Here is a 115,343-nt window from a genome sequence, read left to right as displayed (position 1 = left end):
GTCTGAGCTCATAATACTGAACACTCCCATATCGTGGAGAATATCCTCCGCAGCAATGGTCTCTGGACGAATCCGAGAGTCTGCAAAGGCAACATCTTCAGGGATATTTTTGCTTAAGTGGTGGCATACCATCAGCATATCTAAGTGCTCATCAATGGTGTTTACTGTGTAAGGTTTTGTAGGGTTGGTAGAGGCTGGCAATACATTAGGATACATAGCTGCTTTGATGATGTCTGGTGCGTGTCCACCTCCTGCACCCTCGATGTGGAAGGTGTGAATAACTCTACCGTTAATGGCGTTCATTGTGTCTTCTAAGAAACCAGCTTCGTTAAGTGTATCGGTGTGGATAGCCACTTGCACATCGTATTGGTCGGCAACTTTTAGTGCGGCATCAATAACGGCAGGTGTAGCTCCCCAGTCTTCGTGGATTTTTACACCTAAAGCGCCTGCTTCTACTTGTTCTGCTAGGTATCTGTGGCAGAGCTGTTCCCCTTACCAAAAAATCCGAGGTTGATAGGGGATTCATCTGCAGCTTCTAACATTTTCTGAATGTTGAATTTCCCTGGGGTACAAGTGGTGGCATTCGTACCATCGTTAGGGCCTGTACCGCCGCCAATCATAGTGGTTACTCCGCTGTATAGTGCTGTTTCAATCTGCTGAGGGCAAATGAAGTGGATGTGGGTATCAATACCGCCTGCGGTTACAATGTAGCCATTACCGCCGTGTACTTCTGTAGATGCACCGATGACCATTCCTGGGGGTACGCCATCCATCGTGTCTGGGTTTCCTGCTTTACCGATGCCTACGATTTTTCCATCTTTGATACCGATGTCTGCTTTCACAATGCCCCAGTGGTCAATAATGGTAGCCCCAGTGATGCAGAGGTCTAAAACGCCTTCGTGTCTTTTAGCGGTAACATTTTGCCCCATACCATCGCGCACGGTTTTTCCTCCACCAAATATGGCTTCGTCTCCGTAGTGTACAAAGTCTTTTTCAATTCTTTTTAGGCTTTCGTCTTTTTTAGCTTCGGAGAGGATGCTGCCATCTACCAAATTATTGAAGCCTACAATTCTTTTATGTCCGCCTATTTCTACTAATTCTACTTCTTTTTCTTCGCCAGGTTCAAAACGAACGGCGGTACTTGCGACAATATTGAGTCTTTTACCAAAGGCTTGGGCTCTATCAAACTGCATGGCTTTGTTCACTTCAAAAAAGTGGTAGTGGGAGCCTACTTGTATAGGGCGGTCACCAGTGTTGGTGACTTTTAGTTTTACGGTGGCTCTGCCTTCATTACAAATGATGGTGCCTTCTTTTACAAAAATTTCTCCAGGAATCATTGTTTTTGGATTTTTTAGGTTAACGAATAGGGTTATGAACCGTTACGAGTTTAGTCCCGTCTGGGAAGGTGGCTTCTATCTGTACATCGTGAATCATCTCTGGAACGCCAGGCATGACATCTTTACGGGTAAGGACTTTGGCGCCATCTTGCATCAGTTGTGCTACTGATTTCCCATCTCTGGCACCTTCTAAAAGGTAGCTGCTGATAAGCGCTATAGCCTCTGGGTAGTTGAGTTTTAACCCACGGTCTTTTCTCTTTTGTGCTAATTCTCCTGCAAAGTGCAGCATTAGCTTCTCTGTTTCTCTTGGTGTTAAGTGCATTTTAATTAAAAATTTTAGTTAGAAGTATCAATTTATAGCCACTCAACACTCAAGGTTGAGGGCATCATTGGTCACAAGGAATCATACTAAATCTGCTACGATGAAAGGCATCAAGTAGAGATTATAGCAGAGTATAGGCGTGCGTAGCCGTGTAGATTAGTGGTAAAAAATGAAAGTGTGGAAGCGGAGGTATAAGGCTATATCATCAATGAAAAAGATATGAAGAAAGTTTAATATAGCCTTATTTTTTAGCCCTGCTTCTGATGTGATTTTTGAAATTTGATGGATGTACCCCGTAAGAAAAGTGATGTCCACAGTGGCGTGTTCATCTATGCTCAGTTCCTCAGTGTCTATCTCTCCGAAAAGGTTAGCGTGTCCTAAATCGTGAGTTTTAGGGACAGAATGAATGGAAGCCTGTTGGTTAAAGAAGTGTTTCTGTTGGGGTTTAGAAAGAGAAATCATCCCCACCATCATTGTGATGATGATAATCGTAATTGTGGATAATATGGATGAAATTGGGGTTCTCATTTCAATAGACAAGGGTAGACTAAAGCTTTTGGATTGTGCTGTCTTAAATAAAACTTTAATTATTCAAAATTGTTATAAAATAGAGGTGGTATCCCAAAACTATGTTAAAAATAACCTTAATTAAACCACTTATTATATTTTAAAAAGCCATTAAAAGCCCAATGTGCCGTATAGTATAGGGATTTAACGGTGGAAAAATTCATATAATCTTTATAAACCAAATATTGGTCTTTTATAATATTAGATTTTTTTCTGGATACACTATTGGAGTGCATTCTATACTTTGCCATCGTTTTGGGGAGCGGTAGCCCTTGTGGGATTTTTTTGAGCAAATTGAGCCACATAATATGGTCTTCACGCTTGGTCCCTTCAGGGAAAAATACTTTGCCCACGCGCTGGCTGTCGTACATAGATGAAAGGAGTGATAGCCGACAGGTCTTCAGTAAATTATTAAAAGTTACCACCTTGTCCGCTTGAAAATCGGCGATTTGCGGCACCATCTCTTCATTGCAACGGGCATAGTTAGAATATGCCAATTCGGCACGGTTGGCTTTCATAAACTGGAGCATCTTCTCTAAGAAATGAGGCGTCCAGAGGTCGTCGGCATCCAGAAAAGTAATGTATCTGCCTTTGGCTTTTTGTAGCGCTAAATTTCTGGCGTGTCCAGCGCCGCCATTGGTTTCTGTGGTGATGAGAATGATGCGTTCATCTGAATACTCTCGGATAATTTCCACGGAATGATCAGTGGAGTGGTCGTCAGAAATCAACCATTCCCAGTCTGTAAAAGTTTGATTAAGAACAGACTCTATGGTTTCTCTAATGAATTGAGAAGCGTTATAACAAGGCGTAATGATGGAAACTTCTGCCATGATTTTTCTTTTTGCAAAGATACGCAACTTGGGAGAGAACGCCGCTGGGCATAGAAAATATTTTTAGCGGAAACGGCGATATTTTCCAATCAAACTCTTAAATTTGTGGCTTGTAAATGAGATTTTAAAAATAAAAATCAAGAAGGTATTATGTTTTATAACCACCAAGAAATAGAAAAAAAATGGCAGAAGTTTTGGGAAGAGCATCAGACTTTTAAAGCTTCGGATAGCACCACACAGCCTAAATATTATGTTTTAGATATGTTTCCGTATCCCTCTGGGGCGGGCTTACATGTGGGGCATCCGCTGGGGTACATCGCTTCGGATATTTACGCAAGGTTTAAAAGGCACCAAGGCTATAATGTGCTCCATCCCATCGGCTATGATTCCTTTGGGCTTCCTGCTGAGCAATATGCAATACAGACAGGGCAGCACCCCGCTATTACCACAGAAAATAATGTCACAAGATACGAAGAACAGCTGAGAAAAATCGGTTTCTCCTTTGATTGGAGCCGAGAGGTGCGCACTTCCGATCCTTCTTATTACCGATGGACACAGTGGATTTTCATCCAATTTTTCCACTCTTGGTATAATAAAGCCACCGATAAGGCAGAGCCGATAGAAACGCTCATCGCTCATTTTGAACAATATGGCACCGAAAATCTACAAGCGGTAGAAACCGAAGCCTTGCATTTTAGCGCTGAAGAATGGGCAAACGCCTCCGAAGTAGACCAACAAGACATTCTCCTTAATTATAGAATGGCGTACCGTGCGGAAACAACGGTCAATTGGTGTCCTGCATTAGGAACGGTATTGGCGAATGATGAGGTTAAAGATGGCAAGTCCGAAAGAGGCGGCTATCCTGTGTATCAAAAGAAAATGACGCAGTGGAGTATGCGGATTACCGCCTATTCTGAGCGTTTGCTCCAAGGGCTTAAAACTTTAGATTGGCCACAACCGCTCAAAGACAGCCAAGAATATTGGATTGGCAAATCTCAAGGAGCCTCTGTAGATTTTAAAGTGAAAGCGGACAATGCCGAAGAAGCAGGCGTTATCACGGTGTTTACCACGCGCCCAGATACTATTTTTGGTGTGAGTTTCCTCACTTTGGCACCAGAACACGAGTTGGTGGCTAAAATCACGACACCAGAGCAAAAATCGGAGGTGGAAGCTTATGTAGAAGCCACTTCTAAACGCACCGAGCGCGATAGAATGGCGGATGTTAAAACCATTTCTGGCGTATTCACAGGAGCTTATGCGACGCATCCTATCACGGGCGAGGCGATTCCAATTTGGATTGGAGATTATGTTTTGGCAGGCTATGGCACGGGTGCGGTTATGGCGGTGCCTTGTGGCGATGAGCGGGATTATGCCTTTGCCCACCATTTCAACATTCCGATAAAGAACATTTTTAACCAAGATATTTCAGAAAAAGCCTTCACCGCAAAAGAAGGAATGGTGTATGAAAATTCTGATTACCTCAATGGTGTTTCAGATTTTAATGAAGCGGTAGCGAAGACCATTGCCGATTTAGAAAACCGAGGTGCGGGCACAAGAAAAATCAATTATCGCCAGCGCGATGCCATTTTCTCTCGCCAAAGGTATTGGGGGGAGCCTGTCCCTATTTATTATAAAGAAGGAATGCCATACACGCTGCCATTATCGGCGTTGCCATTGGAACTTCCAGAGGTAGAAAAATATCTGCCTACCGAAGATGGCGACCCACCATTGGGCAATGCAAAAAAATTCGCTTGGGATGAGGTTAATCAGAAAGTGGTTGCGGTAGATTTGATAGATGACCAAACGGTTTTCCCGTTAGAGCTTTCAACAATGCCAGGCTGGGCGGGCAGTTCGTGGTATTATTTAAGGTATATGGATCCGCACGACCAACAGGCATTTTGTGCCAAAGAAAAGTCGGATTATTGGGGACAGGTAGATTTGTATATTGGGGGCAGTGAGCACGCCACGGGGCATTTGCTTTACTCTCGTTTTTGGAATAAATTCTTGAAGGATAGAGGCTTCATCAAACAAGAAGAGCCGTTTCAAAAGCTCATCAACCAAGGGATGATTTTAGGAATGAGTGCTTTTGTATTTAGGGTAGATGGTACCAATCAGCTGGTATCTAAAAACTTAGCGAAAGACTATAACACGCAGAAAATTCATATTGATATCGCCTTACTGAAGGGCACTTCGGACGAGTTGGATATAGAAGCGTTTAGACAATGGCGCGCTGAGTTTGCGGATGCTGAGTTTATTTTAGAAGACGGCAAGTACATCACCGAAAGAGAGGTGGAGAAAATGTCTAAATCTAAATACAATGTGGTAAATCCAGATGATATTTGTGAGGAATATGGCGCCGACTGTTTAAGGCTCTACGAAATGTTTTTAGGACCATTGGAACAGTCTAAACCGTGGAATACCCAAGGGGTGAGCGGTGTTTATGGCTTCCTTAAAAAGTTTTATAACCTTTATTTTGATGGGGATGCGTTCTCGGTATCAGAGGACCAGCCGACCAAAGCGGAATATAAGGTGTTGCATACTTTAATTAAGAAAGTTATTTTTGATATAGAGCACTTTTCGTTCAATACTTCGGTGTCTTCATTTATGATAGCGGTGAATGATTTGCAAAAACTCAAGTGTAATAAAAGAGCGATTTTAGAACCTTTAGCCGTGCTGATATCGCCGTATGCACCGCATATTTGTGAGGAACTTTGGCAGCAGTTAGGGCACACGCAATCCATCGAGTTTGAGGCGTTCCCAGCGCTGGATGAGGCTTATCTGAAAGAAGATGAGATAGAATATCCGGTGAGCTTCAACGGAAAAATGAGGTTTAAAATGCCACTTTCTGCGGACTTATCTAAGGAGGAAATAGAAAAAATAGCCTTAGAAGATGAGCGTGTGCGGCAACAATTGGGTAAAAATACGGTGAAGAAAATCATTGTGGTGCCTAAAAAAATCATCAATATTGTGTATTAGAGTGTTCTAAATTTCATTTTTTAACCAAAAATTGAGATTTGGAAAATTCAAAAAAAATAAAGTCTATTTTTTTTAAATACTTAAGAAAGTTGAGGTTGTTTAGTATGGATGCTAAAAAAAAAGAAATATAATAAAACGCCAATAAGCCTTTTTAAGGATAAATAGCGGTTATTTTAAAATAATATTTGGATTTTTAAATTTTTTAACTTTACTTTACAACCTGAAAATTTAACAATTATAATTTAAGTTTAATATGGAAATGAATGTTTCAAACACAGAGGAGCAAGTAATTGCAAGAAAGAAGAGTGGGTTAAACCCAGCAGTTGTATTACCTATTTTGTATGTAATCGCTTTAAGTATTTACATCTTTATATTAGGTAATCCGGGTAATTTTAAGGAAGATGCAAGAATAGCTGGACAAGCATCAGTTGCTTTTTCTGATATTCCATCTAAAGAATTACATCCAGAATCTTTTATGGGGATTATCTACATGGGGGGACCTGTAGTACACATCTTGATTTTATTTATGATTACCGTTATCGTGTTCTCTTTTGAGCGTTTCTTCGTTCTTAAAAAAGCACAAGGAACTGGGAACTTGGATAACTTCGTACTTGAAATCAGAGGTCTTCTTAACCAAAACAGAATTGATGAAGCTATAGCAAAATGCGACGAGCAAAAAGGTTCTGTAGGTAATGTAGTGAAAGAAGGTTTGGTAACTTACAAAGCCCTTGCTCACGATAATACTATGGACAAAGAGAAGAAAATGGTGGCGTTAACTAAAGCGTTAGAAGAAGCGACTACACTTGAAATGCCAATGTTAGAGAAAAATATGATGATCCTATCTACATTAGGTACTGTAGCGACCTTAGTAGCGTTATTAGGTACCGTAATTGGTATGATTAAAGCGTTCTTCGCGCTAGGTTCAGGTGGTGGTACACCAGATGCTGCAGCGTTATCTATCGGTATCTCTGAGGCCTTGATTAACACGGCATTAGGTATTGGTACTTCCGCTATCGCGATTATCCTTTACAACTTCTTTACTTCTAAAATCGATGGATTAACATATAAGATTGACGAAATCGGAATGTCTATCCAGCAGTCTTTTGCAGAATTCAACTAAATCTTAGAATTCTCATAAAGCACCCATGGCAATATTTATGATTGCCAGTCAATAGAAGTTTAATAAAAAAATAAAAAACAATATGGCGAGAGTCAAACCAAAAAGACATGGGGTAGTAACCGATATGACGGCGATGTGTGATGTGGCCTTCTTACTACTGACCTTCTTTATCTTGACCACTCAGTTTAAAAAACCTGATGTGGAACAGATTAAACCGCCATCTTCTATATCTGAAAAGTTGTTGCCAGATGCTAGTCTTATGACGGTTAATGTAACACCAGATGGTAAATTCTATTTCCAGCCCGTAGATAACGGAACTGAGAGAATACAACTCTTAGAAAGTATGGGGCAAAAATATGGGCTTACCTTCTCAGATAAAGAGAAAGTAGCATTCACTAAAGTTCAAGCCGTAGGCGTGCCTATGACCCAGCTGAAAAGCTTCTTGAACCTTAAAGAAGATGAGCAAAAAGCATTTAAAAGTTCAACAGGTATTCCTTTGGACAGCACAAATAAGCAAGTGATCGATTGGGTAGAACAAAGTTTGAAAATCAATCCAAACTATAAGTTAGCCATTAAAGGCGACTCAGAAACCAACTATCCAAAAGTGAAAAACTTATTTGAAGGATTGAGAGATATTGAGTTTTATAAATTTTGGTTAATTACAACCCAGGAGGGTAAATAAAACAATAGAAATGGCAGAAGTACAAGTACAGGACAAAGGCGAAAAGGGCGGCAAGGTCCGCTCCAAAAAGCAATCCACGCGAGTGGATATGACCCCGATGGTGGACTTAGGGTTTCTATTGATTACATTCTTTATGTTTACCACAACCTTTAGTAAACCTAATGTAATGGATTTAGGTCTTCCGGCTAAGCCGAAAAAAGATGCGCCTAAACCACCTCCTACAGAGATTGATTTATCTAACTCTATCTCCATTATTATCGGGAAAGATAATAGAATCTTTTATCATCAGTTAGACCAAGCAGGGCTTAACGAACAAACTTTGCAGGAAACCACCTATGATAAAGATGGAATTACAAAAGTAATTGAGGATGCTAAGAAGCGGGCTAAAGATCTTACTAAATTTACAGTAATTATTAAGCCTACGGATGATGCAGTGTATAAAAATTTTGTGGATATCTTAGATGAAATGGCAGTAACAAAAAGTGAACAATACGGGGTTACCGATATTAAAACTTGGGAACAAGCCGTTTATGACAAAAAGGTAGGAACTGCAAAATAAATTAACCCTTAAAAATTCATAAAAAATGTCAGATGAAAATTTAGGGTACAATCCAACTTTGGATGAGATTGTATTTGAAAATAGAAATAAAGCTTATGGAGCCTATGACTTAAGACAAAGTTATAGAGGCATCTTAACCAAAGCTTTTGTTATAGGAACACTCCTATTCTGCCTGTTTGCCGCTACACCTTTCATTATGATGAAAATTAAGCAACTAACAGCACCAGAGAAAGTGGAGGTAGAGGCTAACCTTGTGGAAATTCTTCCAGAGGAGAAACCGATCATAGAACAACCTAAGGAGGAAGAACCACCGCCACCACCGCCACCACCAAAACAAGAGGAAGAGAAAATTGAAATTATTCAAAATGTGGTACCAGAACCTGTAAAGGCACCAAAAGTGGAAACACCACCGCCGCCAATTTCTAAGCAATTAGAAACAACAACAGGTTTAGTGAATCAAGAAGGGGTTAAAAAACCGACTTATTCACCGCCGCCACCGCCACCATCTACTGGTAAAGCCAATACCGTAGAGGTAAAGCCTCAAGTGAGTAAAACCGAGGTTTATGAAAGAGTAGACCAAGAGGCAGAATTCTCGGGAGGTGGTGATGCTGGATTCAGAAGAGCTTTCCAAGATAATTTTGATACTTCTGTAATGGATGGTGATGAAGGGAATGTAAAAACAGATCTAACCTTCGTTGTAGAGATAGACGGTTCTTTGACCCAAGTTAAAGCCACAGGTTCTAACTCTACATTCAACAGAGAAGCGGAAAGAGCGATAAAATCCATTAAGAAAAAATGGAAACCAGCTAAGATCAATGGCGAACCAGTGCGTTCAAGATTTAGAATGCCAGTAGTAATGAATTTTGAATAGATCAAAGTTTTAAAATTCTGTTAAATTATAAAAGAGGAGTGTTTTAGCTCCTCTTTTTTTATTATATTTGTTGCTATGTTTAATTATTTGTCTATTATTGCAGGATTAGCCTATATAGCATTGGGCGTAGTAGTTTTGGTCTATAAATTTTTTGCCATCACCTTAGAAGATTATGTAGCCTACGCTTTAGGAAGTTTGATGATTGTTTATGGCATTTTTAGAATTGTCAGAGCCATTTATAGAATAAAAGAAGATAAAAACAATGCGTAAATTATTATTCTTATACAGCATTCTGACCGCCGTTTTGCTAACTTCTTGTAAAAAAGAAGAAGCCCAAACGCCTCAGAAAGGAAAAATCACGATAGAGGCAGATGAATCTTTTAAAAATGTTACCGAAGCCCTTACTGAGCGCTATATGGCGTTTTATCCAGAGGCAGAACTTCAGGTGGTTTATAAAAAAGAAGACTCTGCGCTGGTGGATTTGTTAGAGAATAGGGCGGGGGTTATTGTAATGTCCAGAAAATTGAACGAAAAGGAACAAAAACGCTACGAAGAAAAAGTAGATATGCCCTATCAGCCGGCTAATTTTGCGGGAGATGCCGTGGTTTTTGTCGTGCCTGCCAACGCCGAAAGGCAAAACCTCTCTATCAAGGAAATTGAAGAGATGTTACAATCTGAAGACAAAAATTTGATTTTTGATGGTGCTAATGCGAGCAACCTAAATTTCGTGGCTCAAACGCTAAATAAAAAACCTTCGGAATTGAAATTTTCCGTAATCAGAGGCAACGAAAATATTATAGAAAACCTCCACCAGTTTCCGAATAAAATCGGTGTGATTAGCCTCAATACCATCAGTAGGAATTTTTCTAAAGATGTAGAAGCTTTAAAGGAAAAGATAAAAATTTTACCAATTATTGCAGAAAATGGAAAGGCTTACACCCCAGATTTGGAGAATATAAGAACAATGCAATATCCGTTTTCAAGGATTTTATATTTCTTGACTAACGAGGGCTTTTTTGGAGTTGGCAACGGATTTATCAGATTTTCTTGTACACAAATAGGGCAAATTGTGGTGGCTAAACAAGGGCTACAGCCTTATAACCTTTATAAAAGAGAAGTGCAAATGAGATAAAATACAATTGATATTAAAATAAGTTAAATGGTATTATTTTGGCGTGATATTGGTATTTTAAATATAGATTAGTAATTAAAAAATCTTAAAATGAAAAATAAAATAATGACAAAAAAAATGGTATTAGGAGCTGCCGCAGCAATGTTTTTTGGACTTGCAGGTGCTCAAACAGTAGAAGAAGGATTACAGAATGTTGACGCTCATAAATATGCAAAAGCGAAGACGGTTTTTAATCAGTTGATTGAAAAATCACCATCTTCAGAGAATTATTTTTATTTAGGAAACATCTATCTTACCCAGTATGAGCCTAATTTTGACAAGGCTAAAGAATACTTTGACAAAGGTATCGCGTTAGATAGAAAGGCATATTTGGATAAAATCGGGTTGGCATCTATTAAATTAGGAAAAGGCAACAAAGGCGCCATCAACGAAATTAAAGCCATCGTAGATGATTCTCGTGGAAAAGACCCAGAAGTGCTGTTTAGAGCAGGGGAGGCATTAACAATGTTTGATGATAACAGTGCCCCAGATTTAGCGATTGACTATATCACTCAAGCTATAGAAAAAGCACAGAAAAAAGGACAGGTGCCAGCCAACTATTATTATTCGTTGGGAGATGCGTATCGTATTAAAAAAGATGCGGGTAAAGCGATGTCAGCCTATGAAGATGCTGCAGCGGTAGCCAGAAATAAAGCCTCTGTATTTACCAGAATGGCAACCCTCTGGATGGCGGCTAACCAATGGAAATTAGCCATTGAAAACCTCAATAAAGCCATTGCTGTAGATCCTACTTATGCCCCAGCTTATAAGGCTTTGGCTAACTATAACATCAGATACCAAAAACACGATGAGGCAGCCATTAACCTTCTCAACTACTTAAAATATGCAGATGAAGATCCAGTAACCAAGTTAGAGGTTTCTAAACTTTATTTCGCTAATGGTAATTATAAAGAATCAGAAGAGATTTTAAATCAAGTGTTTGATAAAGTAGAAGATCCTATCAAATTCAAATTAAAAGCATATCTTCTTTATAATGATCATAATTATGATGAAGCCAAGCAAAACTTGGATCAATTTATCTCAAAAGTAGAGACTTCAAGAGTGCAGCCTGCAGACCAAGGGCTTTTAGGGCTAATCTATGCAGGGCAAGCGTATAAAGCGCAAGATGAAGCTACCAAAGCCAACTTAAAGCAAATGGCACAAGAGAAATTAGCCATTGCCAAAGCGGCAAAAGATGAAACGATGAATTGGGATTCTGAATTGGCAAAAATCAACAGTGGTGGCGGTGATTTAAAGACTGCGGCAGAAGCTGGACCAACCAGCCCAGAGATAGAAGCGCTTAAAAAAGCGGTTGCGGCAGACCCTAAAAACACGGACAACCTCTACAAATTAGCGATGGCTTACCAAGAGGCTAAAAACTGGAACGGTGCAGCGTATGCATGGCAACAGATGATTAACTTATTACCAGACTGGGCACCAGCGTATTACAGCCAAGGTTATGCTTATCAGCAAGCGAACAACAATGATTTGGCGAAGTTATCGTATCAAACTTTTATTGATACTTTAACTAAGCAACCAGCGGAAGAGCAAGAAAAAAATAAAGAAACGCTTTCTTATGCTTACTTTGCGGTGGCTTACCTTGAAAAAGATGCCAACAGAGCCAAAGCCATTGATTATGTTAACAAATCATTGCAGCTCAACCCAGAGTACAAAGATGCTCAGAACTTATTACAAGTGCTTAATCAATAAGCTGTAATCCAAAATAAAAGTGCCCTTAATCTTCAATGATTAAGGGACTTTTTTGTTAAAATTAAAATATTGAGAGATGAATAAAGTAGATATTTTAGCCATAGGCGCCCATCCAGACGATGTAGAATTAGGCTGCGGTGGTACATTAGCCAAACTCATTGCCGAGGGAAAATCTGTTGCTGTTGTAGACCTAACGGAGGGCGAATTAGGTACCCGAGGTACCCGCGAAACCAGAGCAGAAGAAGCTCAAAATGCCTCTAAAATTTTAGGCATTACCCATAGAGAAAATCTCAAAATGAAAGATGGTTTTTTAACCAATTCAGAGGAATATCAAATGCGTATTGTGACTATGATTCGGAAGTATCAACCTACTTTGGTACTTGCCAACGCCATTGATGATCGCCATCCAGACCACGCTAAAGCCGCAAAATTAGTGTCTGATGCGTGTTTCTTATCAGGCTTGGTAAAAATAAAAACAGAGGCTGAAGATGGGAGTTCGCAACAAGCGTGGCGCCCCAAACATCTGTTCCATTACATCCAATGGAAATCCATAGAACCAGATTTCGTGGTGGATATTTCTGAGTTTATGGATAAGAAAATAGAGGCGTGTTTGGCGTATAAAACGCAATTCTACGACCCAAAATCCAAAGAACCTGTAACGCCTATTGCTACCAAAAATTTCTTAGAAAGCCTAACTTATAGGGCGCAAGATTTAGGGCGATTGTCGGGTGTAGCGTATGCGGAAGGGTTTACCACGGAAAAGTTAATAGCCTTCAAAAATTTTGAGTCAATAATTTTGTAGATATAAAAAATAATTCTATATTTGCACCCACAAAACGGTGGTTGTAGCTCAGTTGGTTAGAGCGTCAGATTGTGGTCCTGAAGGTCGCCGGTTCGATCCCGGTCATCCACCCTAAAAAAGCATCTACAAATTTGTAGATGCTTTTTTATTCTTTAACATTTTAAAATTTAAATGGAATTTAAAGGTCTTCGTTAGCGTCTAAAGTGAAATTACGCCCTTTAAAATCCTTATCGTGTCTTTCTGAAATCACATCTTCGCCTTTTTCTTGGATGATAAATTCCGAAGCTTCATTAAATAATTCTGCGAAATTTTTAAAATCTTCTTTATAGAGATAGATCTTGTGTTTCTCAAAAGTGGCATCACCATTATCTTGGAAATGCTTTTTACTTTCGGTAATGGTCAGATAGTAGTCCCCCGCTTTGGTCTCGCGTACATCAAAGAAATAAGTTCTCCTTCCAGCTTTTAATACTCTTGTGAAAATCTCATTTTCATTTCTTTTTTCCTTATAATCACTCATTTCATCTATTTTTTAGAAATCTTAGGAAACAAATATAATAGAAATATTGAAATCACCAAAGAAAAAAGACCTAAATTTATATTTTTAATGCTAATGCGTTAAAAAACATAGGGCTAAGCGCTATTTAATCTTCTAAATGCAGAATATGATCGGCATTTTTTGCACTGGATAGGCGGTGGGTAATGATAATCCGAGTGCTTTTTTCTGGCATTAAACGCAGATTTTCAAGGATATTTTCTTCCGTTTCGGTGTCTAAGGCGGAGAGGCTATCATCAAAAATGAGGATTTTCGGTTCTTTGATTAAAGCTCTGGCAATGCAAATCCGCTGTTTTTGTCCTCCAGAAAGCATCACGCCTCTTTCGCCAACCATTGTCTCATATTGATTTTTGAAATCCACAATATTTTTATGAATATCTGCGATTTTCGCAAAATGGATAATCTCTTCCATAGAAGGCTGATCTACGGCAAAACCAATATTCTGAGCAATGGTATCCGAGAAAAGGTAACTTTCTTGCGGAATGTAGCCCAATGCCGCACGGTAAGCCTCTATATTATGGTCTTTGAGGTTTTTTCCATCGATGAAGATTTTGCCCTCATCAGGGTCTATTAAACGGCAAAGCAACAGCGCAATAGTTGATTTTCCGCTTCCTGTTTTCCCCATAATAGCGAGGGATTCGCCTGCTTTTATTTTAAAACTCAACTGATCCAAAGCCTTAATGCCCGTGTTGGGATAGGTGTAGCTCACATTTCGGAACTCTATATCGCCGTGGATGGGATAGTGGCTGTGGTTGGTGTTCAGAATTTCCGATTGCATTTCCATAAACTCATTAACCCGCTGCATAGAGGCGGCAGCTCTTTGATTAACGGAGGTCACCCAACCGACCATAGAGAACGGCCAAATCAGAATGTTGATGTACATAAAAAAATCGGCAATAGCGCCTATGGTCATTTCATTATTGATAAATTTTTGCCCTCCAATGTATAAAATCGCTACATTAAGCAAGCCGATAACAAAGAGCACAATGGTAAAAAAATAAGCTTCTGTTTTGGCTAAGTCCAAGGCTTTATCTTGATAATCTTTAACTTTAAGACCATAATTTTTTTCAATATATTTTTCTTTGTTAAAGAATTTAACCACACGAATGCCCGAAAAACTATCTTGCACAAAAGTAGAAATCGCCGATTGGCTCTTTTGCATAATTTTAGATTTTCGGTTGATGATGGAGCTCACTTTATAAATCACGAAGGAGAGAATAGGCAGCGGAATTAAGGTCCAGAGCGTCATCTGCACATCGGTTTTGAGCATATAAATACTGGTGATGATGAGCAAAATAGCCAAGTTGATCACATACATCACCCCAGGGCCCAAATACATCCTAATGGCAACCACATCTTCGCTCAAACGGTTGAGTAAATCCCCTACTGTCGTGGCTTTGTATTGGGTGAGAGAGAGTTTTTCGTATTGTTTAAAAATCTTATTTTTGAGTTCGTACTCTATTTTTCTTGAAGTTACGATGATGGTCTGTCGCATCATAAAACGGAAAAATCCTGAGAGCAAGGAGCTGCCTACAATAATTCCACCATTGATGAGCAAAGTACGGAATAAAACCTCCTTCACGATGTTTTGATCGGATAAAACTTGGTGGATGACATCTACGGTTTTTCCCACAAATTGAATTTGGAAAATCGCAAAAAAGTTGCTGGCAATAATGAAGAAAACTCCCCAAGATAAGAGTTTTCTGTGTTTCCAAAAATAAGGATTAAGGGTTTTAAGCGCTTTCATGAGGCTGCAAAATTAAGAAAAAATATTAGGATATAGCCGCGTATTCGTTTTAGAATATATAAAAAATAAAACTCTGCAGCACAGGCTACAAAGTCTTATTTTAACTTGATGAAAAAATGTTTTTTACGACTGATAGATGGTCTGTTTATAGGCTAATAAGGTGTTTTTCATCAGCATCGCTCTGGTCATCGGACCTACACCACCTGGCACGGGCGTAATCCAAGAGGCTTTGGGTGCACAGCTTTCAAAATCAACATCGCCAGCCAGTTTATAGCCTTTTTCGCTGTCGTCATCTACGCGAGTAATCCCCACATCAATAATAACAGCGCCCTCTTTGATCATATTGCCTTTGAGGAAATAAGGATCGCCTAAGGCGGTGATAACAATATCAGCGTTTTTTGTAAATTCTTCAATATGAGGCGTGTAGGAGTGCGTTAGCGTTACCGTAGAATTGCCAGGGAAATCTTTTCTCCCCATAAGGATGCTCATTGGGCGCCCTACAATGCGGCTTCTTCCGATGATAACGCAGTGTTTACCTTTGGTTTCTATTTGGTAGCGCTCCAGAAGGGTAAGGATACCGAAAGGCGTGGCAGGAAGGAAGGTATCCATTTCCAATGCCATACGCCCAAAATTCTCAGGGTGGAAGCCATCAACATCCTTGTGAGGGTCTATCGCCATAATGATTTTTTCTTGGTCCATCTGTTTAGGGAGCGGTAGTTGCACGATAAAGCCGTCTACTTTAGGATCTTCATTGAGCTCTTTTATTTTCTCCAAAACCTCGGCTTCGGAGGCGGTACTTGGGAAACGATGGAGGGAAGATTGGAAGCCTACCTCGGCGCAGTCTTTTATTTTCGCATTCACATAGGCTTTGCTTGCGCCATTGTTGCCCACTAAAATTGCGGAGAGGTGCGGCAGTCTTTTCCCAGTGGATTTGAGTTTGTCTACATCGTTTTTAATTTCTTGTTTAATTTCTTTGGACACTTTAAGTCCGTCTAATATTTTTGCCATTTTTTTAGATTTATTTAGAAGTAAAGGAAAATTAGGGTTGATGTTGTAAAAAATAATTCATCAATCCGTTGGTGGAGCTATCGTGGTCGGTGACCGTTTTCTGCGCTTTTAATTCTTTTAAAATATGCCCAGCTAACACTTTGCCCAGCTCTACACCGAATTGATCAAAACTATAAATGTTCCAAATAACGCCCTGTACAAAAATTTTGTGTTCATATAGCGCAATCAGCTGCCCTAACGAGAATGGCGTAAGTTTTTGGAATAAGAAAGAATTGGTAGGGCTGTTGCCCAAAAATGTTTTATAACGCACCAAAGTGGCTATTTTTTCAGTAGAAGTGCCTGCGGATTTCAATTCCTCTTGGGCTTCCTCTTCGGTTTTGCCAAACGCTAAAGCTTCGGTTTGTGCGAAAAAGTTGGCTAATAATTTTTCTTGATGATCAGCCAGCGGATTGGCGGCTTCTATATAAGCGATAAAATCGGCTGGGATTAACTCGGTGCCTTGATGAATCAGCTGATAGAAGGCGTGTTGCCCATTGGTGCCAGGTTCGCCCCAGATGATGGGTCCTGTTTCGTATTTTACAAAATCTCCGTTTCTATCTACCATTTTGCCGTTACTTTCCATATCGCCTTGTTGAAGATAGGCAGGAAAACGGTCTAAATATTGAGAATAAGGCAAAACAGCATAACTCGTCGCTCCGTAAAAATTACGATACCAAATGCCTAAAAGTCCCATCAAAACAGGGATATTTTCAGAGAAATCAGCGGTTTTAAAGTGGAGGTCTGCATCATAAGCGCCTTTGAGAAGTGCCTCAAAATGCTCATAGCCGATAGCCAGCGCAATGCTCAGCCCAATAGCACTCCACAGCGAATAGCGACCGCCAACCCAATCCCAAAACTCAAAAGTGTTCTCTTCAGCAATGCCGAAGGCTTTTACAGCTTCCGTATTGGTAGAAAGCGCTACAAAATGCTTGGCGACCTCCTCCTGTGTTCCACATTTTAGGAACCATTGCTTGGCAGAGGTTGCGTTGGTCATCGTTTCTTGGGTAGTAAAAGTTTTAGAAGCGATGATGAAAAGCGTGGTTTCTGGATTGAGATTTTTAAGCGTTTCGGCTAAATGGTTGCCATCTACATTAGACACAAAATGAACATTTAGTCTGGTTTTAAAGTGTTTTAGAGCTGAGCAAACCATCACGGGACCTAAATCTGACCCTCCAATGCCGATATTCACCACATCTGTTATCTCTTTGCCTGTAAATCCGCGATGGGCGCCAGAAATGATTTTTTCAGAAAAAGTTTTCATCTGTTGCTGCACGCGCTTTATTTTAGGTTTAATATCTTCGCCATCGACTAAAATTGGGGTGTCCGAAAAATCCCTCAAAGCGGTATGCAGAACGGCTCTACCTTCGGTTTCGTTGATTTTTTCTCCGCTAAACATCGCCTTGATGGCTTGTGGCAGTTGGCACTCTTCCGCTAAATTGAGAAGTAAAGTTTTGGTTTGATGATTGATGAGATTTTTGGAATAATCAAAGATAAAATCGGCTTTTTTTACTGAAAAGTCCTCAAAACGCGTAGGGTTTTCATTAAAAAGTGTTCTCAAATCAAAATCGTGATGGTTGAGATGTTCTGCCAGTTGTTGCCAAGCTTGGGTTTCTAAAGGGTTGATTTTTGGAAACATAGATGTCTTAATTTTAATCTTTTTATACGCGTAGATATGGGCGCAAAGTTATGAAAAAACAAAGAAATAGCCCGAAGAAAATCGGGCATTTGTTTTAATCTTTTTGATGGGAATTGTGGGGGGATGTCGTTTTTTTGTAGGCGGTTTGTAAAAAAATCCTCCGCTATCTCTATAGAGACAGTGGAGGAGAGGTTACCTAAAACCAAAGAAAAACTTATTTTTTAATTACTTTTTTGATGATATTTTCGCCGTTAATCGTAATATGCAGAATATACACACCACGATTTAAATTTTTGAGGCTAATGTTCTGTTGATTTTGATTTTGTGCTACCAAATGTCCAGCACTATTATAAACTTTGATAGAAGTTGGCGTTAGCGTAGATTTTACCTTTACAAGGTCTGTGGTAGGATTAGGGAAAACCGCTGTTTCGTTAATGGTATGGAGGTTTTGAACGCCCATAGTGCCGCAGTTTGCGTTGAAACTTGCGGAGTCATCTTTCATCCAAGTGCTTTGAGGCGTTTGCCCAGCGGTAATTTTAACACAACTTAAAGCAGGATTATTAGTAATGTCTAATTCTGAAAAATTTTGATAATCACCGAAAGAAATGTCCAAACTATTGAGCTGATTATTTTTTAAAATCAATTTAAGAAGGTTGGCATTTTGGCTGGCGTCCAAAGTGGTGAGTTGATTGTTTTCAAGGTCTATCCTTACCAAGGCTGTATTTTGACTAATGTCTAATGCTGAAATTTGGTTATCATACGCTGAAATATCGGTTAAATCTTTGTTTTGAGATAAATCTAAGGCAGAGATTTGGTTATAATAGCACATCAATTCCGTTAACTGCGGGTTTTGGTTTAAATCTAACGCCGTTAGTTGGTTTTCTCCACATTCCAAAATTCTCAATTTAGGATTATGGCTAACATCTAATGTTGAAATTTGGTTAATGTTACAGTTTAAAATCTCTAAATCTGCATTCTGGCTGATGTCTATTGAGGAAAGACTACAATCTTCAGCATATAATTGTTGCAAGTCTTTTTGAGCTTGTAAGTTGAGTGTTCCAGAAGTAATGCTATTGCCCTCAATTCGGAGGGTTTTAATATTTTTAAAAGCTTCTAATCCTGTTAAATCTTGGATACCGCCATCAGATAAAGACAGGTTATCTATTACGGCTTCCGCTTCTGCTACACTGATTTCGTTATCGTTATCGGTGTCTATTTTAGGATAATGTGTGAGCAGTTTGCTTTTAAATGCTGCATCAGGAATGTGGACAGTTTGGGCGTTCATGATCCCAAAAGATGCGGCTACCAAGAGCCCAGAAAATAATACTTTGTTCATATTTTTATAAATTTTATTTAGACTTTGTAAAAATAAAAACTCAAAATGGTTTGGGCAATATCTCAACTTAAAAAATGTTACTTTGTGATATAAATCATATTTCGAAGGGTGTCTTTAATATTTTTTTGAGTTGATGAGATGTTGATATAAAAAATTCCCCCAGCCTCGTAGAGGCTGGGGGAATTTTTAAACGATAAGTTCGTTTCTTATTTTAAAGTTACATTATCCACTTGCATAGTGGTGGTAATTTCTTTGTCACCCACATATTGGAAGATGATGAAACCTTTACCAGTGGCAGGAATCACCACTTCGCCGCTATCGGTCCAAATGTTAGGATAGCCATTGATACTTCCCTGAGAAATGGTGAATTTTGAAGTAATGTCTACCAAATCATCAGTGTTAAGCTCTGAGCCAGGAACATATTTTGTGGTGTAATACACTTTAAGCACATCGCCTTTGTAGTAGCCATTTTGTGTTTGGAAAGAAAGTTTAGAAGATCCTGTAAACTCTGCAGGGATCATAAAGCTGATTTTAACTTTTCCTTCGCCATTGTAGCCAAAGGCTTGAGCTTTTAGGTATCTGTTGTTTTCTTTACTATAATAACCTTGTCCCCAATATCTGTTGCCAGATTCGGCGTAGTTGAGGAATCTATCATCATCAATATCGTAATATTTAGGACCTTTGTTGGATAGTTGCTCAAAATTTTCTGTGAAAGAAGTTTTGTATTCCAAAGCGCCACCACCATAGATTTTAGAGCCGTCTACAAATCTCGGTTGGTCAAATTTTACATCATCTAAATCACGGATGTAGAGTTGCCAAGTAACATTTTTCCCTGAGGTATATTTAGTCACCACGGCAGTAATTTCGCCGCTTTCTTTTGGCATTACTTTACCTGCAAATTTAGCATAGCCGCTGTTTCTCAATACGGCTTGGTTTCCGTTTTTGTCGATTAAAGTTCTGTCTGTTGTAATGTTGTTCACCACATCGGCATAGGTGAGTGTGCCATCTGCATCCGCAAATTGTACATTTTTAATCGTTACCAAAGTGTTGATGTTTTCATCTGTGGTTGCCTCATCTATAGAGTTGACTACTTTTGGTTTAATGGTTTTAATATCCAAAGTATTACCGCCACATACGCCAGAAATAAATTCGGACATTTTAGACTCTTGGATTTGCCCTGTTGGTTTCTCGTAGCCTAATTTAACCACGCCGCGGTCTTCCCCTACAGAAAGCCCTTTCGCCTTGATGCGAACATGCGCTCCCACAGGATAATCGGTGTAGAGGCTCGCTTTGTTAATCGCGATTTGAATTCCCGCAGTAGGGTTTTCAGGATCGTCTTGAATGGTCAGTTGCTTATAGAAGTTGCCCTCCTCATCGCTGGAAATCACATAACCATCAAAAATTAAATCATCGGTGATTTTGTAATTGCTCACATAGGTAGGCGGCTGAGGGGTTGGCGATAAATCTTTAACCTCCTTGATGCTACTATTGGCAGCGGTAAACTGGTTCTGGCACTCTATTTTAGGGATGTCAAATTCATCATCCTTTACACAAGAGGTAAGGCTCCCTAAGCTGGCTAATGCCAATAAAGAAACTTTTAAATATACGGTTGTTTTCATTTTAAGCTAAGTATTATAATTAAAATCTAAATTGTAAATTAACGAAATAACTTCTTCCTTGGGTATAAAAATATTTAGGTGCGAAGTAAGGATAGGCTCTGTCGTGGTCCTTTTTGAAGTCGGCAAAGTTAACATTTCTCGCTTGCTCAAAGCCTCCTGTCGCATATTTGGTATTGTTGAGAAGGTTGTTCACAGACGCGGTTAATAAAATGTAATATTTGCCAATCATCCAAGATTTCCCTGCATTGATGTTGAAGAAATAAGCGGGAGCCAACTTGACTTGTTGTACCAATCTTCGGTATTCCTCTTCTGTAGCGCCAGCGTAAGGCGTACCTGTGTTGGCATTGTAGAGGAAGAAATCTGAACGCAATAGCGGCGATGGATCTAAATAATTATCGCCAAGGTAATTCCAATTGACACCCACCCACCAATATTTTGGAGAGCTGTATTTAATCCCAACAGAATAGGCTTGCTGTGGTGTACCCCCTTGTCTAAAGTTTTTGATGTAAGACACACCATAGTCCTTGTAAGATAATCCGTTAGAGAACACGCCTGCAGCATCTGAAGCGTAGTAAACATTAGGATTATTGGTATAGGTGTATTGCCCGTAACTGGCAATTCCATTAACCGTAATGGTTGGGCTTACTTTCACTTCGGCGCCTAATTCTACCCCCATATTTCTACGGTTTACATTAGCCATTACCTGCGTTACAAAAGCACTTTTTGTGTTTGTGGCGTTGCCGTCCGCATCTACATCGCTCAGTTTGATGCCATCCGCGAAGAAGCGCTGCACATTCGTGTCGTTTTCCGTATCGATGAGGTAAGCCGTAGCACGCATCTTAACGAAAGGTGTCGCCATCATATAGCTGATGTCATTCGCACTAATTACAGTGTTTTTAATGTTCGGAATGGTGGCGTTATTGGTTCTAGCATTGATGAAAAGGTTGTTTAATACAGGCGCTTGAGAATAGTAAGCACCATTATAAACTAAGAAATTTCTACCATCAATTTTGTAAATAATCTGTCCTTTCAATCCTAAATTCCAGAAGTTATAATCGCCAGATTTACCTAAGGCATTGCTGTATAAATAGTGGTTAAATTTCCCTTCTCGGCTGTTGCTGGTATAGGCTGCAAGTCCTGATAAGAAGACATCAAAACGGCCAGTGCTGAATTTCACTGCAGGGTTAATTTTAACCTCTTGTCTGCGGTAAGTATAGTCGTACTGAATTTTATCGCCCACTTTTTTATGGGTATCTTCTTCGCCATCGTTGAACAAGCCCGAAAGTTTAGGCTGGTTAGAAGAGGCAAAAGAGTCTTTGTTAAGCGCATAATCTGCCCCAAGGAGGTCTTTGACTTCTCTATATTGGTCAGAAATGTAGTTCTGGTAGGATAGATTTAAGAACAATTGCGTTCTATCCGTTAGGTTATGAACCAAATGCGTATTAACATTCCAAGTTTTGCTGTCTGTTACATCATTCACGAGGAAATAAGCCGCCTGCCCACCATTTAATTTCTGGTTGAGATTGGTGCGGTATAGTCTTTCCCAATCGATTTGCGTATATTTTTGGTCGTTATCCAACCAACGGTTGCGCACCACTTCCCATTGCTCTAAATCGGCAGGGTTAGGGTTGTCCAATCCCGCATAGTAGCTCGGTAAGTTTTTATAGTACAATGGCGATGGGTTCTGAACATTATACCAATCTAAACGCGAAGCTTTGGTTTTCCCAAATTGATAAGATAGCGTGGTCCAAAGTTGGGTGTCTTTATTGATTTTCCAATAATCTGTTAATTGGAACAAAGGCTGGAAGCCTGTTTTTACTCTTTCGCTTCTTTTTTCGCCATCTTGCCAACCCCAATAGGCGTTGTAGTGTACGCCACGGTAATCATAAACCTCTTGTGTGGCAGGGCTGGCGGTACTTCTTCGGTAAGGAGAACCAATGAAGTTGAAAGTCAGCGTATGTTGGTCGTTGATTTTCTTCTCAATGCCTAAATAAGTTCCATAAGCATCATAGAAAGTACCTTCTTGGATGCCTTCTTGTGCCCATCTGCGCGCGCCCATAATGGTAAACGCCCAGCCGTTTCTATTCATCCCTGAAGAATACCTTACGGAAGTTCTGTAGCGGTAGTTTCTATTGGTAACAGATTGGGTCAGTTGTACGCCTTTGCGGTGTTCGCTGGCTTTCATATTTTTATAAACCACGGAGCCTACACCACCGAAAGCATATTCTGACGGCGAGTGGTTCACTGCAATTTCTGGGTAGCGTGTGACTTCATTAAGTCCGCCCCATTGGCTGAAATCTACATTACCACGGTCTGCATTCACCATAGAGATGCCGTTCATCATCACATTACTGGTTCTACTGTCTACCCCTCTTGGGCGGAACCAATAGAAGCCTAAATCATAAGCGGCAACGCTACTGAATACATCTCTGGAGGACTGCAATAGCCCTAATGTAGGCTGTATGGAAGCCTCATCAGTATCATTGGCATCATCAAGTAATACCACGCCTAAATCTGAACCGTTGAGGTTAGAGTAGAGGGTAATGACGCCTAAATCTTTCCTTTTCTCGTTGGCAGTCACATCAAACTCTAAAAATTTCTTCTCAAAGTTTGGTTGAGATACCATAATTTGGTAATGCCCAGGCATTAAATCCACCAACTGAAAATAGCCAATTTTATCGGCTTTCGCATCTTCATTGGAATCTTGTACATCTACTACTGCGTTTTCAATGGGTTTTCCATTGGCATCTTTTACATAAGCATAAACGGTGGTCTGCGCATAGTAAAAAGAGGCAGGCAATAGAGAGAACATAGAGATTAATGATAATTTTTTAATCATAACATTCTTTTATTTTACCTAATTGATACGGAATAAATTCCAAATAATTACTCTACAAAATTAACTCATTTTTTTAAAATCAAATGAGAATTTTAAGTTTTTTTTAACGCTGATATTTATCACCAAAGCTTAACGCGTTAACTATCGGTGCGTTGCAATAAAAAGCGCGATAGTGGCATTAAGAAAATTTAATATTTGCTTTTTTTAGTCAGAAAATCGTTAATTTTGTTGCATTATAAAAATGAAACTTAAAAAAGTTAATCAGATGAAAAAAGCAATATCACTTTTAGCCTTAAGTATGTTTGTGGTGGGCTTCGCTCAGAAAGGGAAATTGAAGAGAATGGCAGCCATAGGATTTTATAATGTGGAAAACCTCTGGGATACCATACCCTCGGCGGATTATATAGATGGCACACTGCCGCTCAACAGCCCGAATTTCCATCGAAGCATTCCCGTAGATTCCGTAAAACTTTTGCCCCACGAACCTTATAAAGGCGAATGGTCAGATGAGAAATTGATCGGCAAAAAAGTAGTGCGCTACCAAGGTTCTAATACCGAATTTACGCCGTTGAGTAGCAAAAATTATAATACTAAAGTCTACCAACAAAAATTAACCAATGCTGCCAAAGTCATTTCAGAACTGGGGGCATCGATTACCAAAACAGCGCCTGTGATTGTAGGACTTTTGGAGGTAGAAAATAGACAAGTGGTGGAAGATCTGGTGAACCAACCAGCGTTAAAAAGATTTGATTACGGCGTGGTACACTACAATTCCTACGATTATAGAGGGATAGATGCTGCTATGATTTACCAGAAAAAGCGCTTTAGCCCAAGTTATATCACCAAAAAAGAACTCAAAATCTATAATGAAGCGGGGCGCAGAGAATACTCCAGAGATTTGCTCATCGTTTCAGGGCTTTTAGATGGCGAAAAAGTAGCCATATTCGTGAACCACTGGCCATCACGAAGAGGTGGCGAGGCGGTATCTCTCCCAAAAAGAAATGCTGCAGCGCAACTTTTAAGAACGCAGATGGATAGCGTGAGAGCTTTGGACCCAAATACTAAAATCTTTGCGATGGGCGATTTTAACGATGATCCCATCAGCACCAGTATCCGTGATTATGTGAAGGCGGTGGGCAAACCTAACGACCTCAATGCCGAGCATCCTTATCTTAATTTAATGTATCCGCTGTATAAAAAAGGCGTAGCATCATTAGCGTATAGAGATGCACCGAACTTATTTGACCAGATTATCGTCTCAGAAAATTTGGTGAAAAATACCGATCCTAAATCTTATAAAGTTTATAGAACGGAAGTTTATGCACCGCCTTACCTTATCAACAAAGAGGGCAGTTTTAAAGGTTATCCGTTCCGCTCTTGGGATGGCGATAAGTTTACAGGGGGCTATAGCGACCACTTTCCTGTTTATACTGTGATAGCCAAAGAGGTTGAATAATGTTTTCTTAGAAAGATAACCCTCTTTTGAGAAGACAATAAAAAAACTCGGCGCTGGGAAATCTCCAAGCGCCGAGTTTTTGGTTTATAGAATTGTAGAAATTATTTGTTGTATTTTTCTTCTACTTTATCCCAGTTAATCACATTGAAAAACGAAGAAACATAGTTAGGTCTTCTGTTTTGGTAGTGAAGATAATATGCGTGCTCCCAAACATCTAAGCCAAGGATTGGCGTTCCTCCGCAGCCTACACCAGGCATTAGCGGATTATCTTGGTTGGCAGAAGAACAGATTTCTAACGAACCATCTTCTTTTTTGCAAAGCCAAGCCCAACCAGAACCGAATCTTGTTTTAGCCGCTTCTGAGAAGTCGTTTTTGAATTTCTCAAAGCCACCTAATTTCTCAATTTCAGCTTTTACATTGCCTACAGGCTCTTGGCTTCCACCTGGGGTTAAAATTTCCCAAAACAAGCTGTGGTTGTAGTGTCCACCGCCGTTGTTTCTTACCGCTGGAATATCACTTGCTGTTTTGCAAATTTCCTCTATTGTTTTGTTTTCTAAATCTGTGCTAGCAATGGCTTTGTTAAGGTTGTCTACATAAGCTTGGTGGTGCTTGGTGTAGTGTATTTCCATTGTTTTGGCATCTATGTTCGGCTCTAACGCATCATAAGCGAAGCCTAATTTTGGTAATTCAAATGACATAATGTTTAAATTTTTTTGTTCTCTCCAAATATAAGAATTTATTTAGGTTAGATGAAAGGCTTTTCTTTAACTTTATCAATTTTTAACATTGATGAAATCTATTACGCCCTTTTTAAGCGAGTCCAAACGCTTGTTTAATGTCTTCCACACGGTCTAATTTCTCCCAAGTGAAAAATTCTAAATCCTTTATAGTAAGCTCATTATCCAAACCACGATTAAAGGTTTTATCGGCTTTGTAAGGCGTTCTACCCATATGCCCGTAAGCGGCAGTTTCTTGGTAAATAGGATTTCGGAGTTTAAGGTTTTGCTCTATCGCATAAGGTCTTAAATCAAAGAGTTGGCTTACTTTTTCTGCAATTTCGCCATCGGTTAAGTTGACTTTTGCCGTGCCATTGGTGGTGATGTAAAGCCCACAAGGCTCTGCCACGCCAATAGCATAAGACACTTGGACTAAAACCTCGTCTGCCACGCCTGCCGCCACTAAATTTTTAGCAATGTGCCTTGTAGCATAAGCGGCACTTCTGTCCACTTTTGATGGATCTTTTCCTGAAAATGCACCGCCACCGTGAGCGCCTTTGCCACCATAAGTATCCACGATGATTTTTCTACCAGTAAGCCCTGTATCGCCGTGTGGACCGCCAATAACAAATTTTCCCGTTGGGTTGATGTGGTATTTAATATCTTCGTTAAAGAGTTTTTGGATTTCTGGTTTTTGGCTGGCAATGACTTTCGGCATCAGAATTTCAATTAAATCTTGTCTGATTTTTTTGAGCATTGCTTCATCTTCATCAAAATCATCGTGTTGAGTAGAAATCACGATGCTGTCTACTCTAATCGGTTTGTGGTCATCGGAATATTCTATGGTCACTTGGCTCTTAGCATCGGGTCTTAGGTAGGCGATCTCCTTCCCTTCTCTCCTGATTTTAGATAGTTCTTGCAAAATGCTGTGGGCTAAATCTAAGGCAAGGGGCATATAATTATCGGTTTCGTTGGTCGCATAGCCGAACATAATACCTTGGTCACCAGCACCTTGAGCGTTGGCGCGTGTTTCAAAGTCATCAGAGTTCAAAGCACGGTCTACCCCTTGGTTAATCTCTGGCGATTGCTCGTGGATGGCAGAGAGAACGCCGCAGGAATCCCCATTGAACATATATTCTCCTTTGGTATAGCCAATGCCGTTGATGACCTCTCTGGCAATGGTTTGCACATCTAAATAGGCGGAGGATTTTACCTCGCCAGCTAAGATCACTTGTCCTGTGGTCACTAAGGTTTCGCAAGCGACTTTGGAGTTGGCATCGTATGCGAGAAAATGGTCTATGAGTGCATCTGAAATCTGGTCTGCAACTTTGTCTGGATGTCCTTCTGAAACGGATTCTGAAGTGAATAAGTAAGGCATATTTTTTCCTTTTTTAATGATTAAATGATAAAGGCCAATATGCAAGAACTTAAAATTGCTTAAAAAGAAAGTCTGTTTTAGCATTTTTTAATGAGGTTGCAATCAGCCAAATTTTTCCTCTTGTTTTTTAACGCTGCAAAGTTAGAAAAGATTTTGATAATGCACAAAAAATTATTCTGGTTTTATATTGATGTAGTCTTCTGGCGTTTGGTAGTAGCCAAGATTTTGTTTGATGGATTGATGAAGGCTTTGTTTGAGCTCATCAAGGATTTTTTGCTTATAGGTTGGTTTATAGTAGATAAGGCTAATTTCTCGGTACGGAACGGGTTTTCTAAATCGAGAAATTCTATCTTTCTTTTCTTCGGGAATGTGCTTGGTAGCGAGCTCTGGCAATAGAGTAATGCCGCCCAATTTGTCCACCATCTGGAGCAAAGTGCTGATGCTGGAAGCCTTGAAATTAAGATTTTGAGGTTTTAAATGATTTTCTTTGAGATTACAAATATTTTCAAACTGGGTGCTTAGGCAGTTGCCTTCTTCTAAAAGCCAAACTTTCTCCAAATCCAAATCTTGTGGGAGGATAAATTGATCATCTTGAGTCTCCTTGCTTTCAAGGGTAGAGTAGACCATCAGTTCCTCATTGAAGAGGTTATCTTGAAAAAATTCATCCGCTTTTTGGTAAGGCGTCGCAATGATGCCGGCATCTATTTCTCCATTTTTTAAAGCTTTGATGATGTTATCCGTGCTCATTTCCTTCACCTCCATTTCTATATTGCTGTGTTGCTCTAAGAAGTCAAAAATTTCGTACGGTAAGATAAAAGGCGCAAGGGTTGGGATGATGCCCAGCGTGATTTTCCCTGCCACCATATGGTTAAGCTCGTTCGCGGTGATTTTCATCTCATTCACCTCCTCCATTATTTTATAAGCGTATTTTAGGATTTCCTTGCCTGCATCAGTGGTGCGGATTGGGTGCTGAGAGCGGTCAAAAATTTTGAGGTCTAATTCTTCTTCCAGCTTTTGTATCATAGCACTTAGGGTAGGCTGTGTGATAAAACAAGCTTGGGCAGCCTTGCCAAAATGTTTGTGCTTATCTACGGCGATGAGGTATTCCAATTGCTGTATATTCATAGGAGGTTGATAAATGGGTTTGATTGAAAATATTTATCAGCAAAGATACTAATGTTTCTTGAGTTTGCCCTAAATTTGCATCATAAAATCAATTTTAAAAACAATAGATTATGTCTGATAAAAAATTAACTAATAGCGCTGGTAGCCCTTATTACGAACACGAAAACTCTCAAACTGTAGGGGCGAGAGGTCCTGTTTTGCTTCAAGATTTTATGTTGCAAGAGAACTTGGCACACTTCGTAAGAGAGCGGATTCCAGAGCGTATTGTACACGCCAAAGGCACAGGGGCGTATGGTACTTTTACCGTAACACACGATATTACACAGTACACCAAAGCCCAATTATTCTCAAAAGTAGGCAACACCTGCAAAATGTTTGCGCGTTTTTCTACCGTGGGCGGCGAGAAAGGAAGTGCCGATACAGAGCGCGATCCAAGAGGTTTCGCCTTAAAATTCTATACCGAAGACGGCAATTGGGATTTGGTGGGGAACAATACGCCAGTATTCTTTATTAAAGATGCTAAGAAATTCCCAGATTTTATCCATACCCAAAAAAGGCATCCTAAAACCAACCTGAAAAGCCATACGATGATGTGGGATTTTTGGTCGCTTAATCCAGAATCTCTCCATCAGGTTTTAATTTTGATGTCTGATCGAGGAACGCCTTACGGTTACCGCCATATGAATGGTTACGGCTCTCATACTTTCTCAATGATTAACGATAAAAATGAGCGCGTTTGGGTGAAATTTCACCTTAAAACCAAGCAAGGTATCAAAAATTTTACCGATGCAGAAGCCACCACGATGAAAGGCGAAAATCCAGATTTTGCACAAGAAGATTTGGTGAAAGCGATAGAGGCGGGCAATTTCCCAAAATGGACTATGTTTATCCAAGTGATGACCGAAGAGCAAGCCAAAGAGTTCCGCTGGAATCCGTTTGATGTTACCAAAGTATGGCCACACGCTGAATATCCACTGATAGAAGTGGGCGAAATGGAGCTCAATGAAGTGCCAAGAAATTACTTCGCCGAAGTGGAACAATCTATTTTCTCACCGAGCCATTTGGTGAACGGCATCAGTTTCTCTCCTGATAAAATGCTCCAAGGCAGATTATTTTCTTATCCAGATGCCCACCGCTATAGAGTTGGCGTGAATGCCCACCAGCTCAAAGTTAACCGCTGTCCTTTTGCGGTTCATAATTACCAGAGAGACGGCGCTATGGCAGATGCTTCGGATTATGAAGATGCGCCAAACTACTACCCTAATAGCTTTGATGATATTAAGCCAGACCCAGCCTATCAAGGGTTTGAGTACGATATAGACAGTAATCGTGTAGGCTTTTTTGACCGCAATGAAAACGATGATGACCACTTTACACAGCCAGGATTGCTCTACTCCAAAGCGATGAATGATGAGGATAGAGCCCGTTTGGTGAGCAATATCGTGGGGCATATGAGCAAAATAGAAGGTCCAAAGCGAGAGGAAATTATCAACCGCCAATTGTGTCACTTCTTCCGTGCTAATTTAGATTTAGGGATGAAGGTTGCCTCTGGCTTAGGCGTTAATATTGATTTTAACAAAATGCAACACAACGGCTAATTTCCTTTTAGCAGCACTGATAAAAGAACCGCTCGGCAAGTCTTAGACTTGCCGAGCGGTTCTTTTTTAATCTCTCTATATGCGATATGCGCTTTATTTCTTAGCCGCGTTGGTCTGTTTTTCAGGCGCTGCAGGCGTAATCCCCGTCAGTTGATTAAGAGTTTCTATCAACTTAGGATCGTTAGGGTTGGTGATACTCGGGCTGGCAATTTTATGGTCTTTATTGAGCACCACCATACTTGGCAGTTTAAAACCATAGATGCCATACACACTGGCAGTTTTAGACTTCAGTCCACCTTTGGCGTAGAGGCTGGTCACCTTTGGTAGATCTTTGAGCAGTGCGGTGGAGGTTTTCTTAAACTGCACCTCCGTGTCATCCATATTGATGAGGGTAATGCCCAATTGATCGCCGTAAGTTTTTTGCAATTCTGGCACCAGCATATGGAGTGTTTCAGAAATATAAGGACTCCACGAGGCGTAGAATACTACCAATTGAGGGATATTTTTAGTTGATGAAAAAGAGAATTTTTTCCCTTCAGCGTTGATTAAATCCGCATCTGGAGCGTTGGTGCCTTCGGGAAGACCTTGCATGGCTAATTCTACTTTTTTAAGCTCTTGCTTAATTTGTTCATCTTTAATTTCTTTGTTTAGCGTAGCGAAAACTTGCTTGCTGCGAGGTTGGTTGGGCGCCATATCGTACTGTGTAGCTACGAAGGTAAGCAGTTGGTCTTTAACCTCTTGTTTGATGTTTTTTTGTTGACTGAGGAATTGCGCAAACATTTCGGTGATCGAGAGGTCTTGGTCTTTTAGCTTCTCTGCAAAGGCTCCAAAATCTTTTTGATACTTCATCAAAAGGTAACTTCTGAAAGTAGGGAGGGTTTTCACCCATTGTTCCTCATTGCCGATCAGCGCTTCTTGATGCTTGGCAAACGCTGGCGATGTTTTGAAGTTAGGATTGCCCACCGCTTGACCGTGCATTGCCTCATATTGTGCCATAATCATCAGGAAGTTAACATTGGTTTCATCTTTTTTCAAATCCACTAAGGCTTTGTCAGGATGGAATTTTGAACTTAACTCATCAATTTTTTTCTCAAAATCAGACTGCATTTTTTTGATTTCTTCTAAAAATGGCTTTTCCTCTTTAGAGATGATGCCTGCATTGAGTTTGCTCATATAATTTTCTGCAAATTCTTGTAGGGCATTTAAAAAATCTTGATTTTTTTGTGCGTCGCCTCCTGTCACTTTCATCGTTTTTGGGAAGGACATTCCCTCTGCCGTAATGTTGAGGTTTTCCCCTTTTTTAAGGTAGATGAAATTCATATTTCTGCCGTAGGTAATGGCGTAAAGACCATCTTGGTCTATGCTGATGGTGTCCGAAAATTGCCCTTGCGCATTGGTGCCAATATTGGCGATAGGTAAGGAAATAGGGCTGGCAGTGTTGATGAGCTCTATCCGCTCCAAAGGTGGGGCGTTCTTGATGGTTCCAGAGATGATGATTTCATTTTTCTTAGAACAAGCCGCCATCATCAGTAGGGCTAAGGTCAAAAGAAGGTATTTTTTCATAAAAAATAAAGTATAAAATTTTAATTAAAGCAAAAATAAACGATAAAATGTTGATATTAAAATATTTGTGAAATATTTAACAAAAAATCGCTACTCTAATTAAAGGGCAGCGATTTTTATGGTATTTAAAAATTGAATTATTCGGCTGTGGTGAGTGTAGCAGCCATAAATTCTCTATTCATCCTCGCGATGTTTTCTAACGAGATGCCTTTTGGACATTCTACCTCGCAAGCTCCTGTGTTAGAGCAGTTACCGAAGCCTTCTTCGTCCATAGCGGCAACCATTTTCAGTACTCTTCGTTTGGCTTCTATTCTACCTTGTGGTAGCAGTGCGTACTGAGAAACTTTAGCCCCTACAAAGAGCATGGCAGAGCCGTTTTTACAAGTCGCCACGCAGGCACCGCAACCAATACAAGCGGCAGCATCCATCGCTTTGTCTGCATCTTCTTTCGGGATTAAGATGTTGTTGGCATCGGTGGTATTCCCCGAAGTATTCACCGAGATGAATCCTCCTGCAGCCATCACTCTATCAAAGGCGCTTCTGTCCACTACCAAGTCTTTAATCACTGGGAAAGCGGCGCTTCGCCAAGGTTCTATGGTAATGGTTTCGCCATCTTTGAACATTCTCATATGGAGCTGGCAGGTGGTTACGCCTGTATCGGGACCGTGGGCTCTACCGTTGATGTAGAGGGAGCACATTCCGCAGATACCCTCGCGACAGTCGTGGTCAAAAGCTACGGGCTCTTTACCCTCGTTCACTAAATTCTCATTGAGCATATCCAGCATTTCCAAGAAAGAGGAGTCTGTAGATACGCCAGAGATTTTGTAAGTTTCAAACTGCCCTTTTGATTTATTGTTCTTCTGTCTCCAAATTTTCAGAGTCAGATTAAGTCCTTTTTTTGCACTCATAGTATTCTGTTTTTGGAGATTATTTATAACTTCTTGTTTTCACTTCAATGTTATCGTAAACGAGTTCTTCTTTATGTAGAATTTCGTTGTTAATATCAGCACCGTTATACTGCCAAGCGGCTACATATTTAAAGTGAATATCATCTCTCTTAGCTTCGCCGTCTTCTGTGGCGTGATCCCAACGGAAATGTCCACCACAAGATTCTTCTCTTTTTAGAGCGTCTATAGCCATCAGTTGCCCTAATTCAAGGAAGTCTGCCACTCTACACGCTTTTTCTAATTCTGGGTTCATACTGTTGGCTTCCCCAGGTACTTTTACATTTTTCCAGAAGTCGTTTCTTACCTCTTCTATCTCCTGAATGGCTTCTCTTAAACCTTCTGGCGTTCTACCCATACCCACTTTATTCCACATAATGTGTCCTAATTTTTTGTGGAAATAATCTACCGAATGCGTTCCTTTATTGGTCATAAAGAAGTTGATTCTATCGGTTACGGCTTTTTCGGCTTCATCAAAAGCGGCGGTATCGGTTGGGATTTTTCCTGTTCTAATGTCGGCAGACAGGTAGTCTGCAATAGTGTAAGGCAATACGAAATAACCGTCTGCCAAACCTTGCATCAATGCCGAAGCACCCAATCTGTTGGCACCGTGGTCAGAGAAGTTAGCTTCCCCAATCACGAAACATCCAGGAATGGTAGACATCAAGTTGTAATCTACCCAAACGCCTCCCATGGTGTAGTGTACGGCAGGATAGATTTTCATCGGTGTTTTATAAGGATTGTCCGCCGTGATTTTTTCATACATCTGGAAGAGGTTTCCATATTTTTCTTCCACCCAAGCTTTTCCTAAATCGTAGATTTGTTGTTGGGTAGGGTTGTGGAGGTTTCTTTCTAAGGCGGCTTCGTTTCCTTTTTTCATAATTTCGGTAGAGAAATCAAGGAAAACGCCTTCTTTGGTTTCGTTGTTTTCAATACCGAAGCCTGCATCACAACGCTCTTTAGCGGCTCTGGAAGCTACATCACGAGGCACTAAGTTACCAAACGCAGGGTATCTTCTTTCAAGGTAGTAATCTCTATCCTCTTCTTTGATGTCTTCTGGCTTAAGTTTACCTTCTCTAATGGCTACGGCATCTTCTATCTTTTTCGGAACCCAGATTCTTCCAGAGTTTCTTAAAGATTCGGACATCAGCGTTAGTTTAGATTGCTGGGTGCCGTGTACAGGGATACAAGTTGGGTGGATTTGCACGAAACAAGGGTTCGCGAAATAAGCACCTTTTTTGTGGATTTTCCACGCTGCAGAACAGTTAGAGCCCATAGCGTTGGTTGATAAGAAATATACATTTCCGTATCCACCAGAAGCGATCACCACAGCGTGTGCCGAGTGTCTTTCAATCTCTCCAGTGACTAAATTTCTGGCGATGATGCCTCGGGCTTTGCCATCAACAATAACCAAATCCATCATCTCGTGGCGGTTGTACATTTTGATGCGCCCTTTACCAATTTGTCGGCTCATTGCGGAATAAGCACCTAAAAGAAGCTGTTGCCCCGTTTGACCTTTGGCATAGAAAGTTCTTTTTACCTGAACCCCACCAAAAGAACGGTTGTCCAACTGCCCGCCGTAATCTCTACCAAAAGGCACCCCTTGGGACACGCATTGGTCGATGATGTTGGCAGAAACTTCTGCAAGGCGGTACACATTTGCCTCTCTGGCACGGTAGTCACCACCTTTTATGGTATCATAGAAAAGTCTGTAGATAGAGTCGCCATCACCTTGGTAATTTTTAGCGGCGTTAATCCCACCTTGCGCAGCAATAGAGTGAGCTCTTCTTGGAGAATCTTGGTAACAGAATGCTTTTACATTATAACCTTGCTCGGCTAAGGTTGCTGCGGCAGAACCTCCCGCTAACCCTGTACCGATCACGATAACATCAATTTTATCACGGTTATTAGGCGCCACCAAGTTCATATGGTCTTTATGATTTTTCCATTTGTCCTTAAGTGGACCTGCTGGAATTTTAGAATCTAATTTACTCATTGTTATGTTGTTTTTTAAAGACTTTAAACTTTAAATTAAAACTAATCTAAAATTTAATGATGAGATTGAGTTACGAAATGAAATACTGCCACCACGATAAATCCAAGTGGAATTAAGATAGAATACCATCTTCCAAAAGCCATAATGCATGGGGTGTATTTAGGATGTCTGGCACCAATCGATTGAAATGAAGACTGGAAACCATGCGCCAAGTGCAGCCCTAACAAAATGAAAGAAACCACATACAAGCCCACTCTAATAGGACTTTCAAATTTCTCGTGCAGCTCTCCCCAGAAACGCGTGGTGTCTGCAGGATTGCCTTCGCCAGGGATGTACTTATAAGTCATCTCGTGCGCCCAGAAATCATACATGTGGAGCACTAAAAACGCTAAAATAACCAATCCAGAGATGATCATATTTCTGGACATCCAGGAGGAATTAGCACTCGCGCCGTTTACCGCATATTTTATAGGTCTTGCCTTGTTATTTTTAGCCTCTAAAACAAACCCCATAATGAAGTGAAAAAACACTGCAATAATCAAAATGGGCTGCATTAAAAACTGTATAAAAGGATTATACCCCATAAAATAAGATGCTTCGTTAAATGCATTCTCGCTAAATACAGAGAGCAAATTGACGGACAGGTGCATCACTAAAAACACTAACAAGAACATTGCCGATAGTGCCATTGCATACTTTCTACCTATTGTAGAACTCATTAAACTTGCCATATTAAGTTTTTAATTTTTAATTTGCTCCAAAGTTAAAAAAATGTTAAGGTTTAAGACAATGAGAAACATCAGAAATATATAGTTTGTAATGTTTCTAAATAATTAAATAAAAAAGTGACTCTCTCTTTTTGATATGTAATGTATTGATTATGAAATTTTTAATCTATTCTTGAGTTATGGGATAAGTCCGATCTCCATACCGAATAGCGGTGGCTTTTGGCGGTAAAGTTTTGATTTGATAATGCCCACAGCGCCGCGAAACCAAGTAAGGCTTAATGATGTAACGCTCTATTTCTGAGAGGTTAGCATTTTCAGGCACCCAAAAATAAACCGTATTTTTCACCTTTATGGATGCCAAGGCGGCTTTTTGATGTTGATGCCAGAGCACTTCTGTGTTTTGGAGCGCCAGATAATCCAAACCCATACGGACCAAACCAAAACTACAATAGAGGATAATAAAATTTCTAATATTAAACCAATAAAGTCGCTTTAAAAGAAAGTGTAGACCGTAGAACAATGCCGATAACAAAAGCACTTCTATCCCTTGAAAATCAATGGTATCCGAGGCGCCCCATTCTACATTTCCGAAAAAATGAACCACGCTGAGCAAGGTTTCCACCACCATATTATAAAGTGAAATCAGCCAAGACCACGAAACTCCCAAAGCCAGAATAAGGCTCATCACAAAAGAGAAAATAATCACTAAGCCCATCACAGGAATCACCACAATGTTCGCCAACAAAGACACCACCGAATATTGATGAAAATAATAAAGTACCAGCGGCAGTGTGCCCAACTGCGCGGCTAAAGTAATGGCGATCGTGCTGGAAAAAAGGTTGAGTAATCGGTAATCGCTGCGTGGCAAATATTTAAAAATGGGCGTGTATAGCCAATAAATCCCTAATACCGCAGCAAAGCTGAGCTGAAAACCCACATTAAGCAACTGCCGACTGTCCAAAATTAAAATGATAAAACCAGCTAAAGCCACGGCATCTGGCGTGCTGGGCAACCGCTGGTGGAGCACAAAATAAAAATAAATAGAAAGCATAATACAAGCCCGAATCACGGAAACGCTACCTCCGATGAAAATGCCAAAACACCACACCAAAATCAGGCTGATGATGATATTCCATTTTCGCTGTTGAGCAGAAAAAATAAAAGTGAACAGCCCCAATAAAAATCCAAAAATAATCCCGATATGTGTGCCAGAAATTGCTAATAAATGCGCTAAACCACTCTTGCGAAAATCCGCGATGGTCGCTTCGCTCATTTCGGTTTTGTCGGCTAAAATAATGCTTTTCAAAAACTGCCTCGCCTCGCTGTTCAGGGCGCTTTGGTTGATTTTATTGATGAAATTCAGTCGCCATTGTTTGAGGCGGTCGGCTAAACTTAAAGAAGGTGTAACGGCTTGTTGGAGCGGTTCTTGTGGATAGAGAGCGTAGAAAACACCTTGCCGAGCTTGGTAGGCGGCATAATCAAATTGATACGAATGTGCTGGCGGTTTCAACTTTGAAATAAAACAGCGGCTGCGGTAATAATGCTGATAATCCAAAGGTGGCGCCTCTTTTGGAAGCCTAAGCACGGCTTTAAAATTCTGATTTTGATAAAAACCTTTGATGATATAGCGCTGGTGTTTGGCATTCGCGCCGAGTATGTTTTCTAATTTTAGTGTGATTTCCGCAGATTCTGGAAGCTCAACTCGCTCTTGTTGCAACCGAAAAAAATGAGCCACAATCCCCACATTAACAAAAAATAAAAAGAGAAAAAGCCATTTATAATGCATTTTAAGCCGTAACGCACCAAGGCTCGCCAAGCCCAAACCTACAAAAAGATAAAGCCAGACCTCCGAGAATACAAAATAATCTTCTAAAGCTATACCGATAGAAAATCCTATCCACAGATAAAAAGAAAGATACTTTTTCATAGCCCAAGGATGAGAAGATGAAAACAAATTTAAGGAAAATAGATTAAAATCATTGATAATAAGTTAATTTTTTGAATTAAAATATCAGTTTGGTTGTACGGGGAAAAAGCAATGAGGCACAATATCCTCATTAAACCCCACCATATCTAAAATACTTTTTATAATTTAGCACGGTCAATAAAAATAGAAACGATGAAACTAATCGGTCCATTTTCGCAGGCGGTCACTTTGAGCCAACTGCCGCTAAGAGGTAAATTACAAGATGAAGATTTAGAGATTTTACCCAATGCAGGCTTGCTTTGCCAAGGGGGTGAAATTTTAGAAATAGATGATTTTCAAACCTTAAAAGCAAAGCATCCGCAGGCAGAAATTCATCAGGTGGAAAGCCCACAAGTGGTGTTGCCAGCCTACACGGATAGCCATACGCACATTTGTTTTGGTGGCAACAGAGCCGCAGATTTTGCTATGCGAAATGCAGGAAAATCTTACTTAGAAATCGCGCAAAATGGCGGTGGCATATGGAGTTCTGTGCAGCATACCAGAGCCGCCTCAGAGGAGGAACTTTTATCAGGAATGCTCGCAAGGGTAGAGGCTTTGGTGGCGCTGGGCATTACCACGATAGAGGTTAAAAGCGGCTACGGCTTAGATTTGGAATCGGAACTGAAAATGCTTAGGGTGATTAAAAAAGCCCAAGCCCAGACCAAAGCCCATTTGGTGCCCACTTGCCTCTCGGCACATACGCTGCCTAAGGATTTTCAAGGCGATCATCAGGCGTATTTAGACTACATCATCACTGAGATTTTACCTGTGGTCAAGGCAGAAAGTTTGGCAGAGCGCGTGGATATTTTCATTGAAAAATCAGCGTTCCAACCAGAGGAAAGCCGTGATTTCCTCCAGCGTGCTAAGGCGCTGGGCTTTCAAATCACCGTCCACGCCGATCAGTTTACCTCAGGAAGTTCTAAAATTGCCGTGGAGGTCGGGGCGAAATCTGCCGACCATTTGGAGGTAACAACACCCGAAGATGCCCGAATTTTAGCGCAGTCAGATACGGTGGCAACGGTGCTTCCAGGTGCTAGTTTGGGCTTAGGTGAGCCTTTTGCGCCAGCAAGAATTTTGTTAGATGAGGGCGCCATTGTAGCCATCGCCAGCGATTGGAACCCCGGTTCTGCACCGATGGGCGACTTAATCACGCAGGCTTCTATTTTAGCTACTTTCCAGAAGTTGTCCACGGCAGAAGTCTTTGCAGGGCTTACTTTCCGTGCGGCGTATGCCTTAGGTTTGGAAGATAGAGGGCGGTTGGCACCAGGCAAAAAAGCCGATTTTGTGACCTATGCAACCGATGATTTTAGAAATATTCTATACCACCAAGGGCGCCTCCGACCCAATGCCGTATTCATCGATGCGGAACCTGTATATCAAGCTTAGAACGAATGATTTAAAACATCAATTTTAAAATATTAAAACTATGCGTTACCAAAATTTAATCATAGAAAAAGATCAAAATATCGCCACCATTACCATCAATCGCCCAGAGCGATTGAATGCCCTCAACAAAGCTACGATACAAGAGCTCAGCGAAGCCTTAGCAGCATTAGAACAAGACCAAGATACGCGCGTGCTGATCATCACGGGGGCAGGGGATAAATCCTTTGTGGCAGGAGCTGATATTAAGGAGTTTGCCGATTTTAACACCTCGCAAGCGGAGGTTTTGGCTAAAAATGGACACACTTCTTTAATGGACAAAATCGAGAATTTAAGCAAGCCTGTCATCGCAGCAGTTAATGGCTTTGCGTTGGGCGGTGGCTTAGAATTGGCGATGGCGTGCCACATCCGCTATGCTTCGGAAAATGCCAAGTTGGGTTTGCCAGAGGTAACTTTGGGCTTAATACCAGGGTATGGCGGTACCCAGCGCTTACCGCAGTTAGTGGGCAAAGGTTGGGCAAATGAACTCATCTTTTCGGCGCAAATGATTTCAGCGGAAAAGGCGAAAGCCATCGGTTTGGTGAATGAGGTGGTGCCGCATCCAGAACTTTTGGAACAGGTTAAGCAGTTGGCGCATCGTATCGCTAAAAATTCGCCACAAGCCATAGCTAAGGCGATAACTGCTGTAAATGCTTCTGGAACGCCACAAGGCTACGAGGTGGAAATAAAAGCCTTTGGTCAGCTCTTCGAAATGGAAGACAAACAAGAGGGCGTGGCTGCATTTTTAGAAAAAAGAAAACCTCAATTTTAGGCTAATGAGCGCTACAGATTACAATAAATTTGATATTGCCTACCTCCGTATGGCGCAAGAGTGGGCTAAGTTGTCCTATTGCCAAAGGAAGCAAGTGGGCGCTTTGATTGTGAAAGACCGCACCATCATTTCTGATGGTTATAATGGCACACCTTCTGGACACGAAAACTGTTGCGAAGATGAGGAAGGCAAAACCAAGTGGTACGTGCTACACGCGGAAGCCAACGCGATTTTGAAAATGGCAAGTAGCACGCAATCGGCGGAGGGTGCTACGCTTTACCTCACGCTATCGCCGTGCCGAGAGTGCAGTAAGCTGATTTATCAGGCGGGCATCAAGCGCTTGGTTTTCATTGATGAATATTCTGACCGAGAGGGCTTGCGCTTTTTGGAAGATTCTGGCGTAGAGATTTTACAAATAACCGAAGAACACCTCCGTTAGTATGGATTGGAAAGAAAGCATACAAGCATTTGCCCACAGGCTGAGGTTTGAGAAAAATTTCTCGGAAAACACCATTGAAGCCTATACCAGTGATATTCAGAAGTTGCAATACTTTGCTGAAAATCATTTAGATGGGGTAATGCCGCTGACGATTTCCTACGACCAACTGCAAGAATACATTTACCAAAGTGCCAAAAAAGCCATCAGCGAGCGTAGCCAAGCGCGTTGGATTTCTTCTATTAAGGCTTATTTTAAATTTTTGTTTGAAGAAGAACTTCGGGAAGACCAGCCAGCCACGCTTTTGGAGTTGCCTAAATTGGGGCTCTACCTTCCAGATACGCTGAGTTTAGAGGAAATTGACAGGATTACAAAGGCGGTAGATTTGGATACGCCGTTGGGACAGCGCAATTTAACCATTATAGAAACTCTTTATGGCTGCGGCTTGCGGGTGTCGGAGTTGGTCAATCTCAAAATTTCTAATATCAATTTTAAGGAAAATTATATGGTGGTAGAGGGCAAGGGTGATAAGATGCGCTTGGTGCCGTTGGCGGATTATACTGCAGCGCTGATGTGGCAATATATGCAGGAATCCAGAGCGAAACTTAAAATATCCCCTAAAGCTTCGGATGTTCTTTTCCTTAACCAGCGAGGGAGCGGTATGTCGCGCGTGATGGTCTTTCTCATCATTAAAGATTTGGCGCAAAAAGCAGACATTCATAAAAATATTTCGCCGCATACCTTTCGGCATTCTTTCGCAACGCATCTCCTTAAAAATGGTGCCGATTTACGGTATATCCAAGAGATGTTAGGGCATTCCAGCATCACCACAACGGAAATTTATACCCATATCGAAAAAGCGGAACTCCACGATACCATTATCAAATACCATCCACGAAATCAGTAAAATACATAAAAATGACACTTCAATATTGCCCACATTGTGGAAAGCCAAGTTTAAAATGGATAAACCAGCGGAAATTCTCTTGCGATGCGTGTGGTTTTGTGCTGTATCAGAACTGTGCGGCAGCGGTGGCAGTGCTGCTCACTTACCGAGATGAAATCCTCTTGACCCGCCGAAACCAAGAGCCTAAAAAGGGGTTTTTAGATTTGAGTGGTGGCTTCTGCGATCCTAACGAAACGGCGGAACAAACTTGTGCTCGTGAGCTTTGGGAGGAGCTTCAGCTGACCATCAACCCTGAGAAATTGCAGTATTTGGGCAGCCAAGCGAATGTCTATCCTTATAAAGAAGTGAACTATAACACGGTAGATCTATTTTACCGCTATGCCCTTGATGAAAAACCAGATTTCAACCTTGAAGAGCACGAAATTAACGCCGTGGTATGGCTCAAAAAAGATGAACTCAACCTTGAAGAGTTAGCCTTTGAATCTCAAAAACGATTTTTAAACCACTACCTTAAAACTACCGACTCTTAAAGTTGATAAGCGCCCATATTGGGTTGGCTAAGGCGAGAATCTCCACTCAAATCTAACGGAACTTGCTGGGCTACATTTAGGTTGCCTTTGCCTCTGGCAGGCGAGTTTGGCTGTAGTCTCAAATTCATTTTTTTGATGTAATGGTTGATGAAAAGCGGATCTTCATTCTTCATCGATTGAGTGATATTGAGGTTGTTATCCCAAGGGAAACCCGCATCGGTAGCGTTGTATTTCAGCAATGAATTTTCAATCCAATATTGGATAGAAGCGGTGCTGTTGCCTTTAAAACTCACGGCATTGTTCCCCGTAGTGTAGAGGATGCTATTTTTTAAATTGAGCGAAAGCGGTGCGTGGCTTACTTGCCCCGTGGTAGGGTCTTGCCACTCGTTAGAAGCCTCAATGCCCAGCGCATTTTTAGCAGCGCTAAACGATGCAAAATTAAATAAAGTGCTGTGGAGAAGTTGGTAATCGCCGCCGTTAACAATGCCGATATTCGCCTGCCCGCAGTGGTTCATTACCAAATTTTCCGCTGTAATCTGTCCACGATTGGCAAAAATGCCGTAATCTTCAAAAGTGTGGATGATGGTATTTTTGATGTCGGCTTTGGCGTGGTTAAGGCTGATACCAGTGTTGCCCCCTGATATTTTCGCATAGTTGATGTGGGCTGTAGCGCCTTCTTCTAAAGCAATGCCGTTCCAGTTGGCAGGGATGGTGTCGTAATGGGTGCTATTTCTCTCGCCTCTTAGAATCACCTCTTTTTTATATTCTCCATTGATGTTGAGAATGGCGTTTTTTGAGATTTTAAGCCCCGAATTTTTATAAAAATAGACTTTGGTGCCCGCCTCTATGGTGAGGGCTTTGCCTTCGTTGAGGGTAAGATTGCCCAAGATGATTTTGGCTTTGTCGTTCCGCCAAACGGTGTTACCTAAGGTCTTAGGTTGGTCTTTTGTAGAAGCGAAAAATTCGGCATCTTGCACCACAGACATCAGGGTGATGTGTTGATTTTGAGCGCCTTCAAATAAAATTTTGTCAATCTCTACCGCTTCCATAGCGTGGGCTTGTGGCGCTATTTCTACAAAGATATAAAGGCTGTCTTTTTTTCTTAGTGGAATATGGGTAAATGTGGTGCCAGATTGTCCATCTACATTGAGTTTGTAGAGAGAAGCTGCCCCTTTTTCAAGACTGATTTTAGGAATGCTGATGTCTCGATCCTCATCGTTATAAATTTTTACGGCATAAGTTTCTGACCGCACTTGGTGATAAACGGTGTCTAAAATCAAGGTGTCTTGCGAAAATCTGAGGGCGCTATTGGGTGTTTCAAAAGTAATATCTTCTCGGCAAGAAACAACGAAAAAACTAAGCCATAAGGCGATACCTAAAACCAATCTCATTTTTAATCATTTTATGCCTCCAAAGATAAATAATTTTATTGATAAAAATTTTTTGTAGAGTAAAAAAAAAGTTCTATTTTTGCGGTCTAAAATTTTTAGTAAAAAAGCGATGCCATTACACGCTTAGTTATTATTAAATTAAACATAAAATTTTAAAAATATTTACAAAAATGAAAAAAGGAATACACCCTGAGAATTATAGACTTGTTGTTTTCAAAGATATGAGTAACGATGAGATGTTTCTTTGCAAATCTACAGCGGAAACTAAAGATACAATAGAGTATGAAGGACAAGAATATCCGTTAATCAAAATGGAAATTTCTTCTACATCGCACCCTTTCTACACTGGTAAAGTGAAATTAGTAGACACTGCTGGTAGAGTAGACAAGTTTATGAATAAATACAAAAAATTTGCGAAAAAATAATTTTTTCTCAATACAAAATACAAGCCTTCCTATTGATTTAGGGAGGTTTTTTATTATCTTAGCCGAACATTTACACCTAAAATTATGATACAGATTGTATTTTCAGACGCTCAATATTGGCAAAATTTTCTGCCGCTCACCTTTACTCGCCCTATGGCAGAGCTAAGATGCGGCATTCTAACCTTTTCAGAACGCTGGCAAAAATTGCTGGATAATAAAGAGATAACCTACTTAACGGAAGATTATTTACAAGAAAAATACCCGCAGCCACAGCCGAAAGAAAGCCTGTTGATTGTGCCCAATTTCCTACCTACGCCACAAGTGCTTGCCCAGATCAAAGCCTTAAACAAAGGCGAAGCGCTGGTTTATGAAGATGAGGTAATTGCGGCGCGTGTAGATATGGCGCAGTTTTCCCTCAGCCAAATTGAAAAAATGGTGGACATTACTGAGCCTTTGGATTTTTTCAAACAACCCACCGATTTATTTTCGCTCAATGACAAAGCCATCCATTTTGATTTTGAACTGCTTACCCAAGGGCGAACATCGCAGCCGTTATCTGCAACCAATGGCTTTATTGGCAACCCAGAGGACTTGTTTATAGAAGAAGGTGCCACGGTGGAATATGCCACTTTGAACTGCGCCAAAGGAAAAATCTACATCGGGAAAAATGCAGAAGTGATGGAAGGTTGCCACCTTAGAGGGCCCATTAGCTTAGGCGAAAATGCGGTGTTTAATCTGGGCGCAAAGATCTACGGCGCTACCACCATTGGACCTTATTGCAAGGTAGGTGGCGAGGTAAATAATGTGATATTTTTCGGGTTTTCTAATAAAGGTCACGATGGCTTTTTGGGAAATTCTGTGGTAGGCGAGTGGTGTAATTTTGGCGCTGATACCAACTCATCCAACCTCAAAAACAACTATGCCGAGGTCAAACTATGGAGTTATAAAACCCAAAAATTTGAAAAAACAGGACTTCAGTTTTGTGGGCTTATTATGGGCGACCACTCTAAAACCGCGATCAATACGCAGCTGAATACAGGAACTGTTATCGGTGTGGCGGCTAATATTTTTAAAAGTGGCTTTCCGCCGAATTTGGTAGAAAATTTCAGTTGGGGTGGAATGAAAGGCGATGAAAAATTTAATTTGAAAAAAGCCTTTGAGGTCGCTGCCGTAGTGATGAGCCGCCGGAATAAAGCTTTCTCCACCGAGGATCAGAAGATTTTAGACTATATTTATCATCATTTTTAGTAGGCACTTTTTGAGGCTTCAGTTTTACTTTTAAATGACTATTTTTGCTCTGTGAATGAGACTTTAGAACTCCAGCTTAAAACGCTACCCTCCGACCCTGGGGTGTACCGCTACTATGATAAAGAAGGGCAATTGCTCTATGTAGGTAAGGCTAAAAACTTGAAAAACAGGGTGATGACTTACTTTACTAAAAACCAAGTGGGGTACAAAACGCGCATTATGGTGCGAAAAATCCACCGCTTGGAGGTTACCGTAGTGCCGAGTGAATACGATGCTTTGCTATTGGAAAATAACCTGATTAAGGAGCACCAGCCGTTCTATAATGTGATGATGAAAGATGACAAATCTTTCCCTTGGCTGTGCATTAAAAATGAAGATTTTCCACGGATTTTTTTAACCCGAAAACGCATTAAAGATGGTTCGGAGTATTACGGACCTTACGCCAAGGTGCGCCCTGCCAGAGTGCTTTTAGAAACTATAAAAGCCCTTTATAAAATCAGGACTTGTAGTCTCAATTTATCACCAGAAAAGATAGAGCAATCCAAGTATAAAGTCTGTTTAGAATACCATATCAAAAACTGCGAAGGTCCTTGCGAAGGCTTAGAAACCGAAGCCGAATACGATAAAAAAATAGAGGCCATCCGTGGGATGATTAAAGGGGATTTCGGTTTAGCCAAACGGCATTTGGAGGAGGAAATGATGCACTGGGCATCGCTTTTGGAGTTTGAAAAAGCCCAAATGGTTAAGGAAAAATTGGAGATGTTAGAAGATTACCAAGTGAAGCACACGGTGGTCAGCCCAACGATTGATGATGTGGATGTTTTCGGGATGTGCAGTGATGAATCTGCGGCGTACATCAATTATTTTAAAATCAGAAATGGAAATATTGTCCAAAGTTATACCTCAGAATTTCGGAAAAAATTAGACGAAACCGACGAGGATATTTTGGAAGAAGCCATCATTGAGATGCGCAATAAATTCCAATCGCGGTCTAAGGAGATTTTGTTGCCGTTCCATTTGTCTACGGAGATTCCAAAAGTCAAGCTCATTGTGCCTAAGTTGGGCGACAAAAAACGAATTGTAGAACTCTCCGAAAAGAATGCAAAAGAATACCGTTTAGAAAAGCTCAAACAAATCCAAATTGTAGATCCAGAGCGGCACACCAACCGAATAATGGCGGAGATGCAAAAACTCCTGCGGATGCCTGTGGAGCCTCGGTATATAGAGGGTTTTGATAATTCTAACATCCAAGGGACCAATCCTGTTTCCGCTTGTGTGGTGTTTAAAAATGGGAAGCCGAGTAAGCAAGATTACCGCATTTTTCACATTAAAACAGTGGAAGGACCGAATGATTTTGCCTCTATGGAGGAGGTCATCTATCGCCGATATAGCCGTTTGCTACAAGAAGGCGCACCGTTACCACAACTGATTTTAATTGATGGAGGCAAGGGGCAACTCAGCTCTGCGGTTAAGAGTTTAAAGCGTTTAGGGCTCTACGGCGAAATCACGATTATCGGCATTGCTAAAAGATTGGAAGAACTCTTTTTCCCAGAAGATCCTATTCCATTGTATTTGGATAAAACTTCGGAAACGCTAAAAATACTCCAACAAGTGCGAGATGAAGCCCACCGTTTTGGCGTAAAACACCACCGCACCCGCCGAAAAAATAGCACCATCAAATCCGAGTTGGAAGACATCCCTGGGGTGGGGCCCAAATCTATCGCCTTGCTTTTACAGAAATTAAAATCTGTGAAACGCATTCGGGAAACCTCTAAAGCTACTTTGGAGGAGATTTTAGGCACGGCAAAGGGCGCCGCTGTTTGGGCTTATTTCAATAGTGATGAAAGCTCAAAATTTTAATATTCAGCCTTAAAATTTTAATTTCTAAACGCTCCCATATCCAACTTTAGAGAAAAGAAATTGGAGAAAAGATGGCTGCCTCCAATCCCGGAATTGGTAATAGCATAATCCAAAGTGAGCCCTTGGTAGCGCACGCCAATCCCTGCGCTGGGTTGGAAGGAAACTTGGCGCTTCTGGCTCTCTATATCCGTAATATTCTGAAACCGATTAACGCCAGCCCTTAAAAATACCATATTTTGGAATGATAATTCGGCGCCAGCATACGGGGTGATGCTCGCAAAATCTGTGGAAATTAAAGCGGCAGTTTTAGCAAAATCTACATTGATGCCCACTTCGGGAAGGAGGTTGAAATCTCGGTTGAGTTCAAAATTTCGGCTGATGCCCAGATTGAGTTTCGGCATGGTGAGCTCCAGTTTGTCTTTTGGAGCAGGGTTGAATTCTTCGCCATTAACTACGGCAGAGAGTTCTTTTTGGTTGATGCTCCAGAAATTGACCGTTGTGGTGGCATCTCTCAGCATAACGCCGTAATTCCAGCCTTTATCCGAGTGATAAATACCGCCGAAGTCAAACCCAAACCCGAAGCCGTTAGCGAATTTCCCCACATTACGATACACCAACTTGGCGTTCACACCCACATTCCAGCGGTGATGAGGTTTAAAGGCGAAAGAAATTAAGCCTGCATAATCGGCTTGTGAAAATTTGGTGATTTTATCATAATCGATGTTGCCATCTTGGTCTATCAGTTGTGTGGTATTCAGGATGTTATCCACACCTAACCTCACGATGGAAATGGCAAAAACGCCTTGGTTGCGGTCCAGCGCTTTGGCGTAGGCTAAATAATCATACTTGGCGATGCTCTCAAAATATTCTGCGTGCATAGCGGCGCCTTGCCAATCAGAGCGGATTTCTGCAAGCCCCGCAGGGTTCCACATTGGTGCATAAACATCATCTTGATGAGAAATCACGGCGCCCCCCATAGCCAAGCCTCTTGCTCCAGTTCCTATATTTAAAAATTCATTGGAGTATTTTCTGATGATTTGTGCCGAGGCGGTGTGATAAAGTATAATCAAGGTAAAAAACAACAGTCGTTTCATCATATTTTACTTTTATTCGATTAGAGAAGTGGTGGTTTCTAAATTTTTCTTTCGTTTGGCTTTAATCATACCATTGGCGATAATGGAACCGATCATAATGGCAGCGCCGAGATAAAACATAGGGTTCATATGCTCAGACTCGCCGAAGATGAAATACGCCAAGAGAATCCCATAAACAGGCTCTAAATTAACCGTTAAAATCAAGGTAAACGGCGAGATGTATTTCATCAAATGGGTAGATTCTATCATCGGGTAAGCGGTGAAGATTACGGCTAAAATAAGAATTAAAATCATATCTCTGGTTCCGATATGAGCCACCTCTGACAACTGACCATTGAACATCATAATAGCGCTGATGACGATCCAACCGCCAATCATTTCATAAAGGATAATGTGTCCTGCGGAAGTGTTTTGGCTCATCTTGCCATTGAAAATAGAGAAAATAGTTCCCAATAATGCGCAGATTATACCGTAGATAATCCCCAATTGGTATCGGAATTCGGTTTTGAAAATCAGTGCCATACCGCCCATAATCACAATACCGATGAGCACTTCTGTCCAGTCTAATTTTCGTTTGTAAATAATGGGCTCTATAATGGAGGCAAATAAGGTAGACATAGCGATACAGCTTAGGGTAATGGAGACATTAGAAACCTTAATGGACTCAAAGAAAAAGAGCCAGTGCAGCCCCATCACCACACCGATGCCTAATAATTTAATGCAGAGCGCCTTCGGTAGCCCCACGCTTTGCCCTTTGATTAGCCTTAGAAAAATAAAGATACAAATGGCAGTAAGTCCCATTCTATAAAATACCAAGACCAGAGAATCTACGCTAATCATTTTCCCGAGGATAGCGGTAAAGCCCCACATAAAGACGATAAGATGGAGTTTAAAAGTTGTATTGTTCCACATAGGCTATTTTCTAAGTGCAAAGAACGAAAATAAATATCAAACCATCAATTTTTAAGAAGAAAAAGTGGCTATAATTTGCAGTTTTAAAAATAAACCTCTATTTTTGCCCCGAAAATGAGATGTAAACTATGTTAATTATTCCAGTAAAAGATGGAGAGTCCATCGACAGAGCGCTGAAAAAATACAAAAGAAAATTCGACAGAACTGGCGTTGTTAGATCTTTAAGAGCAAGACAACAGTATGTAAAGCCTTCGGTTCTTAGAAGACAGCAAGTATTAAAAGCGGCTCACAAACAAAGGAATTTAAGCAAAGAAGAACAAGCTTAATTTTTGCTTAAAAGAACAAAAATCACTTCTTTATCATAAGGAAGTGATTTTTTTATGCTATATTTGAATCTGAAAATATTGCTATGGTTGCCCGTTTTTTAGAATACATTAAAGTAGAAAAAAGATACTCGCCGCACACGCAAACCAGCTATGCTAAGGACTTAGCCGATTTCCAAAACTACCTTAGCGACCAAGAAAGCGGCGTAGATGTGCTTAAAGTAGACAAGAAAATGGTGAGAAATTACCTTTTCTACTTGGGCGAGAAAAATCTGTCCAAAAGAACCATCAACCGTAAACTTTCGGCGCTGAGGAGCTTTTATCAATATTTATTGCGGATACAAGAAATTTCCACCTCGCCGATAGAAGGCATTTCTTCATTAAAATTTTACCCAACGAAACAACTGCCATTTTCTAAAGAAGAAATGGATCAGGTGACCGAAATTTTTGAAGATGAAGAAGAGTTATTGCCTCAACTGATTATAGAAACGCTTTACCAAACGGGAATGCGTAGGGCAGAACTCTGCAACCTCCGCTGCTCTGATGTGGATTTTTCTCAAAATGAAATTAGAGTAACAGGAAAAGGCAACAAAACGAGAATAGTCCCCATAGCATCACAATTAAAACAACAGTTGGAGCGTTATTTTATCCAAGAGCGAGAAGCTGTAGAGGAGGCGGTTGCCTATTTTTTTGTGAAAAAAAATGGAAAAAAACTCACCGAAAAATTTGTGTATTCCGTGGTAAATAATTACTTTAGCATAGTGTCTTCCAAGCAAAAGAAAAGCCCACATATGCTGCGGCATAGCTTTGCGACACACATTTTAGAGAATGGAGCGGAGATTTCTCAAGTGAAGGAATTATTGGGACACGCCAGTTTATCTTCCACGCAGGTTTATACCTCCGCAAACATTCAGAAATTAAAAACGGTGCTCAATGCCGCGCATCCAAGAGCCCAAGACAAAAAATAGAGAATAGTAACCTTAAAATATTAAGACAATGAAAATTAGCGTTCAATCATTGGGGCTTACCCCACACCAACCGTTAGAGGAGTATTTAGAGAAAAAATTAAATAAACTGGAAACCTTTTATAATAAAATTTTGGAAGCCCAAGTCTTCTTAAAAGTAGAGAACACCAGCGATAAAGAAAACAAAACAGCAGAAATTATTTTAGTTGTGCCAGGAGATGATATTGTGGTGAAGAAGACTTGTGCCAGTTTTGAAGAAGCGATAGACAAGTGTGGAGACATTGCTAAGAAGTTGCTAATCAAAAAGAAAGAAAAGAACTAAGAAAAATATTATAAAAAACTAAAAAAAATATTTGCGTATTTCAAAAAAAGAGTTGTATATTTGCAACCGCAAAACGAGATAAGCGTTTGTTTGAAATATGCAATATTTGCCTCCATAGCTCAGTTGGCCAGAGCACGTGATTTGTAATCTCGGGGTCGTGGGTTCGAATCCCTCTGGAGGCTCATAAAAAATTGCGGGGAGATACCAGAGTGGCCAAATGGGACGGACTGTAACTCCGTTGTCGTGAGACTTCGCAGGTTCGAATCCTGCTCTCCCCACATTTTTTTTAATAAAAAATTTGCAAAATAAAAATAAATGTTTAATTTTGCAACCTCAATTACCAACAATAACAAATGCGGAAGTAGCTCAGTTGGTAGAGCGTCAGCCTTCCAAGCTGAATGTCGCGGGTTCGACCCCCGTCTTCCGCTCAAAGCGAAATCACAACCTTTTGGGCTTGTGATTTTTTTATAAGCCGTTATAGCTCAGGGGTAGAGCGCTTCCTTGGTAAGGAAGAGGTCTCGGGTTCAAATCCCGATAATGGCTCAAATTAAAGGTTTTGAGGTTAATACTTTATTTTGAGGTAAGGCGCTAATAATTAGCGCCTTACTTTTTTATTTTAAGAAAGATCTATTGTGAACTCTTAAATCGCTATGTCCTCCCAAAAGCGATAACATCAATTGGTTTTTCCAACGATTTTCTAACTATTATCACTTCAAGCTCAAGAAAAAAACAATTTTACTTTATAAAAAAATCCTAACCACTTGTTTAATGACTGGGAGAGTTTGAAATATTTTTCCCACGAATGTTAAGATATAAACAAAAGGTTTAGTAAATTTGTGCACTAATCAATCTAAAAAAATGTACAAATCCATTATCAGACCTATTTTGTTTCGTTTTGACCCTGAGGGCGTCCATCATTTTACATTTAAATTTTTAAAAATTGCTTTTAAAATACCTGGAATTTCTTGGGTGGTGCGGTCTATTTTTGAAGTCCAAGACCCACGGTTGGAGCGCGAATGTTTTGGATTGAAATTTAAAAATCCTATTGGTTTGGCGGCAGGTTTTGACAAAGATGCCAAACTTTATCAAGAATTGTCAGCCTTCGGATTTGGGTTTATAGAAATTGGAACTTTAACGCCCAAACCACAGCCAGGTAATGATAAACAGAGGCTTTTTCGTTTGAAAGAAGACCAAGCCATCATCAACAGAATGGGCTTTAATAATGAAGGTGTAGCGGCGGCGGTAGAGCGACTGAAAAAAAATAGCAATGTGCTGATTGGTGGCAATATCGGGAAAAATAAAACCACGTTGAACGAGGCTGCAGAGTCAGATTATCTAGCGTGTTTCCAAGCGCTTTATCCTTATGTGGATTATTTTGTGGTGAATGTAAGCTCACCGAATACGCCCAACCTTAGGGAACTTCAGGAGAAAGCTCCACTGATGAATTTACTCAACAGTCTTCAAAATGAAAACCAAAAGAAGCCTCAGCCTAAACCGATTCTCCTCAAAATAGCGCCAGACCTTACGGAGACGCAATTGTTGGACATTATTGACATCGTGAAAGGAACGAAAATTAGCGGCGTTATTGCGACCAATACAACCATTGGCAGAGACCATTTAAAATCCTCGGAGCAAAAAGAAACGGGAGGACTGTCAGGGAAACCGCTTAAAGACCGCTCTACAGAGGTCATCCGATTTTTGTCCGAAAAGAGCCAAAAAGCCTTTCCTATTATTGGTGTGGGCGGTATCCATAGCGCTGAAGATGCTTTGGAAAAACTGCGTGCAGGCGCCAGTTTGGTGCAACTTTATACAGGTTTTATTTATGAAGGACCAGCACTCGTCAAGGCGATAAACCAACAGCTTTTGAAAGAAAATCAATAGCGAAGTAGAGGAATGTTGTCGCGGTGTTTTGGCATCAAAGCATAGAAAAAATCTCAATAAAAATCCGTACTTTTGTCGAATATTTTAAAATAGAAATACACACTGTGTTTTCTACTTAACCAGACGGATTTTCATGAACGAGAAGGAACAACAATTATTAGAACAAGGTCAAATGCTCCCTGTAATGGAGCATTTTTATACGATACAAGGCGAGGGCGCCCACACTGGGAAGGCAGCTTATTTCATCAGATTAGGCGGCTGCGATGTAGGTTGCCATTGGTGCGATGTCAAGGAAAGCTGGGATCCCAACCTCCACCCGTTAATGGATGCGGAAGAGGTGGCGACCATTGCCGCAAAACATTGCAAAACCATTGTGCTCACTGGTGGCGAACCTCTAATGTGGAATTTAGAAATTTTGACGAAAAAGCTGAAAGCCTTAGGCTGCACCATTCATATAGAAACCTCGGGAGCGTATGAGATGAGCGGGCATATTGACTGGATTTGCCTTTCGCCGAAGAAAACTGGGCTGCCCAAAGAAAGCATCTATGCTAAAGCCCACGAGCTGAAGTGCATCATTTTCAATCAGCACGATTTTACCTTTGCCGAAGAGCAAGCCGCCAAGGTGAGTCCTCAGTGTAAGCTCTACCTCCAAAGTGAGTGGAGCAAAAGAAATACGATGTATCCTAAAATCACCGATTATATTTTGGAACATCCGCAGTGGCAAGCCTCGGTGCAAACGCATAAATACCTTAATATTCCGTAAGAAAAATGCAGGTTACCCGATACTCTCGCTATCTTAAATCCTTATTTATCAGTGCAGATTTGGTGATCTTGCTGGTATTTTTCTATTTCTTTTTGGGGGATAGTTTTGGTGCAGATATAGCGGCGAGGCAGCGTGTGGGGTGGTTTATGCTTGTGGTGGGCTTGGGTTGGCTGTTGGTTAGCCAATATTCTCGATTGTATCATGTGCCGAGAACGCTCACTTATACGCTGCATATAGAGCGGATAATCAGGCATTTGGTGCTGTTTATTTTATTGGTTTTAGGTTTGAATGAACTTTCTACCGATGTCAATTTGCGGTATAATGCCTTGATTTTTGTGGGTGCGCTTACGGTGGTGGTTTTGGTTTTTAAATCTTTTACTTATTTTGCCCTGAAATACTATCGGGCGTTGGGGAAAAACCATCGGAATGTGATGTTTTTATTTGAAGACGATCTCTCCACGATTCTCAAGCAAACGCTACAGCGCCGAAAAGACTATGGCTACAAAATTTTTGAATACCAAGCGTCTCCTCAATCAGTTGAAGCATTGATTGATTTCTGGGAAAAGAACGGTATTGACACTTTGTTTTTGCCCTCTGAAAAATCGGCGCAAGAGGTAGAGCATATTGCTGCCATCTGTGCTGCAGCAGAAGAAAATGGCGTGTCTTTGAGCTTCGTTCCTAATGTTTTGAACAAACATTTTTCTCAGTACCATTTGCAATATTTTGAGGCATTTCCTGTGTTGGTGCCCATTCGGTATCCGTTAGATTTTCTGAGCAACCGATGCCTTAAACGGATTTTTGATACCCTCTTTTCGCTTAGTTTTTTGGTGTTGGTGGGTGTTTGGCTTTTTCCGCTAATCGCTTTGCTGATTTGGTGGGATAGCGGTCGCCCTATTTTCTTTGTCCAAGAGCGTTATGGCTATCAGAATCGTGTGTTTAAGTGTATTAAATTCCGAACAATGCAGGCTCACCCAGACGAACCTTCCGCGAAGAAAATTACCAAAATAGGTCATTTTTTAAGAAAAACCAGTTTAGATGAAACCCCGCAGTTCATCAATGTGCTTTTGGGGCAAATGAGTGTGGTGGGGCCGCGGCCGCATATGCTATCGGTAGATGATTTTTATAAATCTAAAATAGAGCGGTACAACATCAGGGCGTATGTAAAACCTGGTGTTACGGGGCTTTCGCAAGTGAGTGGGCTAAGGGGCGATGGCAAGGAAGTGGACATCAGAATGCAAAAAAGACTCTTAAAAGATATTTTCTATATCAAAAACTGGAGCATTGGGATGGATGTTATTATTATCTTTAAAACGGTTCTCCTGATGATTAAAGGAGATGAAAATGCCATCTGATGCTGAGTAATTCAATTAAAAATACTATTTTCGCAAGATGTTAAAGTTAGTTAGAAGATTGCTCTCCTCCGTGGGAGAATATATGATATTGCTGGGCAAAGTGATGAAACGCCCGCAGAAATCTCAAGTGTTTTTCAAGCTTTTAATGCGGGAAATCAACGACTTAGGGGTCAATTCGTTTGGGCTGGTACTCTTTACCTCTATATTTGTGGGAGCTGTGGTGGCCATCCAGATGTATAATAATTTTAGTGCCTCATCAATCCCTATTCCGTTGTATTTTATTGGCTATGCTACTAAGGTGGTGCTTATTTTAGAATTTTCACCCACGATTATTAGTTTGATATTGGCAGGAAAAGTGGGCTCTTATATCGCTTCAAGTATCGGTACGATGCGTGTTACAGAGCAAATTGATGCTTTGGATATTATGGGCGTTAATTCCCCTAATTTTTTGATTTTGCCTAAAATCGTTGCGAATGTTATTTTTAATCCACTATTGATCGCCATTAGCATCGTTTTTGGAATTTATGGCGGTTATTGCGCAGGTATTGCCACAGGCAACTGGACTACAGCGGAATACATCAATGGTGTGCAGCGCTATATGCCAGATTATTTTATTTGGTATGCCTTTTTTAAAACCGTTGTTTTTGCCTTTTTGATAGCCACCATACCAGCGTATTTCGGTTATAATGTAAAAGGCGGCTCTCTGGAAGTAGGGCGAGCCAGTACCCAAGCGGTGGTTTGGACTATTGTTACCATTATTATTGCAGAGCTCATCTCAACCCAATTATTTTTAAGCTAATGATTGAAGTAAAAGATTTAAGAAAAAGTTTTGATGGTGTGGAGGTCTTAAAAGGCATTACCACCACTTTTCAAACGGGAAAAATCAATTTGGTAATAGGGCAGTCGGGGTCTGGGAAAACGGTGTTCCTCAAATGCTTGCTCAATGTGTTTGAGCCCACCTCTGGCAGCATCCTTTTTGATGGTAGAAATTTGGTGACTATGGGGCGTGAGGAGAAAGAGCAAATCCGCTCAGAGATAGGCACAGTGTTCCAAGGCAGCGCTCTATTTGACTCTATGACGGTGGAAGAGAACATCTCGTTTCCGCTGGATATGTTTACCAACCTGACCTTTACCGAGAAAAGAAAACGCGTGAAAGAAGTGATTGGGCGTGTTCATTTAGAAAATGCCAATAAAAAATTCCCTTCCGAAATTTCTGGAGGAATGCAGAAAAGGGTCGCCATAGCCAGAGCCATTGTCAACAATCCCAAATATTTATTTTGTGATGAGCCCAACTCGGGTTTAGACCCCAATACCGCCATTGTGATTGATGAATTACTCACGGAAATCACGGAAGAATACAACACCACAACCATCATCAACACCCACGATATGAACTCGGTGCTGACCATTGGAGAAAATATTGTGTACCTCAGAAATGGCGTGAAGGAATGGGAAGGAGATAAAGATATCATCATCAAAGCCACCAACCCTCATCTTATTGATTTTGTGTACTCTTCGGCGCTGTTCAAACAAGTGAGGGAGACTATGCTCAAAAACAATCAAACCAATCTATCAGAATCATAACAAACAATTAAAATACAAAACACTATGAAAAAAGTATTAGCAACATTAGCGATTGCCGCCTCTTCTATGATGATGGCGCAAGTGAGTTTCGGACTAAGATCTAATGTGTTACTAAACACCAGCTCCCCAAGTTGGACAGACTTAAAAAACAACATTACCGATGCCGTAGAAACCAATGGGAAAAATATTACAGGGTTTAATGTTGGGCTATCGGCAAAGGTAGATTTGCCTGTGACTTCACTCTTTGTAATGCCAGAAGTTTATTACACTTATTTTGCAAGCAAAACCACAGTGGATAACACGGAAATTAAGGCGAACAGCAACAGAATAGATGTGCCAGTGCTTTTGGGGTACAATATCTTGGTGAGCAATATCAGCCTATTTGCAGGGCCTGTGGCATCGTATAATTTAGCCTCAGAAGGGACTTTTAATGATTTTAAAGAAAATGCCACAAAGAATTTTACCATCGGTTATCAGTTGGGTGCCAATGTGAAATTATCTAAATTGGTTCTTAATGCCCGCTACGAAGGTGCTTTCTCTAAAGATGAAAGAAGTTTCATTAAAACTGTTTCTGGTGGTGCTTCTCAAGAAGTCAGATATGACAACCGCCCAAGCTTTTTCCTTTTAGGTTTAGGCTACGAGTTCTAAAGAATACAAAACATAAAATGAGTATCAATAAAAACGGTCGCTGGAGATATTCCGCGACCGTTTTTTGTTATATTTGAGAAGTGCCGTTGTTCTGCGCTTCCGTTATGGCTTGTTGGTTGGCAAGGGCTGCCGCTTGTTTTTCAATCTCCACTTTTTCTTTTTGGAGGCGTTCAAACTCTCTTCTTTTGGCGGCTTCTTTTACCGCATTACCTTTGCTAATGTAGCCTACCAAACCACCGATAATCAACCCTATACCGATGCCACCCATAATCCCCATAAAATGCGAAAGGGTAATGGCATTGGCTCTAAAATCTGTGGTAAAATAGAATAATAACGCCGCAATAGCCGTTAAAATAATACCGATAATGGTTAAATTTTTCATAAGTTTGTTTTTTAAGTCAATTTTTTAATGTTTACCTTTTTTGAGGTTAAAGTTTGCCCCCCGCTTTCTGGTAGAAGGCTAAAGCTCTCGGTAAATGTTTCTGAATATCGGCTCTTCTGTGCTCTGGATTAGGGTGGGTAGAGAGGAACTCTGGCGGACGGCTACCATTGCCAGACGAGGTTTCCATTCTTTCCCAAAACGGTTGCGCTTCGCGTGGGTCGTAGCCAGCCATTGCCATAAGATAAAGCCCCATTTGGTCGGCTTCTAACTCTTGATTTCTACCATAAGCGAGCAAAGTGACCTGCGCCCCAAGAGGATATGCAATAGCAAAAACCTTTCTCATATTTTCATTTTTGAGGCTCAACCCTCCCGCTATACCGATGCCTTGGGCAATCATTGCGGAAGACATTCTCTCGTTACCATGACCTGCCAAAGCGTGAGAAACCTCGTGCCCCATAACAACGGCTACGCCTGTTTCGTTTTTACAAATTGGCATAATGCCAGTATAAAACGCTACCTTGCCACCCGGCATACACCAAGCATTCACTTGCTTATCATCAAGGAGGTTGAACTCCCATTGGTAAGATTGTAAATCGGCTTCTCTACCGATGGAACGGTAGTAATTTTCTGCGGCATTTTTAATTCTTACACCTACATTTTTCACATTTTTGGCATCAGTAGTCCCATTGATCACCTTGGCTTGGGATAAGGTAGATTGGTATTGCTGTAGCGCCATAGAGGCGAGCTCATTATTGTTCATCATTTGTAAAGAAGAACGCCCTGTGAGTGGGTTGGTGGTACACGCCGCTATGCTGATGGCTAACGCGCCTAAACCCAATATATTTTTAATTTTCATAAGATGTTATTTTTTGCAAAGTAAACAATTATTATTCCAAAAGAAAAGTAAATCCTATTTTTTTTTTCTAAATTTACATCGTATTTTAAAACCCTTGACAATGAGAACAATGATATTACTCGCCAGCTTGATGATGGCACTTGGACTGTCTTCTTGCCATAACCAAAAGGTGACACAAACCGCCGTTCCAGAAGGCTTTTGGGGCACGACTACCGAGTTTACATTTTTAGCCCGTAGAGCCATCCCCAACAATATGGATGTGGTCCGCGTGATGAATGCGCTCCCCAATACCAACAGTAGCCAGATGCTCGATTTAGACCCAGGTTATACTTTAAGTTTGAAGAATGATAGCCTTAAAGTGGATTTGCCGTATTTTGGGCGTGCTTATAATGCTTCTTTAAACCCCTCAAAAAACGGATTGAAGTTAGAAACCCAAGATTTTAGCGTTGCGCTCACTGCCACCAAGAAAAATAACCTCTACAAAATTAAAGTCAACCATAGTGAGATTAACCAAATTTTTATAGAGGTTTTTCCTAATGGGAGAGCTTATGTTTCTATAGATAGTAACGATAGACAGCCCATTTCCTTTGATGGAGAAATGAAGCCTATTAAGCCTTAAAATTTTATTTTTAAAATGCTTATGGCGCTACCTTAAATGCCCGCTCTCTAATCAGTTGGGCAATCTTCAGCATATCTTTACCGATGAGGCGGTCTTCTTCTAATTTAGGAACCACAGAACGGATAATGCTGAAATTTTCCTCAATAATATCGGAACATTGGGCAGGTCTTCTAAACTCTAAACCTTGGGCAGCGTACATCAGTTCCACAGCAAAAATATTGACCAAATTATCCAAAACTTGGTTGAATTTTCGCCCAGAAATACTGCCCATAGACACATGATCCTCTTGCCCCAAACTGGTTGGGATAGAGTCTGCCGAGGCAGGGAAACAAAGCGTCTTATTCTCCGTAACTAAAGCCGCAGTGGTGTATTGTGGTATCATAAATCCAGAATTGAGCCCTGAGCTGGTAGTCAGTAATCTTGGTAATCCGAATTTCCCTTCTATCAATAGGTAGCATCTTCTATCGGAAATATTGCCGAGTTCTGCCGCTGCCAGCGTGGCGTAATCCAAAGGGAGCGCCATAGGTTGCCCGTGGAAATTACCGCCAGAAATACTTTCTTCCGCACTCAGTACAATAGGGTTGTCCGTCACGGAGTTGAGCTCTACCTCTGCCATTTGTTTTAAATGAAGGTAGGCATTTCGGCTGGCGCCATGGACTTGAGGCACGCAGCGCATAGAATAAGGGTCTTGCACGCGGTCACAATCTTGGTGGGCGTTAAGATTTTCAGAATCTTTGAGGAAAAGCCGCATCCGTTCTGCCACTTGTTGGGTGCCAGCGTAAGGTCTTATTTCGTGTAATTCCTTTTTGAAAGGACTTGCAGAACCTCGGTAGGCTTCTAAGGACATTGCAGCTGCCATATCGGCTAAATCTAAAAGGTATTTCATCTTTTCTAACCCGAGAATGCTGTGGGCTAAAATAAACTGCGTGCCATTGATGAGCCCTAAACCTTCTTTCGCTTTTAGTTTGAGTGGCGTTATTTGGTGTTTTTTCAAAACCTCCGCAGCGGGTTGAGGTTGATTGTTTTCCCAGATTTCACCCAAGCCAATTAAAGGAAGCACCAAGTGAGAAAGTGGCGCCAAATCACCAGACGCCCCCACCGAGCCTTGTCCAGGAACCACCGGGATGAGGTCTTTCTCCAGCATTAAAATCAAACGCTCTATCATCTCAAGGGAAACGCCAGAGAAGCCTTTGGACAGTGCGTGGATTTTGGCAATCATCATCAGTTTGGATAATTTTTTCTCAATCGGTTTTCCTACGCCTACGGCATGGCTGATGATGAGGTTGTGTTGCAGTTGTGCGGTGGCTTCTTCGGATATTTTGGTGTCGCAGAGGGGACCAAAGCCCGTATTGATGCCATAAACGGTACGGTCAGAGGCTACGATGTGCTTCACATTCTCCTCAGATTTTAAAATTTGCTGTCTCGCCGCATCATTGAGTTGGGCTTTTGCAGGATTTTCTAATATTTCTAAAACATTCTCTATGCTGAGAAAATCAATACCATAAATATACATAGTGAAAATGGGTTTGTTGATGATAAAAAACCTTGCTTACAATAGGGTAAGCAAGGTTTTAAGTTTTTAATTATTGTGCGGTATCGCCTTGGAAATTGCGCTGTGCTAACTCTTGGTCGAAAAGGTAAAGTGCGGAATTGTTGTCCTTCACCATTTTGATTTTGGCCACCAATTGAGATGCCGAGGCTTCCTCTTCTACTTGCTCATTGATGAACCATTGTAGGAAAGAGCAAGTGGCATAATTGCCTTCATCAGTAGCGGTTTTGTAGATGTTGAAGATGCTTTTGGTGACTTCTTTTTCGTGGGCTAATGCCTTTTCAAAAATATCCTGAGCATCTTTAAAATCTTGTGGTGGAGCTTCTATAGCCCCCATTTTGATTTTGCCCCCTACATCGTTAAGGAAATCAAACATCTTGTCAGCGTGCATCAATTCTTCTTTGGCTTGCACACGAAAATAATTGGCAATGCCATCTAAATCTTGCTCATAAAACCACGCTGCCATGGCTAAATAATATTGAGCCGCATATTGCTCCTTTGTAATTTGCTCGTTAATGAGTTGCTCTATTTTTTGACTAATCATCATAATTTTAGAATTTTGAGCAAAGATAATATTTTTTTGAGAAAGCGCCCAGAGATATTTTTTCAGATTGATGCTGAAAAAGATAGGAAAATTGCCATCCTATATATAAGGTATAAAACCCAGCAATACACTCAGAAAAAATAATTATCTTTGCTGTATGATTAGAATTACTAAAATTTTTTCGTTTGAAACGGCGCATGTTTTATACCATTATGATGGTAAATGCAAAAATATGCATGGGCATTCATATAAACTTTTCGTAACGGTTAAGGGCGAGCCTATTGATGATTTGGACAATCCCAAAAACGGAATGGTGGTGGATTTTGGCGATATTAAAAAAATCGTGAAGGAAGAAGTGGTAGATGTTTGGGACCACGCAGTATTGCTGAACGGGCGCTCACCCCACAAGGTGCTGGGGCAGGAGTTGGAAGAAAAAGGACATAAAGTCATTTTCTGCGATTATCAGCCAACTTGTGAGAATATGCTGTACGACATTGCGGCGAAGATTAAGAAAAGGCTGCCAGAGCACATCAGCTTAGCTTATTTAAAACTCCACGAAACGGAAAACTCTTACGGCGAGTGGCTGGCGGAAGAAAACTAAAAACAAAAGGTTCTGATGATAAAAATAGACCTCCCCGAAGGTAAAAAAATATATTTCGCTTCTGACCAACATTTTGGAGCGCCTACGCCGCAGGAGAGTAAGCCTCGGGAGCGGAAGTTTGTGCAGTGGTTAGACCAAATAAAAGCCGATGCCCATACTTTATTTCTTATGGGCGACTTGTTTGATTTTTGGCACGAGTGGAAATATGTGGTGCCGAGAGGGTTTGTGAGGCTTTTAGGCAAAATAGCGGAACTTAAAGATAGCGGTGTGCAGATTTATTTTTTTGTAGGCAACCACGATTTATGGATGAAAAACTACTTTAAAGAAGAGTTAGAAATCCCTGTTTTTTTTGAAAAACAATATGTGCAAATCAATCAAAAAAAATTTCTTCTGGCGCACGGCGATGGCTTAGGTCCTGGGGACAAAGGCTACAAAAGGATGAAAAAACTCTTTACCCATCCTTTGGCACAGTGGGGATTTAGGTGGCTCCACCCCGATATAGCAATGCGCTTAGCATTGTACCTCTCTCAAAAAAATAAAATGATTAGCGGCGAGGAGGATAAGGCGTTCTTGGGCGAAGATAAGGAGTTTTTGATTTTGTACTCCAAAAATAAATTAAAAGCCGAAAAAATAGACTATTTCGTTTATGGGCATCGGCATTTGCCAATGGTGTTGAATCTGTCGCCAGAGGCTTATTATATTAACTTAGGCGATTGGATCAGCTATTTTACCTATGGCGTTTATGATGGCGCTCATTTTGAGCTGAAAGAATACGCTACATCTGAGTAAAAAAGACCAAGCAAGGAAATTTTGCTTTTTTGAAGAAAAAAGATTATCTTTGCACTCCTTTTTTAGAAAAAGGGCATTGAGGCGGCTTTTTTTCGGTAGCGTATAGCGCTGGAATCATTATCAAGATCATAAATTTTGATAAAAATATTTTTGTTATAAAAAAAAACACTATATTTGCACACCGAAAAAGGTTAAAATAAATTAAGTAATTTAAATATTAAAATCATGGCAAAGGAAACGTTTAATCGTAACAAACCGCATTTGAACATTGGTACTATTGGTCACGTTGACCATGGTAAAACGACTTTGACTGCTGCTATTTCTAAAGTATTGTCAGACAAAGGTCTTGCAGAAGTAAAAGATTTCTCTTCTATTGACTCTGCACCAGAAGAAAAAGAAAGAGGTATTACTATCAACACCGCTCACATCGAGTACGAAACTGAAAACAGACACTACGCTCACGTTGACTGTCCAGGTCACGCCGACTATGTGAAAAACATGGTAACTGGTGCTGCTCAGATGGATGGCGCTATCCTTGTGGTAGCGGCTACTGATGGTCCTATGCCTCAAACAAGAGAGCACATCCTTTTATGTCGTCAGGTAAATGTACCGAGAATCGTTGTTTTCATGAACAAGGTAGACATGGTAGATGATGCTGAACTTCTTGAGCTTGTAGAACTTGAAGTAAGAGACCTTCTTTCTACTTATGAATACGATGGAGATAACTCTCCAGTAATCCAAGGTTCTGCTCTTGGTGCTCTTAACGGAGAACCTCAGTGGGTAGATACTGTAAACGCATTGATGGATGCAGTAGATACTTGGATTGAGCAACCAGTAAGAGATCAAGATAAGCCATTCTTGATGCCAATTGAAGATGTATTCTCTATTACAGGTAGAGGTACTGTAGCAACTGGTAGAATTGAGTCTGGTGTAATCAACACTGGTGACCCTGTAGATATCGTAGGTATGGGAGATGAAAAATTAACATCTACTGTAACTGGGGTAGAGATGTTTAGAAAAATCTTAGACAGAGGTGAAGCTGGTGATAACGTAGGATTACTTCTTAGAGGTATCGAAAAAACTGATATCAAGAGAGGTATGGTAATCGCTAAGCAAGGTTCTGTAACACCACACAAAAAATTCAAAGCAGAGGTTTATATCCTTTCTAAAGAAGAAGGTGGTCGTCACACACCATTCCACAACAAATACCGTCCTCAGTTCTATGTAAGAACTACGGATGTTACAGGTGAGATCTTCTTACCAGAAGGTGTAGAAATGGTAATGCCTGGTGATAACTTAACTATTACTGTAGAATTACTTCAACCAATCGCTCTTAACGTAGGTCTTAGATTTGCAATCAGAGAAGGTGGTAGAACAGTAGGTGCTGGTCAGGTTACTGAAATCTTAGACTAATATCTATTCAATAATCCAATAAAAAACTTCCGTAAGGAAACGCTTCTGAGCGGAAGTTTTTTTAACTACGGGCATCGTCCAATGGTAGGATACCGGTCTCCAAAACCGTTGATCTGGGTTCGAATCCTAGTGCCCGTGCAAATTAAATAAAATGAGTTCATTAGTAAGTTTTTTAAAAGATTCTTATATAGAGTTTAAAGATAAAGTAGAGTGGCCGAAGTGGCCAGATTTACAGTCTTCTACCATTGTGGTGGCTGTATCTACTCTCATATTAGCTCTATTTACTTTTGGCGTAGATTCTTTTTTTAGTCGATTGATTAACAATACTTTTAATATACTCATTAGTTTATTTAACTAATCGCTTCTTAAATTGTTTCCCCTCCTATGAGTGAACTTAAATGGTATGTGCTAAAAGCCATAAGTGGACAAGAAAATAAGGTTAAAACTTATATTGAAAACGAAATCCAAAGATTAGGTCTTGGTGATTTTGTTTCTCAAGTGGTTATCCCTATGGAAAAAACCATACAAATGCGTAATGGTAAAAAAGTACAAAAGGAAAAACCTTACTATCCAGGTTACTTAATGGTGGAGGCCAACTTAAGCGGAGAGGTACCACACATCATCAAAAACATTCCAGGTGTTATTTCTTTTTTAAGTTTAACCAAAGGCGGTGATCCAGTGCCGATGAGAAAATCCGAAGTGAACCGTATGCTTGGGCGTATGGATGAACTTTCAGAATTCGCTTCTGATATTGAAATTCCGTTCACTGTGGGCGAAAGCGTGAAGGTGATTGATGGACCTTTCAATGGCTTTAATGGTACCATTGAGAAAATCAACGAAGATAAAAAGAAACTTGAAGTCATGGTTCTCATTTTCGGTAGAAAATCACCGTTAGAATTGAGTTACATGCAAGTAGAAAAATTATAAAATATTAAGCTTTAATGAATGAGAAGAGCGGCTTTAAATAATTAAAAGTCGCTCTTTTCTTTTGTCTTTTGTAGAGATTTATTCAACCTCATCTAAGGCTTCTAAAATAATTTGACAACCTTTTGTAATCTCCTCTTGGGTAATGGTGAGCGGTGGCGAAATTCTAAGATATTCATTGCGGTAGAGTTGCCAGAAGACAATCAACCCTTTTTCCATACAGCGTTTGGCTATTTTCAGTGTATACTCAGGAGAGCCGAGATTAACCGCAAGCATCAGCCCTCTACCATTGATATTTTTAATTTTAGGATGCTGGAGCAAACTTCTAAACACTTGCTCTTTGGCATCTATTTCCGCCATTAAATTGCTTTCCAAAACCTCTTTTAAGGTAGCAAGACAAGCTGCCGCAATGAGAGGGTTGCCGCCAAAAGTGGTAATATGCCCCAACTTTGGCGAGTGGGATAAAGTCTGCATAATAGCTCTGGAACTCATAAAAGCGCCCACAGGAACGCCGCTGCCCATCCCTTTGCCCATCACCAAAATATCAGGGACAATGCCATAATGCTCAAACGCAAACAACTTACCCGTACGCCCGAAACCAGGTTGTATTTCATCTAAAATCAATAAAGCGCCTACCGCCTCGCAGCGGCGTTTTAGTTGGAGAAGATAATCTTCATTAGGCAATAAAAAACCGGCTGCCCCTTGGATGGTTTCCACAATGACGCCAGCCGTTTTTTCTGTAATCTGGGCTAAATCCGCCGTATTATTAAACTCAATGAAATTGACCATAGGAAGTAGCGGTCTAAATTCTCGCTTATGGTACTCGTTGCCAGCCACGCTGAGGGCGCCGTGGGTATTGCCGTGGTAAGCATTTTTAAACGCGATGATTTCCTCTCTTCCTGTGTATCTTTTGGCTAATTTTAGCGCACCTTCTATCGCCTCGGCGCCGCTATTCACCAAGTAGGTCATTTCCAAAGGTGCTGGTGTGGCTTCGGCTAAGAGTTTACACAAGGCTACAGGCTTTTCCTGAGCGTATTCTCCATAAACCATAATGTGCAGATAGCGGTCGGCTTGTTCCTTAATGGCAGCGATGACCTTAGGGTGAGAATGCCCCAAAGTGTTGGCAGAAACGCCAGCTACAAAGTCTAAATAGGCTCTTCCATCTTTGCCATAAATATAACTACCCTCCGCTTTCTCAGCCTCAAAACCAGAGGCAAAAGGCGTGGTCTGAGCTTGGTATTTAAAAAAATCTTCTTGCATTGTTTTAGCGTATTTTTATTGAAATCAAGGTTGAAAACTCAAAGCTATTTTGGGAATACTTTGAGTTTTTATTTTCGTTGTCTTTTAGGTCCTTTATTTTTCTGTGCCTCTTCTTTTTTTTGCCTTAGTTCTTTGGCTTTTAGGTAGAGTTGGTCATCAGAAATGTAGACCGTTTCTGGATAATTCGGCGAGTCTAAAAAGATATCTTGCCAGCGCCTTAGTCGGTCTTTGGTATTCCAATTAAAATCAGGGAAAAAGCGTTTTTCCTTAGAAACGGCACTCATCGGGTGGAGGTCTATATTCGCACCGATGTTGCACGAGATAATCTGCACTTTTCGCTCCTCAAATAAAGCTTCTATAACGCCACAAGTGGAAAAAGCAATGCCGATACGCTCTGTTTTTTTCGTTTTTTCATCTTGAGAATCGGCGTAGGTAATGGCTTGGGCGTTGCCGATGACTTTTGCGATTTTAATTTCATTCTGGTCAAAGAAAACCGTCATCAGGTTGCCTTTCACTTGGTTGAACTCATCTTTCAAGTTAAGCGAATCCGCTTTGCTAATGGCAAAGGCGTGGTCTTTCACTTTTATGGAATCCATTTGTTCTGTAAGGGTGTTCATATAAACCTCTATTTTATCGCCAGAAATTTGCTTTTCGCCAGTCCAAAATAGGGGCTTGCCGAGGAGATGAAGAATGCCATCGGTCTCGTTAAAACTTAGAGAATCTGCGCGCCCTTGCATATTGGTTTTGAAAATTCGAGCACGGTGGTAGGCTCTCAGGTAGCTTTTTTTGGTTCGTGTGCTATCGGGCTTTTGGAAGGCGATGATTTTTTCGGCGCCAAAATAAATAGAATCTTCTTTTAATATTTTTACCGCATAGGGCTTTTCGGTAATCATCGCAGAGTCTTTAAACTCGTAGATTTCGGCATAGCCACCACGGATAAAACGCTGTTCTTGGGGATCATCTAAATAGGCATCGCCTTTGGCTGTGCCGAAGCCTGTATTTTGGTTGTAGTACATCGTTTCGCCAGTGAGAATTTTGCCGTTGTAATGAATTCTGGAGTTTTTATTGAGGAAAACTTCTTTAGAATTCATCAGATATTTGCCCTTTTCGGTGTAGACATAATTTCTTGGATTGGCTTTGTTGATGACTTTAGTAGGACCAAAAAACTCCGCAACATTGGTTTTCTGATTTTGAATAATTTTAGAACCTTCCACGCGGTATTGGTCGTTATCAATGTTCACATGCCCCGATACATCAATGGTTTGGGTGTTGATGTAGTAGGTTGCCGTTTGCGTCCAAATGGTATTGCTGCCGTTGAAAATGGTGCCACCACTGTTGAAATATGCCGTATTGGGGATTTTATCGTAATAAAGCGTTTCGGTTTTGATGGTTTGTTTGGGATCGGTAAGGACGACATTCTTTCTGGCGATGCCGCGTTGCGTTTTGCCATCATACTCCATCTCCTCCGAAGTGATGCGGTTGCCATCTGCCGTGGTCAGCTCTACATTGCCTAAGGCTTTCACAAAGTTCTCTTTTTGGTAAAAGACCACCCTGTCCGCTTTTAGAACGGAGCCTTTGTGCTGAAACTCCACCTTGCCGATAAATACAGGGTTGCCCTCATACCAATCTGTACGAGAGACCAAAGAGTCTGAGTGGATATGCTTGAGCTTTTCCTCCGCTTCGTTGGGAGGTTGGGGCGTGGTTGGCGTTTGCTGAAAATAAGGATCTTTGGTTAAGGTAGGTTTATTTTGCGCCCAAGCCATGAGGCTCCAACAGCATAACCATAGTAGCAATAATTTCCGCATTATTGGTTTTTATGTCCGTAGAAATAAAGCGAGTGGCTGTCTATTTTAACACCAAAAATTTCCTCAATAGAGTCTTTAATTCCTTGGATTCTGGGATCGCAGAACTCTACAATCTCTTCAATTTCCTTGTCGCCATCTTTTTTGTAAATCACGAGGTGGTCGTGCTGTTTGTCAAAATAAGACTTCTCATAAGAGGCAGAGGTAGAAGATTTATCACTAAACTGATGTTTTCTGATGAGCCCTGCATCTAAAAAGATTTCTATACTGTTGTAAATGGTGGCTTTGCTCACATGGTATTTATTGTTGAGCATAATCAGATAGAGGTCATCTACATTAAAGTGGTGGTCCATTTTATAAATCTCCTCTAAAATGGTGTAGCGCTCTGGCGTGTTCCGAAAACCGTGGTCTTGGAGGTACTGTTTTAGCGCATCTTTGATGATTTCTATATCTTTCTCTTTTTGTTTTTTCATTATTGCTATGTTTTATCTTCAGTTGACAAAGATAAGTATTTCTTTGGTTTAATCAAGGGCGAGGTGATGGATAGCGTAACAAACCTCCATCATTAAAATCAATTGGATTTAAAACGCTCCTGCTGTATCCTGTGGTCGCCCGTTGGGCTGTAGAGTAGAGGCGCAGATTCTACGGTAACATTGTGCGTAGCTAAGCCAAAAGCCTCAAAATCATTGCTTCCCAACTTCCTTACCAGCGTGTAGATATTCATAATCACTTTTTCTTTAATGGTGAAGAGACTGTCGTTAATATAAACATTGTCAATCACCACATATTTTAAATCTGGCGGGATGTTATGCGCGCGCAATGAGGGGTAATTGCTCCGATCTGGGATGATGCCTTGGTCCATCATATCCTCTAAAACATCTTGAAAATAATCATTAATGCGGCGGTCTATTTTAAATCCGAGTTTAAAGTTGATTTTATAAATGGTACCCGCAGCCACCTCATCAATTTCATATTTAAAGGTATAAGGATCTTCTTGGTTGATGATGTTGAGGATGAAATAATGATCGGCGCGCTTAGGCTGCGCACGGATGATGGAGTAAATAATTTTAGACTCTATCTCATCCTCCTGCTTAGCACGGCTGAAGAAGGCTAAGTTGGTCGCATATTTAGGAATGCTGTCGTCCAGTTTCATCTCTTTGATGATGTCGGTATAGTTGGCTAATTTCACAAACTTGATGAATTTATTTTTAATCATTCTGCCATTATACCACGCATACATACAAATGCTGATAAACCCTGCCAAAACTACGGTAATCCAACCGCCCTCGTGGAATTTGATCACATTAGCACTAAAAAAGCCAATTTCTATGGTGCCATAGACCAACAAAAATAAAAAGATCAAAACACGAGGCACCCTTTTTTTGATTAAAAAGAAACAGAGCAAAATGGTGGTCATCAGCATGGTTACCGTAATGGAGAGCCCATAGGCAGATTCCATTTTTCCCGACTCTCGGAAGTACAGCACAACCACCAAACAGAACGCCAGTAGCCCCCAATTAATTTTAGGAATGTACATCTGCCCCTTAACCCCAGAGGGATAATCTATTTTATGAATGGGCCAAAAGTTGAGCGACATCGCCTCGGAGAAAATCGTGAAAGAGCCTGTAATTAAAGCCTGACTGGCAATAATAGCCGCCGCCGTAGCCAAAATAACCGCTGGCAGCACCATCCACGGCGGCATAATGCCAAAGAACGGATTGATGCCATTGAGTACCTCGTGGTGATATTTTAAAATCCAAGCCCCTTGCCCTAAATAGTTGAGAATGAGCATCACCTTCACGAAAGCCCAGCTTACACGGATATTTTTAGCACCGCAGTGCCCTAAATCGGAATAAAGCGCCTCCGCCCCCGTGGTACAGAGGAACACTGCCCCCATAATGATAATAGCACTCGGCGAATTGACCATCAGTTTATAAGCGTAATAAGGGTTAAAAGCCTTCAGAATTTCTAAATCATCCAATAAACGATAAGCGCCAAAGCCTCCCAAAGTGAGGAACCACAGCACCATAACGGGACCAAAAAACTTCCCAATAAATGAGGTGCCAAACTGTTGCACAAAAAAGATCACGATGAGAATAGCACAGGTAATCAGCACCACAGGCGTTTCAGGATTATAGATTTCAAGTCCTTCTATGGCGGACATCACGGTGAGAGAGGGCGTGATCACCCCATCAGCAATAAGCGCCGAAGCCCCAATAATGGCAATGAGGTAGAGCCACTTTCGTTTTAAATTTTTCACCAAAGAGAACAGCGCCAAAATGCCGCCTTCGCCCTTGTTATCAGCCCGAAGAGAGATGAGCACATATTTAATTGTCGTTTGGAAGGTGAGCGTCCAGATGATGCAAGACAGCGCGCCCTCAATATATTCATCAAACGGGAGCACAGCATCTTTCCTCGCATTGATGATGGCTTTCATCACATACAGCGGCGAGGTACCAATATCGCCAAAAACGATACCTAAGGAAACCAAAACACCAATAAAAGTCAGCTTTTTAGTATCAAAATGTTCTAATGTTTGGTGGGATTTGCTCATCATTATGATTGATTTTTATGAGTGCAAATTTAGTTTAAAAACCAATGATAGCCTTTAAAAAACGAATGAAAATGATATTCTCATCAGCGGAGTGTGGGGATTGATGCAGAATAGTGCTTAGTATAAAGGGATTGGGAAGAATCAAAATCTTAGATTTTTTCTCCACCCACCATCTCAAAAAAAACTATTATCTTTGCCTTTGCTATGAAGATTAACGATTGTATTTTAGAAGCTTTGAAGGCGCAAGGGCGTGTAGATATTCCGTATTTTGGGTATTTTCAATTAAAAGATGCAGGGGCGGTGCTCAATCCTGAAGATGGCTCTATCTTGCCTCCTGCCAAGCAAGTGGTCTTTGTAAAGGCACCTGTGGAAACCTCAGATTTTGTGGCTCAAGTGGCGCATTATAAGGCGATCGCTTTAGAAAAAGCCCAGTTTGAAGTAGAAACCCAAATCGACTATTGGAATAAAAAGTTAGAGGCTGGCGAGGCGTTTAGCATTGAGCATTTAGGGCGGTTTGAGGAAGCCTCAGAAGAGCCGCTTTTCATTGGCGAGCGTGTACACACCGAAGACACTCCAGATTTCTACGGTTTAGAAGCCATTCATATTTCAGATATTACAGCCAAAGCCCAAGATTCTACACCTCAAAAGAAAGCCAAACCATCGGTTGGGAAAGTGCTCCTCTGGCTTTTGGTGCTGGGTATCATAGCGGCAGGTTTGGTTTATTTGGCAGTAGAGCAACCCGAATTGATTTTCGGTGCTGTGAGCCAATTGCAACAGAAATAATCTTCATTTCCTATTTTTAAAATTACGATATTATATAATGACTCCAAAAATTAAAACCCCTAAAGAAACCCTTACGGTAATGACCAACATTGTCTTACCCAATGAAACCAACTCTCTAAGAAACCTGTTCGGTGGCGAGCTACTCTCCAAAATGGACCGTTGCGCTTCTATCTCGGCGGCGCGGCACTGCGGGCGGCGTGTGGTAACCGCTTCTGTTAACCATGTGTCCTTCCATCATCCTATTCCAGAAGGTGGCGTGGTGGTGTTAGAGTCTAAGGTTTCTCGGGCTTTTTCTACCTCTATGGAGGTCTATGTAGATGTTTGGATGGATGATCCCATTGCACAGAAAAAAATCCATACCAATGAGGGAATTTATACTTTCGTGGCGGTAGATGAGTTTAATAAACCCGTGCCTATTCCAGAGCTGGAGCCAGAAACTAAGGTGGAAAAAGAACGCTACGCAGCAGCACTAAGGCGAAAGGAATTATCGCTGATTCTCTCTGGGCGGATGAACGCTAAAGATTCTGTAGAGCTAAAAAAACTATTCTCTTAATTAATTGCAGGTTGAGAAGATAAATCGTGCTATGAGAATTCTCCAATTAGACCACAATCATCCTTTAATCCAAACGCAGCTGACCGCCGCAGGTATGCAGGTAGATGAAGACCTGACCTCCAATGCAGAGGCAATTTTGCAGAAGATTAAAAATTATGATGGCATCATTTTAAGAAGTAGAATCCCCATTGATGCCCATTTTCTGAACCAAGCCTCGCATTTAAAATTTATTGCAAGGGTGGGCGCAGGTATGGAAAATATAGATGTCCAAAAAGCCGAGGCGTTAGGGATAACGCTCATCAACTCCCCCGAGGGCAACAGAGATGCCGTGGCAGAGCAAGCGCTGGGGATGTTACTATTGCTGATGAACCGCTTGATTATTTCCTCCAATGAGGTAAAGCGCGGCATCTGGAAGCGAGAAGAAAACCGAGGCGAAGAGATCAAGGACAAAACCGTGGGACTCATCGGCTATGGTTATATGGGTAAAGCTTTGGCAAGGCGGTTACAAGGTTTTGGCTGCCGTGTGATTTTCCACGATATAAAGCCCAATCTTTCCGATGATTATGCCACGCAAGTCAGTTTAGAAACCTTGCAAGAACAGGCAGATATTGTGAGCCTTCATTTGCCTTTGGCTGAAGATACTTTGGGTTGGCTAGATGCCGATTTTATCTCAAAGATGAGAAAGCCGTTTTACCTCATCAACACTGCGAGGGGCAAAAATATCATCACCGCAGATGTGGTGCAAGCGCTAAAACAAGGCAAAATAAAAGGTGCCGCCTTAGATGTTTTGGAATACGAAAAAGCCTCTTTTGAGCGTTTAGAACATCAGAATCAAGATTTGGAATACCTTCTCAATTCCGAAAAGGTGATTGTAACGCCTCATATTGCAGGGTGGACGCACGAGAGTAAAATCAAATTAGCGCAAGTGATAGTAGATAAAATTTTAGCACAATTTAAAGCTTAACAGATGAAAATAGGGTACAGTATTGTGGTTTTGTTGGGTTGGTTTTTGCTCTCGTGTTCGGGGGGCAAGGAGTCTGTTCAGCCAGCACAGCCTAAAACCAACTTGCCCAATTTTTCTAATGTCCATTTAGACCATATTTTTAGCAAAGCCGATGGTGTGGTGGAGAATGAGGCGCTCCTCAAACTCAATTTAGAGGATTATTACCGAACCATTTGGGAGGGCGGCGATTTGAGCGGTGGCATTTTAGTTGCCAAAGGCGACCATATTTTATTAGAAAGATACCGAGGCTTTGGGCGTGAGAACCAGCAAATGCCCATCAATGAAAATACCCCGATGCACATTGCCTCGGTTTCAAAGGTGATGACGGCGATGGTGGTGCTCAAACTGGTGGAGGCTAAAAAGATAAAACTGAACCAAAAACTCACCGATTTCTTCCCCCAATTTCCTTATCCAGAGGTGGAAATACAGCACCTCCTCAACCAGCGGAGCGGGCTCCCCAAATACGAGTATTTTTTAGAACAAATCAAGCCTGCCCCTGCGGAACTGAACCAAAATTTTCTCTCCAATCAGGATATTCTCAACCTTTTGATTAAATACCAACCGCCTATGGCGCGTCCTGCCAATACGGGGTTTATGTATTGTAATACCAATTATGCACTATTGGCGCTGGTGGTGGAGCAAGTGACTAAAAAAGATTTCCCTACGGCAATGCGGGAGATGCTTTTTGAACCTTTGGGAATGGCGCATACTTTTATTTTTCAAGAGAAAGACATCAGCACGGCGGCACAATCGTTTTATTATAGAGACAATAAATTATATCCGCTTAATGTGTTAGATTTAATCTATGGCGATAAAAATGTCTACACCACACCACGGGATTTATTCCGATTTTCTAAAGCGATGTTTGCGCCCGATTTCCTTTCTCCAGAGCTGATGAAGCAAGTTTTTACGCCTTATAGCAATGAGAAAAAAGGCATCAATAATTATGGCTTGGGCATTCGGATGAAAATTTTTGATAACGGCGAAGTGCTGACTTATCACAACGGCTGGTGGCACGGCTCTAATTCGGTGTTTGTGCATTTGCCGAAATCCAAAGTGAGCATCATTGCCATTGGGAATAAATATTCGCGAAGCGTTTATTCTGCGGTAGCGCTATCGGGGTGGTTTGAGGATTTTCCAATGGAAGTAGAAACACTAACCAAAGCCTTGCAAACGCCGCCACAAGACAGCACAGCCACAGAGGCTCAACCTTAACGATAATACCTTTTGTACCTTATGAAAAAATTCCTTTTAATCTTCATTGCGCAGTTTTTACTTTGGTCTTGTGCCCGAGTGGGAACGCCCGCTGGTGGCGCTAAGGATACCATTCCCCCCAGATTTTTAGGCGCTAATATAGACAGCCCGAGGGTTAATGTATCCACGCAACTTAAAACTTTGCGCTTGGATTTTGATGAATATGTGAACCTCAAAAATATTCAAAAACAATTGGTGATATCGCCACCGATTAAGAATATCAAAAAAATTATACCGTCTAATTTGGCCAATCGTTATATTTTAATCGAGTGGGGAGATACGCTGCAAGCCAATACCACTTATAATTTCAATTTTGGAACCGCCATCACGGACTATAACGAGGGCAATGTTTTGCCTTATTTCAATTTTGCATTTTCTACGGGGGCTAAGTTGGACAGCCTCTACATCAGCGGTACGGCTCAGTTGGCATTGCCGCAAGCCTCTACCACAAGCGGCAAAGACACGAATATTGTTTTAGGACTTTACCAAGCTCAGGACAGCCTCAACTATCGGCAAAAACCATATTATCTGACCAAGGCAGACCAAGATGGTTATTTTGAGCTGGATTATTTGGCGCATGGGCGTTATAAACTCATCGCGTTTAATGATGAAAACGGCAATTCTGTGTATGATGAAGGCAAGGAAGCGGTGGGCTTCTTAAAAGATGATATTGATTTGCAACAGCGCATTTCTGGGTTAGATTTGTCGCTCTACCCTGCGAGACCTCAATTGGCGTATAAAGAGCTGAAACCTGCCACAGGTGGGCTTTTGATGCTTTTTGAAGGGCAACCTAAGGAGGTGAAAGTGGCAGAGGTTTCATCACAATTGAAATCTTACCAAGTGACGCATCAACCTTATTCTGATTCCGTGCGGATTTGGCTGGATCCTCAACAGGAGCAATTGAGCGACAAAGGGACTTTGCTGAAATGGAGCTACGATATTGGCACTAAGCAAGATACGGTGCAGATTTTCTATAAACCCAATGAGCAAGAGAATGCTTTGGCGCTTCAGAATGATGGTGGCGCTGTGTTGGCACCAGAACAACCACTAAGGATTACCGCCAATGCTTACCTCAACGCTCTAAAAACCGAAAATTGGCAGCTGAAAGCGGATAGCACGCAGGTGTTGGCTTTTGATGCGCAGATTTCCGAAAAAAATCCTTATCAGATAGAGGTTAAAGCCCCCTACGAAGTGGATAAAAAATACCGCCTCCTCATTCCTAAAACCACGGTATCTTCTTTCTATATCACCAATGAAAAAGCCTACGCATTTGATTTTGAAATAGGAAAGCCGCAGAATTATGGCTCTTTTATGGTGCGACTTTCGGCACTGCCACCTGCCAGCTTTTGGATCCAGCTTTTAGACCAACAGAATAAAGTGGCGGCTTCGCAAAAAACACACCAGCAGGAAATTAAATTTTCATCGTTGAAGCCAGGAACTTACCGCCTGCAAATATTGGTGGATAATAACGAAAACGGCATTTGGGATACTGCCAATCTCTACACCAATACTTTGGCGGAAGGTTATTACTTATTTCCGAAAAAAATAGAAGTCCGCCCAATGTGGGATTTGGTGGAGGATTGGAACATCACAATGGCTTCCGAGGCTTTAGAAAATACCGAGCCATCAACGCCCAAAACTTTAGAAACAGCCCCTTAAAATTAAAATCAATGATGAAAAAGATACTCAAAATCAGCCTATGGATTCTTTTAGGCTTTGGCTTGATCCAACTGATTCCAATAGATAGAACCAATCCGCCAGTAGATGCAAAAGTGGATTTTGTGAAAGTGATGCAAACGCCCAGCCAGATTGAGATTCTTCTCAAAAAATCCTGTTATGATTGCCATTCCTACGAGACGCATTATCCTCGCTATGCTTATGTAGCACCAGTTTCTTGGGTGGTGAAGCATCATATTAACGAGGGCAGAGCGCACCTTAATTTTTCCATTTGGGGCACTTATAATGAATACCTTAAAAAAGGCGCTTTGGAGCACGCGGTGGAAACTTTGCAGCGTTCAGATATGCCGCTGCCAGGCTATGTAGCCCAGCATCCAGAAGCAAAACTCTCCGCCAAGGAACGCCAAGCGCTGATTGATTATTTTCAGCAATTATCAGAGGCGGCGCTATTGCCAGGCAGCTCTCAGTGAGAAATTCGATCTAAGAGGGATTTGAGGTTTTGGGATGTCATCATTTTAAAATTCCCACCTAATCAATTGTGTATTCCGAAAAAATGTTTAACTTTATCACTTGAAACACAAAAGATTACACCACATAAATCCCAATTGATATGAAAAACTTTCTTAGCACCCCTCAGTTTTCGGACTATCAATCCGAAATAGACCAATTGGTAGAGCAAAGCCCTCGTTTTAGACGGGTCTTTTCGGAATATTGTACCTTTTGTGAAGAATTAGCCGTTTTAGAAACCACCGAAAATACAGACTTACCCGATGTTTTTTTAGAAGCTTTAAAACTTCAAGTCGCTTGTTTAAAGGCAGAAATAGAAGACTGGCTGCATTTTTCTACTTAAAAATAAAGCGGTATTGATTTTTAATTGCTATTTTAGCGAATTAAATTCGTTTTTATGATAGCAATAGTGGATGGTGGTTCTACCAAATGTGATTGGATTGTGCTGGACAACAGCGGCAAAAGCCTACTGAAAACGGAAACCATTGGGTTTAATCCTAATATTACAGATGCCCATTTAATTCCGTTGGAAATTGACAAAAATCAAGCCCTAAAAACGCACCAATCCGAGATTTCTCAACTCTTTTTCTATGGCTCGGGCTGTGGTATTGCAGAGAATAAAGCCATTGTAGAACAACAAATGCAGAAGGTATTCCCCAATGCCGAAATTACAGTGCACGAAGACCTTACAGCTGCGGCTTATGCGGGATATAGAGGCAATCCAGCCATAGTTTGCATTTTGGGAACTGGGTCTAACGCTTGCTACTTTGATGGCAAAACCGTCCGCAGAGACCTCCCATCGTTGGGTTTTTTAATCGGAGATGAGGGCAGTGGCAATGCCTTGGGAAAACACTTGCTCAGGCGCTTTTTTATGAAAAAACTCCCTGCCGATTTACACCAAGATTTTGTAAATACCTACCATTTGACCATAGAAGATGCCATTACCAATATGTACCATAATCCACGGGCTAATGCGTATTTGGCGGACTTTAATAAATTTATTGTAGAGAGAAAAAAGCACCCTTATTTCCAAAATATGGTGTTTGATGAGATGAAAAACTTTTTTGATTATCAAGTGCTCCCTTACCCCGAAGCCAAAGAGGCAGAAATCAATTTTATAGGCTCTATTGCGTTTGTGTATGAGGATATCCTCCGTGCAGCAGCGGCAGAACTCAACCTTAAAGTAGGGTTCATCGTGCAAAAACCGATAGAAAGTTTAGTCAATTATCATAAAAAATACATTCTTAACCTTTAATTAAAACACACAAAATAATATGCCGAGTAACACGAACAGAGACGAAAAGAATTTTAAAAAAGCCGCTTTAGATTACCACAGAGCGGAGCCCAAAGGCAAGATAGAAGTCATCCCATCTAAGCCCCATTCTTCGCAGCGGGATTTAAGTTTGGCTTATTCCCCAGGCGTTGCAGAGCCTTGTTTAGAAATAGAGAAAAACCCTGCAATGGCGTATGAATACACAGGAAAGAGCAATTTGGTTGCCGTGATTTCCAATGGTACCGCCGTTTTAGGCTTAGGCGATATTGGTGCTGAGGCTTCTAAACCCGTAATGGAAGGAAAAGGGCTTTTGTTTAAAATTTTTGCAGATATCAATGTATTTGATATAGAAGTCAATGAGAAAGACCCTGATAAATTTATAGAAATCGTAAAAGCGATAGCGCCTACTTTTGGCGGTATCAATTTAGAGGATATTAAAGCGCCGGAGGCTTTTTATATTGAGCAACGCCTAAAAGAAGAATTGGACATTCCACTGATGCACGATGACCAGCACGGTACTGCGATTATTTCTGCAGCAGCGCTTCTCAACGCGTTAGAGCTGGCAGGGAAGAAGATAGACCAAGTTAAATTGGTGGTGAATGGTGCTGGGGCGGCAGCCATTGCGTGTACCAAGCTTTATATGGAGCTCGGGCTCAAAAAGGAAAACATCCTAATGTGCGATAGCAAGGGCGTGATCAACCATAAGAGAACCAACCTAACGCCAGAGAAATTGGATTTCGTAGCACAAACCGATTTGGAAACTTTAGCACAAGCTTTAGAAGGTGCTGATGTCTTTGTAGGGCTTTCAAAAGGCGATGTGATGACGGCAGAAATGCTCCAGTCTATGGCAGAAAATCCGATTGTATTTGGCTTGGCAAACCCTACACCAGAGATAGATTACAACTTGGCAAAAGCTACCAGAGAGGATGTGATTATGGCGACAGGGCGCAGTGATTTCCCTAATCAGGTGAACAATGTGTTGGGCTTTCCGTACATTTTCCGAGGCGCGTTAGATGTTCAAGCCCGAGGCATTAACGAGGCGATGAAGTTGGCAGCCGTTCGTGCCATTGCAGATTTGGCGAAAGAACCCGTGCCAGAAGCCGTAGTATTGGCGTACAACCTTAAAGGCTTGAGTTTCGGTAGAGATTATTTTATCCCAAAACCTTTTGATAATCGCTTGATAACCAAAGTGTCAGTGGCGGTAGCCAAGGCAGCGATAGAAAGCGGTATTGCCAGAAAAACCATTGATGATTTTGAGGCTTATGAAAACCATTTGTTGGATAGAATGGGCAAAGATGATAAACTCATCAGAATGATGCAAAACCGTGCGCGCTCTAATCCAAAACGCGTAGCATTGGGCAACGGCGAGGAGTATAATGTGATTAAAGCTGCCCAGATTTTATACGAAGAAGGCATTGCAGAGCCAATTCTTTTGGGCGACAAAGCCTTGATTAAAGAAAAAATGAAGGAGTTCGGCATTGAGTTAGACCTCAAAATTGTAGACCCTAATGATGATGACCAAAAAGCGAAAAGAAAAGAATACAGAGAAACCCTCTGGAAGTTGAGAAACCGCAAGGGCATCAATGAATATAAAGCCAAGCGTTTCGTAAGGCTGAGGGATTATTTCGGTCCACTGATGCTCAAACACGGCGATACTGATGCCCTGATTGTTGGTTTTTCTAAAAATTATTCATCGGTGCTAAAACCCGTGTTAGAGGTCATAGAGAAAGAACCAGGCGTGGATAAAGTGGCTTCTATGATGATGATTTTAACAGGGAAAAAACCGCGTTTCTTTGCAGATACTTCCATCAATAAAAACCCAAGCGTGGAGGATTTGGTGAATATCGCGAGGATGTCGGAGCTGACCGTTAAGAGCTTTGCGATACAACCAAGAATAGCGATGCTTTCTTATGAAAATTTCTCTGACAATGCCGAGCCTTCGCAGAAAATGGCGAAAGCTGTGAGAGTGCTCCACGAAAAATACCCTAAGATGATTGTAGACGGCGAAATTCAACCCGACTTCGCGATGAATGCCGACCATTTGGCGGATTATCCATTCTCTAAGTTGGGCACCACGCCAGCCAATGTCTTCATCTTCCCTAATTTGGAATCGGCTAATATTTCCTATAAAATTATTAGAGGAATGCGTGTGGCACAGACCATTGGACCTATTTTAATGGGCTTGAAGCAACCTGTGCATGTCCTCCAAATGCGCTCCAGCGTAGATGAGATTGTCAATTTGGCAACCATTGCGGTGTTAGATGCGCAGCGCCGAGAAAAAGGAGAGTAAGAGGAAGAGGATCATTTAAAAAAGCATCTTTCATTTTGATGTAGATGATTGAGGAAACACGCCTTAATTCTATTGATATTGAGATGAAAGATGCTTTTTATTTTGCTCTTAATCTGAGTGTTAGTGGAGCATCGCCAATAGTTTTTTAATTCTTATCTTTGCAAAAATTTTTTTGAGAATATTCTTATGACAAAAACAGGAAAAATAGAACTCATGTGTCCTGCGGGGGATTTTACAGCCCTACAAGCCGCTATAGATAACGGTGCAGACTCGGTATATTTTGGTGTAGAACAGCTTAATATGAGAGCTCGTGCTTCTATGAATTTTACCATTGATGATCTCCCAGAGATTAGCCGTAGATGCAAGGAAAAAGGAGTTAGAACTTATTTAACCCTCAATACCATTATCTATGATCACGATCTTTCCATCATCAAAACTTTACTTGACAGAGCCAAAGAAGCAGACCTAACCGCAGTGATTGCAATGGATCAGGCGGTGATTGCCTATGCTCGGCAGATAGGTATGGAGGTTCATATCTCTACTCAAATAAATATTACTAATATAGAGACTGTGAAGTTCTATGCACTATTTGCTGATACTATGGTGATGAGCCGCGAGCTGAGTATTAATCAAATAAAGAAGATTTGTACACAAATAGAAAAAGAACAGATTAAAGGTCCCTCTGGTAATTTAGTAGAGATAGAAATATTTGGGCATGGTGCATTATGTATGGCAGTATCAGGTAAGTGTTATTTGAGCTTACACTCTCATAACTCTTCTGCTAATAGAGGGGCATGCAAACAGAATTGTAGAAAGAAATATACCGTAATAGACCAAGAATCTGGCTTTGAGATAGAGTTAGATAATGAATATATGATGTCACCAAAAGACCTGTGTACGATTAATTTTTTAGATCAAATTGTAGATGCAGGGGTAAAGGTGTTAAAAATAGAAGGAAGGGGGCGTGCACCAGAATATGTGGCTACGGTAACTAAATGCTATCGTGAGGCCATAGACAGTATTGCAGAGGGAACTTTTACCCAAGAAAAAGTGGCAGAGTGGATGAAACTGCTAGAAACTGTCTATAATAGAGGCTTCTGGAGCGGTTACTATCTAGGACAAGAGTTAGGCGAATGGTCTCCAAATCCAGGTTCTAACGCTACACAGAAGAAAGTGTATATAGGTAAAGGGAGACACTTTTATCCAAAATCTAATATTGCTGAGTTTTTAATAGAAGCATATGATTTAAGCGTAGGGGATAAGGTTCTAATACAAGGGCCTACAACAGGGTCTCAGGAAATGGAGATTACCGAAATGATGATTGATGGGCAGGGAATGAAAGAAAAAGCTACAAAGGCTGATGTGATTACTTTTAAAACCGGTTTTAGGGTGCGCCCGAGTGATAAACTTTATAAAGTAGTGAAGGCTTGATTTATGCTGAAAAAGAATTTTAAACCATTATTTATGCTGAAAAAGAATTTTAAACCATTATTTATGCTGAAAAAGAATTTTAAACCATTATTTATGCTGAAAAAGAATTTTAAACCATTATTTATGCTGAAAAAGAATTTTAAACCATTATTTATGCTGAAAAAGAATTTTAAACCATTATTTTTTTATTTATGCTTTTGGATGAGTTTGGCGGCGTGTCAATCTCAGTCTTTTGGAGGGCATGATTTCCCTAAAACGGTGTATCAATCTGAGGATTTAAAGGTGGTTCAGATTGCGCCTGATACTTTTGTCCATACGTCTTATTTAGCCACCCAGCAATGGGGAAAAGTGCCTTGTAATGGTATGATTGTCAGACATCAACGAGAAGCGATGGTTTTTGATACGCCCACAGATGAAGCCTCTTCGGAAGCTTTAATCCATTGGATTAAAAACGAACTGAAAGCCGAAATAAAATGGGTGGTGCCGACGCATTTTCACGATGATAATTTGGGCGGATTACCAGCGTTTCATCGGAATGCAGTGATGTCTGCCGCTTATTATAAAACCCGAGATTTGGCTAAAAAACACCAAAATGTGCAGATTCTTACCGGTTTTTCAAGTGTAGATTCAACTTGGGATTTGGGTGGTGAAAAAATTCGGATTGGGTATTATGGAGAAGGGCACACGGAAGATAATGTGGTGGTGTATTTTCCCAAAGATCAAGTGTTGTTTGGCGGCTGTTTGGTAAAGGAATTGGGCGCTGGCAAAGGCAACCTGTCCGATGCTTTTCCCCAAAAATGGTCGGCAACCATTCAAAAAGTGAAACGCGCCTATCCAGAAGCGAAAATTGTGGTGCCCGGACATGGCAAAATAGGGGGCAAAGCGCTATTGGACTACACGGCGCAACTTTTCAAACCATAATGATATTGATATAAAACGAAGCGATGGTCATCATAACCTTACAGAGAGATAAATGCATCGGTTGCAACTATTGTGCGGAGTTTGCGCCAGAGTTTTTCCGTATGTCTAAAAAAGATGGAAAATCGGTATTGCTAAAATCTAAGGATAAAAAGGGTTTTCATACTTTTAAAACACCTATTCCTGATGCTTTTGAGCCTTGCGAAAAAGCCGCCAAAGCTTGCCCTGTGAACATCATCTCCGTGAAGGAAATATAAAGGCTAAAAATTCGTTTTATAAATAAAGAGTATTGACTTTTAGTATTTTAACTATTTTTTTTGATTATTTATTGAAGCTGTATTTTCATCATTTTTATTTTAGACTAAACCAAGGGCTAAGAATTTTTAATTTTAATCCTCGGCAGAGTGTAGCGGCGGTGTTATTACTCGCTGGTTTAATGATGTTCAAAATTCCCGATGACCTTTACCCTTTGTTGTGTTTGAGCATTGTAATTTTATTTCATTTTAGGCGAAAAGATATTTTGTTTTTAAAGAAAGTATTTGGCAGTGCTTGGCGGTGGATTATTGGGCTTGAAAATGTTTTACTTTATTTAGTATTATTGATGCTTAACATTCATTATCAATTAGATAGCGGTGCATTATTGACTTCTGTTCCATTGTTATTGCTAAGTTTTTGGCATCCCAAACCTAAGTCATACGCTTTATGGCATTGGCGTTTTATTCCGAATTCGCTTTTTGAATGGCGGACAGTGCTAAGGCAAAATCCAATTGGTTTTTTCGTGATTTATTTACTTTTGCTCAGTTCTGCATATCATGTATCATCATTGGTGTTAGGAGGATTATTGATTCGTGATTTTTTAGGCGTTATTTTTATAAAAAATGAAAATAAAGAAATATTAATCGCTTATTTTAAACGCATTTCTTTACGCCAAAAAATACGATATAACGCTTTGTTTTTCAATGTATTATTGTTACCTGTCGCTATTATTTTTCTGATATTCAATTTTTACCGTTCGGAGTATATCTTGTGGTATTTTACTTTTGCTAATCTCTATTTTTTATTATTTTTAACCAGAAAATACAGTGAATATCATAGCAAAAAATCTGAAAATCATTTTGATGTTAGTGTATCATTGGTTTATTTTATTTATACAATAACAATAATTCCTGCGATTTGGCGTATCTTCAACAATTATAAGCAAGGTCAAAAAAATATTACAAATTATGTTGGAAATTCGTGATTTATCTGTCCAATTTAAAGATAAAAAGGTGCTCAGTAACCTTGAACTTACCGCCGAGGCTGGTCAGGTCATCGGGATTTTGGGTAAGAATGGGGCAGGAAAAACCACTTTGTTTGAAGCGATTTATCAAAATATTCAATATCAAGGGCAAATTCTTTGGAAAAATCAAAATTTAAGAAAATCTGAGGTGGCATATTTGGAAACGGAACATTATTTTTATCCATATATTACGGGAGAAGAGTATTTGTCTTATTTTTTCTTTACTCCTGAAAATGAGTTACAAAAGTGGTTAAATAGCTTTCAATTGCCGCTCAAAAGGTATGTTCAAGAGTATTCCACAGGGATGAAGAAAAAATTGGCATTACTTGGAATATTAGCTCTAAATCAACCCGTGATTATTTTAGATGAACCTTTTAATGGCGTTGATTTTGAGGGCGTTCATCATATTTATGAAATGATAAAGGAGCAAAAGCAAAAAGGCAAATTGATTTTGATGAGTTCCCATATTGTGGAAACTCTGTTTCATACTTGTGACGCGGTAGCTATCCTTAAAAATGGCCATTTTGAAAGTATTTATTCAAAAGAAGCGTTTAACCAATTATCATATTTTTCATTCTAATATGAAAAAATCGGAACTCAGAACTTATTATTTAGAGCAACGCCGAACGCTTTCTCCAAAAGAGCGACTTTGGGCATCTCAAAAAATTGTAGAAAATTTTATTTTACAATTTAACCCTATTGAAAATCAGTGTGTTCATTGTTTTTTACCCATAGATAAATTTGCAGAAATAGAAACACAACCGTTAATAGATTATTGTTTTCAGCATCATATTCGGGTGTTTGTGCCTAAGATGGTTCAGGAAGCTTTAATCGCGATAGAGCTAACGCCAGATACGATTTTGCAAAAAAATAAATGGGGAATACGAGAGCCACTCTCGCAACAAGATTCGGGTATTATCAATTTTGATTATGTTATTACGCCTTTGTTATATTGTGATGATCAAGGGAATAGGGTAGGGTATGGCAAAGGTTTTTATGATAGATTGTTCCAAAAAGTTCCCCCAACGACCAAGAAAATTGGCGTTAATTATTTCCCACCTTCGGAGGCGATAGAAGATGTATGGCATGAAGACATCCCTCTGGATTATTTAATCACACCTACGGAAGTGCTGTCTTTTGGCGGGGCAGTGTAGAAATTCAGAAAATAAAACTTAAATTCTTTTTTGAATTTTTCAGGCGCAGCTTTTAGAATATATTGCGCATTTTTCTCGTGTATGCCCATCGTTTTATTAAATCGATCAAAATATTCTACCTTAAATTGTGCATTATTAAGGGTGTCTTTTTGATACGGCATTTGCGTAATATTAAGCTCGTAGACTTTAATATTTTTTACTTTAAGACTCTCTATTTCAGTGAATAACGGTTTTAATGTTAGACTATCAGGTGCCTCAAAATATTTCAATAATTGTTTATAAATCGTGGAATCAATCTCGGTGTCTCTATTGCCAGAGAGGTAGAGTGTGGATAGGTCTAAAACTTCCTGTACTTTTTGCGTGGTAATGGCGTGGATGGCTTGTGTGCTATCCATCTGATTAACAGGATAAAAGTTTTTATTGCTACTATTTCTCAATTTTTCTAAATCGCTGATGTTGGGCGTTTTTTCTTTGGGCGTACAAGACCAACTCAATAGAAAACTTAAAATATAAAGAAGGCATAGGTTCGGTTTCATGGCTTTATTGGTCATTTTGGGTTGTAATTCTAAATTTAATCATCACTATTTTTCCATTTTTCATCTGAGTATTAATCATTTGCAGATTTTTTAGCGATGTGGTAGGCGTGGTCATCAGGGTAATGTAGCGCTCTTTATCAATAATTTCTACACCATAAGTTTCATTATCAAAAACTTGGTAAATTAACGCCTGATCGCTAATCAATCGGTTGAGGCGTTCCCTTTTTTTATTGACATCTACATCTGATTTTTTGGAATAATAATTCAGCATAATCGCGTAATCATCGGGCTTCAGCTGTATGGTCTCGTATTGTGGATAAGTAGGTGCGTGCTCCAAATTCCGATAAATGGTATCCGTTTTATAGTAAGGAGAGGAAATCACCATAGCCAAAGTTTTAGATTTGGTGGTATAAGTTAGAATATCATTCGGTTTTACCTTTTGTAGAATAGGCGATTCGCCCTCAATAAGGATTTTAACATCTAAGAAATCATTGATGCTGGTATTTCTGTCGGCATCAATAAACCTAAAAGCATAATTTTTAGTGGAAAATAGATTGGTAATGAGGAAAATAGCGCCAGATACTACACCAATCAAGATTAAAATCGCCATCCAAGCATAAGAACGGTTGAAAAATCGTTTTTTTTCTTTTTTATTCGTAGTGTTTTTAGAAGGTGTATTTTGCTTAACATATTCGTTATCAGTATTGCTATTTTGTAAAATTAGTTTTTTGTCCTCATTTTTTTCTGGAGATAAAACCTCTTTTTTGATAAAACCTTCTTCTATATGAATGTCCTCTGACTCCGAAGGCGAGGCTTCTAATTGAGCTGCTTCCATTAAAAGCAATTCGCTGATGTGAGGATGGTTTTTCTTAAAGTCATACCAAGACGCGTATCCCGCATAGGCAGAGAGTAAATTGAGCATGTCAATACGCGGCAACTTGCTTACAGGGATATTTTTAAAATAGTTATAAAACGATTTTTCGCTGATGTTTCCTTTGGCTTTTTTTCTTAAATCTTCCTGAAAATAGACAATATCAATTCCTTTCCATTGAGAAATTTCTGCCTCAGATGGGGTGTGATCTTTTAAAAATTGCTCTTGAACCTCCTTTTTTAGTTGTTCAAAGTATAATAAATCTAAATCAGCCAAAATTGATAATTTGATATAACTATTTGATTTTGAGTATTCATTTTTTGTAAAATGGTTTTACAAAGATATTACAATAAATTTTCTCTTGCAAATTTATTTATAATATTACCTTTGCCTTGTTCAAATTGAAGAACAGAGTAATTATTAAACAAATTTAAAATTTAATTCATTATGAAAAAATCATTGTTCGTAGCGGCTGTTGCTGCTTTAGCTGTTGTAGCTTGTAAAAAAACTGAAAACACTGAAACTACAGGTGTAGATTCTACTGCTGCTGCTGTTGTTGATTCTGCTGCTGCTGTAGCTGATTCTGCTGCTGCTGTTGTTGATTCTGCTGCTACTGTAGCTGCTGAAGGTATCGGAACTGTTGCTGATAAAGCTGCTGAAGCTGCTAAAGATGCTGCTGACGCTGCTAAGGATGCTGCAAAAGACGCTAAAGAAGCTGTTGAAGAAGCTGCTCACTAATCAAATTTTTGGTTAAAGAACTCTTCCGCTCTCTTTTTGAGAGCGGTTTTTTTATGTCATTTGCTGATGATTTTTACGCTTTTGTCTCAGAATTTCATAGCAACTGATGGCAACGGCATTACTCAAGTTAAGAGAATCAATCGTGCCTGTCATAGGAATTAACACATTCTCGCCTTGATTTTCCCAAAAAGGACTGATACCAGAATGCTCTGTCCCAAAAACCAATGCCGATTTTTGAGTAAAATCTTTCTCATCAATCATCTGTGCATCATAGCTCATAAAAGTGGTGAATATAGAAAACTGATGTTGTTTTAGAAAATCTAAAATGCTGGTATTATCGCTTTGGAAGACTTTCATTCCAAAAAGGCAACCCACGCTGGAACGCAGTACATTGGGGTTGTAGAGGTCAATTTTAATATCAGAAAGGATCAACGCTTCTATCCCAAAAGCTTCACAACTGCGTAAAATAGCACCTAAATTTCCTGGTTTTTCAATGCTTTCCACGATGATTACAGCAGCATTGGCACTGGGTTGATAATCCGCTAAGGAAAAATAAGGCGTTTGGTAAAGCCCTAAAATGCCTTCCGTGGTACCTCTATAAGCTAATTTTTGATAAATTTTCTCGGAAATTTCATAGATTTTTGCATTTTCGGGCAAGGCGAAAGCATCAGAAAAAATAGATGGACAGAGGTAAAATGCCGTATGCTCATAGCCAAAATCTAAGGCACGCCGATTTTCTTGTACGCCCTCTACCACCAGCTTTTTCTCTTTCTTTCTAAAACGATTGTCGCTAAGGAGCCGATAGAGGTATTTAATTTTTTCGTTTTGTAAACTTTCTATAACCGTACGCATAAGAGGTCTAATTTAGAGTGATGGCTCATCTGAGTCAATGGAGTTTTGAGCCCGTTCTACCAAGGCTTCAGGGAGTGCTTTTTTAGAAGTGGCGCCCATATTTTTAAGCTTTTGAGCACTACTCACCAAGTTGCCGCGCCCTGTGGAAAGCTTTTTCATCGCGTTTTCATAATCGCTTTTGGCATCATCCATTTTCTTACCGATTTTTAGCAAATCATTGATGAAACCTTCAAATTTATCATACAAAGCCCCAGCTTGACGGGCTATTTCTTCGGCATTTTGGTTTTGGTCAGCGCGTTTCCAAACATCAGAAATCAGTTTGAGATAAGCGATGAGATTGGTAGGGCTGAGCAAAATAATATGCTTGCGGTAGGCGTAGTTCCAAAGTTGGCTATCATGCTGAACAGCAGTAAGAAAGGCGGGTTCTATAGGCACAAACATAATTGTGAAATCCAAAGATTCTTTAATATTGTCATACCGTTTTTTTGCCAAAGTATCAATATGATTTTTGATGGCGAGCAAGTGGAGTTGGAGTTGCTGCTTTCTCTCTTCCTCATTTTCGCTGCTTACCATTCTTTCATAGGCATTTAGAGAAACCTTGGAATCAATAATCACCATTTGTTTGCCAGGGAGTTTGAGCACAAAATCAGGGCGTTGTGTGTCTCCATCTTCGGTTTTGATGTGGTATTGCGTAACATATTCCCTGCCGTTGGTCAGCCCAGAATCTTCTAAAATACGCTCCAAAATCATCTCGCCCCAGTCGCCTTGCGTTTTGGTTTGACCTTTGAGTGCGGAAGCCAGATTATTGGCTTCTTGGCTTACTTTGGTGGTCTGTTCCATCATCAGTTTGATGACATTACTGAGGGAAAAACGCTCCCGACTTTCGTTTTCATAAACCTCGTTAACGCGTTTTTTGAAACTTTCTAAATTTTCCCCCAAAGGCTCTAAAATGGATTTGAGGTGCGTTTGATTAACGGCTGTAAATTTCTCCGTTTTTTCTTCCAAAATCTTATTGGCGATGTTCTCAAACTGCAGTTTTGCCTCTTCTTGGATTTTCTCTATTTCCTTTTTTTGAGTGGCTAATAGTTGAGATAAACCATCGTTTTTAGCCAAAAGTTCACTAATTTGTGCGTAATATTCTTGATTTTTTTGAAGGCTTTCTTCGTGGTGTAGAGATTTTTGCGCCAACTGATGCTGAACTTCTTCTAAGCGTTGGCTTTGGCTTTCTTGCTGTGCTGAAAGTTGTGCCAAATGCTGGTTCAAGCGGTTGATTTCCTCTATTTTTTGAGTGCCCAAAGCTTTTTCCTCCTCTAAATTTTGGTTGAGTTCTTGCGCTTTGGCTTGTTGATTTTTTAAATCAATTTCGGTAGCAATAAATTTTTGATTGAGCTCATCATACACAGAACGGCTGATTTGCCCTGATTTCATCACGAAATAAACCACCACCGCCCCAATGGCGATGCCTAAAATAAGAAAAATGAAAATATAAGAATTTACCATCATTATTTATGAAATTCGTAAAACTTCTTTAGCGAGTTCTATCATTTTAGGTTCTCCAGTGTATTTACCGCGTTCATCGGAGAGTTTTACCGTTGGGATCCAGTCGCCGTTAGGGGCTTGTACGCCAATGAGTTTCATCACGATGTTCATTGGTTTTAGCCCAACATCATTAGTTAGATTAGTGCCAATACCAAACGAAATACCGATGGTGCCGCGCGTGGCATTGGTAATTTCTTCTACCTTTTCAAGGTTGAGGCCATCAGAGAAAATGATGTATTTAAAATTCGGATTGATGCCAAAGGCTTCGTAATGTTCTATGGTTTTTTTTGCGAATTCTATAGGATCACCGCTATCGTGGCGTACGCCATCAAACAACTTAGCGAATTTTTTATCAAACTGGCGGAAGAAAACCTCTGTGGTATAGGTGTCGGAGAGCGCCACCCCTAAATCGCCACGGTAAACATCTACCCAATGCTCTAACGCCAGCTGGTTGGCCATCTTGAAGCCGTATTCTGCGGCGTGGAACATAAACCACTCGTGGGCGTGGGTGCCAATGGGCTTTACGCCAAATTTCATCGCAAAATGAACATTGGAAGTGCCAATAAATTGCCCTTTTTTCTCATCGATAAGGGTTTTCATCACGAGTTCGTGGACTTTATAAGAATGTCGTCGCCGTGTGCCAAATTCAGCAAAGGTAACGCCCAGTTCATTGAGTTTTCGGGATTTTTCTATCGTGTTTTGAATCACGGCTTCGTTGGAATCCCGTTCCATTTTATTCATCTGATAATGGAGTTCGGAAATGAGCGCTAATAAGGGCACTTCCCAAAGAATGGTGCGGTACCAAAGCCCTTCTACGCTGACTTTTAGCTCGGTATCGGTTTGGGTAATTTTCACTTCGGAAGGGTCATATTGGTAGCCTTCTAAAAAATCTAAATAAGGTAAATCCAAATAGGGGCAGGTCTCTTGGAGGTATTTTTTTTCGGCTTTGGTGAGTTTAAGCTCCGCCATAGCGTTCACGGATTTTTGTAATTCTTCCGCAAAACCTTCAGGGAAAAAATGCTTGCCACGGTTGATAAATTCGTATTTTACTTTATCGGTGGGGAATAATTTTACCACGGCATTTTGCATGGTAATTTTATAAAAATCATTATCCAAAATGGATTTAAGACGAGTGCCAGACATAGACTGTTTTTATTAGATAGCAAAAATAGGATTTTTTTTTCATATGGCGGCGGTGTGGTGCGGCAAAGAAAAAAGGCAGAGAAAAACGCTTTCTCCACCTTGGTTAATATGAAAAATGAGGTTCAAATTATTGTCCTAAATAAGAGTTGTACATCCACACTTCTTTTTCTTGCTCGGTAATGTAGTCGCTCATCTGGGAGCTGGTTCCCTCATCGCCAGCGTTGCCCGCCAATTCTAAAATTTCTCTTTGCAGATCAATTACAATTTTGAATGAAGAAAGGATGTTCTCTACACACTTGCGGGCATCGCTCACCTCTTGGCTTTCCTTGATGGTAGAGCGTTTAAGATAATCGGTGTAGTTATGGTTAGGCGTAGCGCCAAGGGTTAAAATACGCTCTGCAATTTCATCAATTTTTAAAACCAAGTTGTCATAAAGTTCCTCAAATTTAGGGTGTAGCGTAAAGAATTGCTCCCCTTTAATGTTCCAGTGGGCGCCTCTTGTATTTTGATAAAATATAGAATAATTAGCGAGAAGGTCATTCAGTTTCTCTGCGATGTTTTGGCAGTCAGAAGCTTGTAGTCCGATGATGGTTGCATTGTTCATAATAATAGATTTTATTTGTTTTTTCGTTATTTTCTGAGGGCAAAGTTACGAGCGATAAGGGAGAGTGCCAAAGAATCACGATAGTTAAAAACTATAATGAAAACACTTTTTTTATATCACATTTTGGGGTGACAATATGATAAAATACTATATTTGCTCTATGAATTACAACCAAGCACTCAGCCAGCGGTATTCCGTGAAAAAATTTGATACCAACCGCAATATACCGCAACCGATATTAAACAACATCCTCACCGCAGGCAAACTCTCTGCCAGCTCTTTAGGCTTACAACCTTATAGAATTGTGGTGATAGAATCTGATGCCTTAAAACAGCGACTGATTCCCATTTTTAAAAACCCATCGCAGGTGAGCACTTGCTCGCATTTGGTGGTGATTGTGACGAAGAAAAATATAGAAGACAGCTATTTAGAAGGCTATTTAACGCATATTACCCAAGTGCGAGAAATCCCAATGACACAACTGGAGCTGTTTAGACAAAGCATCCGAGGTTATATAGAAACCCATACCGAAGAGAGCCTTTGGTCGTGGAATGAAAAGCAAAGTTACATCGTTCTGGGGAATTTGATGTTTGCTGCCGCCTTAGAGAGCGTAGATTCTTGCCCTATGGAAGGCTTTGATGCCGCTGCAATGAACCAAATTTTAGAATTAGACACGACTAAGGAGGCTGCATCGGTCACTTTGGCGCTGGGCTATAGAGCGGAAGACGATACCTTTCAGCATTATAAAAAAGTCCGCAAACCTGACGATAAACTCTTTCAATTTTTATAATCCATTACGATGAACCCACTGATTACCGCAGAGGCGTTAAAGCAACTGCCCACGGATTCCTATATTTTAATTGATGCAGGTAGTGGCGGCACTTCCAGAGACCATTATTTGGAAAAACATTTACAAGGCGCCCTTTATTTAGACCTTAATGAAGACCTTGCAGCGGTGCCTCAAAATCCAGCGCAAGGCGGCAGGCACCCTTTGCCACCCATTGAGCGGTTTAAAGAAACGCTGTTGAATATAGGCATAGAGCAGGGCAAGCACATCATCGTTTATGATGATAAAAATGCAGCGAATGCCACCGCGCGCTTGTGGTGGATGCTTAGAGCGGTAGGTTTAGAAAAAGTACAGGTTTTAGATGGAGGGCTATCGGCGGCGGCGCGCGCTGGATTTCCAATGGTGCAAGGCGAGGAACAGCCTCAAAAAGCCACACAGAAGCTCACCGCAACGCATTGGCTCTTGCCCACCGCTGATTTAGAGGAGGTTAAAGAAAATTACACTCAAAAAGATTACACCATTATTGATGTAAGGTCGGCGGAGCGCTACCAAGGCAAAGAGGAGCCCATAGACCTTACCGCAGGGCACATTCCGAATGCGCTGAATATGCCTTTTACCGAAAATTTAAATGCAGAAGGGCAGTTCCAATCGCCAGAGGTGCTAAGGCAACACTATGAAAAGGTATTAAAATTGCCAGAACAAACGGTGGTGCATTGTGGCTCAGGTGTTACGGCTTGTCATACCATCCTCGCGATGGCAGCGGCGGGCTTACCTTTGCCTAAACTCTATGTGGGTTCGTGGAGTGAGTGGAGCCGAAATGATTTGCCCATCGCTACGGAGGAAGCTCGTTTTTAACAATTGGCTTTTCATCAAGTTTTAAAATAAGTGCTTGTGGCATAGATGCTTGTGTTAATCGGTGTTGCTAAGGATATGATATAAATCATTATTTTGAGGCGCTAAAATTAACATAAAGTTAAAGAATGTTAAAGTATAAATAGCGATATTTGCCCACAGAAAAACTTATATTTAGAATAAAACTTATGAAAAGTAAAGCATTAAGAAAGACGGCATTAACCGCCGTGGTTACCCTTTCTACTGCCAGCGTTTATTTTGCGCAGTCGGCTAAGGATTCTCTAAAATCTAAGGACTTAGAAGGTATAGTCCTTACTGGGGTGGCAGATATTGCGAAGGAGAGAAAAACGCCTATCGCGGTTTCTACCATTAAAGAAGCTAAAATTATAGAGAAATTAGGGAACCAAGAATTCCCAGAAATTCTGAACACTACACCATCTGTGTACGCAACAAAAGGCGGCGGTGGTTTTGGTGATTCTAAAATCAATATCAGAGGTTTTGAGCAAGCCAACATTGCGGTGATGATTAACGGTATGCCGATCAACGATATGGAAACGGGCGCCGTGTATTGGTCTAACTGGGCTGGACTTTCAGATGTTACTTCTGCGATGCAGGTGCAGAGAGGTCTGGGGGCTTCTAAATTAGCCATCGCTTCTGTGGGGGGTACCATCAACATTGTAACCCGTGCGGCAGATAAGAAAAGAGGTGCCGTGGTGAGCGTAGGTGTTGGTAATAATGATTATCACAAAGCGCTATTCGCTTATAACAGTGGTAAAAGTGAGAACGGCTGGGCAACTTCATTCTTGATGAGTAGAACGGCTGGGTCTACCTACGCAGATGCGACGCAGTTTGAAGGTTACAACTATTATTTCGCCTTAGGTTACCAACCGAACCGCCAGCACGATATCCAGTTCACCATTACAGGCGCGCCACAGTGGCATAACCAAAGAGCTTATGAAATTGCCATTTCTGACCTTCAGAAAAGAGGCACAGAGGATAAGCCAAGCCGAACTTATAACGCAGACTGGGGCTACTTGAATGGCAAAAGCTTTAACGATAGAGTGAATTATTATCATAAACCTGTGATGTCCCTCAACTGGGATTGGAAAATCAACCCAACTTCTCAATTGAGCACCGTGCTTTACGCTTCTTTTGGTAGAGGTGGAGGAACTGGTAACACAGGAAAAGTGAATGGCAAGTCATTGGGGCAATTCGCCAGAACTTCAGAAGGTTTAATTGATTTTGATGCGGTTTATGCTGCCAACCAAGCGTCTACACCAGACCAAGGTACTTTGGTGCGTAGGGCTTCTATCAACTCGCATAACTGGTTTGGGATCATCTCAAGCTTCAACCATAAAATCAACGAAAACTTAAACTTTACCGTAGGGGTAGATGGTAGATATTATTATGGATACCATTACCAAGTGGTGAGTGATTTAATTGGCGCTTCTGCTTACAAAGATACCAGAAACCAAAATTTATCTGCACCTAACTATGTGAGCCACACTTTTGAGGCACGCCCAACTTGGAATCCTTTCGGTGGAAAACAGAACGACCTCCAAGATAAAATTTCTTATAGCAATGATGGCGAAGTGAGATGGTACGGCGGTTTCGGTCAGTTGGAATATTCTAACGATAGATTGTCTGCCTTTGTACAAGGGGCTATTTCTAACCAAGGGTTCCAGAGAATTGACAACTTTATTGTAGATGGGCAGACTACGCTCAACGGTAAATTGGTAAGCGCCACTAATCCTGCCACTGACAAAAATCCTGTGCTCCACACCAAAACTGGATTTAAGGATATTTTAGGTTATAATGTGAAGGCTGGGGCTAACTTTAACATTGATGAGAAGAACAATGTCTTCGCGAACATTGGTTACTATTCTAAACAGCCGTTCCTCAATGCCGTATATCCAAACAATAAAAACTACCTTAACCCGAACTTGACCAATGAAAAAATCTTCGGAATAGAAGCGGGCTATGGTTTCAGAACGGCAGGCGTTAATGTGAATCTGAATGTGTATAGAACTTCTTGGAAAGACAGATTTTTAAGAAAACCCAACCAAATTACTTTAGCGGACGGTTCAAGAATCAATGCTTATGCTAATATAGAAGGCATTACCGAAATCCACCAAGGGGTAGAGTTAGAAGCCAGAGCTAAGGTGAATAAAGTTTTAAGCCTTAATGGTATGTTCTCTTTCGGAGATTGGTATTATAAAGGTGATGCGAATGGATACCTTTTTGATGAAACCAACCAACCGATAGACACACAGGGCAATCCAGCATCATCTTCAGCTGTGGGGACTAAACTTTATCTAGATAATGTGAAGGTAGGAGATGCCGCTCAGATGACTGCCTCTATAGGAGCGGAGATCAAGCCAGTGGAAAATATTAAATTAGATGCCACTTATAGATATGTGAATAATCTGTACGCCAGACTGAACCTCTTAGACTTTACTACGGAGAAAGCGGCTGACAAAGGGGCTCTAAAATTACCAGCTTACGGCTTATTTGATTTAGGGGTATCTTTCAAAATTCCTTTGAACAACCCTAAACAATACTTCACTTTAAGAGGTAATGTGTACAATTTATTTGATACTTATTACATCCAAAACTCTTATACCAATCTTCAAAAGGATAGAAGCGATTTCGCTACAGATGCAGAATACAATGCCTATGCGAACAATCCTAAAAACTTCTACAAAGGTATAGATGTGAATAACAAAGTATTCTTAGGTTTCGGTAGAACTTGGGCAGCCACGATGTCTTTCCATTTCTAAAACACCATTAACCATAATTTTTAAAATCCCAACCTGCTTTGTGTTGGGATTTTTTATATCTTTGCGTAAAAAGAAAAATTATGGACTTTACAATGATGCTCCACGCCCACCGCGGCTTGGCTTACCTTATTTTATTAGCCACCACCATTTTTGTGGTTACCTTACTCCTCACGATGTTTAGCTATTCGGGGAAAATCACCAAAGGCTTGAGGAAATCCACCCTTTTCACAATGATTTTCTTCCATACACAAGCTTTAGTAGGGCTTATTTTGTTGTTTTTCTTCTCTCCAGGCTTTCAGGCAGCCAAAGGTTCAGGGATGCTGATGAAAGATGCCGCACTGAGAAAAATTTATGTAGAACACCCTACCGCTATGGTGATAGCAGCCGTTCTACTCACCATTTTCAATAAAAAAATCAAAACCAGAGACCGCCTTTCTTTGGGACTCGTTGCCTTAGGAGGCATTGCCGTATTATTGATGCTTTGGGCATTCCAGTGGCAAAGGGTTTTTGGATAACCAATTTTTAAATTTAAAAAAAACTTTTATATTTCAATCTGATGAAAGTAGCCGTAGTAGGTGCCACAGGTATGGTGGGACAAGTGATGCTAAAAGTATTAGAAGAACGAAATTTCCCTGTCACAGAGCTCATTCCCGTCGCTTCTGAAAAATCGGTGGGCAAAACCATCACATTTAAAGGTCAAGCATATTCCATTGTGTCCTTAGCCACGGCAGTAGCGGAACGCCCTGATATAGCGCTATTTTCGGCTGGTGGCAGCACTTCGTTGGAGTGGGCACCCAAGTTTGCCGAAGTAGGCACCGTGGTGATTGACAACTCCTCGGCGTGGCGGATGGATGAGGATAAAAAACTGGTGGTGCCGGAAATTAACGCCCATACTTTAACCAAAAAAGACAAAATTATCGCCAACCCCAACTGTTCCACCATTCAGCTGGTGATGGTGCTTCATCCTTTGCATCAAAAATACCAAATGAAGCGCGTGGTGGTCTCCACTTACCAATCCGTTACTGGAACGGGGAAAGCCGCCGTGGATCAACTGAATGATGAAATCGCGACTTCGGTGAATGGTGGAGAGGCATCGGTGCCAAAAGTCTATCCTTACGAAATTTTCAAAAATGCCATTCCCCATTGTGATGTCTTTGCGGATGGCGGCTACACCAAGGAGGAAATTAAACTGATGAAGGAGCCTAAAAAAATTATGGGCGATGATCGTTTTAGCCTTACCGCTACGGCGGTGCGCGTGCCAGTGCAAGGCGGGCATTCCGAAAGTGTGAATATAGAATTTGAAAACGATTTTGACCTTGATGAGGTGCGGGCATTGCTCTCCGAAACCGATGGCGTGGTGCTCCAAGATGAGGTTACCGCAAATGAATACCCTATGGCACGCTATTCCGAGGGGAAAGATGAGGTTTTTGTAGGGCGCCTCCGAAGGGATTTGTCGCAACCGAATACCCTTAATTGCTGGATTGTTTCGGATAATTTAAGAAAAGGTGCCGCTACCAATGCGGTGCAGATTGCAGAATATTTAGTCAACCATCATTTGATATAAATTTTGAACAACGCCCAAAACAAATACAGCTTTCAGCGCACGATAGCCATCATTGGCGTATTGCTTTTTATCGGCAAACTGGTGGCGTGGCAGCTGACCAATTCCGATGCCATCTTCTCCGATGCGATGGAGAGCATTGTCAATATCATTGCGGCATTTATGGGCTTGTATTCGCTGTATCTCGCTTCTAAACCCAAAGACCACGACCATCCTTATGGTCACGGCAAAGTGGAGTTTATCACGGCGGGCATAGAGGGCGCACTGATTATTTTTGCCGGGATTTTGATTATCGTGCAGTCGGTGAGTTCCTTGCTGGAGGGCAATGAGTTGCATCAGTTGGATTGGGGGATTGGCATTGTGGCGGCTACGGCGGTGGCCAACTACATTATGGGCTATATTTCCTACCAAAAAGGCAAGCGCGAAAATTCCCTCGTGCTGATGAGCTCTGGCAAACACCTCCAAAGCGATACTTTGACCACATTGGGCGTAGTGGTCAGCTTGGTTTTGGTTTACATCACTAAAATTGACTGGTTAGATGCGGCGGTGGCTTTGGTTTTTGGCGCTTATATTATGGTGGTGGGTTACAAAATTGTCCGCCAGGCGCTCAGTGGTATTATGGACGAAAAAGATGAAGCGCTCTTCAGCGAAATTGTGCAAGTGTTGCAAGACCATCGGCATAAGGAATGGATTGATATTCATAATATGAAGGTGCAACAGTTCGGCGCCCATCTCCACATTGATGCCCATATGACGCTGCCTTATTATTACACGCTAAGGGAGGCGCATCAGCAAATGGAAAAAGCCATCAAACTCCTATTATCCCACACGGAGCGCACGGTGGAGTTTAACTTTCATATGGATGATTGTAAGCCTTTTTCTTGCGAAATTTGCGAAATGGATTGTCCGTTTCGGAGCAAAGCTTTTGTGAAATCCGTAGTCTGGACCGCAGAAAATGCCGCTCAAGTGAATAAACACTGCCTCAACGCTTAAGGCTTTTGGCTTTTGAGGAGGAATTTTCGGTAATAAAACAGCGGAATAATTAGCAACAGCACCAATGGCTGAATCACAAAACGCCTAACATAAAACCCAAATAATAGCCCCCAACTGAACTCGGTGGAGACACAATATAAATAAATCGGAAAGGTGATGCCGAATACCAATAAGATTAAAACGCAGCCTTGGAGTGTCCACGCTTTATTATGAAATAAAAATTGGATAATCACCGCCGAAAACAAGAGGTTGAGCGCCATTCTCAAAAGGTGGCTCCAGATGAGCGGCATCCATTCATAATAGGGGAAAGTTTTTATGGCTTCTATACCTTTAAAATAGGATAAAAAAGGGTCGTAGAACCATTGCCTTTCAAAGAGTCGCACGCTCACCAACCCCGCTATACCGAGGACAACCATAAGTCCGCTAAGCCACTTTTTCATTTTTCAAAACAAAAAATTTAATCCAAATAATCCAGAGCAAAACCACACCGCCATAGATCACGGCAGGGAACACATAATCGTGGGCATAGTTGATATATTCAGGGGCTTCCACCGCCACAATATTGATGCCGACAATACGCAACACATTCACGATATGAAGCGCTACCAGCCCTACCAAAACGAAGACAAAAGTCTTCGCCCCTTGATAAAAAGCAAAGATGAACGCCGCAAATAATATCATCACAGAAATGGCATTGCAGCCCTCTACCATACGGGAGACATAGTCGCCATTCATATAATACCAAGTGGTTTTGTACTCGGGTTGCGGCACTATTTTAGAAATATAACCCATCTGATTTTGCACCGAGGTACATTGCTGAGCCACAAGCGTAGAAAAACCATCTAAACCCTCTTGACTATTCAGGTAGAGTTGGTAAAGCCCCAAGAGCGCCAGATAAATCAGAATAAACCGAACTAAAATCTTTAAAACAGGCTTAAAATCTTCAAACATTTTGCAAAGTTAATGTTTTTTATGAAAAAATCCGCCATCTTCAAACAAAGGTCTAAAGTGTGTGAAAAATCAAAAATAGAAAATTAAAACAGCTGAGGTTCAGGAGGTTGCTCATAGCCGTAGTCAATTTCTAAATTGGAGGAAGCTGCAGCGGCAACCGCCAATTGGTCGCAGCGCTCGTTTTCTGGATGTCCGTTGTGCCCTTTTATCCAGTGGAAATGTGGTTGGTGGCGTTGGTACAGTGGCATAAAGCGCTTCCAGAGGTCAGGATTTTTTACATTTTTATACGCTTTTTTCACCCAATTGTAGATCCATTTTTTGTTGATGGCATCGGCAACATATTTACTATCGGTGTAGATGTGAACCTCGTGTCCATCGCTATTGATCTTCTCCAAAGCCACGATCACTGCCAAAAGCTCCATACGGTTATTGGTGGTTTTTCTAAAGCCTTGGGCCAAGGTTTTTTCGTAATGCTTATCGGCAACGCGCATCAGCACACCGTAGCCACCTTTGCCAGGGTTGCCACTACAAGCGCCATCGGTATAAATATCAATCTTCATTTAGAACGGCATTTCCTCATCCGAATCGAGGGATTCATCATTCATTGCGGAGCCCATCACCTGCGGATTGGCAGGCACTCCAAAGGCATCATTAGGGTTGATGGAAGTTTTAATCATCCCAAAACCACTCGGGGTATGGTTAGTCGTATTGTTAAAATCCGAGAAACTCAACGAGGTATCCAAATCTCCAAATTTGGCAATTTCTTTTTGGAACGAAAGCCGCACTTCGCCAGTAGCACCATTACGGTGTTTTGCGAGGATAATCTCGGCTTGGTTGGTGGTTGATGTTTTTGGTTCTTCTTCATCATTATCCCAAAATTCAATTTTATAATACTCAGGACGGAAGATAAAGGACACAATATCCGCATCTTGCTCTATGGCGCCAGATTCCCTTAAATCCGACAACTGGGGGCGTTTGTTGGGGCGTGTTTCCACCGTTCTGGAAAGCTGAGACAAGGCAATAATCGGAATGTTTAATTCCTTCGCAATGGCTTTTAATGAACGGGAGATGGTGGAAATTTCTTGCTCTCTGGTACCACCTTTCCCTGAGCTGGCGGTCATCAGCTGGAGGTAATCCACCATAATGATTTTAACGCCGTGCTGCATCACCAAACGCCGTGCTTTGGCTCTAAAATCAAAAATGGAGAGGGCGGGGGTTTCATCGATGAAGAGCGGTGCATTCTCCAACGCGGCAACATTATTAAAGAGGCGTTGCCACTCATCATCGGTCATTTGTCCTTTTCTCAATTTTTCGGAAGAAATCCCCGTTTCGGAAGATATCATTCTGGTAATGAGTTGTATAGAAGCCATCTCTAACGAGAATACGGCAATGGGCGTTTGTTGTGCCACGGCAATATTTCTCGCCATAGAGAGGATAAATGCGGTTTTACCCATACCTGGACGCGCCGCAATGATGATGAGGTCTGAGTTTTGCCAGCCTCCCGTTTCTTTATCCAAAAGCGAAAATCCAGAAGGAATACCCGAAAGTCCTTCTTTATCCTTTAGAGATTTTATTTTCTCTATCGCCTCACTCACCAAAGCGCTGGCGGTATCAAAGCCTTTTTTTATCGTTCCGTTGGTAATATCAAAAAATTCTTGTTCGGCGCGGTCCAAAAGTTCAAAAACATCGGTAGATTCTTTGTAAGAATTGTCAATAACCCCTGCCGATACGCTGATAAGGCGCCTTAAAATGTACTTTTCTAAAATCACGCGCGCGTGGTATTCTATGTGTGCCGAAGAGCTGACCGTGGTGGTGAGGTCAATGATATAAGCATCGCCACCTGCCAAGTTGAGTTTCTCTTGGCGCTTGAGCTCTTGGATCACCGTCATCATATCTATCGGTTTATTCTCCGAAAATAGTTGGATGATGGCTCTATAAATTTCCTGATGTCTGGGATCGTAGAACACATCAGGAACCAAGAGGTCGTAAGTATCATCTAACGCCTTCTTATCGATGAGAAAAGAACCGATAACCAACCGCTCCAAATCTACGGCGTTAGGGGGCATTTTGCCCTGAGAAATAGAAAGTTGCTGAACTAAATTATCGTTATTTAATGATGATGTTTCTCTCTGTACCATACAGCAAAGATAACCCTTTTAAAGTAGAGAAAAAACGAATGTTAAAAAATCGTGTAAAAATATTGTAAGGTGTTGATATATAGCAAGCAATTAAGTTTTGATGAATGTTGATAACTGTCAATAAAAAACCTCTCTTAAAAAATTGAAACTCAAAATCTTAAAAGAGGTTTTTATCGGTAAAAATGCCGTTTAGGGTTATGAGACCACCTCGGCATCTATGGTTTTAATGTTTCTTTGGCGCTCCTCCCATTCCGAATAAGCGTGGAGTTCCTCCATCAGCATCGGCATAGCCAAGGCAATCAGCGCAATATCATCTAATGCCCCAATCACGGGAATCCAGTCGGGTAGAATATCTATCGGCGAGATGATGTACGCCACGACCAGCGCAGGAACCAAAATATTTTTGGTTTTTGGTTTGTATTGTTTTTTCATAATGGCTTTTACCATTCTTACCAGCGTGGGCAGCTTGCCGATAAATCCTCTGTGTTTTACTACTTCTTTAAATAATGTGAATTTAGATGCCATTGTTTTTTCTATTTGATTGGTTACAAAGCCCATTTTGCAAAATCTATTCCAAAAAAATTATGGCGCCAAGCTGGTGATGAGCTGATGCACCGCTTCGGCATTCCAATCATTGGCACCATCATCTTTCTGAGCGATGTATCCCATTTTGTCAATGATGAAAGTGGTGGGAAAGACTTTGGGCAGCAACTTCTCCGAAATGGGGCTCTGAGCGATGTAAACGGGCGCAGTATAATGGTTTTCTGCCAAAAATTTCTTTACGCTTTCTTCCTCATCTTGCATCGCGATGAGGATAAAGGCAGCGTTGTTTTTTTGTTGGTCATAAAGTTTTTGGATGGAGCCCCATTCCGCGCGACACGGCGGACACCAACTGCCCCAAAAGTTGAGAAACACCACTTGGTTTTTAAAATCTTTAAGATTCGCATCAGGAACATTGATGCCTTTCAGCGTGATGTCGTAATCCTCATCAGAGAGCTTAATGTCGTTTTTTAATTTCTCAATGCTCGGTTTCATCAATAACTGGCTGCGCACGAAATCCCCAAACTTTGGAAATAAGAAAACTGCTAACAATAAGCCTGTTAAGATGAGAAAAAGGGTATTTTTTTTAAGAAAATTCATCTGTTTTTTCGTTTTTTTATGGTAATAATGATGAGGTTGGGTTTATAACAAATCCAAAATTTCTTTAATGGTATCTTTGCCTCTATTTTTGGCGTAATATACTTGTAAATCGTTATAAAACTGGTCTTTAGGATATTCTTCAGGATTGGCTTTATAGCGATGAAACAGCGCTGTGCCATGGGCAGGGCGAGGCCCCCAAGTATTCACCACTTGGTCGTTTTCATCTAAAATTAAAACCTTAGGAATAGACCTGCCGCCGTTGGTTAAAAATTGATCTATCAGCGTGGTATCGCTATCTCTGTAGAAAATCCGAAGTTCATTTCTGCCTTTAAAAAACTCGGCTAAAACAGGTACAGACTGGCTGGCATCTCCACACCAACCCTCGGAAATGATGAGGATTTTACCTTTGAAATTTTTCTCTTCTAATGTTTTTAAATCCTCAGGTGCTGGTTTATAAACTTTAAGCATTCGGTTCATCCGCTGCAGCCCTAACTCATAATAAGGCTTTTGCTGGCGGTCTTCTTCCGTTTGCGGGTTTGTGATTTTTTCTTCAGTGTCTTTCAGGTAAGTTTCAAAAGAAACAGCTTGGTTCCAATATTTTTCTATCATAATTTTCTGGTTTTGTTAATTAAAAATAAATCGGCTAATATAAATGCGGTAAGGTTTTCCACGATAGGAACCGCTCTGGGGAGCACGCAAGGATCGTGTCTGCCTTTGCCCTCCACAATCACGGAATTGCCGTGCTGGTCTACACTTTCTTGAGGTCTGAGGATGGTGGCAATAGGTTTAAAAGCAACCCGAAAATAAACATCCATACCGTTAGAAATACCGCCTTGGATACCACCAGAGAGGTTGGTTTTGGTGGTAAAATCAGGGTTGAATAAATCGTTGTGTTCCTGTCCTGTCATTTTGGCACCACAGAAGCCAGAGCCGTACTCAAAGCCTTTAGCAGCGTTGATGTTGAGCATCGCGTGGGCTAATTCAGCTTGGAGTTTTCCAAAAACGGGCTCGCCTATACCCACTGGCAGATTTTTAACCACGCAAGTGATGGTACCACCGATGGTATTGCCCTCTTTTTTAATGGCTTTTATGCGCTCTATCATCTTCTGGGCGGTGGTTTCATCGGGGCAACGCACAATATTATCATCAATTTTAGAAAAATCTAAATCTTGATAAGGTTTTTCGCAAAAAATATCGCCCACGGAGGACACATACGCGTGGATTTGTACTTCCTTAGGGAGGATAAATTTAGCTAAAGCCCCTGCAGCAACCCAATTGATGGTTTCTCGTGCGGAAGACTTGCCGCCGCCTCTATAATCACGAAAGCCAAATTTTTTATCATAGGTAAAATCGGCGTGGCTGGGGCGGTAGGCTTGGGCTAAATGGTCGTAATCTTTGCTCCGTTGGTTTTCGTTTTCAATGATAAATCCAATGGGCGTTCCTGTGGTTTTGCCCTCAAAAATCCCTGAGAGAAAACGAACGGTATCGCTCTCCTTGCGCTGGGTTACAATGGCGGACTGTCCTGGTTTTCTGCGGTCTAACTGATGTTGTACCGCTTCTAAATCGATGGTGATACCCGCAGGAAAATTGTTGATGATGCCGCCATAAGCCGCGCCATGGCTTTCGCCAAAAGTGGTTAGGGAGAGTAAATGTCCTAATTGATTATGCATACTGCAAATTTACGCGTTTTGGTGGGATAAAAAAATAGAGTGTCAGGTTGATTTTTAACAGCCAATTAGGGCTTCTGGATTTCCGAGATAATGGCTTTTAGCTGTTGTTTTTCCTCGGTGGATAGCGGTTTCCAGATGAAGCCTTGTTTTAAAAGCGAGTCTTGTTTTTGAGGAAAAATTCCTGCCGAAAGGTAGTCATCCAAAGCATCTGGAGAGATGGAAGGCAGTGGCGTTTGGTAGGAAAAAGGGTAGTGTTTTGGCGTATTAAAAGATAAATTTCCTAAGGTAAAGCTTTGATAGTCGGTGCTTTGGTAAACGCTGGGGCAGAGAATTTGAGAAGTTTGCGTTCGCCCGATAAAGGCGCCCACACTAAAACTGGGTACGGCATTAGAAAGTAATTTTGGAAAGCAAAACAAAGGTAAAATAAGCCCTGACATCAAGGCAAAACCCAATAGACTGCGTTTCTTGGTGAGCCACGGCTGCATCAATAATAAAAAACCGACAAAAAAGACTTCTAAAAAGAAACGATATTGCGCAGAGAACGCTAAAACCAAGACACTTTTGACCAAAATAGAACCTACAATAATGGCGATTAGTTTTGATTTTTTAACCCCAGCAAGGAGACATAAAGCGAGAAGACAAAGCACAAACAAGCCGTTGATTTTCCCTTTGATGCCCTCTAAAGTGAGCCAATTTTTGAGGTATTCCCAAACACTAAAATGCTGTATTTCTTGATAAGTATACTGAAAATCATAAGTTTTGAGAATGGCAATTTCCGAAGATTCCTTTAATAATAAGGCGTTGGGCTTCCACGGTACATTAAAATCCATCACTTGCACAGGGAAAATAGGGTAGCCGAAGCACCAGATATTTTTAAAAAAGAAAATGCCCAAAACAAGTGCGCAGCCCAAGTGCTTCCAACCGAGTTGGGCATTAAAGTATAAAGTGTAGAGCGCGACCATAATCGGCAGCCATAATGCGGTCGGTTTTAGAGCGAAAATAAAGGTGGAAAATAACCATAAATTTGCCGTATTTGGGTTTTTATGAAGCACTTCATTAACTAAGATTAAAGCTCCGATAATCACCATTAAATCAGGACTTGGCGACTGTATAAAGAAAAATAAAAAGGGGATAAAAAGGCAATGCTCCCAAGCTTTCTTTTCGATGATATAGAGGAGGTAGCCCACCAATACCACGGAGTTAATTCTAAGGTAAGGATCTAAAAAATGCGAAAACCCCGTTTGAAAAATATGCCACACAGACATCTGCCCCAGCACCAAGTCTAAATTAGAAATCCCTTTGACCAAACCGACCTGACTCAGCCATTGGATGGTGGGCACATAATAGCCAAAATGATCAAAAATAAACGGAAAGCCACTGCCTAAAAATAAAATGATCATCAGCGTGATACCGAAAAACAGCCATTGCCCCTTCAGCGCTCGCCATAATAGCCGGTAGCCTTTATAATAAATGAAAAAAATCCAGCCTAAAATACCGCTGATGATTTCTACCCAATTTCCTAATGGAATGAAGAAGCTGAGCAGTGTCCAGCACAAGGATAACCCTATGATGCCCATAAAAAATACTGCTGAAACACCACACCATAAACGCCCGAAGCCGCGCTCCAACATCAGCCCTATGCCCACCAAAATAGGCAAAATAGAAAATATGGTTAATAATAGCAATAGCATAAACGGCGGTAAAGATAATCATAAATGAAATAAAAACCTCAATTTTATAAGGGGTAGAAGCAAAAGTTTAATGCGAAAGTGCCACCAAAAACACGACAAATTTCCTTATCTTTGCCAAGCGCAATTTTTTAATAAAAAACAGACTATGTTTCGTACACATACTAACGGCGAATTATCGCTCGAGAATTTGAACCAAACGGTAACCCTCTCTGGCTGGGTGCAGACCATTAGAGATAAAGGCTTTGTAATTTGGATAGACCTTCGGGACCGCTACGGCATTACCCAATTGGTATTAGATGAAGAGAGAACGCCCAAAGAATTGATAGAAAAAGCCAAGAAATTAGGGCGAGAGTTTGTCATCCAAGTCACAGGAACGGTGATTGAGAGAAGCAGCAAAAATCCTAAAATTCCGACAGGCGATATAGAAGTGCTGGTAGAGCAATTGCATATCCTTAACGAATCTCAGCTTCCGCCGTTTACCATAGAAGATGAAACCGATGGCGGCGAGGAACTGAGGATGAAATACCGCTATTTAGATATCCGCAGAACGCCCGTTAAAAACAAACTGATATTCCGCAGCCAGATGGCGCAGGAAGTCCGCAACTACCTTTCCAATCAAGGTTTTATAGAAGTGGAAACGCCAGTGCTCATCAAATCAACGCCGGAGGGTGCCCGAGATTTTGTGGTGCCCAGCCGAATGAACGAGGGACAGTTTTACGCCTTGCCACAGTCGCCACAGACCTTTAAGCAACTCCTTATGGTGGGTGGTTTAGATAAATATTTTCAGATTGTAAAATGTTTCCGAGATGAAGACCTCCGCGCCGATAGACAGCCCGAGTTTACCCAAATAGACTGCGAAATGGCGTTTGTGGAGCAAGAAGATATAATGAATGTCTTTGAGGGAATGACGGCACACCTCCTCAAAAAAGTTACAGGAAAAGAATTTGGTGCTTTCCCAAGGATGACCTTTGCCGAGGCGATGAAAAAATATGGTAACGATAAACCAGATATCCGCTTTGGGATGGCGTTTGTGGAGCTTAACGAGGTCGTGAAAGGCAAAGATTTTAAGATTTTTGATGAAGCCGAATTGGTGGTGGGCATCAATGTGGAAGGCTGTGCGTACTATACCAGAAAGCAAATTGACGCACTGATAGATTGGGTAAAACGCCCGCAGATAGGTGCCACAGGAATGGTTTGGGTTAAATATCAGGAAGATGGCATGCTCACATCATCGGTTAATAAATTCTATAGCGAGCAAGATTTACAAGCGATAGCCGCACGCTTTGAGGCGAAACCAGGAGATTTAATGCTCATTATGTCAGGTAAAACCAATACGGTAAGAACGCAGCTTTCCGCTCTAAGGATGGAGCTGGGGAACCAGTTAGGATTGAGAAAACCTGATGAATATGCGCCACTTTGGGTGGTAGACTTTCCGTTGTTAGAATGGGATGAGGAGAGCCAACGCTACCACGCAATGCACCATCCTTTTACCTCGCCAAAGGTGGAAGATTTACCGCTTTTGGATACTAACCCAGGCGAAATCCGCGCTAATGCATACGATTTGGTGCTTAATGGCAACGAGATTGGCGGCGGTTCTATTCGGATTTATGACCGACAGCTGCAAGCCAAAATGTTTGAGTTGTTAGGCTTTACCGAAGAAGAGGCGGAAGCCCAATTCGGATTTTTGATGAATGCCTTTAAATATGGAGCGCCACCTCACGGCGGTTTGGCTTTCGGTTTTGATAGGCTGGTGGCTATTTTAGACGGCAACGAGGTGATTAGAGATTATATAGCCTTCCCGAAAAATAACAGCGGTAGAGATGTGATGATTGATGCGCCAAGCACCATTGCACCAGAACAATTAGAGGAACTTCACCTCAGATTAAAATCTTAGAAAAGATAAAAAGGCTTTCAGTTGATGAAAGCCTTTTTGTTGAAGATGGCGTATGAAAATGTTAGGTTCGGTAAATGGTTCTTGGCTCGGCTTGTGCTTTAGGGTAGATACAAAGTTCCGCAATGGAAACACGGTCGGGCGCGTTAATACAATACGCAATCGCATCGGCAATATCTTCGGGTTTTAGAGCTTCGTAGCCTGTATAGACGGCTTTTGCTTTTTCTTCATCGCCTTTAAATCTCACTTTGGAGAAATCCGTTTCTACGGCGCCAGGTTGTATATTCGTTACCTTGATACCAAAGGCGGTGAGTTCTATTCTCATACCTTCGGAGATCACATCCACCGCTTTTTTAGAAGCGCAGTAGACCACACCATTGGCATAAGTTTGTCTGGCAGCCACGGAAGAAATGTTAACAATATGCCCAGATTTTCGGTGTTTCATTAGGGGAATAATGGCTTTAGACACATAGAGTAGGCCTTTAACATTGCTGTCCATCATCGCATCCCAGTCGGAGGTTAGCCCTTCATCTAAAGGTTCTAAACCGTGGGCATTCCCTGCATTATTGATGAGAATATCAATATTTTGCCAATCTTTGGGAAGGCTTTTTATGGCGTTTTGAACGCTTTCTGCCTCTCGTACATCAAAATTTAAAGTGTAAACGCTGGTGAGTGTAGAGAGCGTTTGGGCGAGATGTTCCAAAATCGAAACTTGTCGCCCACAGAGAATAAGGCGGTAATTTTGAGTCGCTAAAAGTTGTGCCGTAGCCTTACCGATGCCCGAGGTGGCACCCGTGATGAGAACCGTTTTCATGATTGATGTCTTCGTTTAAAGTGGATAATTTTCTTTTTTAAATATTGGTTAAGGTCTTTGTTCTTAACAGTTTGTGTGTTAAACATCAGAATAGGAAACACCACGCCAAAAGCCAAAACCAAGATGATAAAGCCTGCATTGAGCCCATTGTTGATGATGGTAAGGAGTTGCTCTATGCTCAGCGTTTGATTTTTTTTGTGAGACACGAGTTCTAAAATACCCATCATAAAATTGTATCCCAAAGTCCCAGGAATCATATTGATCACGGCAGGAATGGTAAACACAATGGGTGGCGTATGGACTCTATGTGCAAAATAAATTCCTGAAAGTCCCACTGCCGAAGCGCCCAATAAAGAAGCGATAATCAGCTGGTCAGGGAATAAAAAAAGCAAGGCTATGGTTTTAATCCCGAAGCCCAAAGCGCCTAAAAGTGCCACCGCCCAAAGTGCGCGCCTCGGGGTATTGAACAAAATGGCAAAGCCCAACGAAACGAGCACTGCCCAAGCTATTTTTTCTAAAATATCAAATTCCATAAGCCAATTTAAATATAAATATAGACATATAATACCCCACGGCAATCATAAAAATGAGCATAGTCCCCAACGCCGCTTTTGCCCACCCAGAAACGATGTGCCCTTCCAAAAGGTCTAAAAAACCATTGATGAGCGGCACCCCAGGAATCAGCCAGAGCACACACGCTGTCAGCGCTGCATAGCAATCTCCAGCTCCGAGTAAAATGGCAGCCTTAACCACCGATACGGAGGTAAATGCCGAAAATAAAGTCAGCATAAAGATGTTGTAATGTTTCTGATGTAAGAACAACTTCACCCAAAAACCAATACAGCCTGCTATAAAAGCAATGATGAACTCCAAATAAGAACCAGCGAAAATTTTGCAAAGCGCCGCAGTGGCTATTCCAATGCTGAGCATCTTGAGCCAATTGGAGTAGGGCGGTTGTTTTTTTATGGTGCTAAGTCGCTTTTGTATGGTCAGATATGACGGTTGGTGGGCGGCAATATCCCAACTGAGGATGCTAATGGCAGAAATTAAACTAAAATTGATGCCGTGTGCCGTAATGGTTTTCACTAAAGTTTCGGTGGAGGCATCTTCTGGATGGTGGACGGTAAGCACCACGCCAGAGAACGAGAAAAAAACTTCCACTCTGTAGCCGTAAGCTGCGGCAATGCGGAGGACATTTCTTTTGGTTCTGGTAGAGTTAGCCCCGTTAGATATGAGCAACGCCGCCACCTCTACCAGTAGATGAGCCATCTGTTTTATTGGCATATGCTGGGCAACTTTTTTCATCTTTTTAGGCGATAAAAAAAGACAAACTTCAGCATCGTTTGTCTTAATTAAGGTTATTTTTTCTTTTCTTCTTTAGCTTCTGGGAAGCGTGCTTGGGTAAAATCTCTGGATATAGCGGCTTTTTCAAATTTGAGTTTGCCTGCCATCGTTTCTAAGATTACGCCATCTTCAGAAATCTGAGATACACGCCCGTGGATGCCAGAAGTGGTGACCACCATACGCCCAGGTTTTAGGCTTTCTTGAAATTTCTTTTCTTCTTTTTGCTTTTTCATCTGTGGGCGCATCATAAAGAAGTAGAAGAAGACCACCATTCCGCCTATCATCAAGAAGGTTGGGAGCATAGATGGCTGCGCAGGAGCGGCTTGTAGTAAGGTTAAAGTATGCATAAATAATGGTTTTTAAGTTAAAAATTTAATTTCTTTGTGGTTATAAATTATTGAACATCAGCTGTAAAGGTGAGGGTGATGGGTGTTTTTTCGGTATTGGTAAAAACTTGAGCAAATTTGTGCTGTACGCCATTAAAACTCGCAGAATTAAATTTAAGCGTTACCTTCCCTGATTGCCCTGGGAGGATTGGAGTTTTGGTAAAATCTGGAGCGGTACAGCCACAGCCAGGTTTTACATTAGAGATGATGAGCGGTTTATCGCCAGTGTTGGTAATCTCGTAAGTATGCTCCACAATAGCGCCTGATTTTACCACGCCAAAATCAAAATTGGGTTCTGATAAAGCCACGGTGGTTAGCGGTGCTTTTTGGGCTTCTGCCACCATATCATCTACTGGCGTGGGCTCCGCTACGGCTTCTATAGTTTCGGTTTCTACCACTTCAGGTTGTTGCTCTTTTTTGCAAGCCGAAAGGGAAAGGAATCCCAAAGCGACTAAACTGATTTTAATACGATGTTTCATAATCTGTTTTTATTATATGCGGTTGTTGTCCTCGGCGTATTTTCCTAAAATACCATTGATAAAGGTGTGGCTTTTCTCGGTGGAAAATGCTTTGGAAATTTCTATATATTCGTTAATGATAATTTTTGATGGCGTTAGCGGGAAGTGGTCCATCTCTGTAATCCCAGCGATAAGGATGATTTTATCCATCAAAGAAACGCGCTCTATCTCCCAGTTTTGGAGTCTATTTTTAAGTTTTTCTTCCACCTCGTCCCAGTGGGCTATGCCGTTTCTGAGTAGGCGCTCTGCAAAGGCTCTGTCCTCATCATCTTTAATGATTTTGATGAGCGTGTGGCTGGGTTGGTTTTCTTTAATAAAACCGATGGTCTTCTGCACCATAGAGTTCGCGATGTGAAGGTCATCCGTCCAGCTCATTTCCTGTTCTTCTAACAGCTCGTGGAAGGTTTCGTTCTCAGCGATGTATCTTAAAAAGAGTTTTCCTAAGAATTTTTGGTCGGCATCAAAGGAGATTTCATCATTGTTCATAAAATCTTGGTAACGCTTGCCAGCTTTCATCCTTTGGAAGGTTTTGACCAAGAAATCATTATGCAGTTCCCACTTGAGGTTTCTGAATTTAGAGGTTACAGATAAGCGCTCTTGGTTGTTTTCTATATTTTCTAAAACCTGATTTCGGATGAATTTTTGGTTGGGGTTGAGGTCTTCCTCGGTTTTGAGAAATTTCTCTTTGTTGATTTCTATTTGGTGCTCAGCAAGTTGTTTTAGGGCGACCAAAAAATTGAGTTCATAGATGTAGAGATGGTATATTTTTTCAATTTCTGAAAACATTTTTCTCTGTATGGCATCTATACTCATGGGGTTTTGCTGGTAGGCGTATAGATTTTGTATTACTTTTTCTCGGATTTGTCTTCTTCCTAACATTTCAAAGGGCTTTTTCGGTGGCAAATATAGGCATTTTTGAGGGATAAAGCACGGTATAAGCCTTATTTTTTAGCCCTCTTGGATTCTCTAAGTGCGTTGAGGTTTGGGCGCACCATTGGTGCTAAGGTCTTGAGTTTCGGTATTCTCCGTAGCCTAAAAGTCCGTCATAATTTTTACCAAAAGGGCGGTAGTATAGGAAGGCTTGGTAGAGGTTTTCGGTTTGCCAAAAGTTCCCGTTGATTTGCCCATAGTTGAGAGGCTGATCGCCTTTCTGTGTGGCTAAAATATAGTTGTAAAACCCTTGTTTTAGATAGATTTTGGCTTCGTATTGCTTGGTTTCGGTATTGTAATACATCTGAGATTGTGGGCTGGACGTGTACTGATTGAACAATCCTAAAATATAAATATTTTCCTCCATCGGTGCGGAATCTAAATAGAAATGCACCCACGAATAATCGCCCTCTGTGGCGGCGACGCGCTCTATGCCTAAATCATTTCTTCGGAAGAAAAAAGCTCCGTTCACATCGGGTTGGTATTGGTAGTTCATAGGATATGCCCAAACGGGATAGAGGTAGGTGTGGTGGGTATTGTCCACGGTTTCGGCTTGAGCCACCATATCAAAGGCTTGGTCTATGTTTTTATTATCAAAATAGTAGAATTCATTATTGCCAGGGAATACCATATCCAATTGCTGAAACAAAAGTTGCCCACCTGCGGTATTGCTGGGTTTGAGATCGTATTTTCCGAGGTTCCAATTGTTGTTTTGGATCAGATTAAGGCTGATGTTGTTCACATTGTTAGAGAGGGTGCTGCCACCAATGGCTTTTACTTCTACACGCTGGTTGAGCTCTGGATTGCGGGCATCAGAAAACCTTGTGATGTTGAGGGCGAGTTGGGCGGCATTTTCTACCACGCAAAATCTTCGGGTGAAGAGCGGCTCGGATGGTTTGTTTTTATAAACGATGATTTCAAAATTTCCAGAAATCTTGGGTTGTATTTTATCGTTGGGGAAAGTCAGCTCGTAGTGAGTGTACGGCTGCAAGGTATTAAAGGAATAGCGGTATTGGTTGAGGAGGGCGTTTAAATTGCCTTGGGCATATTCGGTAAAGAAAAGCCCATCATCTTGCCAATTTCTATCGTAGTGTTTTAGGGTATAGTGGTAGGTGGTGCTCTGGTTGGCTAAATCATCAAAGCTTAAAACCAACTGTTCTCCTAAGTTGATCACAGGGGTTTCATCATTGGTTTGTGGGTTAAACAGCTGGATGCTTTTTATATTTTGAGCGCCAACCCACTGCCCAAGTAGCGTTAATAATAATATTAAATATTTCATACAGCGAAGATAATAAAATTTTTGTTTTGGTGGTTTCAGTTGAATAAACCCAACATTAAGATTTCGTTTTGATATAAAAAATCCTCTAAACCCAACCAATGGATTTAAAGGATTTTTATGATGGAGGATAAATGATTTTATACCTCTTTATCAGTGTGTTATATCATTATTGTTTAATGAATTTATGGCTGCCTTGTTGGCTGTCATTTTTAATTTTTAAGATATAAACACCTGATTTAAGGGAACTCACATCAACTTTGTCAGAGGCTATACCAGCCTTTACCACGCTGCCTACCATATTTACAATTTGATAATGCCAAGCCTTGTTTTTAGAAGAAATAAAGACTTCTTTTTGAGCTAAGGAAGGGTAAATTTTGACCTCATAGAGTGGTGCGGCTTCTGCCGTAGCAAGGGCAGCGCTTATGGTAATAGGGTAATTATCGTTAACACCTGCTTCTATCTTCCAAACCTCTGGCGAGCGGTTAGCATTGAGGAGATTTACAAAACTATCCACTTTCATATCTGCGGAATAATGCCCTGTAATAGAGGCGTTAGAGGTGGCAACGGAAGTCCCAGCTATGGGCGCCAAAGTTTTATCAAAGTGTCCATTTTCTACTAAGCCGGCATCTATTTTTCCAATAAAACCACCAATATCCGTTGTGCCAGTAACAGTTCCGCTGCAATAAGAATTTTTGACTATACCGACTTGTAACTGACCATAAAAACCACCCGCTTTTTCATCAGCTTCTACATTTGCTATGGCGTAACAATCTTCTATAATGACTTGTGTATTTGGACCGAATCCAAAGGTGCTAAAACCTATAAGCCCACCTACGGCATATACACCTTTTACACTGCCTTTAAAGTGAGAACGCTTAATAACGGCTCTATCCCACGGCGAGCCTACCAAGCCGCCGACTTGCTGAAAGCCACTTACGGAGCCTTCCGCTGAGCAATCAGTAACTGTACTGCCAGTGACAACGGAACCACATAAGGCGCCAACATTATAAGCGCTGGTAGTGGCTTTGGGGTCGTATACCGCAATTACTTCGGCATTTTTTACATGGCAGTTTTCCATTGTGCTATTGATACCCAAGTTGCCAGCCATGACACCGAAGGTATCTCGCCCTACGATTTTGGCAGTGTCAATTGTTAGATTTTTGAGATGACCACTAACATATTGCCCAAATAAGCCTAAGAAATCACCATCTCCCTCTCGGTTAATCAATACATTACGAATGGTATGTCCTTTGCCATCAAAATTTCCTGAAAAAGGCACAGAGTTGTCAAAGCCAATAGGGACCCAAAGATGTTCGGCAAGGTCTATATCTTGAGTTAGATTAATGTCAATACCAGAAAAATTGTTGCCCATTTTAACCAATTGGGCTAATCCTGCCAGTTGCTCGGCTGTGGAGATATCAAAATGGTTTTCATCGAATATATACCAAGAGATATCAGCGTAATCTGCCCATTCTGTGGTAGGGAAGTCCGCATTGATGGTTGGGGTGTTGCTAAACTGAGTTGAAGTTTGGCTGCTGAGCTGAACGACGGGGGCTTTCCCTTGTTCTTGAGCATTGAGCGATGATACTCCAAAGACTGTGGCGCTCGCTAAGAGAGCGACTTTGAATAAATTTGCTTTCATTTTACTTTTGTTTGAATGTTATTATCCCACGAATATAAATTATATTTTTATTATTACCAAATTATTTAAGTGAAAAATTTAATAATAGACTTGGGAATAAAATTTTAAATAAATATTTATTCTTGCTGTATTGTTGATAAATTGATTTTATAATATGGATTTGTGGTTTTTAGAGTAACAAACTTATTTTTTTAGGATTTTTATCTTATTTAATTGATAAAAAAATAATATCACTTCGCCCAAGAATCTTCTTTTTTATGGGGATTATGGATTAAACAACTGGATACTTTTTTATATCTTGAGCATCTTATGTATTAGATAAGGATTTTTGTTTATATGAAAACACCTGCATTAATTTCTAATGCAGGTGTGAGGTTTTTATAACTATATTGTTATTATAGTTTTTAAGAGTTACTGATGATTAAATTATTTCACCCAAAGATCATTCTTTTCTATAGGATTATTATGTTTTTCTATCCAATCCCATACTTCTTTATCCAAAAGTTGATAAGACTCTTCAGCAGAATACTTTACTCCATTTATAATTGCACCAGAAGAAAGTCCCATTTGCTGATCTTCTAAGCGAGCTTTGGCACTTGGTGATTTAATATATTTTTCTTTGTAATTAAGCATTTCTTCTTTATTTTTCAACTTTATAGCGAGTTTAGTATTCCATTTATTGGAGATATTTTTATTTTCGATTCCCACCATAGTAAAAAAATAATCTTTATCAATGCTCGAGACTTCTAAAATGAGACCTGGTAACCCACCAAACTTGTATGGACCATCTGGAATTGGTATATCTTCCGTAAACCATGCTTCCCAATACCGTTCTCCTAAAGTGGTGGTTGCTTTACGGCAATCATATCCTTTAATTTTCTTTTTTTCTGTGCCAATTTTCCATTTTAGGTCTAAGACCTCAGGGTAGAGGTAGTCATCTCCACTAATCTCTTCTAAGACCTCTACATTATTAACCGTATAGTTTTTCTTAATTGTAAACCAAAAGTTTTGACTTGGTAATGAACTTATTAAGTGTGTTTTCTCAGAAGGGTTGGTACTTATTTTAATTTCATTAGACAGAGAATCTATTTTAATACCTGAATAGCTATAGAAATAAGAAGTTTGCTCATTAGGAAATATATTAAGTAACATTTTCTCATTTTCTAATTTATCAGAATTAAGCTGAGGTTTATATTCTAAGTTATAAAAAACCGAAATCCCTTGTCCAAATATATTAAGACAAAAACTTAAAAAAAGTATTAAGCTTATTTTTTGCATAGGTTAATCATTTAAATCAAACTTTTCCAAATTTCTAGAAAAATCTATATATACTTTTGTTCCAAATTCTTTTTCTATTTCTTTTTGTTTTTTCTGATATTGTTTTTTTGCTTTTAACAAAGCTTCTTCCCAAGTTATTGCATCTATCATTTTCAACTTGGGTTCATACGCTTCATTATTAAAATCTATTTCTTTTGCAACGATTTGAATCTTATTATTTTTCTCTTTAATTTCCAAAATCAAACCAAGTAGACACAACAAATAATAAATTTTTATTTATTATCATTCCACGAATATAAATTATATTTTTATTATTGCCAAATTATTTAAGGGGAAATTTAATAACAGACTTGAAAATAAAATTTTAAATGAATATTTACTATTGCTGTATTGTTGATAAATTGATTTTATAATATGAATTTGTGTTTTTTAGAGTAGCAAACTTATTTTTTTAGGATTTTTATCTTATTTAATTGATAAATAAATAATATCACTTCACCCAAAGATCTTCTTTCTCTATAGGGTTATTGTACTGGTTGAGGAATTTGCGGTATTCTTCCTCGTAGGATTTAAGGAGATCATTTTCATCAATATTTTTACCATTATAAGCGATGGAGAAAGACTGATTGTTACTTTTGGCTTGTGCTATTTTTTGTGCCAACCCGATAGACGGATTTTTAATGATGTTCTTTTTGAGCTGAAGCAATTGCTCATGGTTGATCCTGATGCTTTTGGGGAGGGCAGGGGGAATATTTCCTTTTTTATGAATAATTTCCGAAACGGTATAGTGATAGTCGCCATCTTTGGAGGTTATTTCTAAAATAAGCCCAGGTAAACCTCCGAATTTATATGGTCCATCAGGGATAGGAATTTCATCTGTAAACCAAGTAATGTAGTCTCTTCCTGCAAAATGGATTTCTGCCTTTTTACAAAGATAACCTTTGATTTCTTTGGTCTCAGGGAGGAGCTTC

At 40.7% G+C, this 115,343-nt stretch carries 112 protein-coding genes, 6 tRNA genes and 2 pseudogenes (2 of these 120 cut by a window edge); 63 read left to right on the top strand and 57 right to left on the bottom strand.

What is annotated here, in order from left to right; genetic code table 11:
- The 5 genes and pseudogenes from ureC to NYR17_RS09240 all read right to left on the bottom strand — a co-directional run.
- Positions 1-998 (bottom strand): annotated as a pseudogene (gene ureC / locus NYR17_RS09255) (urease subunit alpha) (it extends 627 nt beyond the left edge of the window).
- Positions 987-1,337: pseudogene (gene ureB, locus NYR17_RS09670) on the bottom strand (urease subunit beta); the annotation flags it as partial. The pseudogenes ureC and ureB, both read right to left, overlap by 12 nt.
- A gap of 19 nt (positions 1,338-1,356) precedes the next feature.
- On the bottom strand, positions 1,357-1,659 hold the full coding sequence (gene ureA / locus NYR17_RS09250) for an urease subunit gamma (protein ID WP_302505419.1): 303 nt from the start codon (positions 1,657-1,659) through the stop codon (positions 1,357-1,359).
- Between the two features lie 156 nt (positions 1,660-1,815).
- Entirely contained in the window at positions 1,816-2,187 is a 372-nt protein-coding gene (locus NYR17_RS09245; protein ID WP_302505418.1) for a hypothetical protein, read from the bottom strand.
- A gap of 116 nt (positions 2,188-2,303) precedes the next feature.
- A complete protein-coding gene (locus NYR17_RS09240) occupies positions 2,304-3,056 on the bottom strand; it encodes a glycosyltransferase family 2 protein (RefSeq protein ID WP_302505417.1) in 753 nt (250 codons plus the stop codon).
- Between the two features lie 150 nt (positions 3,057-3,206).
- Between NYR17_RS09240 and leuS the strand changes: the two genes are divergently transcribed.
- From leuS to NYR17_RS09190, 10 genes are all read left to right on the top strand, one after another.
- The gene (gene leuS / locus NYR17_RS09235) at positions 3,207-6,032 is read left to right on the top strand and encodes a leucine--tRNA ligase (RefSeq protein WP_302505416.1); all 2,826 of its coding nucleotides are present in this window, start codon (positions 3,207-3,209) and stop codon (positions 6,030-6,032) included.
- Positions 6,033-6,285: 253 nt separating this feature from the next.
- Positions 6,286-7,152, top strand: coding sequence for a MotA/TolQ/ExbB proton channel family protein (locus NYR17_RS09230; RefSeq protein ID WP_302505415.1), 867 nt, complete (start codon positions 6,286-6,288; stop codon positions 7,150-7,152).
- 82 nt (positions 7,153-7,234) lie between these two features.
- Complete coding sequence (locus tag NYR17_RS09225; protein ID WP_302505414.1) at positions 7,235-7,834, top strand: ExbD/TolR family protein; 600 nt, start codon at positions 7,235-7,237, stop codon at positions 7,832-7,834.
- A 10-nt stretch (positions 7,835-7,844) separates the two neighbouring features.
- Positions 7,845-8,393 carry an ExbD/TolR family protein gene (locus tag NYR17_RS09220; RefSeq protein ID WP_302505413.1) on the top strand — a complete coding sequence of 183 codons (549 nt, stop codon included), beginning with the start codon at positions 7,845-7,847 and terminating at the stop codon, positions 8,391-8,393.
- A gap of 25 nt (positions 8,394-8,418) precedes the next feature.
- Positions 8,419-9,264: an energy transducer TonB gene (locus NYR17_RS09215; protein ID WP_302505412.1), complete on the top strand. Its 846-nt coding sequence runs from the start codon at positions 8,419-8,421 to the stop codon at positions 9,262-9,264.
- 75 nt (positions 9,265-9,339) lie between these two features.
- Positions 9,340-9,534, top strand: a complete 195-nt coding sequence (locus NYR17_RS09210; protein ID WP_302505411.1) for a DUF308 domain-containing protein — start codon at positions 9,340-9,342, stop codon at positions 9,532-9,534.
- Complete coding sequence (locus tag NYR17_RS09205; protein WP_302505410.1) at positions 9,527-10,396, top strand: PstS family phosphate ABC transporter substrate-binding protein; 870 nt, start codon at positions 9,527-9,529, stop codon at positions 10,394-10,396. Before NYR17_RS09210 ends, NYR17_RS09205 begins: the two co-directional genes overlap by 8 nt.
- Positions 10,397-10,486: 90 nt before the next feature.
- On the top strand, positions 10,487-12,145 hold the full coding sequence (locus NYR17_RS09200) for a tetratricopeptide repeat protein (RefSeq protein ID WP_302505409.1): 1,659 nt from the start codon (positions 10,487-10,489) through the stop codon (positions 12,143-12,145).
- A 76-nt stretch (positions 12,146-12,221) separates the two neighbouring features.
- Positions 12,222-12,947, top strand: coding sequence for a bacillithiol biosynthesis deacetylase BshB1 (gene bshB1 / locus NYR17_RS09195; RefSeq protein WP_302505408.1), 726 nt, complete (start codon positions 12,222-12,224; stop codon positions 12,945-12,947).
- Positions 12,948-12,984: 37 nt separating this feature from the next.
- Positions 12,985-13,058 (top strand) — tRNA-His (locus NYR17_RS09190).
- 67 nt (positions 13,059-13,125) lie between these two features.
- Here the strand turns inward: NYR17_RS09190 and NYR17_RS09185 are convergent.
- The 7 genes from NYR17_RS09185 to NYR17_RS09155 all read right to left on the bottom strand — a co-directional run bounded on the left by NYR17_RS09185 (position 13,126) and on the right by NYR17_RS09155 (position 23,724).
- A complete protein-coding gene (locus NYR17_RS09185) occupies positions 13,126-13,464 on the bottom strand; it encodes a DUF3276 family protein (protein ID WP_302505407.1) in 339 nt (112 codons plus the stop codon).
- 124 nt (positions 13,465-13,588) lie between these two features.
- Positions 13,589-15,247, bottom strand: coding sequence for an ABC transporter ATP-binding protein (locus NYR17_RS09180; protein ID WP_302505406.1), 1,659 nt, complete (start codon positions 15,245-15,247; stop codon positions 13,589-13,591).
- Between the two features lie 123 nt (positions 15,248-15,370).
- Positions 15,371-16,255: a bifunctional 5,10-methylenetetrahydrofolate dehydrogenase/5,10-methenyltetrahydrofolate cyclohydrolase gene (locus NYR17_RS09175; protein WP_302505405.1), complete on the bottom strand. Its 885-nt coding sequence runs from the start codon at positions 16,253-16,255 to the stop codon at positions 15,371-15,373.
- Between the two features lie 31 nt (positions 16,256-16,286).
- Positions 16,287-17,930, bottom strand: a complete 1,644-nt coding sequence (pgi, locus tag NYR17_RS09170) for a glucose-6-phosphate isomerase (RefSeq protein WP_302505404.1) — start codon at positions 17,928-17,930, stop codon at positions 16,287-16,289.
- Between the two features lie 214 nt (positions 17,931-18,144).
- Entirely contained in the window at positions 18,145-19,266 is a 1,122-nt protein-coding gene (locus NYR17_RS09165; RefSeq protein ID WP_302505403.1) for a T9SS type A sorting domain-containing protein, read from the bottom strand.
- 206 nt (positions 19,267-19,472) lie between these two features.
- The gene (locus NYR17_RS09160; RefSeq protein ID WP_302505402.1) at positions 19,473-20,885 is read right to left on the bottom strand and encodes a DUF5689 domain-containing protein; all 1,413 of its coding nucleotides are present in this window, start codon (positions 20,883-20,885) and stop codon (positions 19,473-19,475) included.
- Between the two features lie 19 nt (positions 20,886-20,904).
- Positions 20,905-23,724, bottom strand: coding sequence for a TonB-dependent receptor (locus NYR17_RS09155; RefSeq protein ID WP_302505401.1), 2,820 nt, complete (start codon positions 23,722-23,724; stop codon positions 20,905-20,907).
- Positions 23,725-23,989: 265 nt separating this feature from the next.
- Between NYR17_RS09155 and NYR17_RS09150 the strand changes: the two genes are divergently transcribed.
- Positions 23,990-25,180: an endonuclease gene (locus NYR17_RS09150; protein ID WP_302505400.1), complete on the top strand. Its 1,191-nt coding sequence runs from the start codon at positions 23,990-23,992 to the stop codon at positions 25,178-25,180.
- A gap of 101 nt (positions 25,181-25,281) precedes the next feature.
- Here NYR17_RS09150 and NYR17_RS09145 read toward each other — a convergent pair whose 3' ends face one another.
- From NYR17_RS09145 to NYR17_RS09135, 3 genes are all read right to left on the bottom strand, one after another.
- Positions 25,282-25,878 (bottom strand): superoxide dismutase, encoded by a 597-nt coding sequence (locus tag NYR17_RS09145; protein ID WP_302505399.1) that lies wholly within the window; start codon positions 25,876-25,878, stop codon positions 25,282-25,284.
- 112 nt (positions 25,879-25,990) lie between these two features.
- Complete coding sequence (metK, locus tag NYR17_RS09140) at positions 25,991-27,274, bottom strand: methionine adenosyltransferase (protein WP_302505398.1); 1,284 nt, start codon at positions 27,272-27,274, stop codon at positions 25,991-25,993.
- A gap of 171 nt (positions 27,275-27,445) precedes the next feature.
- Positions 27,446-28,399: a hydrogen peroxide-inducible genes activator gene (locus NYR17_RS09135; RefSeq protein ID WP_302505397.1), complete on the bottom strand. Its 954-nt coding sequence runs from the start codon at positions 28,397-28,399 to the stop codon at positions 27,446-27,448.
- A 110-nt stretch (positions 28,400-28,509) separates the two neighbouring features.
- On the opposite strand from NYR17_RS09135, the gene NYR17_RS09130 reads away from it, so the two are divergent.
- Positions 28,510-29,997, top strand: coding sequence for a catalase (locus NYR17_RS09130; RefSeq protein WP_302505396.1), 1,488 nt, complete (start codon positions 28,510-28,512; stop codon positions 29,995-29,997).
- Between the two features lie 93 nt (positions 29,998-30,090).
- On the opposite strand, the gene NYR17_RS09125 is transcribed toward NYR17_RS09130, so the two are convergent.
- The 5 genes from NYR17_RS09125 to NYR17_RS09105 all read right to left on the bottom strand — a co-directional run bounded on the left by NYR17_RS09125 (position 30,091) and on the right by NYR17_RS09105 (position 37,155).
- A complete protein-coding gene (locus tag NYR17_RS09125) occupies positions 30,091-31,560 on the bottom strand; it encodes a TlpA family protein disulfide reductase (protein ID WP_302505395.1) in 1,470 nt (489 codons plus the stop codon).
- A 137-nt stretch (positions 31,561-31,697) separates the two neighbouring features.
- Complete coding sequence (locus NYR17_RS09120) at positions 31,698-32,468, bottom strand: succinate dehydrogenase/fumarate reductase iron-sulfur subunit (RefSeq protein WP_302505394.1); 771 nt, start codon at positions 32,466-32,468, stop codon at positions 31,698-31,700.
- 19 nt (positions 32,469-32,487) lie between these two features.
- A complete protein-coding gene (locus tag NYR17_RS09115; protein WP_302505393.1) occupies positions 32,488-34,500 on the bottom strand; it encodes a fumarate reductase/succinate dehydrogenase flavoprotein subunit in 2,013 nt (670 codons plus the stop codon).
- Between the two features lie 53 nt (positions 34,501-34,553).
- Positions 34,554-35,231 (bottom strand): succinate dehydrogenase cytochrome b subunit, encoded by a 678-nt coding sequence (locus tag NYR17_RS09110; RefSeq protein ID WP_302505392.1) that lies wholly within the window; start codon positions 35,229-35,231, stop codon positions 34,554-34,556.
- A gap of 163 nt (positions 35,232-35,394) precedes the next feature.
- Positions 35,395-37,155, bottom strand: coding sequence for a ComEC/Rec2 family competence protein (locus NYR17_RS09105; RefSeq protein WP_302505391.1), 1,761 nt, complete (start codon positions 37,153-37,155; stop codon positions 35,395-35,397).
- A gap of 192 nt (positions 37,156-37,347) precedes the next feature.
- Here NYR17_RS09105 and hutI point away from each other — a divergent pair, with 192 nt between their 5' ends.
- The 5 genes from hutI to NYR17_RS09080 are packed head-to-tail and all read left to right on the top strand — an operon-like array spanning position 37,348 to position 41,261.
- Complete coding sequence (hutI, locus tag NYR17_RS09100) at positions 37,348-38,580, top strand: imidazolonepropionase (RefSeq protein ID WP_302505390.1); 1,233 nt, start codon at positions 37,348-37,350, stop codon at positions 38,578-38,580.
- Between the two features lie 40 nt (positions 38,581-38,620).
- Complete coding sequence (locus NYR17_RS09095) at positions 38,621-39,388, top strand: enoyl-CoA hydratase/isomerase family protein (RefSeq protein ID WP_302505389.1); 768 nt, start codon at positions 38,621-38,623, stop codon at positions 39,386-39,388.
- Positions 39,389-39,392: 4 nt separating this feature from the next.
- Positions 39,393-39,827 (top strand): deoxycytidylate deaminase, encoded by a 435-nt coding sequence (locus NYR17_RS09090; protein WP_302505388.1) that lies wholly within the window; start codon positions 39,393-39,395, stop codon positions 39,825-39,827.
- Between the two features lies 1 nt (position 39,828).
- Positions 39,829-40,731, top strand: coding sequence for a site-specific tyrosine recombinase XerD (xerD, locus tag NYR17_RS09085; RefSeq protein ID WP_302505387.1), 903 nt, complete (start codon positions 39,829-39,831; stop codon positions 40,729-40,731).
- An 11-nt stretch (positions 40,732-40,742) separates the two neighbouring features.
- Positions 40,743-41,261, top strand: a complete 519-nt coding sequence (locus NYR17_RS09080; RefSeq protein ID WP_302505386.1) for an NUDIX hydrolase — start codon at positions 40,743-40,745, stop codon at positions 41,259-41,261.
- Here the strand turns inward: NYR17_RS09080 and NYR17_RS09075 are convergent.
- Entirely contained in the window at positions 41,258-42,652 is a 1,395-nt protein-coding gene (locus NYR17_RS09075; RefSeq protein WP_302505385.1) for a hypothetical protein, read from the bottom strand. The genes NYR17_RS09080 and NYR17_RS09075 overlap by 4 nt on opposite strands.
- 170 nt (positions 42,653-42,822) lie before the next feature.
- Here NYR17_RS09075 and NYR17_RS09070 point away from each other — a divergent pair, with 170 nt between their 5' ends.
- The 3 genes from NYR17_RS09070 (at position 42,823) to uvrC (ending at position 46,185) form a co-directional block, all read left to right on the top strand.
- On the top strand, positions 42,823-43,077 hold the full coding sequence (locus NYR17_RS09070) for a type B 50S ribosomal protein L31 (protein WP_026315563.1): 255 nt from the start codon (positions 42,823-42,825) through the stop codon (positions 43,075-43,077).
- Between the two features lie 84 nt (positions 43,078-43,161).
- A complete protein-coding gene (locus NYR17_RS09065; RefSeq protein ID WP_302505384.1) occupies positions 43,162-44,325 on the top strand; it encodes a GlmU family protein in 1,164 nt (387 codons plus the stop codon).
- Between the two features lie 51 nt (positions 44,326-44,376).
- A complete protein-coding gene (uvrC, locus tag NYR17_RS09060) occupies positions 44,377-46,185 on the top strand; it encodes an excinuclease ABC subunit UvrC (protein WP_302505383.1) in 1,809 nt (602 codons plus the stop codon).
- Between the two features lie 17 nt (positions 46,186-46,202).
- Here the strand turns inward: uvrC and NYR17_RS09055 are convergent, their stop codons facing one another.
- Together NYR17_RS09055 and NYR17_RS09050 are read right to left on the bottom strand one after the other, a co-directional pair.
- Complete coding sequence (locus NYR17_RS09055) at positions 46,203-47,282, bottom strand: PorV/PorQ family protein (protein WP_438826602.1); 1,080 nt, start codon at positions 47,280-47,282, stop codon at positions 46,203-46,205.
- Positions 47,283-47,291: 9 nt separating this feature from the next.
- Positions 47,292-48,191: a DMT family transporter gene (locus NYR17_RS09050; protein ID WP_302505382.1), complete on the bottom strand. Its 900-nt coding sequence runs from the start codon at positions 48,189-48,191 to the stop codon at positions 47,292-47,294.
- 128 nt (positions 48,192-48,319) lie between these two features.
- Here NYR17_RS09050 and rpsU point away from each other — a divergent pair, with 128 nt between their 5' ends.
- The 13 genes from rpsU to NYR17_RS08985 all read left to right on the top strand — a co-directional run bounded on the left by rpsU (position 48,320) and on the right by NYR17_RS08985 (position 56,029).
- Positions 48,320-48,517, top strand: a complete 198-nt coding sequence (rpsU, locus tag NYR17_RS09045; RefSeq protein ID WP_018675320.1) for a 30S ribosomal protein S21 — start codon at positions 48,320-48,322, stop codon at positions 48,515-48,517.
- Positions 48,518-48,600: 83 nt separating this feature from the next.
- Entirely contained in the window at positions 48,601-49,482 is an 882-nt protein-coding gene (locus NYR17_RS09040; protein WP_302505381.1) for a tyrosine-type recombinase/integrase, read from the top strand.
- Between the two features lie 28 nt (positions 49,483-49,510).
- On the top strand, positions 49,511-49,801 hold the full coding sequence (gene hpf / locus NYR17_RS09035) for a ribosome hibernation-promoting factor, HPF/YfiA family (protein WP_302505380.1): 291 nt from the start codon (positions 49,511-49,513) through the stop codon (positions 49,799-49,801).
- A gap of 108 nt (positions 49,802-49,909) precedes the next feature.
- A tRNA-Thr gene (locus tag NYR17_RS09030) sits at positions 49,910-49,983 on the top strand.
- Between the two features lie 13 nt (positions 49,984-49,996).
- Positions 49,997-50,079 (top strand) — tRNA-Tyr (locus tag NYR17_RS09025).
- A 77-nt stretch (positions 50,080-50,156) separates the two neighbouring features.
- Positions 50,157-50,229, top strand: a tRNA-Gly gene (locus NYR17_RS09020).
- Positions 50,230-50,272: 43 nt separating this feature from the next.
- Positions 50,273-50,344: transfer RNA gene (locus NYR17_RS09015), tRNA-Thr, on the top strand.
- A 315-nt stretch (positions 50,345-50,659) separates the two neighbouring features.
- Positions 50,660-51,682 carry a quinone-dependent dihydroorotate dehydrogenase gene (locus NYR17_RS09010; RefSeq protein WP_302505379.1) on the top strand — a complete coding sequence of 341 codons (1,023 nt, stop codon included), beginning with the start codon at positions 50,660-50,662 and terminating at the stop codon, positions 51,680-51,682.
- Positions 51,683-51,815: 133 nt separating this feature from the next.
- Positions 51,816-52,445 carry a 7-carboxy-7-deazaguanine synthase QueE gene (locus NYR17_RS09005; RefSeq protein ID WP_302505378.1) on the top strand — a complete coding sequence of 210 codons (630 nt, stop codon included), beginning with the start codon at positions 51,816-51,818 and terminating at the stop codon, positions 52,443-52,445.
- A gap of 5 nt (positions 52,446-52,450) precedes the next feature.
- On the top strand, positions 52,451-53,797 hold the full coding sequence (locus NYR17_RS09000; protein ID WP_302505377.1) for an exopolysaccharide biosynthesis polyprenyl glycosylphosphotransferase: 1,347 nt from the start codon (positions 52,451-52,453) through the stop codon (positions 53,795-53,797).
- A gap of 37 nt (positions 53,798-53,834) precedes the next feature.
- Positions 53,835-54,596 (top strand): MlaE family ABC transporter permease, encoded by a 762-nt coding sequence (locus tag NYR17_RS08995; RefSeq protein WP_302505376.1) that lies wholly within the window; start codon positions 53,835-53,837, stop codon positions 54,594-54,596.
- Positions 54,596-55,381: an ABC transporter ATP-binding protein gene (locus tag NYR17_RS08990; protein ID WP_302505375.1), complete on the top strand. Its 786-nt coding sequence runs from the start codon at positions 54,596-54,598 to the stop codon at positions 55,379-55,381. The genes NYR17_RS08995 and NYR17_RS08990 overlap by 1 nt, the downstream gene beginning before the upstream one ends.
- 24 nt (positions 55,382-55,405) lie before the next feature.
- Positions 55,406-56,029, top strand: a complete 624-nt coding sequence (locus tag NYR17_RS08985; RefSeq protein WP_302505374.1) for an outer membrane beta-barrel protein — start codon at positions 55,406-55,408, stop codon at positions 56,027-56,029.
- Positions 56,030-56,096: 67 nt separating this feature from the next.
- Here NYR17_RS08985 and NYR17_RS08980 read toward each other — a convergent pair whose 3' ends face one another.
- Positions 56,097-56,411: a hypothetical protein gene (locus NYR17_RS08980; RefSeq protein WP_302505373.1), complete on the bottom strand. Its 315-nt coding sequence runs from the start codon at positions 56,409-56,411 to the stop codon at positions 56,097-56,099.
- A gap of 46 nt (positions 56,412-56,457) precedes the next feature.
- Positions 56,458-57,267 (bottom strand): M48 family metallopeptidase, encoded by an 810-nt coding sequence (locus NYR17_RS08975; protein ID WP_302505372.1) that lies wholly within the window; start codon positions 57,265-57,267, stop codon positions 56,458-56,460.
- A 100-nt stretch (positions 57,268-57,367) separates the two neighbouring features.
- On the opposite strand from NYR17_RS08975, the gene NYR17_RS08970 reads away from it, so the two are divergent.
- The gene (locus tag NYR17_RS08970) at positions 57,368-57,886 is read left to right on the top strand and encodes a DUF4251 domain-containing protein (protein ID WP_302505371.1); all 519 of its coding nucleotides are present in this window, start codon (positions 57,368-57,370) and stop codon (positions 57,884-57,886) included.
- 19 nt (positions 57,887-57,905) lie between these two features.
- On the opposite strand, the gene hutH is transcribed toward NYR17_RS08970, so the two are convergent.
- A complete protein-coding gene (hutH, locus tag NYR17_RS08965; protein WP_302505370.1) occupies positions 57,906-59,399 on the bottom strand; it encodes a histidine ammonia-lyase in 1,494 nt (497 codons plus the stop codon).
- Between the two features lie 70 nt (positions 59,400-59,469).
- Complete coding sequence (locus NYR17_RS08960; protein ID WP_302507060.1) at positions 59,470-59,979, bottom strand: ferritin; 510 nt, start codon at positions 59,977-59,979, stop codon at positions 59,470-59,472.
- Positions 59,980-60,136: 157 nt separating this feature from the next.
- Here NYR17_RS08960 and queD point away from each other — a divergent pair, with 157 nt between their 5' ends.
- The 6 genes from queD (at position 60,137) to nusG (ending at position 63,709) form a co-directional block, all read left to right on the top strand.
- A complete protein-coding gene (queD, locus tag NYR17_RS08955) occupies positions 60,137-60,580 on the top strand; it encodes a 6-carboxytetrahydropterin synthase QueD (RefSeq protein ID WP_302505369.1) in 444 nt (147 codons plus the stop codon).
- 15 nt (positions 60,581-60,595) lie between these two features.
- Positions 60,596-61,369, top strand: coding sequence for a UDP-2,3-diacylglucosamine diphosphatase (locus tag NYR17_RS08950; RefSeq protein ID WP_302505368.1), 774 nt, complete (start codon positions 60,596-60,598; stop codon positions 61,367-61,369).
- Between the two features lie 225 nt (positions 61,370-61,594).
- A complete protein-coding gene (gene tuf / locus NYR17_RS08945; protein ID WP_302505367.1) occupies positions 61,595-62,782 on the top strand; it encodes an elongation factor Tu in 1,188 nt (395 codons plus the stop codon).
- 67 nt (positions 62,783-62,849) lie between these two features.
- Positions 62,850-62,920: transfer RNA gene (locus NYR17_RS08940), tRNA-Trp, on the top strand.
- 13 nt (positions 62,921-62,933) lie between these two features.
- Positions 62,934-63,140 (top strand): preprotein translocase subunit SecE, encoded by a 207-nt coding sequence (secE, locus tag NYR17_RS08935; protein WP_302505366.1) that lies wholly within the window; start codon positions 62,934-62,936, stop codon positions 63,138-63,140.
- 26 nt (positions 63,141-63,166) lie between these two features.
- Complete coding sequence (gene nusG / locus NYR17_RS08930) at positions 63,167-63,709, top strand: transcription termination/antitermination protein NusG (RefSeq protein WP_302505365.1); 543 nt, start codon at positions 63,167-63,169, stop codon at positions 63,707-63,709.
- Positions 63,710-63,787: 78 nt separating this feature from the next.
- Here nusG and NYR17_RS08925 read toward each other — a convergent pair whose 3' ends face one another.
- From NYR17_RS08925 to NYR17_RS08910, 4 genes are all read right to left on the bottom strand, one after another.
- Positions 63,788-64,966, bottom strand: coding sequence for an aspartate aminotransferase family protein (locus NYR17_RS08925; RefSeq protein ID WP_302505364.1), 1,179 nt, complete (start codon positions 64,964-64,966; stop codon positions 63,788-63,790).
- A gap of 68 nt (positions 64,967-65,034) precedes the next feature.
- Positions 65,035-66,771, bottom strand: a complete 1,737-nt coding sequence (locus tag NYR17_RS08920; protein ID WP_302505363.1) for an OstA-like protein — start codon at positions 66,769-66,771, stop codon at positions 65,035-65,037.
- The gene (locus NYR17_RS08915) at positions 66,771-67,241 is read right to left on the bottom strand and encodes a Fur family transcriptional regulator (RefSeq protein ID WP_302505362.1); all 471 of its coding nucleotides are present in this window, start codon (positions 67,239-67,241) and stop codon (positions 66,771-66,773) included. The genes NYR17_RS08920 and NYR17_RS08915 overlap by 1 nt, the downstream gene beginning before the upstream one ends.
- Positions 67,242-67,339: 98 nt before the next feature.
- Positions 67,340-69,322 (bottom strand): KUP/HAK/KT family potassium transporter, encoded by a 1,983-nt coding sequence (locus tag NYR17_RS08910; protein WP_367997971.1) that lies wholly within the window; start codon positions 69,320-69,322, stop codon positions 67,340-67,342.
- 204 nt (positions 69,323-69,526) lie between these two features.
- Between NYR17_RS08910 and NYR17_RS08905 the strand changes: the two genes are divergently transcribed.
- The 15 genes from NYR17_RS08905 (at position 69,527) to NYR17_RS08835 (ending at position 83,444) form a co-directional block, all read left to right on the top strand.
- Positions 69,527-70,105, top strand: coding sequence for a hypothetical protein (locus NYR17_RS08905; RefSeq protein ID WP_302505360.1), 579 nt, complete (start codon positions 69,527-69,529; stop codon positions 70,103-70,105).
- A 37-nt stretch (positions 70,106-70,142) separates the two neighbouring features.
- Positions 70,143-70,658: an acyl-CoA thioesterase gene (locus tag NYR17_RS08900; protein ID WP_302505359.1), complete on the top strand. Its 516-nt coding sequence runs from the start codon at positions 70,143-70,145 to the stop codon at positions 70,656-70,658.
- Between the two features lie 31 nt (positions 70,659-70,689).
- Positions 70,690-71,622, top strand: coding sequence for a 2-hydroxyacid dehydrogenase (locus tag NYR17_RS08895; RefSeq protein ID WP_302505358.1), 933 nt, complete (start codon positions 70,690-70,692; stop codon positions 71,620-71,622).
- 3 nt (positions 71,623-71,625) lie between these two features.
- Positions 71,626-72,876 carry a serine hydrolase domain-containing protein gene (locus tag NYR17_RS08890; RefSeq protein ID WP_302505357.1) on the top strand — a complete coding sequence of 417 codons (1,251 nt, stop codon included), beginning with the start codon at positions 71,626-71,628 and terminating at the stop codon, positions 72,874-72,876.
- Positions 72,877-72,897: 21 nt separating this feature from the next.
- The gene (locus NYR17_RS08885; RefSeq protein WP_302505356.1) at positions 72,898-74,574 is read left to right on the top strand and encodes an Ig-like domain-containing protein; all 1,677 of its coding nucleotides are present in this window, start codon (positions 72,898-72,900) and stop codon (positions 74,572-74,574) included.
- Positions 74,575-74,588: 14 nt separating this feature from the next.
- Entirely contained in the window at positions 74,589-75,062 is a 474-nt protein-coding gene (locus tag NYR17_RS08880) for a heme-binding domain-containing protein (protein ID WP_302507058.1), read from the top strand.
- A 140-nt stretch (positions 75,063-75,202) separates the two neighbouring features.
- On the top strand, positions 75,203-75,442 hold the full coding sequence (locus NYR17_RS08875) for a hypothetical protein (protein WP_302505355.1): 240 nt from the start codon (positions 75,203-75,205) through the stop codon (positions 75,440-75,442).
- A gap of 54 nt (positions 75,443-75,496) precedes the next feature.
- Positions 75,497-76,354 (top strand): BadF/BadG/BcrA/BcrD ATPase family protein, encoded by an 858-nt coding sequence (locus NYR17_RS08870; protein ID WP_302505354.1) that lies wholly within the window; start codon positions 75,497-75,499, stop codon positions 76,352-76,354.
- Positions 76,355-76,373: 19 nt separating this feature from the next.
- The gene (locus NYR17_RS08865) at positions 76,374-78,662 is read left to right on the top strand and encodes an NADP-dependent malic enzyme (RefSeq protein WP_302505353.1); all 2,289 of its coding nucleotides are present in this window, start codon (positions 76,374-76,376) and stop codon (positions 78,660-78,662) included.
- A gap of 186 nt (positions 78,663-78,848) precedes the next feature.
- Entirely contained in the window at positions 78,849-80,093 is a 1,245-nt protein-coding gene (locus NYR17_RS08860) for a peptidase U32 family protein (protein ID WP_302505352.1), read from the top strand.
- Positions 80,094-80,246: 153 nt separating this feature from the next.
- Positions 80,247-81,014 (top strand): subclass B1 metallo-beta-lactamase, encoded by a 768-nt coding sequence (gene bla / locus NYR17_RS08855; RefSeq protein WP_438826614.1) that lies wholly within the window; start codon positions 80,247-80,249, stop codon positions 81,012-81,014.
- Positions 81,015-81,037: 23 nt separating this feature from the next.
- Entirely contained in the window at positions 81,038-81,268 is a 231-nt protein-coding gene (locus tag NYR17_RS08850; protein ID WP_302505350.1) for a ferredoxin, read from the top strand.
- A 32-nt stretch (positions 81,269-81,300) separates the two neighbouring features.
- Positions 81,301-82,251, top strand: a complete 951-nt coding sequence (locus NYR17_RS08845) for a hypothetical protein (RefSeq protein WP_302505349.1) — start codon at positions 81,301-81,303, stop codon at positions 82,249-82,251.
- 28 nt (positions 82,252-82,279) lie between these two features.
- Positions 82,280-82,870: an ATP-binding cassette domain-containing protein gene (locus tag NYR17_RS08840; RefSeq protein WP_302505348.1), complete on the top strand. Its 591-nt coding sequence runs from the start codon at positions 82,280-82,282 to the stop codon at positions 82,868-82,870.
- Between the two features lies 1 nt (position 82,871).
- Positions 82,872-83,444, top strand: coding sequence for a 5-formyltetrahydrofolate cyclo-ligase (locus tag NYR17_RS08835; RefSeq protein ID WP_302507055.1), 573 nt, complete (start codon positions 82,872-82,874; stop codon positions 83,442-83,444).
- Here NYR17_RS08835 and NYR17_RS08830 read toward each other — a convergent pair.
- Together NYR17_RS08830 and NYR17_RS08825 are read right to left on the bottom strand one after the other, a co-directional pair.
- On the bottom strand, positions 83,396-83,995 hold the full coding sequence (locus NYR17_RS08830; protein ID WP_302505347.1) for a hypothetical protein: 600 nt from the start codon (positions 83,993-83,995) through the stop codon (positions 83,396-83,398). The two genes, NYR17_RS08835 and NYR17_RS08830, sit on opposite strands and share 49 nt — an antisense overlap.
- The gene (locus NYR17_RS08825; protein ID WP_302505346.1) at positions 83,985-85,127 is read right to left on the bottom strand and encodes a hypothetical protein; all 1,143 of its coding nucleotides are present in this window, start codon (positions 85,125-85,127) and stop codon (positions 83,985-83,987) included. Before NYR17_RS08825 ends, NYR17_RS08830 begins: the two co-directional genes overlap by 11 nt.
- Positions 85,128-85,298: 171 nt before the next feature.
- Between NYR17_RS08825 and NYR17_RS08820 the strand changes: the two genes are divergently transcribed.
- Positions 85,299-85,589, top strand: a complete 291-nt coding sequence (locus NYR17_RS08820; protein WP_302505345.1) for a hypothetical protein — start codon at positions 85,299-85,301, stop codon at positions 85,587-85,589.
- A 51-nt stretch (positions 85,590-85,640) separates the two neighbouring features.
- Here the strand turns inward: NYR17_RS08820 and NYR17_RS08815 are convergent, their stop codons facing one another.
- The 4 genes from NYR17_RS08815 to NYR17_RS08800 form a co-directional block, all read right to left on the bottom strand.
- Positions 85,641-86,441, bottom strand: coding sequence for a TrmH family RNA methyltransferase (locus NYR17_RS08815; RefSeq protein WP_302505344.1), 801 nt, complete (start codon positions 86,439-86,441; stop codon positions 85,641-85,643).
- Positions 86,442-86,453: 12 nt separating this feature from the next.
- On the bottom strand, positions 86,454-87,944 hold the full coding sequence (gene rmuC / locus NYR17_RS08810) for a DNA recombination protein RmuC (RefSeq protein ID WP_302505343.1): 1,491 nt from the start codon (positions 87,942-87,944) through the stop codon (positions 86,454-86,456).
- A gap of 3 nt (positions 87,945-87,947) precedes the next feature.
- Positions 87,948-89,123: a nicotinate phosphoribosyltransferase gene (gene pncB / locus NYR17_RS08805; protein ID WP_302505342.1), complete on the bottom strand. Its 1,176-nt coding sequence runs from the start codon at positions 89,121-89,123 to the stop codon at positions 87,948-87,950.
- A 127-nt stretch (positions 89,124-89,250) separates the two neighbouring features.
- Positions 89,251-89,727: a Dps family protein gene (locus tag NYR17_RS08800; protein ID WP_302505341.1), complete on the bottom strand. Its 477-nt coding sequence runs from the start codon at positions 89,725-89,727 to the stop codon at positions 89,251-89,253.
- A 160-nt stretch (positions 89,728-89,887) separates the two neighbouring features.
- Between NYR17_RS08800 and NYR17_RS08795 the strand changes: the two genes are divergently transcribed.
- From NYR17_RS08795 to NYR17_RS08770, 6 genes are all read left to right on the top strand, one after another.
- A complete protein-coding gene (locus tag NYR17_RS08795; RefSeq protein WP_302505340.1) occupies positions 89,888-90,517 on the top strand; it encodes an NAD(P)H-dependent oxidoreductase in 630 nt (209 codons plus the stop codon).
- A 9-nt stretch (positions 90,518-90,526) separates the two neighbouring features.
- Complete coding sequence (locus NYR17_RS08790; protein ID WP_302505339.1) at positions 90,527-91,369, top strand: sulfurtransferase; 843 nt, start codon at positions 90,527-90,529, stop codon at positions 91,367-91,369.
- Positions 91,370-91,554: 185 nt separating this feature from the next.
- Positions 91,555-94,146, top strand: coding sequence for a TonB-dependent receptor (locus tag NYR17_RS08785; protein WP_302505338.1), 2,592 nt, complete (start codon positions 91,555-91,557; stop codon positions 94,144-94,146).
- An 80-nt stretch (positions 94,147-94,226) separates the two neighbouring features.
- A complete protein-coding gene (locus tag NYR17_RS08780) occupies positions 94,227-94,661 on the top strand; it encodes a hypothetical protein (RefSeq protein WP_302505337.1) in 435 nt (144 codons plus the stop codon).
- A 41-nt stretch (positions 94,662-94,702) separates the two neighbouring features.
- On the top strand, positions 94,703-95,710 hold the full coding sequence (locus NYR17_RS08775; protein WP_302505336.1) for an aspartate-semialdehyde dehydrogenase: 1,008 nt from the start codon (positions 94,703-94,705) through the stop codon (positions 95,708-95,710).
- Positions 95,711-95,713: 3 nt separating this feature from the next.
- On the top strand, positions 95,714-96,700 hold the full coding sequence (locus NYR17_RS08770; RefSeq protein WP_302505335.1) for a cation diffusion facilitator family transporter: 987 nt from the start codon (positions 95,714-95,716) through the stop codon (positions 96,698-96,700).
- Here NYR17_RS08770 and NYR17_RS08765 read toward each other — a convergent pair.
- From NYR17_RS08765 to NYR17_RS08725, 9 genes are all read right to left on the bottom strand, one after another.
- On the bottom strand, positions 96,697-97,140 hold the full coding sequence (locus NYR17_RS08765; RefSeq protein ID WP_302505334.1) for an exosortase F system-associated membrane protein: 444 nt from the start codon (positions 97,138-97,140) through the stop codon (positions 96,697-96,699). The genes NYR17_RS08770 and NYR17_RS08765 overlap by 4 nt on opposite strands.
- Positions 97,124-97,651, bottom strand: a complete 528-nt coding sequence (gene xrtF / locus NYR17_RS08760; protein WP_302505333.1) for an exosortase family protein XrtF — start codon at positions 97,649-97,651, stop codon at positions 97,124-97,126. Before xrtF ends, NYR17_RS08765 begins: the two co-directional genes overlap by 17 nt.
- An 83-nt stretch (positions 97,652-97,734) precedes the next feature.
- The gene (gene rnhA / locus NYR17_RS08755) at positions 97,735-98,211 is read right to left on the bottom strand and encodes a ribonuclease HI (protein WP_302505332.1); all 477 of its coding nucleotides are present in this window, start codon (positions 98,209-98,211) and stop codon (positions 97,735-97,737) included.
- Positions 98,212-99,789: a replicative DNA helicase gene (dnaB, locus tag NYR17_RS08750; RefSeq protein ID WP_302505331.1), complete on the bottom strand. Its 1,578-nt coding sequence runs from the start codon at positions 99,787-99,789 to the stop codon at positions 98,212-98,214.
- A 195-nt stretch (positions 99,790-99,984) separates the two neighbouring features.
- Entirely contained in the window at positions 99,985-100,314 is a 330-nt protein-coding gene (locus NYR17_RS08745) for a YkvA family protein (protein WP_302505330.1), read from the bottom strand.
- 57 nt (positions 100,315-100,371) lie between these two features.
- Positions 100,372-100,929, bottom strand: a complete 558-nt coding sequence (locus NYR17_RS08740; protein WP_302505329.1) for a TlpA family protein disulfide reductase — start codon at positions 100,927-100,929, stop codon at positions 100,372-100,374.
- Between the two features lie 42 nt (positions 100,930-100,971).
- Complete coding sequence (locus tag NYR17_RS08735) at positions 100,972-101,535, bottom strand: thioredoxin family protein (RefSeq protein ID WP_302507053.1); 564 nt, start codon at positions 101,533-101,535, stop codon at positions 100,972-100,974.
- The gene (aroC, locus tag NYR17_RS08730) at positions 101,535-102,599 is read right to left on the bottom strand and encodes a chorismate synthase (protein WP_302505328.1); all 1,065 of its coding nucleotides are present in this window, start codon (positions 102,597-102,599) and stop codon (positions 101,535-101,537) included. The genes NYR17_RS08735 and aroC overlap by 1 nt, the downstream gene beginning before the upstream one ends.
- Before the next feature lie 65 nt (positions 102,600-102,664).
- Positions 102,665-104,290 carry an LIC_10190 family membrane protein gene (locus tag NYR17_RS08725; RefSeq protein WP_302505327.1) on the bottom strand — a complete coding sequence of 542 codons (1,626 nt, stop codon included), beginning with the start codon at positions 104,288-104,290 and terminating at the stop codon, positions 102,665-102,667.
- A 145-nt stretch (positions 104,291-104,435) separates the two neighbouring features.
- On the opposite strand from NYR17_RS08725, the gene aspS reads away from it, so the two are divergent.
- Positions 104,436-106,184: an aspartate--tRNA ligase gene (aspS, locus tag NYR17_RS08720; RefSeq protein ID WP_302505326.1), complete on the top strand. Its 1,749-nt coding sequence runs from the start codon at positions 104,436-104,438 to the stop codon at positions 106,182-106,184.
- A gap of 61 nt (positions 106,185-106,245) precedes the next feature.
- On the opposite strand, the gene NYR17_RS08715 is transcribed toward aspS, so the two are convergent.
- From NYR17_RS08715 to NYR17_RS08665, 11 genes are all read right to left on the bottom strand, one after another.
- Positions 106,246-106,995 (bottom strand): SDR family NAD(P)-dependent oxidoreductase, encoded by a 750-nt coding sequence (locus NYR17_RS08715; protein ID WP_302505325.1) that lies wholly within the window; start codon positions 106,993-106,995, stop codon positions 106,246-106,248.
- Positions 106,992-107,528, bottom strand: coding sequence for a threonine/serine exporter family protein (locus tag NYR17_RS08710; RefSeq protein ID WP_302505324.1), 537 nt, complete (start codon positions 107,526-107,528; stop codon positions 106,992-106,994). The genes NYR17_RS08715 and NYR17_RS08710 overlap by 4 nt, the downstream gene beginning before the upstream one ends.
- Positions 107,518-108,300, bottom strand: a complete 783-nt coding sequence (locus tag NYR17_RS08705; RefSeq protein ID WP_302505323.1) for a threonine/serine ThrE exporter family protein — start codon at positions 108,298-108,300, stop codon at positions 107,518-107,520. Before NYR17_RS08705 ends, NYR17_RS08710 begins: the two co-directional genes overlap by 11 nt.
- Before the next feature lie 53 nt (positions 108,301-108,353).
- Positions 108,354-108,686, bottom strand: a complete 333-nt coding sequence (yajC, locus tag NYR17_RS08700) for a preprotein translocase subunit YajC (RefSeq protein WP_302505322.1) — start codon at positions 108,684-108,686, stop codon at positions 108,354-108,356.
- A 47-nt stretch (positions 108,687-108,733) separates the two neighbouring features.
- Entirely contained in the window at positions 108,734-109,204 is a 471-nt protein-coding gene (locus NYR17_RS08695; RefSeq protein WP_302505321.1) for a DUF1573 domain-containing protein, read from the bottom strand.
- A gap of 12 nt (positions 109,205-109,216) precedes the next feature.
- Entirely contained in the window at positions 109,217-110,122 is a 906-nt protein-coding gene (nusB, locus tag NYR17_RS08690; protein WP_302505320.1) for a transcription antitermination factor NusB, read from the bottom strand.
- A 121-nt stretch (positions 110,123-110,243) separates the two neighbouring features.
- Positions 110,244-111,452 (bottom strand): DUF5103 domain-containing protein, encoded by a 1,209-nt coding sequence (locus tag NYR17_RS08685; RefSeq protein WP_302505319.1) that lies wholly within the window; start codon positions 111,450-111,452, stop codon positions 110,244-110,246.
- 166 nt (positions 111,453-111,618) lie between these two features.
- Positions 111,619-113,094 (bottom strand): T9SS type A sorting domain-containing protein, encoded by a 1,476-nt coding sequence (locus tag NYR17_RS08680; protein ID WP_302505318.1) that lies wholly within the window; start codon positions 113,092-113,094, stop codon positions 111,619-111,621.
- Between the two features lie 426 nt (positions 113,095-113,520).
- Positions 113,521-114,372, bottom strand: a complete 852-nt coding sequence (locus tag NYR17_RS08675; RefSeq protein WP_302505317.1) for a GLPGLI family protein — start codon at positions 114,370-114,372, stop codon at positions 113,521-113,523.
- A gap of 3 nt (positions 114,373-114,375) precedes the next feature.
- On the bottom strand, positions 114,376-114,609 hold the full coding sequence (locus tag NYR17_RS08670; RefSeq protein ID WP_302505316.1) for a hypothetical protein: 234 nt from the start codon (positions 114,607-114,609) through the stop codon (positions 114,376-114,378).
- 253 nt (positions 114,610-114,862) lie between these two features.
- Positions 114,863-115,343: the 3' portion of a GLPGLI family protein gene (locus tag NYR17_RS08665; RefSeq protein WP_302505315.1), read on the bottom strand. The gene runs 332 nt beyond the window's last position; 481 of the gene's 813 nt are visible here — the last part of the coding sequence; its start codon lies off the right edge, out of view; the stop codon is at positions 114,863-114,865.

The sequence above is a fragment of the Riemerella columbina genome (assembly GCF_030517065.1).
Lineage (GTDB): Bacteria > Bacteroidota > Bacteroidia > Flavobacteriales > Weeksellaceae > Riemerella > Riemerella columbina_A.
This window is presented reverse-complemented; position numbering and strand designations above follow the sequence as displayed.

What these genes read in the sequence shown, in the direction of transcription:
- NYR17_RS09115 (WP_302505393.1), bottom strand. Translation starts at nt 34,500, where the DNA reads ATGAGTAAATTAGATTCTAAAATTCCAGCAGGTCCACTTAAGGACAAA.
- NYR17_RS08815 (WP_302505344.1), bottom strand. Translation starts at nt 86,441, where the DNA reads ATGCGTACGGTTATAGAAAGTTTACAAAACGAAAAAATTAAATACCTC.
- yajC (WP_302505322.1), bottom strand. Translation starts at nt 108,686, where the DNA reads ATGCATACTTTAACCTTACTACAAGCCGCTCCTGCGCAGCCATCTATG.
- NYR17_RS09040 (WP_302505381.1), top strand. Translation starts at nt 48,601, where the DNA reads ATGGTTGCCCGTTTTTTAGAATACATTAAAGTAGAAAAAAGATACTCG.
- NYR17_RS08960 (WP_302507060.1), bottom strand. Translation starts at nt 59,979, where the DNA reads ATGATTAGTCAAAAAATAGAGCAACTCATTAACGAGCAAATTACAAAG.
- NYR17_RS08970 (WP_302505371.1), top strand. Translation starts at nt 57,368, where the DNA reads ATGAGAACAATGATATTACTCGCCAGCTTGATGATGGCACTTGGACTG.
- NYR17_RS08985 (WP_302505374.1), top strand. Translation starts at nt 55,406, where the DNA reads ATGAAAAAAGTATTAGCAACATTAGCGATTGCCGCCTCTTCTATGATG.
- NYR17_RS08780 (WP_302505337.1), top strand. Translation starts at nt 94,227, where the DNA reads ATGGACTTTACAATGATGCTCCACGCCCACCGCGGCTTGGCTTACCTT.
- NYR17_RS08820 (WP_302505345.1), top strand. Translation starts at nt 85,299, where the DNA reads ATGAAAAAATCATTGTTCGTAGCGGCTGTTGCTGCTTTAGCTGTTGTA.
- NYR17_RS08980 (WP_302505373.1), bottom strand. Translation starts at nt 56,411, where the DNA reads ATGAAAAATTTAACCATTATCGGTATTATTTTAACGGCTATTGCGGCG.
- rpsU (WP_018675320.1), top strand. Translation starts at nt 48,320, where the DNA reads ATGTTAATTATTCCAGTAAAAGATGGAGAGTCCATCGACAGAGCGCTG.
- NYR17_RS08975 (WP_302505372.1), bottom strand. Translation starts at nt 57,267, where the DNA reads ATGAAAATTAAAAATATATTGGGTTTAGGCGCGTTAGCCATCAGCATA.
- aroC (WP_302505328.1), bottom strand. Translation starts at nt 102,599, where the DNA reads ATGCATAATCAATTAGGACATTTACTCTCCCTAACCACTTTTGGCGAA.
- NYR17_RS08785 (WP_302505338.1), top strand. Translation starts at nt 91,555, where the DNA reads ATGAAAAGTAAAGCATTAAGAAAGACGGCATTAACCGCCGTGGTTACC.
- NYR17_RS08800 (WP_302505341.1), bottom strand. Translation starts at nt 89,727, where the DNA reads ATGAACAATGCAACCATCATCGGACTACAAGCTTCTGACTGCCAAAAC.
- NYR17_RS08830 (WP_302505347.1), bottom strand. Translation starts at nt 83,995, where the DNA reads ATGACCAATAAAGCCATGAAACCGAACCTATGCCTTCTTTATATTTTA.
- NYR17_RS08905 (WP_302505360.1), top strand. Translation starts at nt 69,527, where the DNA reads ATGAAGATTAACGATTGTATTTTAGAAGCTTTGAAGGCGCAAGGGCGT.
- NYR17_RS09095 (WP_302505389.1), top strand. Translation starts at nt 38,621, where the DNA reads ATGCGTTACCAAAATTTAATCATAGAAAAAGATCAAAATATCGCCACC.
- NYR17_RS09000 (WP_302505377.1), top strand. Translation starts at nt 52,451, where the DNA reads ATGCAGGTTACCCGATACTCTCGCTATCTTAAATCCTTATTTATCAGT.
- leuS (WP_302505416.1), top strand. Translation starts at nt 3,207, where the DNA reads ATGTTTTATAACCACCAAGAAATAGAAAAAAAATGGCAGAAGTTTTGG.
- bshB1 (WP_302505408.1), top strand. Translation starts at nt 12,222, where the DNA reads ATGAATAAAGTAGATATTTTAGCCATAGGCGCCCATCCAGACGATGTA.
- NYR17_RS09210 (WP_302505411.1), top strand. Translation starts at nt 9,340, where the DNA reads ATGTTTAATTATTTGTCTATTATTGCAGGATTAGCCTATATAGCATTG.
- NYR17_RS09065 (WP_302505384.1), top strand. Translation starts at nt 43,162, where the DNA reads ATGATACAGATTGTATTTTCAGACGCTCAATATTGGCAAAATTTTCTG.
- NYR17_RS09200 (WP_302505409.1), top strand. Translation starts at nt 10,487, where the DNA reads ATGAAAAATAAAATAATGACAAAAAAAATGGTATTAGGAGCTGCCGCA.
- NYR17_RS09125 (WP_302505395.1), bottom strand. Translation starts at nt 31,560, where the DNA reads ATGAAAAAATACCTTCTTTTGACCTTAGCCCTACTGATGATGGCGGCT.
- NYR17_RS09185 (WP_302505407.1), bottom strand. Translation starts at nt 13,464, where the DNA reads ATGAGTGATTATAAGGAAAAAAGAAATGAAAATGAGATTTTCACAAGA.
- NYR17_RS09175 (WP_302505405.1), bottom strand. Translation starts at nt 16,255, where the DNA reads ATGGCAAAAATATTAGACGGACTTAAAGTGTCCAAAGAAATTAAACAA.
- NYR17_RS09105 (WP_302505391.1), bottom strand. Translation starts at nt 37,155, where the DNA reads ATGAAAAAGTATCTTTCTTTTTATCTGTGGATAGGATTTTCTATCGGT.
- dnaB (WP_302505331.1), bottom strand. Translation starts at nt 99,789, where the DNA reads ATGGTACAGAGAGAAACATCATCATTAAATAACGATAATTTAGTTCAG.
- NYR17_RS09245 (WP_302505418.1), bottom strand. Translation starts at nt 2,187, where the DNA reads ATGAGAACCCCAATTTCATCCATATTATCCACAATTACGATTATCATC.
- NYR17_RS09220 (WP_302505413.1), top strand. Translation starts at nt 7,845, where the DNA reads ATGGCAGAAGTACAAGTACAGGACAAAGGCGAAAAGGGCGGCAAGGTC.
- NYR17_RS08850 (WP_302505350.1), top strand. Translation starts at nt 81,038, where the DNA reads ATGGTCATCATAACCTTACAGAGAGATAAATGCATCGGTTGCAACTAT.
- NYR17_RS09110 (WP_302505392.1), bottom strand. Translation starts at nt 35,231, where the DNA reads ATGGCAAGTTTAATGAGTTCTACAATAGGTAGAAAGTATGCAATGGCA.
- rmuC (WP_302505343.1), bottom strand. Translation starts at nt 87,944, where the DNA reads ATGATGGTAAATTCTTATATTTTCATTTTTCTTATTTTAGGCATCGCC.
- hpf (WP_302505380.1), top strand. Translation starts at nt 49,511, where the DNA reads ATGAAAATTAGCGTTCAATCATTGGGGCTTACCCCACACCAACCGTTA.
- NYR17_RS09225 (WP_302505414.1), top strand. Translation starts at nt 7,235, where the DNA reads ATGGCGAGAGTCAAACCAAAAAGACATGGGGTAGTAACCGATATGACG.
- nusB (WP_302505320.1), bottom strand. Translation starts at nt 110,122, where the DNA reads ATGTTAGGAAGAAGACAAATCCGAGAAAAAGTAATACAAAATCTATAC.
- pgi (WP_302505404.1), bottom strand. Translation starts at nt 17,930, where the DNA reads ATGTTTCCAAAAATCAACCCTTTAGAAACCCAAGCTTGGCAACAACTG.
- NYR17_RS08710 (WP_302505324.1), bottom strand. Translation starts at nt 107,528, where the DNA reads ATGGAATTTGATATTTTAGAAAAAATAGCTTGGGCAGTGCTCGTTTCG.
- NYR17_RS09050 (WP_302505382.1), bottom strand. Translation starts at nt 48,191, where the DNA reads ATGTGGAACAATACAACTTTTAAACTCCATCTTATCGTCTTTATGTGG.
- NYR17_RS08695 (WP_302505321.1), bottom strand. Translation starts at nt 109,204, where the DNA reads ATGAAACATCGTATTAAAATCAGTTTAGTCGCTTTGGGATTCCTTTCC.
- NYR17_RS08925 (WP_302505364.1), bottom strand. Translation starts at nt 64,966, where the DNA reads ATGCAAGAAGATTTTTTTAAATACCAAGCTCAGACCACGCCTTTTGCC.
- NYR17_RS08875 (WP_302505355.1), top strand. Translation starts at nt 75,203, where the DNA reads ATGAAAAACTTTCTTAGCACCCCTCAGTTTTCGGACTATCAATCCGAA.
- secE (WP_302505366.1), top strand. Translation starts at nt 62,934, where the DNA reads ATGAGTTCATTAGTAAGTTTTTTAAAAGATTCTTATATAGAGTTTAAA.
- NYR17_RS08885 (WP_302505356.1), top strand. Translation starts at nt 72,898, where the DNA reads ATGAAAAAATTCCTTTTAATCTTCATTGCGCAGTTTTTACTTTGGTCT.
- ureA (WP_302505419.1), bottom strand. Translation starts at nt 1,659, where the DNA reads ATGCACTTAACACCAAGAGAAACAGAGAAGCTAATGCTGCACTTTGCA.
- NYR17_RS08880 (WP_302507058.1), top strand. Translation starts at nt 74,589, where the DNA reads ATGAAAAAGATACTCAAAATCAGCCTATGGATTCTTTTAGGCTTTGGC.
- NYR17_RS09150 (WP_302505400.1), top strand. Translation starts at nt 23,990, where the DNA reads ATGAAAAAAGCAATATCACTTTTAGCCTTAAGTATGTTTGTGGTGGGC.
- hutH (WP_302505370.1), bottom strand. Translation starts at nt 59,399, where the DNA reads ATGTATATTTATGGTATTGATTTTCTCAGCATAGAGAATGTTTTAGAA.
- NYR17_RS08950 (WP_302505368.1), top strand. Translation starts at nt 60,596, where the DNA reads ATGATAAAAATAGACCTCCCCGAAGGTAAAAAAATATATTTCGCTTCT.
- NYR17_RS09080 (WP_302505386.1), top strand. Translation starts at nt 40,743, where the DNA reads ATGACACTTCAATATTGCCCACATTGTGGAAAGCCAAGTTTAAAATGG.
- NYR17_RS08910 (WP_367997971.1), bottom strand. Translation starts at nt 69,322, where the DNA reads ATGAGCAAATCCCACCAAACATTAGAACATTTTGATACTAAAAAGCTG.
- NYR17_RS08725 (WP_302505327.1), bottom strand. Translation starts at nt 104,290, where the DNA reads ATGCTATTGCTATTATTAACCATATTTTCTATTTTGCCTATTTTGGTG.
- NYR17_RS08715 (WP_302505325.1), bottom strand. Translation starts at nt 106,995, where the DNA reads ATGAAAACGGTTCTCATCACGGGTGCCACCTCGGGCATCGGTAAGGCT.
- NYR17_RS09075 (WP_302505385.1), bottom strand. Translation starts at nt 42,652, where the DNA reads ATGAGATTGGTTTTAGGTATCGCCTTATGGCTTAGTTTTTTCGTTGTT.
- NYR17_RS09005 (WP_302505378.1), top strand. Translation starts at nt 51,816, where the DNA reads ATGAACGAGAAGGAACAACAATTATTAGAACAAGGTCAAATGCTCCCT.
- NYR17_RS09160 (WP_302505402.1), bottom strand. Translation starts at nt 20,885, where the DNA reads ATGAAAACAACCGTATATTTAAAAGTTTCTTTATTGGCATTAGCCAGC.
- NYR17_RS09205 (WP_302505410.1), top strand. Translation starts at nt 9,527, where the DNA reads ATGCGTAAATTATTATTCTTATACAGCATTCTGACCGCCGTTTTGCTA.
- NYR17_RS09010 (WP_302505379.1), top strand. Translation starts at nt 50,660, where the DNA reads ATGTACAAATCCATTATCAGACCTATTTTGTTTCGTTTTGACCCTGAG.
- NYR17_RS08765 (WP_302505334.1), bottom strand. Translation starts at nt 97,140, where the DNA reads ATGAAAAAGTGGCTTAGCGGACTTATGGTTGTCCTCGGTATAGCGGGG.
- NYR17_RS08685 (WP_302505319.1), bottom strand. Translation starts at nt 111,452, where the DNA reads ATGAAATATTTAATATTATTATTAACGCTACTTGGGCAGTGGGTTGGC.
- NYR17_RS09145 (WP_302505399.1), bottom strand. Translation starts at nt 25,878, where the DNA reads ATGTCATTTGAATTACCAAAATTAGGCTTCGCTTATGATGCGTTAGAG.
- NYR17_RS08865 (WP_302505353.1), top strand. Translation starts at nt 76,374, where the DNA reads ATGCCGAGTAACACGAACAGAGACGAAAAGAATTTTAAAAAAGCCGCT.
- pncB (WP_302505342.1), bottom strand. Translation starts at nt 89,123, where the DNA reads ATGTCTGGCACTCGTCTTAAATCCATTTTGGATAATGATTTTTATAAA.
- xrtF (WP_302505333.1), bottom strand. Translation starts at nt 97,651, where the DNA reads ATGTTTGAAGATTTTAAGCCTGTTTTAAAGATTTTAGTTCGGTTTATT.
- rnhA (WP_302505332.1), bottom strand. Translation starts at nt 98,211, where the DNA reads ATGAAGATTGATATTTATACCGATGGCGCTTGTAGTGGCAACCCTGGC.
- NYR17_RS08795 (WP_302505340.1), top strand. Translation starts at nt 89,888, where the DNA reads ATGAATTACAACCAAGCACTCAGCCAGCGGTATTCCGTGAAAAAATTT.
- NYR17_RS08705 (WP_302505323.1), bottom strand. Translation starts at nt 108,300, where the DNA reads ATGAAAAAAGTTGCCCAGCATATGCCAATAAAACAGATGGCTCATCTA.
- nusG (WP_302505365.1), top strand. Translation starts at nt 63,167, where the DNA reads ATGAGTGAACTTAAATGGTATGTGCTAAAAGCCATAAGTGGACAAGAA.
- NYR17_RS08835 (WP_302507055.1), top strand. Translation starts at nt 82,872, where the DNA reads ATGAAAAAATCGGAACTCAGAACTTATTATTTAGAGCAACGCCGAACG.
- NYR17_RS09070 (WP_026315563.1), top strand. Translation starts at nt 42,823, where the DNA reads ATGAAAAAAGGAATACACCCTGAGAATTATAGACTTGTTGTTTTCAAA.
- NYR17_RS09090 (WP_302505388.1), top strand. Translation starts at nt 39,393, where the DNA reads ATGAGCGCTACAGATTACAATAAATTTGATATTGCCTACCTCCGTATG.
- NYR17_RS08745 (WP_302505330.1), bottom strand. Translation starts at nt 100,314, where the DNA reads ATGGCATCTAAATTCACATTATTTAAAGAAGTAGTAAAACACAGAGGA.
- queD (WP_302505369.1), top strand. Translation starts at nt 60,137, where the DNA reads ATGATTAGAATTACTAAAATTTTTTCGTTTGAAACGGCGCATGTTTTA.
- NYR17_RS09155 (WP_302505401.1), bottom strand. Translation starts at nt 23,724, where the DNA reads ATGATTAAAAAATTATCATTAATCTCTATGTTCTCTCTATTGCCTGCC.
- NYR17_RS09120 (WP_302505394.1), bottom strand. Translation starts at nt 32,468, where the DNA reads ATGAGTGCAAAAAAAGGACTTAATCTGACTCTGAAAATTTGGAGACAG.
- NYR17_RS08895 (WP_302505358.1), top strand. Translation starts at nt 70,690, where the DNA reads ATGAGAATTCTCCAATTAGACCACAATCATCCTTTAATCCAAACGCAG.
- NYR17_RS08920 (WP_302505363.1), bottom strand. Translation starts at nt 66,771, where the DNA reads ATGCGGAAATTATTGCTACTATGGTTATGCTGTTGGAGCCTCATGGCT.
- bla (WP_438826614.1), top strand. Translation starts at nt 80,247, where the DNA reads ATGCTGAAAAAGAATTTTAAACCATTATTTTTTTATTTATGCTTTTGG.
- tuf (WP_302505367.1), top strand. Translation starts at nt 61,595, where the DNA reads ATGGCAAAGGAAACGTTTAATCGTAACAAACCGCATTTGAACATTGGT.
- NYR17_RS09135 (WP_302505397.1), bottom strand. Translation starts at nt 28,399, where the DNA reads ATGAATATACAGCAATTGGAATACCTCATCGCCGTAGATAAGCACAAA.
- aspS (WP_302505326.1), top strand. Translation starts at nt 104,436, where the DNA reads ATGTTTCGTACACATACTAACGGCGAATTATCGCTCGAGAATTTGAAC.
- NYR17_RS09055 (WP_438826602.1), bottom strand. Translation starts at nt 47,282, where the DNA reads ATGATGAAACGACTGTTGTTTTTTACCTTGATTATACTTTATCACACC.
- NYR17_RS08915 (WP_302505362.1), bottom strand. Translation starts at nt 67,241, where the DNA reads ATGAAAAAACAAAAAGAGAAAGATATAGAAATCATCAAAGATGCGCTA.
- NYR17_RS09230 (WP_302505415.1), top strand. Translation starts at nt 6,286, where the DNA reads ATGGAAATGAATGTTTCAAACACAGAGGAGCAAGTAATTGCAAGAAAG.
- NYR17_RS09130 (WP_302505396.1), top strand. Translation starts at nt 28,510, where the DNA reads ATGTCTGATAAAAAATTAACTAATAGCGCTGGTAGCCCTTATTACGAA.
- NYR17_RS08790 (WP_302505339.1), top strand. Translation starts at nt 90,527, where the DNA reads ATGAACCCACTGATTACCGCAGAGGCGTTAAAGCAACTGCCCACGGAT.
- NYR17_RS08900 (WP_302505359.1), top strand. Translation starts at nt 70,143, where the DNA reads ATGACTCCAAAAATTAAAACCCCTAAAGAAACCCTTACGGTAATGACC.
- hutI (WP_302505390.1), top strand. Translation starts at nt 37,348, where the DNA reads ATGAAACTAATCGGTCCATTTTCGCAGGCGGTCACTTTGAGCCAACTG.
- NYR17_RS08740 (WP_302505329.1), bottom strand. Translation starts at nt 100,929, where the DNA reads ATGAATTTTCTTAAAAAAAATACCCTTTTTCTCATCTTAACAGGCTTA.
- NYR17_RS08995 (WP_302505376.1), top strand. Translation starts at nt 53,835, where the DNA reads ATGTTAAAGTTAGTTAGAAGATTGCTCTCCTCCGTGGGAGAATATATG.
- NYR17_RS08990 (WP_302505375.1), top strand. Translation starts at nt 54,596, where the DNA reads ATGATTGAAGTAAAAGATTTAAGAAAAAGTTTTGATGGTGTGGAGGTC.
- xerD (WP_302505387.1), top strand. Translation starts at nt 39,829, where the DNA reads ATGGATTGGAAAGAAAGCATACAAGCATTTGCCCACAGGCTGAGGTTT.
- NYR17_RS09240 (WP_302505417.1), bottom strand. Translation starts at nt 3,056, where the DNA reads ATGGCAGAAGTTTCCATCATTACGCCTTGTTATAACGCTTCTCAATTC.
- metK (WP_302505398.1), bottom strand. Translation starts at nt 27,274, where the DNA reads ATGCCTTACTTATTCACTTCAGAATCCGTTTCAGAAGGACATCCAGAC.
- NYR17_RS09165 (WP_302505403.1), bottom strand. Translation starts at nt 19,266, where the DNA reads ATGAACAAAGTATTATTTTCTGGGCTCTTGGTAGCCGCATCTTTTGGG.
- NYR17_RS08775 (WP_302505336.1), top strand. Translation starts at nt 94,703, where the DNA reads ATGAAAGTAGCCGTAGTAGGTGCCACAGGTATGGTGGGACAAGTGATG.
- NYR17_RS09180 (WP_302505406.1), bottom strand. Translation starts at nt 15,247, where the DNA reads ATGAAAGCGCTTAAAACCCTTAATCCTTATTTTTGGAAACACAGAAAA.
- NYR17_RS08870 (WP_302505354.1), top strand. Translation starts at nt 75,497, where the DNA reads ATGATAGCAATAGTGGATGGTGGTTCTACCAAATGTGATTGGATTGTG.
- NYR17_RS08675 (WP_302505317.1), bottom strand. Translation starts at nt 114,372, where the DNA reads ATGCAAAAAATAAGCTTAATACTTTTTTTAAGTTTTTGTCTTAATATA.
- NYR17_RS08680 (WP_302505318.1), bottom strand. Translation starts at nt 113,094, where the DNA reads ATGAAAGCAAATTTATTCAAAGTCGCTCTCTTAGCGAGCGCCACAGTC.
- NYR17_RS08890 (WP_302505357.1), top strand. Translation starts at nt 71,626, where the DNA reads ATGAAAATAGGGTACAGTATTGTGGTTTTGTTGGGTTGGTTTTTGCTC.
- NYR17_RS09215 (WP_302505412.1), top strand. Translation starts at nt 8,419, where the DNA reads ATGTCAGATGAAAATTTAGGGTACAATCCAACTTTGGATGAGATTGTA.
- NYR17_RS08860 (WP_302505352.1), top strand. Translation starts at nt 78,849, where the DNA reads ATGACAAAAACAGGAAAAATAGAACTCATGTGTCCTGCGGGGGATTTT.